This window comes from Paraburkholderia sp. BL18I3N2 (assembly GCF_003001875.1).
Classification (GTDB): domain Bacteria; phylum Pseudomonadota; class Gammaproteobacteria; order Burkholderiales; family Burkholderiaceae; genus Paraburkholderia; species Paraburkholderia phytofirmans.
Genome location: NZ_PVNC01000007.1, coordinates 57,672 through 172,548, shown reverse-complemented (window position 1 = coordinate 172,548; position 114,877 = coordinate 57,672). Strand labels below are relative to the sequence as shown.

The following is a 114,877-nucleotide window of genomic DNA, read 5'->3' as shown; positions in this document are numbered from 1 at the left end:
CGCGATTTCCCACGCCGAGCGTACGGCGACACCACGGCCGTCGAGCGCCCACTTCAGCACGGCGCTGCCGTCGTTGCTGCTCAGCGGACCGTCCACCTTCACCGTCTCCGATTTCTTGCCGCGCGAAAAATGCCACGTGCCGTACGCCGATTCGTTTTCGCGTAAGACGAGGCAGGCATGGCGCGTGAGATCGTGCGGCATTTGCGGTGCGCCGTGCCGCCTCACATAAGCCGGCGACGCGCACACGACACGCTGGTTCTTCAGCAGCAAGCGCGCGTTGATGCGTGCATCCGGCACTTCGCCGAAACGAATCCCGAGATCGAAGCCTTCTTCCTGCAAGCTGACCGGCCGGTCCGTCAGATGCAACTGAATCTTCATCGATGGGAACCGTTCGCTGAAACGCGAAATCGCCGGGGCAATGTGCGCGCGGCCGAAACCGAACGACGCATTCACGCGCAACAGACCGGCCGGCTCGGCGCGGCTCTGCGTGACCAGTTGTTCGAGTTCCGCTAGGTCGTCGAGGATGCGCGAGCCATTCGCCAGATAAATCTCGCCCTCCGCCGTCAGGCTCACACGCCGTGTGGTGCGGTTCACGAGGCGCACGCCGAGACGCTGTTCGAGTTGCGCGAGCCGCTTGCTGATGGACGGCGGCGTGACGCCGAGTTCGCGTGCGGCCGCGGCGAGATTGCGATGGCGCGCCACCAGCGCGAACAGATTCAGGTCGGAAAAGCCGTCCATCGATTCGTTCCTAAAAGTTAATTCCGGATTGCGCCAAGAGAAACCATATCGTTGCAGGCATCAATTAGACTTCATTCAAACATGGGAGGCAATGATGTTTGCAGGTTTCACAGACGCGTCGGCCGAGGTCGACGGCATCCGCATCCACGCGATACGCGGCGGCAACGGGCCGGCTTTGTTGCTGCTGCATGGGCATCCACAAACTCACGCGATCTGGCACAAGGCCGCACCGACGTTGGCGCAGCACTTCACGCTGATCGCCGCGGATTTGCGCGGCTACGGCGACAGCGGCAAACCGCAGGGCACCCACGACCACGCAAACTATTCCAAGCGCCGCATGGCCGCCGATCAGGTCGCGCTAATGCGCGCGCAAGGTTTCGACCGCTTCGCCGTGATCGGCCACGATCGCGGCGGACGCGTGGCCGCCCGCATGGCGCTCGATCATCCGCAAACCGTAACGCGGCTCGTGACGCTAGACGTCGCGCCGACCCTCGCGATGTACGAACAGACCTCGTTCGATTTCGCGCGCGCTTACTGGCACTGGTTCTTTCTCGTGCGACCCGCGCCGTTTCCCGAGACGTTGATTCGCGCGGACCCCGGCCTCTATCTGAAGCAGACCATCGGCGCGCGCAGCGCCGGCCTCGCGCCATTCACCGACGCGGCCTACGCCGAATATCTGCGCTGCCTGAGCGACCCCGGCACCGCGCACGGCATCTGCGAGGACTACCGCGCGAGCATCACGATCGACCTCGAACACGACCGCGCGTCGCTCGCTGAAGGGCGGAAGATCGAATGCGATTTCCTGGCGCTGTGGGGCGCGCAAGGCGTGATCGAACAATGCTTCGAGCCGCTCGCCGAATGGCGGAAGTGGTCGGCCAATGTGAGCGGCGAAGCGCTGCCGTGCGGTCACTACATTCCCGAGGAAGCGCCCGAGTTATTGCTCGAACGCGTCCTTCCGTTTCTGCAGTCCTAGTCGCTCGGGCCTTCATCATGTCAATACGAACCCTTTACCAGAAGCTGGTCGATTCGCATGTCGTGACGCGTGTCGATGAACAGAACGTGCTGCTGTACGTCGATCTGCATCTGATGAACGAATACACCAGCCCGCAAGCGTTCAGCGCGCTGGCCGAGAAAACGCGGCGCGTGCGCAGGCCGAAGCAGCAGCTCGCGGTGGTCAGTCACATCATTCCGACGCACGCGGAATCGCCGCGTGTGATTCGCGATGCGGCGTCGTTGCTGCTCGCGAACAACCTGGCGCGCAATTGCTCGGAGGCCGGCATCGCGTTGCATGCGGCGAACGATCCGCTGCAAGGCATCGAACATATCGTCGCGCCCGAGCGTGGGCTGGTTCGGCCGGGCATGGTCGTGTTGTGCGGCGATAGCCACACCACCACGTATGGCGCGCTCGGCGCGTTGGGTTTCGGCATCGGCACGTCCGAGGTCGAACATGTGCTCGCCACGCAGACGCTGGTGTATCGCGTCGCGCAGACCATGCGCATCACGATCGAGGGCGCGATGCCGTATGGCACGTCGTCGAAGGATCTGATTCTGTGGATCATCAGCCGCATCGGCGCGCAGGGCGCGCGCGGCTATGCGGTGGAATTCGCTGGATCGACCATCGCGTCGCTGTCGGCGGAAGCACGCATGACCTTGTGCAACATGACCGTCGAAGCGGGCGCGCGCGCCGCGCTGATCGCACCCGATGCCACCACGTTCGACTACATCCGCGCACACGCAACGTCGCTCGATGAGACTGCGTGGCACGCCGCGATGAACGACTGGCGCGAACTGAAATCGGACCCGGGCGCGCGCTTCGATACCGAGCATCGTTTCGACGCGCGCGATGTCGCGCCGTTTGTCACGTGGGGCACGAGTCCCGACCAGGCCATCGCCGTGGACGAACTGATTCCCGCCGCGGCCGCGCAAAAGACACCGGAAGCCGCCGCCGCGTTACGCCGCGCGCTCGACTATATCGGCCTCGACGCGGATCAGCCGATTGCGGGCACACCGATCGATCGCGTGTTCATCGGCTCCTGCACGAATGGACGCATTGAAGACCTGCGCATCGTCGCGTCGATCGTCGCGGGGCGCCACGTCGCGCAGGGCGTGCGCGCGATGGTCGTGCCCGGCTCGGGCAGCGTGCGCCGCCAGGCGGAAGCCGAAGGCATCGCGGCGACATTGCGCGAGGCCGGCTTCGAATGGCGCGAACCGGGCTGCTCGATGTGTCTCGCGATGAACGACGATTTTCTGGCGCTCGACGAACGGTGTGCCTCGACCACCAACCGCAACTTCGAAGGACGCCAGGGCCGTGGCGGCCGTACTCACCTGATGAGCCCCGCGATGGCCGCGGCGGCCGCATTGACCGGACGCATCACCGACGTCCGCACGCTGGAGACGCAGTCATGAGACTTACCGAAATCCACGCCACCGCCGCGCCTTTGCCAATCGAAAACCTCGATACCGATCAGATCATGCCGAAGCAGTTTCTGCGCATTATCGACAAGGCGGGGCTCAAGGATGGCTTGCTTTACGACCTGCGTTTCGATGCGCAAGGCGAGCCGCGTAGCGACTGCGTGCTAAATCTGGCGGAGTATCGCGACGCGCGCATTCTGATCGGCGGCTCGAACTTCGGCTGCGGGTCGAGCCGCGAGCACGCGGTGTGGGGACTTCAGCAAGCCGGTTTCGAGGCGGTCATCGCGCCGAGCTTCGCGGAGATTTTCTATTCGAACGCGATGAACAACCGTTTGCTGCTCGTGCAACTTGAACGCGATGAAATCGACGTGCTGTTGCATGACGCGGCAACGCAACCTGCAGTGCCGCTGCATATCGACATCGAACGGCAAACGGTGAAGTCCGCCACGGGACGCGTGTTTGCGTTTCCACTAGGCGCTCGTCATAAACAGATGGTGGTCGAAGGCATGGACACCATCGATCTGACGCTCGCTTCATTGCACGACATCGAAGCATTCGAGCGAGACCATTTCGCGCGGCATAGCTGGGCCGCCGTGTTGTAACACCCTGGCGACATCCACGTCGCCATCCAACCAAACTGCGCGTGACTAATTCCCCACCCGAAGGGAACGGACCCGCTTTGCCTGCAAAAACGGAGGAGACATGAAACGCAAACCGCTCTACAAGGTGCTGTATGTGCAGGTGATCGTGGCGATCATCATCGGCGTGGCGTTGGGGCATTTTCTGCCCGCGGACGCCGTGGCGATGAAACCGCTCGGGGATGCCTTCATCAAACTCGTGCGCATGATCATCAGCCCGGTGATTTTCTGCACGGTCGTGACCGGTATTGCGAGCATGCACGACATGCGCAAAGTCGGGCGCGTCGGCGGCAAGGCCTTGCTGTATTTCGAGGTGGTGTCGACGCTCGCACTGGCGATCGGCCTGCTCGCCGCGCATGTGCTGAAACCGGGCATCGGCTTCAACGTCGATCCCGCCACGCTCGATGCCGGCGCGATCGCGAGTTATGCCGCGCAAGCCGCACACGGCGAAGGGCTTGCAGGCTTCTTCATGCACATCATTCCGGACACGTTCGCCGGCGCGTTCACGCAGGGCGATATTCTGCCGGTGCTGCTGATCGCAATGTTGTTCGGCACCGCGCTCGCGGTGCTGGGCGAACCCGCCAAACCGCTGATCGGTGTGATCGACCTGCTATCTAAAACGTTCTTCCGAATCGTGCGGATGATCACCAGCCTCGCGCCGATCGGCGCGTTCGGTGCGATCGCGTTCACGATCGGCAAATACGGCATCGTCTCCTTGCTGCCGATGATGAAACTGATCGGCACGTTTTATCTGACCGCGTTTCTGTTTGTCTCGTGCGGCCTTGGTCTGATTGCGCGAGCATGTGGATTCAGTTTGTGGCGCTTTGTCGTGTACATCAAGGACGAGTTGCTGATCGTGCTCGGCACTTCCACGTCCGAAGCCGCGCTGCCGCAACTGATGGACAAGCTTGAGCGGCTCGGCTGCTCGCGCGGCGTTGTCGGTCTCGTGGTGCCGACCGGCTACTCGTTCAATCTCGACGGCACCAATATCTACATGACGCTCGCGGTGCTGTTTCTCGCGCAGGCCACCAACACGCATTTGACGATCGCGCAGGAAATCACGCTGCTGGCGGTAACGATGCTGACGTCCAAGGGTTCGACGGGCGTCACGGGGGCGGGGTTCATCACGCTGGCCGCGAGTCTTTCCGTGGTGCCGACCGTGCCGGTGACGGCGATGGTGCTGATTCTGGGCATCGACAGGTTCATGTCCGAGTGCCGGGCGCTGACCAATACGATGGGCAACGGCGTGGCGTCGATTGTGATCGCGGCGTGGGAGAAGGAACTGGATCGGGACAAGCTGAGGGCGGCGCTGGCGCGGCCACGCTCGCGGCCGGTCGCCGATCTGGCCGGCGCGGTCGATGAACGCACGACGGTGGGTGCCGCGCGGGAAGTCGAGTGGGCTGGAGTTGAGCCTCGCTCAAAAATTAATGAAATACCCAGCGCGAAATAAGGGAAAGAAAATTGAGGGTGACAACAACGCGCAAACAAAACTTGAGCTAAACTCAGAAAACATCGAAAGCGCAGCACATGAAGGAGACACCCGAATGCCCGCAGCTTCGTCGAGTACCTCGCCGCTTTCCAGCGGCTATCGTTCGGTCTTCCGCGAGGGTCTTTTCGCCCACAAGGTAGTCATCGTCACAGGGGCGGGCAGCGGGCTCGGCCGCTGCACGGCTCACGAACTAGCATCCCTCGGGGCCACCCTGGCGCTGGTCGGCCGAAGCGAAGACAAGCTGAAAGCGGTGCAAACCGAACTGGCCGCGGATCATCCGTCCTCCGCCAGCGGCCACAAGATTTACTCCTGCGACATCCGCAACGAGCAGCAGGTGCGTGAAACGATCGCTTCGATCATCACGGATCTGGGCCACGTGGACGGCCTTTTCAACTGCGCAGGCGGCCAATTCCCCGCGAGGCTCGAAAACATCTCCCTGAACGGTTGGGACGCGGTCGTGCGCAACAACCTGCACGGCACGTTTCTGATGTCCCGCGAGTGCTATACCCAATGGATGCAGCATCACGGTGGCGCGATCGTGAACATGCTGGCGGACATCTGGGGCGGCATGCCCGGCATGGGGCACTCGGGCGCGGCGCGTGCGGGCGTGTGGAACTTCACCGAAACGGCCGCTTGCGAATGGGGCCACGCGGGAGTCAGAGTCAACGCGGTCGCGCCCGGCTGGATTGCGTCAGCGGGCATGGACAGCTACAACGAAGAGTACCAGGCGCTGCTGCGCACGCTGAAGCACAAGGTACCGTTGCAGCGTTTCGGCACGGAATCGGAACTCGCCAGCGCGGCGGTGTTTCTGTTGTCGGAGGCGTCGGCGTTCATCAACGGTACGGTGATCCGCGTCGATGGCGGCGTGCCGAACGCGCGCCATTCATGGCCGCTTGCTGAAGCGCAGCGTACGATCGAATATAACGGCTTCCCGCGCTATCAACCGCCGACGGGCTTGCAGGAGCAGACACGATGAATCTCGACGGCCAGACCTATGAATCGCTGGCGGCAAACTTCGCCTGGGACATCCCGGCGCGCTACAACATCGGCGTCGATGTCTGCGACAAATGGGCCGACAGTTCGGGCCGCCTTGCGCTGATCTACGAGGACGCCGAGGGCAACGCCACGCGCTATACGTTCGACCAGTTGAAGGCGCTGTCCGATCGTTTCGCCAATGTGCTGCTCGCAGCGGGCGCGCAACGTGGCGACCGCATCGGCATCTTCCTCTCGCAATCGATCGAAACGGCGGTCGCGCACCTCGCCGCTTATAAGGCCGGCATGGTGGCCGTGCCGCTCTTCGCACTGTTCGGCGTCGACGCGATCGAACACCGGCTCGGCGACAGCGGCGCGGTGGCGTTGATCACCGATCACGCCGGCGTGCGGAAGGTCGACGAAATCCGCGCGGCGTTGCCGGCATTACGCAATGTCTTCAGCGTCGATATCGATCAGGACAACGGCGATCCGCAAGCGCCCGTGCGTTCATTCTGGCAGGCGCTGAACAGCGCGTCCGCCAGCTTCACGCCCGCTGACACGGCTGCCGACGATCCCGCTGTCATCATCTATACCTCGGGCACGACCGGCAAACCAAAGGGCGCGCTGCATGGGCATCGAGTGTTGCTGGGTCATCTGCCGGGCGTCGAGATGTCGCAGCAAGGCTTTCCCGCGCACGCCACGCTGATGTGGACGCCCGCGGACTGGGCGTGGATCGGCGGTCTGTTCGACGTGCTGCTGCCGTCGTGGCATCACGGCGTCGCGGTGTTGGCGCGCCGCTTTGCCAAATTCGACGGCGAGGCCGCGTTCGATCTGATGGCGCGCCACGCGGTCTCGCATACGTTTTTGCCGCCGACCGCGCTGAAGATGATGCGCGGCGTCGAGCGTCCCGAGCGCTGGAGCCTCGCGTTGCGCTCGGTGGCCAGCGGGGGCGAATCACTAGGCGAGGAATTGATCGGCTGGGGCCGCTCGGCGCTGGGCGTGATGATCAACGAGTTCTACGGGCAGACGGAGTGCAACGTGGTGGTGTCGTCGTGCGCGGCGCTATTCGAGCCGTGCTTTGGCGCGATTGGCCGCGCGGTGCCGGGGCATCATGTCGCGATCGTCGACATGGACGGCAACGAACTGCCGCAAGGCGCAATCGGCGATATCGCGGTGGCCGCGCCCGATCCGGTCATGTTCCTCGGCTACTGGGGCAACGAGGCGGCCACGCGCGACAAATTCCGCGGCAAGTTTCTGCTGACCGGCGACCTCGGCACCCGCGACGCGGACGGTTTTATCCGCTTCGTCGGCCGTGGCGACGACGTGATCACGAGCGCCGGTTATCGAATCGGACCGGCTTCGATTGAAGATTCATTGCTGCGCCATCCGGCTGTTTCAATGGCCGCCGTGATCGGCGCGCCGGATCCCGAGCGCACGGAGATCGTGATGGCGTTCGTGGTGCTCAAGGCCGGCTTCGTCGGCGACGAGGCGCTCGTGCGCGAGATCCAGCATCACGTCAAAACGCGGCTCGCCGCGCACGAATATCCGCGCGAAATCCGCTTTGTCGACAGCCTGCCGTTGACGCCGACCGGCAAGGTGATCCGCAAAGCCTTGCGCGAGGGACTCGGACAAGACGGGGACACTGCCGCGGCAAAACCATGAGCACGCGTTCGCGCTCAACTTCCACCCGCAGCGGCAGGGCGCTCCGGACGCCGGGCATCCAACCGGGCCCGGCCTCGCTCGACGACACCGACCGCAAGCTGCTCGCGCTGCTCGCCGAAGACGCCACGCGCACTTATGCGGAGCTTGGCAAGCTGCTGTTCCTGTCGGCGCCCGCAGTCCACGAACGAACCCGGCGTTTGAAGAAGGAAGGCGTGATCAAGGGCACTGTCGCCGCGCTCGACGGCGCGAGGCTGAACCGCCCGTTGCTCGCGTTCGTGCATGTCGATACGACGAGTTGGGCGGTGACGCGGCAACTGCTCGCGCTGCAGGAGCTACCCGATGTCGAGGAGATTCACACCGTGACGGGCGAGAGCGCAATGTTGCTCAAGGTCCGTACGCGCGATACGCAATCGCTCGAACAACTGCTCGCGCGTATTCACGCGATCGAAGGATTTACCGGCACACGCAGCTATATCGCGCTGACTACCTATCTTGAGCGCGGCCCGAGTCCTGAACTTTGAGCCTTGAGTCCAACCGAAGCGCTGCGTGTCACGCATGCAGTGAGAGACCTTTCACGGCTTTATCCACCGCCTTCTTCGGCCCGCGCACCGCAATGCCGACGAGGTCGGGCGCATCGGCGGGTTCGGCGCGGAACACCTCGCGGTTCGCCTGATCGTGGCCGGTCGCGAACATCGCACGCACATACACGGCGCGCGTCAATTCTCGTTCAATGCCCTGGCGAAACGCGCGCAGCAAACCCGCGTTGTCCGCCTGATACACCATCATCGGCTGGCCGAGCAGCGGCGCGTGCCGGCGACCCGCCGCGTCCTCGTACGGCTCACCCATTGCCTCCGGTGCCGCGCCCGCGATCCCCGTCGCGAGAAACGCGGTCACATTGAGTTTTTGCCAGACAGCGAGATCGTCCAGCACGATGATCGCGACTTTCGTATCGAATTCCATCACGCACTACTCTCCACAGCATTTAGAAAGACGTCCAAACCGGATCTTATGGAAACTCGGCGCGCATGTGTATGGCAGTCAGGCAAAAACGAATGGGCTTCACCGGATGCACGTGAGCACCACGTGGACGTCGGGTTTTGCTTAATGCCATTCGGCGCGTGCTCGCTCGAACAGGCTGCGTGCTGCAATGCAACCTGACGTGGCGCCACGTCCATCGCTGTTCGCGACGCCGACGCGCGAGCGAAATCCCCGCAATCGACGCTTCTGCAACATAGGGCAAGTCCCTGGCGCGATTTAGCCGTGCATTACCACTCGCGTGTGCGACCTCCTAAACTTGATTCAACCAGGAGGGGACACCGATGGCCAAACTCATCCACACGATGATCCGTGTGCAGGATCTGCCGCGCTCGCTCGCGTTCTATCAAAAGGCTTTCAATTTCGACGTATCGCACCGGCTCGATTTTCCGGACTTCACGCTCGCCTATTTGCGCAACGCCGAGGCCGACACCGAGATAGAACTCACCTGGAACAAAGGCCGCGAGGAACCGTATTCACACGGCGATGGCTACGGTCACGTCGCTTTCGTGGTCGACGACGCGAAACACGAACGCCAGCGTCTGCTCGACCTCGGCATGACGCCCAACGATCTGCGCGAGTTTCACAACGATAACGGCGAGTTGCTGGCGCGTTATTTTTTCATTCAGGACCCTGACGGTTACAAGATTGAAGTGTTGGAACGCCACGGCCACTATCAATAGTAAAAGTCATCCGGCGGCCGCTGCGCGTAGTTGCAATACCCCACGAGCAACCATCTTGGATGGGACCGGAGTAAGGCGTCGAAGCGCCAACCCTGGTGGACAGGAGACAACCATGAAGACAACGGTCATCCCGATCGTCGCGTCCGATCACGTGCGTCATGAGCATCCTCATGAACACGATCATGAGCACGGCGGCGAACATCGCGCGGCGAAGGCTGCCGCGGCTGCGTTGCGCATTCCGCTCACGCGCCGCGAGCTATTGAGAGGCACGGGTGTGCTGATGGGCACGCTGGCGTTCTCGTCGGTACTGTCGACGCTGGCGCCGAGCCGCGCGTGGGCGCTCGAACTGCAAGGTCTCGACACACACCAGGGCGAAGTGGTTCTGGCCTTCACGCGGCAACTCTATCCGCACCCCACGCTCGACAACGCGGTCTACGCGCTGGTGGTCAAGGACCTCGACGCGAAAGCGAAAGCCGATCCGGCGGTACGCCAGCAACTTGCGGATGGCGTCAAACAACTCGATGCGCAGGCGGGTTCCGACTGGCTCAAACGCGCGCCCGCGGATCAGGCGAAAGACGTCGCAGCGCTTGCGGGCACGCCGTTCTTCAACACGATACGTAGCACCGCGGTGGTTTCGCTGTATGCCAACACCATGGCGTATGCGCACTTCGGCTACGGCGCTTCGGAAGGTGACGGCGGCTACCTGACCAAAGGGTTCAACAGCCTTTCGTGGCTGCCCAATCCGCCGCCTGCAGCCAGCGGCCCGATCCCGACGGACAGCTAATCGCGACGAGAGCTTTGCATGGGGCAGGAGTAAGCGCTGAAGCGCTTACTCGTGCCGACAGCGTTGCATGGGACCAGAGTAACCGCAGAAGCGCTAACTCTGGTCGACGGCGGTGCATGGGACCAGAGTAAGCGCTAAAGCGCCAACTCTGGTCGACTGCGGTGCATGGGACCAGAGTAAGCGCTAAAGCGCTAACTCTTGTCGACAGCGGAGAAAGAAATGGATCAGGACAACAACAAGGTGCGTTTTTCGCACAACGACGACAAGGTCGTCGTGATCATCGGTTCGGGTGCGGGCGGCGGCACGCTCGCCAACGAGCTGGCGCAGAAGGGCATCAACGTCGTGGTACTGGAAGCGGGCAAGCTGCATACGCAGGGCGATTTCACGACCGACGAATGGGGCGCGTTCCAGATGCTGTCATGGCTCGACAAACGCACCACGTCGGGCAGCTGGCGCATCGCCAAGGACTTCCCAAATCTGCCCGCGTGGATCTGCAAGACGGTGGGCGGCACGACCACGCACTGGGCCGGCGCGAGTCTGCGCATCCAGCCGTACGAGTTCAAGGCGAAGACGACCTACGGCGATATCAAGGACGCCAATCTGCTCGACTGGCCGCTCACGCGTGAAGAACTCGATCCGTACTACGACCGCGCTTCGCAGAAAATGGGCGTGACGCGCACCAACGGTTTGCCGGGCCTGCCGGGCAACAACAACTTCAAGGTGATGTCGGCCGGCGCGATGAAAGTCGGCTACAAGGATTGCAATACCGGCCACATGGCGATCAATAGCGTGGTGCGCGACGACCGCGCACATTGCTTCCAGCGCGGCTTCTGTTTTCAGGGTTGCCGTACGGGCGCGAAGTGGTCGACGCTCTACACCGAATTACCGCGCGCTCAGGCAACCGGTCATATGGAGTTGCGCACGCAGGCCCACGCGGTGCGTATTGAAACCGATGCTCGCGGCAAGGCGAAGGAGGTGGTCTATTACGACGGCAACGGCAAATTGCAGCGGCAGAAGGCACGCGTCGTCGCGGTTGCCGGCAACTCGATCGAGACGCCGCGGCTCTTGCTGAATTCGCATTCGAGCAAATTCCCGCAGGGGCTCGCGAACGGCTCGGGCCAGGTGGGCCGCAACTATATGCGTCACACCACGGGCTCGGTGTATGCGGTGTTCAACGACAAGGTGGAGATGTTCAAGGGCACCACGATGGCCGGCATCATCGAGGACGAAGCGGTGTTCAATCCGCAGCGCGGCTTCGCGGGCGGCTATCACATGGAGACCGTGTCGCTTGGCCTGCCGTTTTACGCGGCCTTTCTCAATCCGGGCGCCTGGGGGCCGACCTTCAGCCAGGCGATGGACCAATACGCGTACACGGCGGGCATGTGGATCGTCGGTGAGGATATGCCGCGCGAGAGCAATCGGGTGACCTTGAACACCGACGTAAAGGATCAGTACGGCCAGCCGGTCGCCAATGTACATTTCGACGATCATCCGAACGACGAAGCGATGCGCGAACACGCCTATAAGCAGGGCACGGCAGTATACGAAGCGGCGGGCGCGAAGACGGTGTATCGCGTGCCGCCATATCCGTCCACGCACAATCTCGGCACCGCGCGCATGAGTGCGCGTGCCGAAGACGGCGTGTGCAACCGCTTCGGCCAGACGCACGAAGTGTCGAACCTGTTCATTTCGGACGGCAGCCAGTTCACCACCGGCGCGGCGGAAAATCCGACCTTGACGATCGTCACACTGGCGATTCGTCAGGCGGATCACATTGCCGGGCAGATGAATAAACGCGCGGTGTAAATGCGTAAAGCGGTTCGACGGGGCAGGCGCGGCGTTCGGGTTCGATGCGATTGTCGGACGGCGAATGCCGGCGTATGTTGACGAAGGCGGGCGGCGTGCCGTGGCTGCATGAAACGCCACGGCGCGCATGCCCGGAAACAAGGAGCAAACGTTATGTGTGGGATATACATCAACGCCGATCCGATCCTGTATGAGTCGCGCACGCGCTCGTTGCGCATTCACGGCGTGATCACCACGGTGCGGCTGGAGAATCTGTTCTGGGACGTGCTGCACGAAATTGCCGCGCGCGAGAGCATGACGACCAGCCAGTTCGCCGTGAAGCTCTACGACGAACTGATCGCGCTGCGCGGCGAGATGCCGACCAACTTCGCATCGTTTTTGCGGGTGTGCTGTTTGCGCTATCTGTCGATGCGCACGGAGAAGAGCGCCAGCGCGCCCGATGCGGTGCCTGAACTGGCGGCCGCGGTGAACGAAGCGAAGCCGCGGATTCTGAAGACGGTTTGAGGCGGAAGGGCCGACGCGAAGCCGATGCTGCGGTTGGGCATGACCGTGTGGCAGACATGCTGTGACGTAACAGGCGCACGCCTACCCGCATGCTACGATATCCAGCTCATCACGCATAAAGCTGGAGACCTGGATGCGTTCCGAGAGTGCCGCCCGTTTCGATGAAGAGTTCGCGCCTCGCATCGCCGAGGCTATTGCCGCCTGTTTCGCGACAACCGTGCAGACCAAAGTGCTGCCGTACGGCGGCCATGGGCATCCCACTCGCGTGCGGATTCACGCAGCGCCCATCGAAGACATGGGGCAGTACCCATATCCGCTGAATCTGTATCTGACCTGGGACAGCGACGAAATCGAGCGACTGATGGGCGCGGAAGGGCCATTGCGTTTCGCCGGCTATCTGGCCGCGTTGCCGCGCAAGCTCGCCGCCTGGAATCATGCGCGCGAACTGGATTTTCTCTCGCATACGCAGGCCGATCCTCTGGTGTTGATCGGCGGACTCGATTTCGAATCGTAAGCGCCGCATCACCCTCGAATAACAACGGGCGCCGCCCGGCGCCAACCCATCAAGCCGCGGCGCCCAGCCTGAAGAAACTCACGCTTTGCACGAGCCCCGATGCCTTGCTTTGCACCGCATCGGCTGCGGCGGCCGCCTGCTCGACGAGCGCCGCGTTGCTTTGCGTCACCTGATCCATCTGCGTGACGGCGTCGTTTACTTCCGCGATACCTGCTGCCTGATCGACGCTTGCCGTCGCGATCGATTCGACGATGCGCGTCACGCTCCCCGCGCTGGCCACCACACCGTCCATCGTATTGCTCGCGTGATTGATCAGTTGCGTGCCGGCGTCGATCGTGGCGACCGACTCGCGAATCAGCGCCTTGATCTCCTGCGCGGCATCGGCGGAACGTTGCGCGAGACTGCGCACTTCGCTCGCGACGACCGCGAAGCCGCGCCCTTGAGTGCCGGCACGCGCTGCTTCGACCGCGGCGTTGAGCGCGAGAATGTTGGTCTGGGCCGCGATCGCCTCCACCACCGCGATGATATCGACGATGCGCTTGGACGCCGCGTCGATCTGGCCCATCGTGCGCACCGCGTCGCTCATCACGGCGCCGCCATCGCGCGCGGCTTGCGCGGCGGTTTGCGCGAGCGTCGTGGCTTCGCGTGCGTTGGCGGCGTTGCGCTGAACCGAGCTGGTGAAATGCTGCATCGACGCAGCGGTCTCTTCGAGCGAGGCCGCTTGCTGTTCGGTGCGCGCGGACAGGTCGAGGTTGCCCGCGGCGATCTCCTGCGTGGCCGAGGAAATCGTCGTCGCGCCTTCACGAATCTCGCTGACGATATGCCGCAAGCGCTGGTTCATGTCGTTGAGCGCGATGAGCAACTGGCCGGTTTCATCGCGGCTCACCACTGCCACATCCGCGCGCAGATCGCCTGCCGCAACCGCCTGCGCGACGCCCACGGCCTGCCTGACCGGCAGCGTGATGCTGCGGCTGAGAAACCATACCGCAAATGCGCCGACGCCGAGCGAACCGATCACGACCGACAGCAGCAGCACCGTGGCAATCGTATAGGAGCGTTCCGCCGCTTCGCTCGTGCGCATGCTGGAATCCTGCGCCTGTTGCATGACGGAAGCGACGATGTCGTCGATTGCGGCGGTCGGCGCGCGGTCGATGCCCTTCACGAGACCGTCGACCACGTGCGCGGTGTTCGGATCGGTGGCGTCGTAACGCTTGAGCGCATCGATGTAACTGTCCTGCAACGAAGCGTGCGTGGCGAGCGCCTTGTCGACACCGTCCACGTTCGCGCCCAAGGCGCTCAACTGATCCTTCAGGCGCAGCAGGGCGGCGTGCGTCGTGCCGCTTTCCTTGCTGAAGGCATCACGGTATTTGGCGAACGCTGCCGGATCGGCGCCGCGCAATAACAGGTCCTTCCATTCCTGCACCTGCTTCTTGAACTCGACCTGCGCGACGCGCGCCGTGTCGGCGGCTTGCGCATATTGAGCGAGCGATTGTGCCGACTCGATTTGCAGCGCATGCGTTTTCGACAACGCGCGCCAGCCTTCCAGGCCCACGATCATCGTCGCGGCCAGCAACACCGCGCCGAGCAAGGCCAGCTTAACGGCGATCTTCAGATTTCTATAGAACGTCACTGCGGTGTCCCTGCAAAGGCGTTTAATCAAGTTTGAATTGCGTCACCGCGCTGGCGAGGCTCACCGCCTGGCTTTGCAGCGCGGCGGCCGCCGCGGTGGATTCTTCGACCAGCGCCGCGTTCTGCTGAACCATCTCGTCGAGCTGGCTGACCGCCCGGTTCACTTCCTGAATGCCGCGCGTCTGCTCGTTGGCCGCCTGGGTGATTTCGGAAATGATGGTCGTCACGTTGGCAACGTTGCTGACGATCTCCGTCATCGTCTCGCCGGCCTGGCGCACCTGGCCGGAACCCGACGTCACGCTCGCCACAGTCGATTCGATCAGCGCCTTGATTTCCTTCGCCGCCTGCGCGCTGCGCTGCGCGAGGCTGCGCACTTCACCGGCCACCACCGCGAAACCGCGGCCCTGTTCGCCCGCGCGCGCGGCTTCCACCGCGGCGTTCAAGGCGAGGATGTTGGTCTGGAACGCAATGCCGTCGATCACGCCGATGATGTCGGAGATCTTCACCGACGCATGCTGGATCTCGCCCATCGTCGCAATCACTTCGGAGATCACGACGCCGCCGCGCGAGGCGACCTGCGAGGCGGACACGGCGGTATCGTCGGCCTGCTTCGCGGCGCTTGCCGATTGCGTGACGGTCGAGGTGATTTCTTCCATCGACGCGGCGGTTTGCTGCAAGCTCGCCGCCGCGGACTCCGTGCGGCCCGACAGATCCACGTTGCCCGCGGCGATTTCATTCGCGGCCACACGCACCGATTCGCTGGCGTCGCGAATCTGGCGCATCACGTGGCTGAGTTTGTCGATGAAGGTGTTGAACGAACGCGCGATCTGCGCGACTTCGTCGTTGCCGACGGCCGGCAGGCGTTGCGTGAGGTCGCCTTCACCGGAGCCGATCGCATCCATCGCATCGCGCACTTTCGACAGACGCTGAAACGACACAGCGGTGACCGCGGCCACGATAGCGGCAGCGATGCCCGCGATCACGATCAGCGCGATTACCGAAGCGGTCAGCAGCGAACGCATGCCGGCGGTCGCTTCGGCTTTGTCGAGCGCGACGACCGCGTACCAGTCGGTGCCGGGAATCGCCTGTGCACGCAGCAGCTTCGTGCTGCCGTTGACGTCCATTTCGAGCGGGCGCGCGGCGCTAAAGAGGGCGGCGAGTTTGTCGCCGGTCAGGCCCGGCGCCACATCGGAGACCGGCTTCAAGGTCAGTTTCGGATCGGGGTGCGCAACGATGTGCCCGCTCGCATCGATCAACATGCCGAAGCTCGCCGGTGTCGGATGAATCGCCTTGACGTTGGCGATCACGCTGTCCATCGCGACGTCGCCGGAGACCACGCCTTTCACCGCGCCGTCGCGCACCACGGGCGCGGCGAACGCCACTACCAGCTTGCCCGTGCCTACGTCCACGTAAGGTGGCGTGACCACCGGCTTGCCCGCTGCCGCTGCCTGCTTGTACCAGGGACGGCCGGTCGGATCGTAGTCGGGCGGAATGCCGGTCGGATCGGAGAACTTCGCGGTCTTGTCCGCATAGCCGACGTACACGTTAGTGAATTTGCCGGCTGCGGCGATCTGCTTCAGCGCGGCGGACGGATCCGCTTGCAGCACCGCGTCCTGCAGCGAGTTGATCATCTGGCTGTTGACGGCGACCCAGTCGCCGATGCCGCCTGCGTGACCGCTTTCGACCGCGGTCAGACTGCTGTCGATGGCATCGGCGTTATACGAGTTGGCGACGACATAGTTGAGAACCGCGTTGGCGGCGAGCGCGACCACAACGATAGCGACGCACAGGGCGACGATGCGCGCGCGAATGGAAGTGAACATGTCGGGAGTCTTTCGGAGTGAGCGGTGAACCGGAGTCGGAGTCGGAGTCAGCGAGGCGGTGGCCTCACAAGCTGTATACGGCTCCAATTAGTGGGACTTGAGTGCGGAATGCTTTCAATTACTCACCGACGGCGGGTGAGCGGTGCGGGGCGGCGTGTCGAGCGCGCGCGAAATTTTTCTTGCACGTCGGCTTTTTCAATGCGCGCGGAAACAGCAAGTCGTTGCGCGCCTATCGATCGCTCGGGATACGCTGTATTCGTATGACAATAACGCTAGCTAGAGGAGCCTAAGAATCGCGTCACATCACCGGAGAGTGCAGATGATGCGGATGATCGAGTGTCTCCGCGACGATGCGCAGCGCCTCTTCGCATTCGTCGCGCGTTTTCGATCCGCCGAGACAGAGGCGCATGGCGTTGGGCGGATTGCCGTCGGTCGAAAACGCGGCGCCCGCCACGGCGGCGATGCCCTGATTGCGCAACTGCAACGCGAGTTCGGATGCGCTCCAGCCGCTTTCCACCGGCACCGGCAACCACAAATGAAAGCCGTCCTGATGCGCTTCGTAAGGCCACGCTCCGAGCATGCGCGAAGCGATGATCTGGCGGGCGCGCGACTCGTTGCGAATCGCGTTGAGCATGTCAGCCGCGGTGCCGTCCGCGATCCACTGGGTCGCGAGCGTGACCGTGAACGGACTCGCCATGACGGTGGTGGCGCGCAATGCGCCGGCTAGCCGCTGCGTCTGTCGCGGCGTCGGCGCATGCAGATGCGCGACGCGCAAACCGGCGCCAAAGCTCTTCGACAAACCGGTGACGTAATAGGTCAGTTCGGGCGCGAAACTCGCGAGCGCGTCGGGCGCGTTCTGCGGCAGCATCGCGTAGGCATCGTCCTCGATGATCGGCACGCTGTAGCGCAGCGCCACGTCGGCGAGCGCCTCGCGCCGTTTGTGCGTGAGCGTGAGCGTGCTCGGATTCTGCAGCGTCGGATTGCAATAGAACGCGCTGGGCTTGTCGGTCTTGCAGAGCGCCTCGAAGGCGTGCGCGAACGGCCCTTCGTCATCGCGCGGCAACGCTTGCAGACGCACACCGAGTTGCGCGGCGATTGCCTTGATGCCGGGGTAGGCTAGTGAATCGAGACAAATGGTGCCGCCCGGCCGCGCGAGTTGCGAGACGAGCGCCACCAGCGCGCTATGGATGCCGGGGCACACCAGCACGTTCTGCGCGTCGCAATGCGGCACGCGGCGCCTCAACCATTCGGCGCCCGCGTCCTTGTCGGCCGCCGAGCCGCCGAAGTCCTGATAGCGCAGCAACTGATAGGGATCGCTGTCGGCCATCTGCCGCGCTGCGGATTCGCGCAGACGTATCGCGAAGTCGGGCGGCTCGGGCGGCGTGTTCATCGACATCTCGATGCTGCTGCCGCCCGCCAGCGGCAAAGTGGCTGTACGGCCGCGCACGAACGTGCCGCTGCCCGCGCGCGAATCGAGCAGGCCACGTTTGCGCGCTTCGGCGTAAGCGCGCGCCACCGTCGTGTAGTTCAGCGCGAGTTCCAGTGCGAGATCGCGCAGCCCCGGCAAGCGGTCGCGCGGACGCAGCCGCCCGGTGGCGAGATCTTCTTCGATCAGATCCGGAATCGCCAGATAGGCGGGTTTGCGAATGTCGGCGAGACGTTTGATCCAGTGATGTGTCGGGCTGCTCATCGGTTTCGGGTCTCTATTTACGTTGAAGAACCTGATCGCATCCGCATGCGATCAATGATTGGATTGATCGACCGTGGTGAATGACTGCACCACGCCGACACGTAGGTATGCGCGAATCGCACATGGCTGGTGCGGCAAAGCTGCGCCAACGGCGTTCGCGCCGGATGCCGGGGTCGTATGCAACCTTCGCGCCCAGAATTTTTTCGAGTCGCACTTCGAATCGAGACGGAATTGATTGCTGATTGATCGCATTCGCGTGGCCGATCAATGGCACGGCCGTTGCATTAGAAGAAGCGCGCACAGCTTGAACGCGCGTCCTCTTTTACTTAGCAAACCTGATCGGAGAGTGTCATGCCAGCCGTTAACAAACCGCTGCATCAGAAAGGCGATTACCTTGTCGACTACGAGGAGAAAGTCTTCGAAGACGTGAAAGCCGAGCCGGGCGAGAAGGCGCTCGTCACGTTTCATACGGTCGCGTTCGAAGGTTCGATCGGTTTCGTCAATATGCTGCAGGCCACGCGGCTGCAACGTAAGGGCTTCGAAACATCGGTGCTGTTGTACGGGCCGGGCGTTACGCTCGGCTTGCAACGCGGCTTTCCGACGCTCGGCGACGAAGCGTTTCCCGGCCATCTGAACTTCAACAAACAGTTGACGAAGTTCATGGAAGAAGGCGGCAAGGTCTACGCGTGCCGCTTCGCACTGCAGGCGCTGTATGGCCACGGCGAAGCCTCGCTGATCGAAGGCATCCGGCCGATCAGTCCGCTCGACGTGCTCGACATCCAGTTGCTTCACCGCAAGGACAATGCGCTGGTCATCCACACGTGGACGGTTTGACCGCAGTTTGACGAGAGGCAAGTGACTACCATGTCCGACAAACGTATCGTGCGCGCCGCAGCGGTTCAGATCGCACCCGACTTCGAGCGCAGCGGCGGCACGCTCGAGAAGGTTTGCGAGGCCATCGGGAAAGCCGCACGCGAGGGCGTGCAGCTGATCGTGTTCCCCGAAACCTTCGTGCCGTATTACCCGTACTTTTCTTTCGTGCGGCCGCCGGTCGTGTCCGGCGCCGATCACATGAAACTCTACGAAGAGGCCGTGATCGTGCCGGGCCCGGTGACGCAGGCGGTGGCCGAGCAGGCGCGTTTGCATCGGATGGTGGTGGTGCTCGGCGTCAACGAACGCGACCACGGCAGTCTCTACAACACGCAGTTGATCTTCGACGTGGATGGCCGGATCGTCCTCAAGCGCCGCAAGATCACCCCGACGTTTCATGAACGGATGATCTGGGGGCAGGGCGACGCCGCGGGTTTGACGGTGGCGAATACGGCGGTGGGGCGTGTCGGCGCGCTGGCCTGTTGGGAGCATTACAACCCGCTCGCGCGCTATGCGTTGATGACGCAGCACGAAGAGATTCATTGCAGCCAGTTCCCCGGCTCTCTCGTGGGACCGATCTTCGCGGAGCAGATCGAGGTGACGATCCGGCATCACGCGCTGGAGTCGGGCTGCTTCGTCGTCAATGCAACGGGATGGCTTACGGAAGCGCAGATCGCCTCCGTGACGCCGGATACGAATTTGCAAAAGGCGCTGCGCGGCGGCTGCAATACCGCGATCGTTTCGCCGGAAGGACAGCATCTCGCCGAACCGCTGCGCGAGGGCGAAGGCATGGTGATCGCCGATCTCGACATGGCCTTGATCACCAAGCGCAAACGCATGATGGATTCGGTCGGCCATTACGCGCGGCCCGAATTGCTGAGTCTCGCGATCAACCGGCGGCCCGCGGAAACCGTGGCGGCGATGCCGGCGTGGCCGGCCGCATCGAGTATCGATTTCAATTCAACCGAAGGAGGATGCGATGAACGCCAGCGAGTCGCTGTCGGCGCAGAGCCGGCAATTGATGACTGAATTGCAGTCGACCGGTTTGCGCCTCGTGTCGCCGGATGCGGGCGCGGCGAGCCGGCGCGGCGGCGCGGGTCCGTCGGATCACAAGGCGGTGACGGTGGACGGCGTGACGATCATGGTGCCCGTGCATACGAGCACGGCGTGGCACTCGCCCTTCGTTGCGCAGACGCCGGATGCGAGCGGTTCGAGCGCGCTGTTGCGCGGCACGATCCCAATCGCCAACATCAGCTTCCCGAAGGCGCCGCGTTTTTACGGCATGCAGACGCTCGACGGCGTGCCGTACTCGCATATCGCCGCGTTGCATAGTGCAGACGTGCTCGCGACCACCGTATTGCAAACCTGCATTCGCTATGAGAGCCGGCGCAAGAGCTGCAAGTTCTGCGCGATCGGGCAGTCGCTTGCGGCGGGCCGCACGATTGCGCGCAAGACACCGGAGCAGCTCGCGGAAGTAGCGCGCGCGGCGGTGTTGCTCGACGGCGTGAAGCATATGGTGCTGACCACCGGCACGCCGCCCACGCCGGATCGCGGCGCGCAGATTTTGTGCGAGAGCGCGTTCGCGATCAAGGCCGCGGTCGATCTGCCGATCCAGGCGCAATGCGAGCCACCCGACGACGACCGGTGGTTCGCGCGCATGAAAGCGAGCGGCATCGACACGCTCGGCATGCATCTCGAAGTGGTGACGCCCGCTTTGCGCGAACGCATCATGCCGGGCAAGGCGAGCGTGCCGCTATCGCGCTACATGGAAGCGTTCAAATCCGCCGTGGCCGTATTCGGACGCGGCCAGGTCAGTACCTACATTCTTGCGGGGCTCGGCGATAGCGCGGCAGCGATTCTGGCGATGTCGCGCGAACTGATCGAGCTGGGCGTCTATCCGTTCGTCGTGCCATTCGTGCCGATTAGCGGCACGCCGCTCGAAGATCATCCGGCGCCCACGCCCGAGTTCATGACGTCGGTGTTGCAGCCGCTTGGCGGCATGCTCAATGCCGCGGCCATGCGTTCGAGCGATATCAAGGCGGGCTGCGGTAAATGCGGCGCGTGTTCTTCGCTATCGTCGTACGAGGAGTGATCATGTTCGGTGAAGCGATTGCAGGGGAGGCGCTGGACGGTGACATCGATCCCGCACCGTATGCGCCGAGTGAATTCCGCATCAAGTGGACCACGTTGAAGTGGGAAGCCGAAGAGGCATTCAAATTGCGGCGCGCGGTGTTCTGCATCGAGCAAGGCATTTTCGTTGCGGATGATCGTGACGATATCGATCAGCACGCGCAGCAATTGGTGGCCGTCAGTTGCCTTGGCGGCATGCCGGAGCAGGTGGTCGGCACCGTGCGGATTCATCGCGATCACGACAACGTGTGGTTCGGTTCGCGCCTCGCCGTGCACGCGGCGTTTCGTCGGCATGGAAAGATCGGCGCGACGCTGATTCGTCTCGCGGTGAGCAGCGCGCATGCGTTGGGCTGCGAGACGTTTTTGGCCCATGTGCAGAGCCAGAATGTGCCGCTCTTTCGCGCGATGCATTGGGACGTGCTCGCCGAGGAAACGCTGCTCGGCAGGCCGCACCATCTGATGCAGGCGCAATTGGACCGCTATCCGCCGTGTGTGACGCCCTTTGGCGGTTTCGTCACGCGCACGCCAGCACAAGTGTATTCGCGTCGTATCGAGCCCGCGCGGAGTGCGGCATGACCGTTGCCGATCTCGTCGCAAGCTTACGCGAAAGCCGTGGGTTCCGTCACAAGACCGATATCGTCGACGTGGTCGGCGCGCTGGCGAAGCGTTTGCCTCGCGGCACGCACGACCTCGCCCAAGCCGTGGCGCTCGGCGACGACTGCGCCGCGCTTGCCGATGGCGACGGCTATCTGCTATTTGCCATCGAAGGCATGGTCAGCGATTTTGTCAGCGCCATGCCATGGTTTGCCGGCTACAGCAGCGTGATGGTCAACGTCAGCGATATCTATGCGATGGGCGGGCGGCCGCTAGCGGTGGTGGACGCGCTGTGGAGTCCGGGCATCGGCGCGGCCGACCAGGTGCTGGCTGGCATGGCGGCGGCGTCGGTCGCGTACGGCGTGCCCATTGTCGGCGGCCACACGAATACGCGCAGCGACGCGGCGCAACTGGCGGTGTCGATTATTGGCCGCGCCAAGGCGTTGCTGTCGAGCTTCAACGCGAAACCGGGCGACAGCCTGATGATGGCGATCGATCTGCGCGGCCGTTTTGAAGAACCGTATCCGTTCTGGAATGCGTCGGTGGGTGCGCTGGCCGAGCGTCTGCGCGGCGATCTCGAATTGCTACCGCAATTGGCGGAGAGCGGTCTGTGCGACGCCGCGAAAGATATCAGCATGGCGGGTACGCTCGGCACGGCGTTGATGTTGCTGGAGTGCTCACGAGTGGGGGCGCGGATCGATCTTGCGCGCATTCCCAAACCCGACGGCGTGGCGCTGGAACGCTGGGTGACCGCGTTTCCGAGTTTCGGCTATCTGCTATCCGTGCGAGCTGAGCATGTCGATGCCGTGCAGGCGCTATTCGACGCCCGAGCGCTTTCGTGTGCGGTGATCGGCTCCGTCGATGCGACGAGTCAGGTGGTCGTGCAGCAGGAAGATGACGCTGCAATGCTATGGGACTTTCAGCGCGGGCCGTTCATTGTCGGAAAGGGCGGCGTGACATGAGCGCGCTGTGCACAGTCAACCCGCGCGACGGCGTCGTGCACACGCTCGAACGGGCGACGCCTTTGACGATACATGGGCACGACGCGACCGTGTTCGTGCTCACTCATTGATTCGAGGATTAGCGATGCCTGTCATGCACTTTCGCATTCAATGGCCTGATGGCGACGAAGCGAACTGTTATTCGCCCTCGCACGTGATCGGCGAATTTTTCATCCCGGGCGAGGCCTATGCGCTGGACGATTTTGTGGCGCGCTCGCGGCAGGCGCTGGGCATCGCGTCGGAGCGGGTGCGCGAGAAATACGGCTTTGCCTGCTCGGCGGCGATGGACCAGCTTGCGCAGATCGAGCGCGACGCGGCGCGCTTTCGCGAGCGGCCGGGCGCAACCGTCAAGGTTATCGAATTCAGCTAGGCGCTTATTTTTTAGAGGATGCATCATGTCGAATCCAGCACATCACGCGCGCGCCGAGGGCCATTACAGCGTGCTCGTCATCGGCGGCGGTCAGGCGGGTCTGTCGGTCAGCTATTACCTCAAAGAGGCCGGCATCGACCATCTGGTCGTCGAAAAGAACACTGTGACGCACACATGGCGCGAGCAGCGCTGGGACGCGTTCTGTCTCGTCACGCCGAACTGGCAATGCGCGCTGCCCGGTTATCCGTATCGCGGCAACGATCCACACGGTTTCATGAAGAAGGACGAGATCGTGGCGTACCTCGACGGCTTCATTGAACATGTCGGTGCGCCGCTGATGGAGCGCACTGAGGTCAAACGCGTCAAGCAGCGCGACGACGGCGTCTACGCGATCACGACAACGCAAGGCGATTTCAGCGCGGATCAGGTGGTGGTGGCCTCGGGCGGCTACCACACGCCGATCGTGCCCCGCCTCGCCGAGCGCTTGCCCGCGCGAATCGTGCAACTGCAGTCGTCGGCGTATCGCAACCCGCAGGCGCTGCCTGATGGCGCGGTGATGGTGGTCGGTACAGGGCAATCCGGCGCGCAGATCGCGGAAGACTTGCATCTGGCCGGCCGCAAGGTGGTGCTGGCGGTGGGCGAGGCGCCGCGTTGCGCGCGCTTCTATCGTGGCCGCGATGTGGTCGACTGGCTGGCCGACATGCAGTACTACGACATGCCGGTGGAAAAGCATCCGTTGCGCGAAGGCGTGCGCGACAACACCAATCACTACGTGACGGGCCGCGACGGTGGCCGCGATATCGATCTGCGCAAATTCGCCGCGGAGGGCATGGAGTTGTACGGCCGCCTCGACGATCTGCGCGACGGCCAATTCCATTTCTCACCCACGCTCGCGGCCAATCTCGATGCGGCCGACGAGACGTATAACCGGATCAACGTGAGCATCGACAACTTCATCGAGAAGCGCGGTATCGACGCGCCGGCGGGTGGCGCGTACGAACCTGTCTGGCGTCCGGCACAGGAACGCACCACACTTGATCTGGAAACAAGCGGCATTGCCGCGATCATCTGGTGCATCGGTTTTACGCCGGACTTCAGTTGGCTCGACGCACCCGTGTTCAACGGTCGCGGTTATCCCGCGCATACGCGCGGCATTACGCCGATCGACGGTTTGTATTTCGTCGGCTTGCCGTGGCTGCATACGTGGGGCTCGGGGCGTTTCTCCGGCGTCGCACGCGATGCGGAATTTATCGTGCAGGCGATTCGCGAGAAGGCACGCGAGCGCGCGTCGTTATCGTCCGCCGTGGCGGCGTGACGTTGCTCGATGCCATTGCCAGGAACGGTGCAAGAAAAAACGGCCGCTGCGTTTTTCATCGCAGCGGCCGCTGTATTTCACCGAGACGTTCGGCTAAGGCTTAGCTCCCCAGAGCCGGATCGCTCATGCTGCTCTTGCCGGTCTCCACGTGTCCGGCAAGACGCCGCGCGAACAGCGGATCCGTATTGACCGTAATCGCCAGGTCGTACCAGCCGTGGGCATTGCGCAGATCGAGGTAGATCTGGTCGGTATCGCCGCCGCGCACCGTATGCCGGATCACGTTGTTCGGGTCGTACGCATTGACGATCTTGAACCGGGAAGGCGCGCTGCCCACGTTTTCAAGGCGCAACTGCAGATTGCCGTTCGCGACGTCGTAACCTTCCTCGACTTCAGGCCGCGCGATATCGGAGCCGTTCCACCAGTTGCGCGCGACCGGCTTGCCCGCGAAGCGGCGCAGAAAGCCATTCGGCCCATACACAGTGAAGTCGTAGCTGCCGTCGCTATTCAGCGGCAACACGTCCTGCAGGCGCTTGCCGGCTTCGACCGTGTAGGTGCGCGGCGCGTCGAGACTATGTGCGGCATAGACGAGAAACACTGCGCCGGTACGGCCCGTGTTGACGAAGCGCATCGTAAGCTGGTTGGCCGAACCTTCGCCATGCACACGCACGAACAACTCGTAGGGCAACGCGCGAGCGGGGCGTACGCCGGGTTCCTGCTTCGGCACGGCCTGCAAGGCGGGCGGCAGCGGAACGTAATCCGGATGGCGGTTCTGATCCGGCGGCACGTAGCCGCTCGTGCCCGGCAGCGTCGGGAAAGCGTCGTTCGGATTGCTGAAGTTGAACGCGGACATCAGATCGCCGCACACCGCGCGGCGCCACGGCGTGATGTTCGATTCGCCGAGATTGTGCTCGTGGCCGAAACGCTTTTCGATGAAGCGGATCACCGACGTGTGGTCGAACAGTTCCGAGCACACATAGCCGCCTTTCGACCACGGCGACACCACCAGCATCGGCACGCGCGGTCCGAGCCCGTACGGGGCGGCGGGAATCTTCGCGTCGCCCGGGTAGATTTCGTTGCTGGTGTCGACGGTGGACAGACCGTTCGCGCTCGACGACGGTGCGAATGGCGGCACCATGTGATCGAAGAAACCGTCGTTCTCGTCGTAGTTGATCAGCAGCACCGTCTTGCTCCACACCTCGGGATTCGACGTGAGAATCTGCAAGACCTGGTCGATGTACCACGCGCCGTAGTTGGTCGGCCAATTCGGATGTTCGGAGTAGGCTTCGGGCGCAACGATCCACGATACTTGCGGCAACGCGTTGTTCTGCACGTCGCGTTTGAGGATGTCGAAGTAGCCGTCGCCTTTCGCCGCGTTCGTGCCGGTGCGCGCGTTGTCATAAAGCGGATTGCCGGGCTGCGCGTTGCGGTACTGGTTGAAGTAGAGCAGCGAGTTGTCGCCGTAGTTGCCGATGTAGGGATTCTGCGTCCAGCCCCACGAACCGTTGGCGTCGAGACCGGTGCCGATGTCCTGATAGATCTTCCACGAAATGCCCGCGTTCTGCAGCACTTCGGGGTAAGTGGACCAGCCGTAGCCGAGTTCGGAGTTGTCGATCACGGGGCCGCCGCCGTTGCCGTCGTTGCCGACCCAGCCGCTCCACATGTAATAGCGGTTCGGGTCCGTCGGTCCCATCAGCGAGCAGTGGTACGCGTCGCAGATGGTGAACGCATCGGCGAGCTGATAGTGAAACGGAATGTCCTCGCGCGTGAAATAGGCCATTGTCGTGGCGCTCTTGGCGGGCACCCATTGATCGTAGCGGCCGCCGTTCCATGCCGCGTGCGTGCTGGTCCAGTCGTGCGCGAGATCCTGCAGGAATTGCAGACCCAGATTCGGCGCGCTCGGGCGGAACGGCAGCACGTAACCGGCATCCGCCGCGAGCGGCTGATACCACACGGGCTTGCCGTTCGGCAGATTGATCGCGCGGGTGTCGCCAAAACCGCGCACGCCCTTGAGCGTGCCGAAGTAGTGGTCGAACGAACGGTTTTCCTGCATCAACACGACGATGTGCTCGACATCGCGAATGGTGCCGGTCTTGTTGTTGGCGGGAATGGCGAGTGCGTTGCGAATGCCCAGCGGCAGCATGCTCAACGCGGTGGCGGAACCGGCTGCATGCGCGGCGGAGCGCAGAAAATCACGGCGATTTTTTGAGGTCATGGTATTGGCTTTCGATCTTCAGTGAAGGAACGATGCACGCAACACGCGAGACTCGCCCGCGCGTCGCGTGACGCGCGAAACTCAGTCGACGGTGTGGATAACGGGTGTGGCAAGCGGCGTCGACGCGGCGGCGGACAATGCCGGGTCGGCGCTTGATGCGGGTAGTGCGGGGGTTTGAATCGTAACGGCAGCGGGCGCGGGTGAAGCGGAGGACGGATTCGCCGACAGCACCGCTGCGGCGTTGCTGTCGCCCGCGGGACTCGCGGTGAAACTAACCGCGCGCGTGTCCGGAGTTTTGTCGTCGTCGTTGCCGCATGCGCCGAGCAGCATGCACAGCGACACAGCGGCCAGTGCGGCCGCCAAACGTTTGCGATGCAAGGCAATCGACGGGTTCGACACAACAGACATGGCAATGTCTCCGCACGGGGAAGTTGCGCCAGGGCATCCATGTGCCCAGGTCAGCGATGCGCAAGAATAGTCGCTTACCTGTGTAACTTTTGTGAAGATGTGGAAATTTGGGTATTTGTTGAAAATTGCGCGACCGTCAATCCTGGATCGCGACGACCGCCTCGATCTCGACGGTAATATTGCCCGGCAGCGAGCCCACGCCGACCGCGGAGCGCGAGTGGCGACCGGCGTCGCCGAATATATCGACGAAGAGATCCGAGCAGCCGTTGATCACACGCGGGTGCTCGGTGAAATCCGGCGCCGCGTTGACCATGCCGAGCAGTTTGAGGATGCGCTTCACGCGGCGCAGATCGCCGAGTTCGTCGTGTAGCACCGCCAGCAGATTGAGTCCGACCATTTGCGCATGCCGGTAGGCTTCGTCCGTGCTGACCGTAGCGCCGACCTTGCCGGTCATCAGCGAGCCGGTTTCGTCGAGCGGACCCTGGCCGGACAGGAACAGCAGATTGCCCTCGCGTGTGCAGTGCGTGAAATTGCCGATCGGTGTCGGCACTTGCGGGAGCTTGAGGCCGCGCGTGTGCAGCCGGTCGTAGCAGTTCATCGATAAGGACGTGAGGGTGAGCGGTCGTTGAGAATAGAGCGGGGCGGCGGCGCTTACGCGGCCGGCTCCTGCTCGCGGTGCCGCCAGCCGAGGCGCGCTTCGATCCGGGCCGCCACCGACTGCACGGCGTGCGCGAAACGTTCGGTGCCGAGGGCGGCCTTCGCCTCGGGCATCACGATCGAAATGGTGAAGACGCACGCGCCGCTGTTGTCGAGCACGGGCGCGGCGAGGCACGCCACGGACGCATCCGATTCGCCGATCTGAATCGACAGTCGCGCCTCCAGCGCTTCGCGCGCGATCTGCGCGAGCACTTCCGGCCGCGTTTCCGCGCGCCCGGTGGGCGAGCCTTGCGCGTGCTGCGCGAAAAACGCGACCCGTTCGGCGTCCGGTAAGTGGCCGACCAGCAATCGGCCCGAAGCCGTCCAGTTGAGCGGCACGCGACTGCCGACTCGCGACGTGACGCGAAAATGCCCAGGCCCTTCGGCCATTTGCTGAACCACCATCATGCCGTCTTCGAGACCGCAGACTTGCACGGTTTCTTCGACCTCGGCGGAGAGCCGCTGCATTTCCTCATGCGCGACCGCGAGATAGTCGAGCGAACTCGCGTAAGTGAGGCCGTACCCATACAGGCGCGAGCCGAGCCAGATGGTGCCGTCGACTCGCCGCGCCAGCAGACTCTTCTCGACCATGTCGTTGATGATCGAATACACGGTGGACAACGGTGCGCCCACGATGCGCGCGACTTCATATGCGGTGGCGGGGCGGTTCGCCTGCTGGAGCGCGTCGAGAATCTGCACGGCCCGGTCGAGCGCGCTGGTGCGCGTGCGCGGAGCCACGGTTTCAGCTTGCGCTTGCTCTGCGGACGGATGCGCCGCGGCCGCCGCGGATTCGCCGGCGGACGCGGAAGGTCGGGACGTGCGAGCCATCGTGCTCCTCTGTCGCTATGTTTTTGGCCAGTTGACGCAGGGTGATTGTATGCTAGACTGATCCGCAATTACAACATATATTCCATAATTAAGAAATACCAGGTCGGAGGCGCTTCATGGACATTCGCTCTCGTTTTGGCTTACGCCCCGTCATCAATGCTTCGGGCACGATGACGAGCCTGGGCGCGTCCAGCGTCAGCGCGCCGGTGATCGACACGGTAGCGCAGATGCTGCCGCAATTCGTCGAGATCGACGATCTGCAACGCAGGGCATCCGCTGCGATCAGCGCAGCGTGCGGCAGCGAAGCCGGCTATGTCACCGCGTCGTGTTCGGCGGCCATCACGCTTGCCGTCGCCGCCACCATGACGGGCGACGACCACGGCTTGATCGAACGCCTGCCGGATACGAGCAGCTTGCCGGGGCTGCGCAATGAAGTCGTGATTCAGACCGGCCATCTCGTCAATTATGGCGCACCAGTGGATCAGGCAATCCGTTTGTCGGGCGCGCGCGTCGTGCCGGTCGGCGCGGCCACCGAAGCGCACGGTTATCAACTCAACACCGCCATCACCGAACGCACGGCTGCGGCACTTTACGTGGTGTCGCATCACACCGTGCAATTCGGCATGATCCCGCTCGAAGAATTTATAGCGATCGCGCGTGCGAAGGGCGTACCAGTGATCGTCGACGCGGCTTCCGAATACGACCTCAAGCGTTTCATCGCCGCCGGCGCGGACCTCGTGCTGTATTCGGCGCACAAGTTTCTCGGCGGACTGACTGCAGGCATCGTCGCGGGCAAGAAAGCGCTGGTACGTGCCGCTTATTTCCAGAATGGCGGCATCGGCCGCGGCATGAAAGTCGGTAAGGAAGGCATTGTCGGCGCGATTGCCGCGCTCGAGCAGTGGCAGCAGCGCGACCACGTCGCGATCCGTGCCCGCGAACGCGGCTACCTGACGCTGTGGCGCGAAACGCTGAACCGTTGCGACGGTGTGTGGGCCGAGATCGACGCCGATCCGACCGGCAATCCGCTCGACCGCCTGAAGTTGCACATCGATCCGAAGCAGGCGCGCATCACCGCATGGGATCTCGCCGACGCACTGGCGCGTCCGTCTGAGGGACAAGCGCCGGTGATCGTGCGCGATCACGAAGCCGAATTGCATTTCTTCTTTATCGACCCGTGCAATCTGCACCCGGGCGAAGAGCAGGTCGTGCTGGCCAGGCTGACTGCCGAACTTGAGCGGGCGCGTCTGTCGCCCGAACCCATCGTCACACCGTTTTACCAGCGCGACGCTCGCCGCATCGCCGCGCGCCGAAACTGGCCCGACTGATTTCGCTTCACCGATGACCCTGGCTTGACCGCAGCACCGGACGCCGTTCCGGTGCCGCTTTGACTTGCCCGCTTAGTACTACTTATATCGCCGGAACACGCTCGATGTGACCGGCGTTCGTTTTTCTTTCGACTTGAGGAAACCATGACGCACAAGCAGATTCTCCGTACGGCCATCGCCTTCGCAGTGGCCGGACTCGCCGCACAAGCCGCGCAGGCGCAAAGCAGCGTGACGCTCTACGGTATCGTCGACGCGGGCTTTACGTTCACGAACAATCAGAAGGGCGAAAAGGCCTATCAGGCGACGCAGGGCAATGTGCAGGGTTCGCGCTGGGGCCTGCTCGGCACGGAAGATCTGGGCGGCGGCAACAAGGTGATGTTCAAGCTGGAAAACGGCTTTAGCCTGGAAACCGGCGCATTGGGCCAGGGCGGCCGCATCTTCGGTCGCAGCGCATGGGTCGCGCTGTCCAACAATAGGGCCGGCACGATCACGCTCGGCCGTCAGTACAACAGCGTGCAGGACTATCTGTCGAATCTGCAGATCAACGGCGTCGGCGCCATGAGCCAGTACGGCAACGCGATCTACGACAACGACGATATCAACAACACGTACCGCACCAACAACGCGGTCAAGTACACCACACCGACGTATGCCGGCTTCACCGCCAACGCCATGTACGCGTTCTCGAACGCTGCGGGCGACTTCGCCAACAACCGCGCATGGAGCGTTGGCGCTGATTACGTGAACGGCCCGCTGCGTCTGGACGCAGCGTACTCGCTGGTCAATCGGCCGGCCACCAGCACCGCGGGCGCGGCGCCTTCGGACAATTACTACAACACCGGCTCGTCGATCATCAGCGGTGTGAAGCGCAATCAGGTGTGGGGCGCGGGCGGTGCGTACGTGTTCGGTCCGGCTACCGTCGCATTGCTCTACACGAACTCGCAATTCCAGTTGCTGACGGGCGGCAGCCTGCGGTTCGCCAACTACGAAGCCAGCCTGAAGTACCAGCTCACGCCGGCCGCGCTGCTTGCGCTCGGCTACATCTACACGACGCAGAACACCAGCGGCACCACGGCGACCAACGCGCACTACAACCAGTTGAGCCTGGGCGGCGAGTACTTCCTGTCCAAGACGACCGACCTGTACCTGAACGGCATCTACCAGCGCTCGTCCGGTTCGAAAGCGTGGGTTGAAGGCATTTCCAATCCGTCGAGCAACAACGGTCAGTTCGTGACCGTCGCCGGCATTCGCCACAAGTTCTAAGCACGCCGTCCGCGTCGTCGCATCCGCAGCATGTCGTGTGACCTATGCGGCAGAGAGCGCCGCAAAGCGCTCAAAAGCGGCGGCGCGGTTCTTTCCCTTCAGGAGCACCTATGGCGACCGTTCAAGGAAGTCTGTTACTCGTCTATGCATTGATCGCCATCATCGCGCTCGTCGTGCTGATCGCGCGCTTCAAGATGAATCCGTTCATCACCTTGATGGTGGTGTCGGTGGCGTTGGCGCTGGCCGTCGGCATGCCGGCGACGTCGATTCTCAAGTCGTTCGAAACCGGCGTGGGCGGTACGCTCGGCCACATTGCGATCGTGGTCGGTCTGGGCACCATGCTCGGCAAGATGATGGCCGAGTCGGGCGGCGCGGAGCGCATCGCACGCACGTTGATCGACCTGTTCGGTCCGAAGAACGTGCATTGGGCGATGATGTGCATCGCGTTCCTCGTCGGCTTGCCGGTGTTCTTCGAAGTCGGCTTCGTGCTGCTGATTCCGATTGCGTTCAACGTGGCGCAGCGTACCGGCACCTCGATGATTCGCGTCGGCATTCCGATGGTGGCGGGTCTCTCGGTCGTGCACGGGCTGATTCCGCCGCATCCGGCCGCGTTGCTCGCAGTGACCGCGTACAACGCGGATATCGGCCACACGATTTTCTACGCACTGATCGTCGGCATTCCGACCGCTGCGATTGCCGGTCCGTTGTTCTCGAAGCTGATCGCGCGCTTTGTGGTGCTCGACGGCGTCAATCCGATGGCGCAGCAATTCATCGAACAGGACGCGAAGCGTTCGCACCAGGAATTGCCGGGCTTCGGCATCACACTGTTGACGGTGTTGTTGCCGGTGCTGCTGATGCTGGTCGGCAGTTGGGCCGATTTGATCGTGCCGACCAAATCGACAGCGAATAACGTGCTGCGCCTGATCGGTCACCCGGACATGGCGCTGCTGCTGGCTGTGCTGTTGAGCTTCATCACGTTCGGCAAGGCGCGCGGCTTCAACCGCGACCAGATCCTCAAGTTCACCAACGAGTGTCTCGCGCCGACCGCGAGCATCACGCTGGTGGTGGGAGCGGGCGCGGGTTTCGGGCGCATTCTGATCGACAGCGGCGCGTCGAAAGCAATCGTTGATGTCGCGACCGGCGCGCATGTGCCGTTGCTGATTCTCGCCTGGCTGGTGGCGGCGCTGATTCGCGTGGCGACTGGTTCGGCGACGGTGGCGATGGCAACGGCTGCCGGCATCATCGCGCCGATCGCGGCTGCGGCCGCCGGCACGGTGGGTGGCGTGCGCCCCGAGTTGCTGGTGCTGGCCACCGGTGCGGGTTCGCTAATCCTCTCGCACGTGAACGACGGCGGCTTCTGGCTGGTGAAGGAGTACTTCGGTATGACGGTGCCGCAAACCTTCAAGACGTGGACCGTTTGCGAAACGATCATCTCGGTGACAGCGTTGTTGTTGACGCTGGGTTTGTCGACGGTGATCTGAGCGGTTAGACAGCAGTAGCGCTGCAACGCGGCGCGTCGGGAAGACGCGCCGCGCTCATGACCTCAACGGTCCAGACGCGCCGCGTTCAAAACGAATGCCGCAATGGCTTCGTTCAGCGGTTGCGGCGCGTCGCGATGCGGCGAGTGTCCGCAAGCGTCGAGCTTGACCAGTTGCGCATGCGGCACCTGTACGGCGATCGTGTCAATTTGGGCCATCGTGCCGTAGTTGTCGTCGTGGCCTTGCACCGCGAGCAGCGGCTTGCGGATCGACGCCAGTTCTTCTGCAATCGACCACTGCCTGAATGCCGGATTCAACCAGATGTCGTTCCAGCCATAAAACGCGGAATCGACGTCCGCGTGATAGCGGCCGAGCTTGCTGCGCAGGTCCGTTGTCTCGTACAGTTGTTTGGTCTGCGCGATACTCTCCACTGAAATATCTTCGACGAAAACGTGCGGCGCAATTGCCACCGCACCGGCCAATTCTTCCGGATGGAGTGCTGCATACAGCAGCGTGATCGAACCGCCGTCGCTATGGCCGATCACCCACATGCGCCGGCGTTCGCGCATATCGATATCGAGTGCGTCGAGCAAAGCGGGCAGAATGTCGCGCGCCTGCGCCGTCATGAAATCGACGGGCCACTTCACTGCATGCGGACGCGGCGTGGAAAGTCCGTAGCCGGGCCGCGAATAAACCAGCCCGCGCATACCGAGCCGTTCGCACAGCGTTTGCGGCCATTCGCGCCACATCGCGATCGAGCCGAGACCTTCGTGCAGGAAGACGGCGATCGGCGCATCGCCTGCCGCTTCATTGAGCCAACGATACTCGATGCGCAACGGCCCATGCGACGCGGTAGCAGGCAAGTCAGCGAATTTGCTGGCGGTCGTCGCTGCAACGTTGCCAATGGCGGGGTTCTGCATAAATCACCTTATGACTGCTCGCGCAGTTTGAAGCGTTGAATTTTTCCGGTGGCAGTCTTCGGCAAATCGTCGACGAATACGATATCGCGCGGATATTTATGCGGCGCGAGGCGGTCCTTCACGAAAGCCTTCAACTCATCCGCGAGTATCTCAGAGGCCGCGAATTCACGCTTCAACACCACAAAAGCGCGAGTTTTGACAAGGCCGCCGTGATCGACACCGACCACCGCCGCTTCGAGCACCGCGCCGTGCTGCACCAGCACCATTTCCACTTCGACTGGCGACACATACTGGCCGCTCACCTTGAGCATGTCGTCGCTGCGGCCCGCGTAGACATAGCAGCCGTTCGCCAGCCGGCAGTACTTGTCACCGCTGCGGATCCATTCGCCGAGAAAGGTGGCGCGCGTTTTCTCGCGGTTGTTCCAGTACATCACGGCTGCGCTCGGGCCTTTGATATACAGATCGCCGACTTCGCCATCGGCCACGGCATGACCGGCGTCGTCGCGCAACTCGACTTCGTATCCGGGCACGGGTCGCCCCGTCGTCCCGTACTCGACCGCGCCCGCGCGATTGGACAGGAAGATATGCAGCATTTCAGTCGAGCCGATGCCGTCGAGAATCTCACAGCCGAAATGCGCGGTGAAACGCTCGCCGATTTCACGCGGCAACGCTTCGCCCGCCGAGGTGCAGATCCGCATCGCGACATCGGCGCGTGCGGGCAAGTTGGGTGAGACCAGCATGTTCGCGTAGAGCGTGGGCACGCCGTAGAACACGGTAGGGCGATGTTTGACGAGACGCGTGAAAATTGCGTCGGCGGTGGGACGCTCCGCCATCAGAATCGCGGTGGCGCCGACCGACAGCGGAAACGTCAAGCCGTTGCCGAGACCATACGCAAAGAACAGCTTGGCCGCGGAGAACACCACGTCGCTTTCGGCGATACCGAGGATCGGCTTGGCATACAGCTCGGCAGTCCAGTACAGGTTCGCATGCGTGTGGACCGTGCCCTTCGGTTTGCCGGTCGAGCCTGACGAATACAGCCAGAAGGCGATGTCGTCGCAACCGGTTGCCGCGGCTTTGGCGGCGGGCGCGGCGGCGTCGATCAGTTCTTCGAGCAGAGGCGCAAGAAGCGGCTCGCCTTCAGACGGCTGCGAAACGATCAACTGACAACCGTCATGTTCGGCGGACTCCAACGCCTGTGTCACGTTCTGCACCAGCGCACCCGAGGCGATCACCGCGCGCGCATGGCTATGCGTGAGCATATACACATAGTCGGCGGGCGTGAGCAGCGTGTTCGCAACGACCGGCACGACACCCGCGTAGAGCGCGCCGAGAAAGGCAACCGGCAGGGCGATGGTATCGAGCATCACGAGCAGCACGCGCTCTTCGGGATGCACGCCGAGCGTGCGCAGCGCGCTCGCAAAGCGCCGCGCGCGCTCTTCCAGTTCACCGTAGGTAGTGCTGCCGGTGTCGTCGATATAGGCGGTCTTGGTGGCGCGCGTCTCGTTCAGTCGAAACAGGTAGGCCGCAAAATTGAACAGCGCGGGCGGCGCTTCGACTGTCGCGGCGGGCTGATTCGCTGCCTTTTCCAACAGGGCTTCCATGTGTCTCCTCCATCGGGTGGGCGCGGTCCGGCTGTTCTGTGCTCATGATCCGCTCGATGCTGTCAGGCTAATGTGCTTGCCCGGTCCTTATCGTTAAATTCGTGCGCCGTCACGTCGTGGGCAAATGAGTCGCTTGCGTCAGCGAGTCGATTGCCGCGCTCGCTGCCTGAATGGCCGAACGCCGGTGATAGAAACCCAGCGCGCGCAAACCGCCCAGTTCCTCTCCACCGCCCGCGCGGCCCGGGCCGCCGTGCAGCGACATCGGCATCACGTTGCCGTGACCCGTTTGACTCTGCTGCACCGAAGGCGAAATGGCATGTACGCGGCCGTGCGAATCCGCGAGTTCGAGCGCAAGGCGCCCGAGATGTGCTTCGTCGTTCGAATAGATCGAGGCGACGAGCGATCCCTCGCCGCGCCGCGCGAGAGCGACCGCGTGCGCTTCGGGCAACGTAGCTGCGTCAGTGGCGACGCGATAGGGCGCCACGCTCGCCACCGGTCCGAACACTTCGACGTCGTGCAGCAGCGTCGCGTTATCCGGATCGTTGACCACGAACAGATGCGGCGCAATGCAAGCCGCGATATTTGAGTCTGCGTCGATGAGCGGCACAGCGGAGCCGTCGAAGGCGAGCACCGCTTCTTCGCGCAGCGCCGCGATGCCGGCCAGCACGTTCTCGTATTGCTCGCGGCTCACGAGCGAACCCATACGCACGGCGTCGTTGCGCGGATCGCCGACGGTGATTTTCGCGAGCTTCGCGTTGAGCGCTTCGAGCACGGCTTCAAGCGCGGCCTCGGGGACGAACGCGCGTCGGATCGCCGTGCATTTTTGCCCGGATTTCACGGTCATTTCCCGCACCACTTCCTTGATGAAGAGATCGAAGGCGGGTGTGCCGGGCGTGGCGTCGGCGCACAGAATCGCGCTATTGAGGCTGTCGGCTTCGACGTTCAGACGCGCGCCGCGCTGCACGAAGGCCGGATGCGCGCGCAACGTGGCGGCGGTTTGCGCTGAGCCCGTGAACGACACGACGTCGAAAGACTGAATCTGATCGAGCAGGCCCGCCGAACTGCCGCAAATCACCGAGAGCGCGCCGGGCGGCAGAATGCCCGCATCGACCACATCGGCGACCATGCGTTGGGTGAGCCAGGCGGTTGCCGTAGCCGGCTTGACGATGACGGGCACGCCAGACAGCAACGCCGGCCCGGCTTTTTCCCACAAGCCCCACGATGGAAAATTGAACGCGTTGATAAAAAGCGCGACGCCGCGTGTCGGCGTGAGCACGTGCTGCACGCTGAACGATTGATCCTTGCTCAGCGAGATGCTGTCGCCGTCACGCAGTGCATGCACCTCGCCGAGCGACGTACCGAGTTTTGCGTAATACGAGAGCGTGAAAATGCCGCCGTCGATATCGACGGCCGAGTCGTTGCGCGTGGTGCCGGAGTTCGCGGTGGCGATCGCGTAGTAGTCGTCGCGTTTCGCTTGCAGCAGCTTGACCATATCGGCGAGGCGGGCGGCGCGCTGGGCGTAGGTCAAGGCGCGCAACGCGGCGCCGCCGGTATCGCGCGCAAAGTCGAACGCGTGTGCGAGATCGAGACCTTCGCTCGATACACGCACGAGCGCAACGCCTGTCACAGGATCGGTGAGCGTGACGCCCGCGCCGCCGCCGGCGATCCATTGGCCGGCTACATGGTTCTTCAGGAGTTCGGTCATGGCGGTGCTCAGGCGGGAGTGAATTCGATGGCGCCTTGCGGCAGGAGATACAGCACCAGCGCCTCGCCGTTCGCCACCGTCGGCCGATGCGCGGAGCCGGGCCCGTACACGCACCAGCCGGCCGGGTGGCCGTCGAAGGTGGCGCCTTCGGTGAGCGGCATGATCAGATCGATCTCGCCGTTCGGATGAACATGATGCGGACCGGCAATATCCTTCATATCGACGACATCGACGGAAAAGCCATGGGTTTCGGGCAGCGCCTTGAAGATGCGGCCGTAGCGAATCCCACCGCCTTCGCGGTTGCACAGCCAGCCTTCGGCGACGCCGGTTCGGCACGCCTTTGCAAGCTCGTGGAACGCGTTGCCGCCGGCGGGATAGGTGTCGTTCAGCCATTCCGCCAGCTTGCCGTCGAGCGGCCGGCCGTCGAGTTGCTCCGTGACGCCCGCGATCAGGCGCTGGAATTCATGTGGGGACATGCGAGCCTCCAGATCGGCGCCTTCGACCGCACACGCACGTTAATGCATGCGAGCCGTTGCGCCATCTCCGTGACGCCGCCGAAAATTCTCGACAGCGTTTGTTATTGGATCAATATTTGGCGAAAATTAACCGTTCACCTGGTGCCTGTCAAGCACTATAGTACATGTATCGTGGTTAAGGGGCAGCAAAACATGAACCAAAATTACTCTTCCGCACCGCTGGCCGACTCAGTCGACGAGGACGCGGGCCGCGCCGAACGGGTGCCGGAGCGCGGCGCCGAGCGCGATCCGTTTCTCACGGCGATGGGCGAACGCGTGCGTCTACTGCGCGCGCGCCGCGGCATGACGCGCAAGACGCTAGCCACGGAAACCGGCCTGTCGGAGCGGCATCTGGCGAATCTGGAGTCGGGGGTGGGCAATGCGTCGGTGCTGGTGCTGCGGCAGATCGCGGGCACCTTGAACTGTTCGCTGGCCGAGGTGATCGGCGACGAAACCACGGCCTCCGCCGAATGGCTGCTGATCCGCGAGCTGCTGCAGGGACGCGATCAGGCGGCCTTGCAACGCGCCCGCGTGGCGCTCGCCGAGATGTTCGCGCAAGCGCCGCGCGACCCGCATCGCAAGGACCGGATTGCGTTGATCGGCCTGCGCGGCGCCGGCAAATCGACCCTCGGACGGATGCTCGCGCAGGAGCGGAAAGTGCCGTTCGTCGAACTCACGCGCGTGATCGAGCAACTGGCCGGCTGCCCGCCCTCGGAGATTCATTCGCTTTACGGGGCGGCTGCTTACCGGCGTTACGAACACCGCGCGCTGGAGGCCGTGATTCAGGAGCACGAGCGCGCAGTGATCGCGTCGCCGGGCGGGCTGGTGTCGGAGTCGGGCACCTTCAATACGCTGCTGTCGCATTGCTATACGGTGTGGCTGCAGGCCGCGCCGGAGGAGCACATGCGCCGCGTCGTCGCGCAGGGCGACCTGCGGCCGATGTCGGGCAACAAGGAGGCGATGGACGACCTGAAGCGCATCCTGGCGGGGCGCAGCGACCTGTACGCCCGCGCCGACATGACCTTCGACACCAGCGAAAAAACCTTGGCCGACGCGTACCTGCAACTGCGCGACCGCCTCGCCGCGAGACTCGCAGCGGAGGCGCCCGACGAAGCACGTCCCGGCTGACGTGCACTCTGACGTCAGGGTTTACTAGCAAACATGCACTAAAGTGCTTTACATGGGTTTGGCGATGCACTATTGTTCAAAAAACAAGTTTTGCATCGTCCAGTCAGGAGACGCCCCATGTCCACAGCAGAAACCGCCGTCGCCCCGGTTGACTACCGCACCGATCCCGCCCAATACAAGCACTGGAAGCTGAGCTTCAACGGTCCGGTCGCGACGCTCGGCATCGATATCGCCGAGGACGGCGGCATTCGTGACGGCTACAAGCTGAAGCTGAATTCGTACGACCTCGGCGTCGATATCGAACTGCACGACGCAATACAGCGCATCCGCTTCGAGCATCCCGAAGTGAAAACCGTGGTGCTGACGAGCCTGAAAGACCGCGTGTTCTGCTCGGGCGCCAACATTTTCATGCTCGGTCTTTCGACGCATGCGTGGAAGGTCAACTTCTGCAAGTTCACCAACGAAACGCGCAACGGTCTGGAAGATTCGTCGCGTCATTCAGGACTCAAGTTTCTGGCTGCCGTGAACGGTGCGTGCGCCGGCGGCGGTTATGAACTCGCTCTGGCCTGTGACGAAATCTATCTGGTGGACGACCGTTCGTCGTCGGTGTCGCTGCCGGAAGTGCCGCTGCTCGGCGTGCTGCCGGGCACCGGCGGCCTGACGCGCGTTACCGACAAACGCAAGGTGCGGCACGATCGCGCCGATATCTTCTGCACGGTGGTCGAGGGCGTACGCGGCGAGCGCGCGAAAGCATGGCGTCTCGTGGATGAAGTCGTGAAGCCGAACCAGTTCGACCAGGCGATCCAGGCACGCGCGCTCGAACTCGCCGAGCAAAGCGATCGTCCCGCTGACGCACAAGGCGTTGTGCTCACCCGTATAGAACGCACGGATCGCGAAGACGGCCTCACTTATAAGACGCTCGACGTCACGATCGATCGTGCAAGACGTATCGCGACGTTCACCGCCAAGGCGCCGCAAAGCGAACCGCCCACGAATATCGATGCGATCGTCGCAGCCGGCGTGAACTGGTGGCCGTTGCAATTCGCCCGCGAACTCGATGACGCGATTCTGTGCATGCGCACCAACGAACTGGCGGTCGGCACGTGGGTCTTCAAGACCGAAGGCGACGCCCGCAATCTGCTCGCCGCGGACGCCTCGCTCATGCAACACAAAGACCACTGGTTCGTGCGCGAGACTATCGGCCTGTTGCGCCGCACGCTGGCGCGCATCGACGTCTCATCGCGTTCGGTGTTCGCGCTGATCGAGCCGGGCTCGTGCTTCGCCGGCACTTTCGCGGAACTCGCGTTCGCCGCCGACCGCACGTATATGGCGGCGCTGCCCAGCAATGAAGAGGAGGAGCCGGCCATTACGCTGTCCGAAGTCAATTTCGGCCTCTATCCGATGGTCACGCATCAGTCGCGTCTCGGCCGGCGTTTCTATGAAGAAGCCGAGCCGCTCGACGCCGTGCGCTCCCTGATCGGGCAGCCGGTCAAGCCGGTCGAAGCCGAGCGCCTCGGTATCGTCACCGCATCGCCCGACGACATCGACTGGGCCGACGAAATCCGCATCGCGCTCGAAGAACGCGCCGCGATGTCGCCGGATGCACTGACAGGGCTCGAAGCGAATCTGCGCTTCAACGGTCCGGAAACAATGGAGACGCGCATTTTCGGCCGTCTCACCGCGTGGCAGAACTGGATTTTCAACCGGCCGAACGCAGTGGGCGAGAAGGGCGCGCTCAAGGTGTACGGCAAGGGCAGCAAGGCGCAATTCGACGTCTCGCGTGTTTGATACGCATTTGATGCGCGCGTGATCGGCGTCTGAACGCCATCCGCTCAATGAGCGCGAAACAGGCCACCGTTTGCCCGATACGCGCCATTCATCGTCACTGCAGTTTCCGAACCAGGAACCGACCATGTCAACGATCAACTACAGCGAAAAGATTCCGAACAACGTCAACCTCGCGGACGACCGCGCGCTGCAGCGCGCGCTCGAACAATGGCAGCCGAATTTTCTGGCGTGGTGGGGCGATATGGGCCCGGAAGGCTCGCATGGCTACGATGTGTATCTGCGTACCGCGGTGAGCGTCGACGCGGGCGGCTGGGCGCATTTCGATCACGTGAAGATGCCGGACTACCGCTGGGGCATTTTCCTCACGCCCGGCGAGCAGGACCGCAAGATTCATTTCGGCGAACACAAGGGCGAAGCGGCCTGGCAGGACGTGCCCGGCGAACATCGCGCGAATCTGCGCCGTATCATCGTGACGCAGGGCGATACCGAGCCGGCGTCGGTCGAACAGCAGCGTCACCTTGGTTTGACGGCGCCCTCCATGTACGACTTGCGCAACCTGTTCCAGGTGAACGTGGAAGAGGGTCGCCACTTGTGGGCGATGGTGTATCTGCTGCATCGTTACTTCGGCCGCGATGGCCGTGAGGAAGCCGAAGCATTGCTTGGCCGCCGTTCAGGCGACGACGACAACCCCCGCATTCTTGGCGCGTTCAATGAAAAAACGCCGGACTGGCTCGCGTTTTTCATGTTCACGTACTTCACCGATCGCGACGGCAAGTTCCAATTATCAGCGCTTGCCGAGTCGGGCTTCGATCCGCTCGCGCGCACCACCAGGTTCATGCTGACTGAAGAAGCGCATCACATGTTCGTCGGCGAGTCGGGTGTATCTCGCGTGATCCAGCGCACAGCTCAGGTGATGAACGAACTCGGCACCGACGACGTCTCGAAGCTTCGCGCGGCCGGCGTGATCGATCTGCCGACCATTCAGCGCTATCTGAACTTCCATTACTCGGTCACGATCGACCTGTTCGGCGCGGATCATTCTTCCAACGCGGCCACGTTCTATAGCTCGGGCCTCAAAGGCCGCTACGAAGAAAACAAGCGCGACGACGATCATCAGTTGAACGGTCAGAGCTACAAGCTGCTCGACGTGCAGGACGGCAAGCTGGTCGAGCGTGAAGTGCCGATGCTCAACGCGATGAACGAAGTGCTGCGCGACGACTACATCAAGGATTCGGTGGCAGGCGTGGGGCGCTGGAACAAGGTGCTCGAAAAGGCCGGCATCGATTTCCGCATGACGGTGCCGCATAAAGCGTTCAATCGGCAGATCGGCACGTTCGCGGGTACGCGCGTGTCGCCCGATGGCCGTGTGGTCAGCGAAACCGAATGGGCCGCCAATGAGGCGAAATGGCTCGCGACGCCGGAAGACCGCGCTTACGTCGCTTCTTTGATGGGACGCGTAACGGAGCCCGGCAAGTTCGCGAACTGGATCGCGCCGCCCGCAATGGGCGTGAACCGTCAGCCGGTCGATTTCGAATACGTGCGCTTTAACTGAGCGCGCGGGCGCCGAACGGCGCCATGCACGCTTGCGCCGCATCTCAAGGTGGAGGAAGTCATGAACGGCCCAGTATCGATCGAAGTTCTCAGGCAGCATCTGATCGATCCGGAAATCTGCATTCGCTGCAATACGTGCGAAGAGACTTGCCCGGTCGATGCGATCACGCACGACGACAACAACTACGTGGTCAAGGCGGAGATCTGCAACGGCTGCATGGCGTGCGTGCCGCCGTGTCCGACCGGCGCGATCGATAACTGGCGGACTGTGCTGAAGGCCGACGCGTATCCGATCGAAGAGCAGTTCACATGGGACGTCCTGCCGGAACAGAACACGATGGCCGTGCCCGCCGCGGACGAGTCGCCGGGCGCGGGCGCGTCGGGCGGTGCGTCGGCCGAGGCGAGCGGCATCGAAGTGGATACCGTGCGCGGCTCGGTCGTGCCGCCGTGGTCCGCAGCGAAGCCCTACGTGAATCTCTACACGCACAAGGAGCCGACTAGCGCGACGGTGGTCGGCAACTACCGGCTGACGGACGGATCGACCGATAGCGACATTCATCATATCGTGCTGGATTTTGGGTCGATGCCGTTTCCGGTGCTGGAAGGCCAGTCGATCGGCATTGTGCCGCCCGGCGCGACCGCCGACGGCCGTGCGCATCACGCGCGCCAGTATTCGATTGCGAGCCCGCGGGATGGCGAGCGGCCCGGTTACAACAACGTCTCGCTGACGGTCAAACGTGTTTCGCAGCAACACGGCGACTCGTTGGACGGCGTGTGTTCGAACTACCTGTGCGATCTGAAGAAGGGCGATGTGGTCAAGGTGATCGGCCCATTCGGCGGCACGTTCCTGATGCCGAACCATCCGAACTCGCATCTGCTGATGATCTGCACCGGCACCGGCTCAGCGCCGATGCGCGCGATGACCGAGTATCGCCGCCGGCGTCGGCTGAAGGGTGCTACGGGCAAGTTGATGTTGTTCTTCGGCGCGCGGACCAAGGAAGAGTTGCCGTACTTCGGGCCGCTTACGAATCTGCCGAGGGATTTCATCGATACGAATCTGGCGTTTTCGCGTACGCCGGGCCAACCGAAGCGCTATGTTCAGGACGCCATGCGCGAGCGCGCCGTGGATGTGGCGCAAATGCTCAAGGACGACAACACGCATATTTACGTGTGCGGGTTGAAGGGGATGGAGGATGGCGTGCTGCAAGCGCTCAAGGAGATTGGCGAGCGGCATCAGCTGGATTGGGAAGCGCTGTGGGTGAAGTTGAAGAAGGAGGGGAGGCTGCATCTGGAGACGTATTGAGGCGCCGGGTCTTATAAGGCTCCGCTGTTCATCATCCACAGCGGGCCTTTTCAGTTACCTCTATCTCGCAGGGTCGACGCCATCCTCATGCTGTGCGGGCGACACCGCCCCGCAAGCCCGAATCACCAACTGCACCACTTCCTCCGTCGTCGCGTCGAACGCCTTCTGCGTCAACGCGCGCTTGCCTTTAAGCGCGCGAATCTGCGCATCAAAGTCGGCATAGTGCTGCGTCGTCGCCCAGATCATATACATCAGCGTCTGCGCATTCACCGGCGCGAGCAAACCGCGCGCGATCCAATCGTCGATCACCTTCACACGACTATCGAGCCACGGCTTCACTCGCTCCGTGAGAATGTCCTCCATATGCTCCGCGCCGTGAATGATCTCGCTCGCCCACACCTTCGAACCGAGCGGCCGGCGCCGCGACAATTCCATTTTCGCGCGCACGTACCCGCCGATCGCTTCGACGGGGTCGTCGCTGCACTCGAACGTATCCGCCGCGCGATGCCAGTCTTCGAACAGGTCTTCCAGCACGCGTCGATACAGCGCGAGCTTTGTCGGGAAGTAGTAATGCACGTTGGCTTTTGGTAAGCCTGCACGTTCCGCGATCATCGCGGTGCTCGTGCCGTCGAGTCCGCGCTCGGCGAAAACCGCCTCGGCGCACGCCAGAAGATGCGCTTCATTCGACTCGCGAATGTGCGCCTTGCGCCGCCGCAAAGGTGCGCGTGTTTCCTCGTTTTCCGTGATGTCAGCCGCCACGTCGTCGTCTCTCATGTTCGCCTTCGGCGGCATGGGTGCCGCGTCGCGCTTCATTCTAGTCGTTTGGCGCGCTGCCCACACGCGCATTCATCTCACGCGTTGAACGCGTGCTGCGGTGCAATGGCACGCTTCTCGCTATGTTTCTCACCGCACGAAAGGTGTTGATTTGGCGAGTTTAATCGGCTACAACCTGTCCAACTGGACAGGATTAGAAGGGCGGCCGATGCCCCAGGGTTTGCCCTCTATGCGAGAGGTGATCGATGGCATCGAATCTGCACCGCCCCCGTGCGGGCACGCCCCAAAACCCGCCGCCGATGCACCAGTTTCATGTCGGTTCACCGAAAGGAGCGAGACGAATGAATGCGGTATCCGAAGCGCTGAAGCATGCTGAACCCACCACGTCGATCAAGGTCGACGGCAAGCGGCTGTGGGACAGCCTGATGACAATGGCGAAGATTGGCGCAACGCCTAAAGGCGGCGTCTGCCGCCTCGCGCTCACCGACCTCGATAAGGAAGGACGCGATCTGATCGTCAGTTGGGCGAAGGAAGCCGGCTGCACGGTCAGTGTGGACCAGATGGGCAATGTATTCATGCGCCGCGCCGGGCGCAATCCCACTGCGTTGCCGGTCATGACCGGTTCGCACGCCGACTCGCAGCCGACCGGCGGCCGCTTCGACGGCATCTACGGCGTGCTGGGCGGTCTCGAAGTGATTCGGAGTCTGAACGATCACGGCATCGAGACGGAACACCCGGTCGAAGTGGTGATCTGGACCAACGAGGAAGGCTCGCGCTTCGCGCCCGCGATGGTGGCTTCGGGCGTGTTCGCCGGCGTGTTCACGCTCGACTACGGTCTGTCGCGCAAGGATGTGGACGGCAAGACCATCGGCGAGGAACTCGAACGCATTGGCTATGCGGGCGATATTCCATGCGGCGGGCGACCGCTGCACGCGGCGTTCGAACTGCATATCGAACAGGGCCCGATTCTCGAAGCCGAGCAGAAAACCATTGGCGTCGTGACCGACGCGCAAGGTCAGCGCTGGTACGAAATCACGCTGACGGGACAGGAGGCGCACGCGGGTCCGACGCCGATGCCGCGCCGTCGCGACGCGTTGCTCGGCGCCGCACGCGTAGTCGATCTGGTCAATCGTATCGGTCTGGACAACGCGCCGTTCGGCTGCGCGACGGTCGGCATGATGCAGGTCTATCCGAACTCGCGCAACGTGATCCCGGGCCGCGTGTTTTTCACCGTCGATTTCCGTCATCCGGACGATGCCGTGCTCGCGAAAATGGATGCCGCCTTGCGCAAGGGCGTGGCCGACATCGCGAACGGTATCGGCCTCGAAACCGAACTCGAGCAGATCTTTTATTACGCGCCGGTCGCCTTCGACGAAGCCTGCGTGAAGTCCGTGCGCGCGGCGGCGGAACGCTTCGGTTATCCGCATCGCAACATGGTGTCCGGTGCGGGACACGATGCCTGCTATCTGTCGCAAGTCGCGCCGACTTCGATGGTGTTCGTGCCGTGCGTGGACGGGATCAGTCACAACGAAATCGAGGACGCCACCTTCGAATGGATTGAGGCGGGCGCCAATGTGTTGCTGCACGCCATGCTGGAGCGTGCGTGCGAGCCGGTTTCATAACGCTTTAGCGGTTGCGGTCCTGATCAACCCGTTTGACCCGCTTTACCGTAGTTCCCATAAAACATGCCGTCCCGGCTCCGCTCGAAGCGTGGCCGGCAGGAGCGGCTACGTCCTCACATCGAAGAAGGAACGAGTATGGCCATCAAGCAAACCGGCGATATTGCCGCTCAGCGGCTATCGCCCGAGCAGCTCTCGTGCGAGTTCTCCGACATCGCGCCGCTGCTCGACGCAAGCGCTGCCGCCGCGGCAGCGAGCCGCTGCCACTACTGTTACGACGCGCCGTGCGTGAACGCCTGCCCGACGCAAATCGACATTCCCAGCTTCATCCGCAAGATCAGCAACGGCAATCTGAAGGGTGCGGCCGTGGATATTCTGTCGGCCAACCCGCTGGGCGGCATGTGCTCGCGCGTCTGCCCGACGGAGATTCTGTGCGAAGGCGCTTGCGTGCGGAACCATCAGGATGCGAAGCCGGTGGCGATCGGCGCGCTGCAACGTCACGCCACGGATTGGGCGATGGCGCGCGGCGAGGTGCTCTTCAAGCGCGCGGCTGAAACCGGACGGCACGTCGCGGTGGTCGGCGCGGGTCCGGCGGGACTTGCCTGCGCGCATCGGCTCGCGCTGGCCGGCCACAACGTGACGATTTACGACGCTCACGAAAAAGCCGGCGGTCTGAACGAATACGGTATCGCCGCCTATAAAACCGTCGACGACTTTGCGCAGCGTGAAGTGGAGTGGCTGTGCTCGGTCGGCGGCATCGAGATCAAACACGGCGTCGCGCTCGGACGCGATGTCGACCTCGACACGCTGCGCAAGCAACACGACGCGGTGTTCCTCGCCATCGGCCTCACCGGCGTACGGGCGCTCGCGATGGACGGCGAAGACCTCGGCGGCGTGATGAACGCGGTGGACTTCATCGAGCAGGTGCGCAGCGCGAGCGATCTCGGCACGGTGCCGGTGGGCCGCCGCGTGGTCGTGATCGGCGGTGGCAATACGGCGGTGGACGCTGCTGTGCAAAGCCGCAAGCTCGGCGCGACGTCGGTGACGATGGTGTACCGGCGCGGCGTCGAAGCGATGAGCGCGACCTGGGCCGAACGCGACTTCGCGCAGACCAGCGGCGTCACGCTCGTCACGCACGCCACGCCGATGCGTCTGATCGGCGACGGCGGCGTGGTGACAGGTGTCGAATTCGCGCGCACGTCGAAAGATGGTGGAGAGGAGCGCTTCGTGGTCGAGGCCGACATGGTGCTCAAGGCGATCGGTCAAACGCTGGTGGCGGTCGGCATCGAGCGTGAGTTGCTGACGTTGGACGGCAGCCGCATCGCGGTCGATGCGAATGGCCAGACGTCGCTGGCGAACGTGTGGGCCGGCGGCGATTGCGCGGCCACCGGCGGCATCGACCTCACGGTGCAGGCGGTGCAGGACGGCAAGATCGCCGCTGCCGCGATCGACGCTCAGTTCGCTCGGACAGCGGCGAAAGCCGCCTGAAGCGAATCGAGCCAAGCCCAACGAAGCGTCATACCAGACAAAAAACAGCAGTCCCCAAGGAGCCGAACATGGCCGATCTGCGCTGTACGATTGCCGGCATCACTTCGCCGAATCCTTTCTGGCTCGCCTCCGCGCCGCCGACCGACAAAGCCTATAACGTGAACCGCGCCTTCGAGGCGGGCTGGGGCGGCGTGGTGTGGAAAACGCTCGGCCTCGACCCGCACGTGGTGAATGTCAGCTCGCGCTACGGCGCAGTGCAATGGAACGGCCAGCGCATGGCCGGCCTGAACAACATCGAACTGATCACGGACCGCCCGCTCGACGTCAACCTGAAGGAGATCACGCAAGTCAAACGCGACTGGCCGGACCGCGCGATGATCGTCTCGCTGATGGTGCCGTGCAACGAACGCGACTGGAAGTGGATTCTGCCGCTCGTCGAAGACACCGGCGCGGATGCGGTCGAACTGAATTTCGGCTGCCCGCACGGCATGAGCGAGCGCGGCATGGGCGCGGCCGTCGGCCAGGTGCCCGAGTATGTCGAGATGGTCACGCGCTGGGTCAAGGAAGGCACCAGGCTGCCGTGCCTCGTCAAACTCACACCGAACATCAGCGACATTCGAACAGGTTCGCGCGCGGCCTATAAGGGCGGCGCGGACGGCGTGTCGCTGATCAACACGATCAACTCGATCGTCGCCGTCGATCTCGACGCGATGTCGCCGTTGCCGATGGTCGATGGCAAGGGCACGCACGGCGGCTATTGCGGCCCGGCCGTGAAGCCGATCGCGCTGAACATGGTCGCGGAAATCGCGCGCGATGTGGAAACGCCGAATCTGCCGATCTCCGGCATCGGCGGGATTTCGACATGGCGCGACGCGGCGGAATTCATGGTGCTCGGCGCGGGCAGCGTGCAGGTCTGCACGGCGGCGATGCACTACGGATTCCGTATCGTTTCCGACCTGACCGACGGCCTCTCCAACTGGATGGACGAAAAAGGCTACGCGACACTCGACGATATTCGCGGCCGCGCCGTCCAGAACGTCACTGACTGGAAGTACCTGAACCTCAAATACGATATCAAGGCGCGCATCGACCAGGACAAGTGCATCCAGTGCGGCCTGTGCCATATTGCCTGCGAAGACACGGCTCACCAGGCCATCATGAAAGAAAAAGATGGCGTCCGGCATTTTGAAGTGATGGACTCCGAATGTGTCGGCTGCAATCTGTGCATGCACGTGTGTCCGGTCGAGCAGTGCATTTCGATGGAGCGCGTCGACAACGGCGAATACGCGAACTGGACCACGCATCCGAACAATCCGGCGCGCGTTGACGCAGGGGTGAGCGCATCGGCGGATCCGGCTGAAACCGCCGAGCACGCGCACGCGGCAAATGCCGCCTGAAACAGGACGTGGTGGAAGCAAACTGAAGCAAACGCAGCGCTAGTACTGAACCTGTCATTCCCCAAAAGGCCCGACGCGCCGATAGAAGCCGCGCGGGCCTCAACGATCGAGTGGAGAGCTCTAGATGAAGCAGACAGCGCAACCCGCCGACCCGCACTTCGCGGCCGGCGTGCAGGGCAGCAGTCTTTACAACGACGATCTTGCGCCGACCGGCGTCGCGCAGCGCACGTGGAAGTGGTATCACTTCGCCGCGCTGTGGGTGGGTATGGTGATGAACATCGCGTCGTACATGCTCGCCGCCGGTTTGACGGAAGAGGGCATGTCGCCGTGGCAAGCGGTGGCGACCGTGCTGCTCGGCAACCTGATCGTGCTGGTGCCGATGCTCCTGATCGGCCATGCGGGCGCGAAGCACGGCATTCCGTACGCGGTGCTGGTGCGCTCCTCGTTCGGCACGCAGGGCGCCAAGTTGCCGGCGATGTTGCGCGCCATTGTCGCGTGCGGCTGGTATGGGATTCAGACGTGGCTTGGCGGCAGCGCGATCTATACGCTGCTCAACATTCTCACCGGCAACGCGCTGCACGGCGCGGCTTTGCCGTTTCTCGACATCTCGCTCGCGCAGCTCGCGTGTTTCCTCGTGTTCTGGGCGCTTCAAATCTACTTCATCGTGCACGGCACCGATTCGATCCGCTGGCTCGAAAGCTGGTCCGCGCCGATCAAGATCGTGATGTGCATTGCGTTGGTGTGGTGGGCGACTTCGAAAGCGGGCGGTCTGGGTTCGATGTTGTCGGCGCCGTCGCAATTCGTGCCCGGGGGCAAGAAAGAAGGCCTGTTCTGGGCCACGTTCTGGCCGGGCCTCACGGCCATGGTCGGCTTCTGGGCGACGCTCGCGCTGAATATCCCCGACTTCACGCGCTTTGCCAGAACGCAGCGCGATCAGATCATCGGCCAGTCGGTCGGCTTGCCGGTGCCGATGGCCTTACTCTCGGTGATCTCGGTGGTCGTTACGTCGGCGACGGTGGTGATCTACGGCAAGGCGATCTGGGATCCGATCGATCTGACGAGCCGTATGACCGGCATCGGCGTGGGCGTAGCGCTGATTATCCTGACGCTCGACACCATGTGCTGCAATCTCGCGGCGAATCTCGTCGGCCCCGCTTACGATTTTTCGAGCCTGTGGCCCAAGGGCATTTCGTATCGCGTGGGCGGCATGATCACCGCGACCATCGCGATCGTGATGATGCCTTGGAAGATTCTCGCCACCACGCAGGGTTATATCTTCACGTGGCTGGTCGGCTACTCGGCGCTGCTCGGTCCGGTGGCGGGCATTCTGATGGTCGACTATTTCCTGATCCGCGGTACACGGCTCGACACGCGTGAACTGTTCGACGAACACGGCGAATACAGCTACACCGGCGGCTGGAATATCGGCGCGGTGGTCGCGCTCGTGATCGGCGTGCTGCCGAATCTGCCGGGCTTCTTGCACACCGCGTTTCCGGCCTCGTTCCCGAACGTGCCGGCGATCTTCAATACGCTCTACACGTATGCGTGGTTTGTCGGGCTCGCGTTGGCGTCGATCGTATACAGCGCGTGGATGAAGCTCAGCAAAGGACCGAGCGCGCGCGTGGCGAGCGCATAAACCAGGCACATGAGCACTAACGAATTACGCAGCACCGAAACCAGCAGTTCATAAGGAGGCGGCAACATGACGACCCTGATTCGCGGCGGCACGATTATCGACGCGGAGAACACGTATCGTGCGGACGTGTTGTGTGCGGACCCGCAGGACGGCGGCACGATCCTGCAGATCGGAGCGGACCTGGAGGCGCCCGCCGGCGCCACGATCGTCGATGCGGGCGGGCAGTACGTGATGCCCGGCGGCATCGATCCGCACACGCATATGGAACTGCCGTTCATGGGCACCACGGCGAGCGACGATTTCTACACGGGCACGGCGGCGGGATTGTCGGGCGGCACCACGAGCATCATCGATTTCGTGATTCCGAGCCCGAAACAGCCGCTGATGGATGCCTTCAAGGAATGGCGCGGCTGGGCAGAGAAGGCGTCGTCGGACTACGGCTTTCACGTCGCGGTGACGTGGTGGGACGACACGGTCTATCGCGACATGGGCACGTTGGTGCACGAGCACGGCGTGTCGAGCTTCAAGCACTTCATGGCCTACAAGAACGCCATCATGGCCGACGACGAAGTGCTGGTGAACAGTTTCTCGCGTTCGCTCGAACTCGGCGCGCTGCCCACCGTGCATGCGGAAAACGGCGAGCTGGTGTTTCAATTGCAGCGGCAGTTGCTGGCGAAAGGCTTTACCGGTCCGGAGGCGCACCCGTTGTCGCGGCCGCCCGAAGTGGAGGGCGAGGCGGCCAATCGCGCGATCCGGATCGCGCAGGTGCTGGGCGTGCCGGTGTATATCGTGCACGTATCCTCGAAAGACGCCGTCGACGCGATCGCCCGCGCGCGCAGCGAAGGTCTGCGCGTGTTCGGCGAAGTGTTGCCGGGCCATCTGGTGATCGACGAAGCGGTGTATCGCGATCCCGACTGGACCCGCGCGGCCGCCCACGTGATGAGCCCGCCGTTCCGCTCGGCCGAGCATCGCGAGGCATTGTGGCGCGGCTTGCAAGCCGGCCAGTTGCACACCACGGCAACCGATCACTGCGTGTTCTGCGCGTCGCAGAAAGCCATGGGACGCGACGACTTCACGAAGATCCCGAATGGCTGCGGCGGCGTGGAAGACCGCATGGCGGTGCTCTGGCATCACGGCGTGAACTCCGGGCGTCTCACGCCAAACGAGTTCGTGCGCATTACGTCGACCAATGCCGCGCAGATCTTCAACCTGTACCCGCGCAAGGGCGCGGTGCGGGTCGGCGCGGATGCCGACCTCGTGGTGTGGGACCCGAACGCGAGCAAAACGATTTCGGTGAAGACGCATCATCAGAAGGTCGACTTCAACGTGTTCGAAGGCATGACGGTGCAAGGCGTGGCGATGCACACGCTGACCCGCGGCGCACTCGCCTGGACCGACGGCGAGTTGCGGGCGGTGCGCGGCGCCGGCCGTTACCTGAAACGTCCGCCCAACGGCGCCTACTTCGACGCGATCCGCGTCGCCAACAAGCGCAAGGAACCGCATCCGGTGGAGCGGTAAGCCTTTCGCAAACCGACGGGCGGCGCCGTTTTCAAACACGGCGCCGCCCGTTTTTTTTCTTGCCGCGCGTTCGCCGCGGCGAGACCTCTCGCGTTTTCCCCGATGGCGCGCAAGACAGGTTCCATGTTGCGATGCATGCCGCATCCGCCGTATCTGTTGTAGAGTTGAAACCCACGTCATACCAGAGGCCACCGCTGTTCACTTAGCACGCAAGCGCATATCGATCGAAAACCTGATCCTTTGTAAAAACGCAGGCCGTTTGCTACAGTCCGCCCACTCTGCCCGGCGCAAACGCCGGCGGGGACTGTCCAACACAAGACTCAGCCACTCGCGTGGCACATTTGACGGAGCCGCCTGATGAAATCGATTCGTTCCATTCTGCTGATCGCGTTGTTCCAGGCCGTGGCCGTGAATTCCGCGTTCGCCGCCGACGAACTCGCGCAGATCAAATCCGCCGGCGTGTTCAAGATCGGCACTGAAGGCACCTACGCGCCGTTCACGTACCACGACGAATCGGGCAAGCTGACCGGTTTCGACGTGGAGATCGGCACCGAGATCGCGAAGCGTCTTGGCGTCAAGCCGCAATTCGTCGAAGGCAAATGGGACGGTCTGATCGCCGGCCTCGATGTGAACCGTTACGACGCGGTGATCAACGAAGTGGCCGTGACCGATGCGCGCAAGGCCAAATACGATTTCTCCGACCCGTACATCACGTCGCACGCGGCGCTGATCGTGGCGTCGAACAACACCACGATCAAGAACTTCGACGACCTGAAGGGCAAGAAGTCGGCCAATACGCTGACCAGCAACTTCGGCAAGATCGCGGCGGCGCACGGCGCTGAAGTGATCCCGGTGCAGGGTTTCAATGAGTCGATCGATCTGCTGACTTCGGGTCGAGTCGATGCCACCGTCAACGACTCGCTGTCGTTTCTCGACTTTAAGAAGCACAAGCCGGACGCGAAGGTGAAGATCGCCGCGCTCGATACCTCGCCCGATAGCAGCGACAAATCCGCGGTGCTGATCAGGAAGGGCAGCCCCGAATTGCAGGCCGCGATCAACAAGGCGCTCGCCGACATCAAGAAAGACGGCACGTACCTGAAAATCTCGCAGAAGTATTTCGGCAAAGACGTCTCCCAGTAAACGCCTTCGCGAGTCTGAATCATGCCGGCATGGTTGCATCTGATGGCGCAGTCGCTGTGGCCCCTGCTGTATGCGGGGCTCGTCTTCACCGTGCCGCTTACGCTGATATCGTTCGCGATCGGGCTCGCGCTGGCGTTTCTCGTCGCGCTGGTCCGGTTGTTCGGACCTAAGTGGGCCGTGGCGGTCGTGCGCTTCTACGTGTGGCTGTTTCGCGGTTCGCCGTTGCTCGTGCAACTGTTCGTGATTTTCTACGGCTTGCCGAACGTGGGCATCGTGCTCGATCCGTTGACGGCGGCGATCATTGGCTTTTCGCTGAACGTCGGCGCGTATAACTCCGAAGTGATACGCGGCGTGATCGAGTCGATCCCGAAGGGGCAGTGGGAAGCGGCATATTCGATGGGGATGACGCGCGAGCAGGCCCTGCGTCGCGCGATCCTGCCGCAAGCCGCGCGCGTCGCGTTGCCGCCATTGTCCAATTCGTTTATCGCGCTGGTGAAGGACACCTCGCTCGCCGCGGTGCTGACCGTGCCCGAGGTGTTTCAGGCGGCGCAGCGGATTGCGTCGGTGACTTACGAGCCGCTGATTCTTTACACTGAAGCGGCGCTGGTTTATCTGGTGTTCAGTTCGGTGTTGTCGTCGGCGCAAGTCAGGCTCGAGCGCAAGTTCGGGCGCCACGCACTTTTCCAGGCAGGCAACTGATGATCCGACTGGAAAAAATCGACAAGTATTTCGGCGGCCTGCGGGTGCTCAACTCGGTCGATCTGCAACTCGCCCCGGGTAATGTCACCGCGCTGATCGGTCCGTCGGGCAGCGGCAAGAGCACGCTGTTGCGTTGTGTGAATCTGCTCGAGATTCCCGAGTCCGGTTCGCTCGAACTCGGCGATCAGCGGCTGGAGTTCAGCCGCGACCACCGGCCTTCGCGCGAAGCGGTGCTGACGATTCGCCGCCGCACCGGCATGGTGTTTCAGAATTTCCAGCTGTTCCCGCATTTGACGGTCCGGCAGAACGTGATGGAAGGCTTGCTGACCGTGCAGAAGTGGGACAAGGACAAGGCGCGGGTTCGCGCCGACGGATTGCTGGAGAAGGTCGGCATCGCGCACAAAGCGGATGCATGGCCCTCGACGCTGTCCGGCGGCCAGCAACAGCGTGTGGCGATTGCGCGGGCGTTGGCGCCGTCGCCGGAAGTGCTGTTGTGCGACGAGCCGACCTCGGCGCTCGACCCCGGTCTCGCCGCGGAAGTGGTGGAGGTGCTCAAGCAACTCGCCGTTGAAGGCATGACCATGCTGATGGCCACGCACGACTTGCGGCTCGCCGCGACGATCGCGCGTGATGTCGTGTTTCTGAATAACGGCGTGGTGGTGGAGGCCGGGCCGTCGCGCGAGATCTTCATGCAGCCGCGTGCGCCGGAAACCGAGCGTTTCGTTTCGACGCTGACGCATAGTTTGCCGGATGAATGGACTCAATGACGCGGGCCTGAAAGGCAGTCGGGGGGCAATGCGGTCGTGCGGCGGGATAAAAAAAGGGGGCGTTGTCAGAACGCCCCCTTCGCACATAACCGCTACAAACCTTCTACTGGCTTCGGAGAACCTTAAACGCCCACGCTCTCCGTGGCATCGTTCATCGCGGCTTCGAAGAAGTTCTCCTGCGCTTGCGCATTGACACGAGCATAAGCACGATTCACACCGCTGATCACCGCGCGAATCGACGCCGTCACCAGATTGGCGTCGATGCCGACGCCGAACGCGCTGCCAGTCACATCGGCGCCGGCCATTTCAGCGACCGCCACCGCGCGGGCATCCGCACCCTGCGTCAACGCGCGTTCTTCATAATGCTGAATCCGCACCGGCATGCCGATCGCGTGCATCAACGCGTCGAGCGGGCCATTGCCTTCGCCGGTCAACACGCGCCGCGTGCCGTGGATGTCGACCGTCAGTTTGATGCGCTCGCGTCCTTCGCGCTCGGACAGGCTGTGGCCCACGTAATGAATCGGCGCCGTGGTCTGCACGTATTCCTGCTGGAACAGTTCCCAGATTTGCGCGGACGTGACTTCCTGGCCGCTGTCGTCGGTGAAGCGCTGCACGGCCGAGCTGAAGTCCACTTGCAAGCGGCGCGGCAACACGACGCCGTAGCCCTGTTCGAGCAGATACGCGATGCCGCCCTTTCCCGACTGGCTGTTCACGCGAATCACCGAATCGTAGGTGCGGCCGAGATCGGCCGGATCGATTGGCATGTAGGGCACTTCCCATACCGCGTCCGGTTTCTGTACCGCGAAACCCTTCTTGATCGCGTCCTGATGCGAGCCCGAGAAGGCCGTGAACACCAGATCGCCGACATACGGATGACGCGGATGGATCGGCAATTGCGTGCATTCTTCAGCGGTACGCGCGACTTCGTTGATGTTCGAGAAGTCGAGGCCCGGATCGACGCCCTGCGTGTACAGGTTCAACGCGAGCGTGACGAGGTCCACGTTGCCGGTGCGCTCGCCGTTGCCGAACAAACAGCCTTCGATACGATCCGCGCCGGCCATCACGGCGAGTTCAGCCGCGGCCACGGCGGTGCCGCGATCGTTATGCGGATGCACGGAGATGATCAGCGAATCGCGGCGCGCGAGATTGCGGTGCATCCACTCGATCTGGTCCGCGTAGATGTTCGGCGTGGACATTTCGACGGTGGCCGGCAAGTTGACGATGGCTTTATGGTCCGGCGTCGGTTGCCAGACGTCGAACACGGCGTCGCAGACTTCTTTGGCGAATTCGATTTCGGTGCCGCTGAATACTTCCGGGCTGTACTGGAACGTGAACTGCGTTTCCGGCATGGTGGCGGCGATGCGCTTCATCGTGCGCGCTGCGTTTTGCGCCAGTTCCTTCACGCCGCTCTTTTCCAGATTGAAGACGATCTTGCGGAATTCCGGCGCGGTCGCGTTGTACAGGTGGACGATGGCGCGCGGCACGCCACGCAAGGATTCGAAGGTGCGCTCGATCAGGTCGTCGCGCGCTTGCGTCAAGACTTCGATGGTGACGTCGTCGGGGATGTGGCCGCCTTCGATCAGTTCACGCACGAAATTGAAGTCGGTCTGCGAAGCGGACGGAAACGCGACTTCGATTTCCTTGAAGCCGATCTGCACCAGCGTCTTGAACATGCGCATCTTGCGCTGCGCGTCCATCGGCTCGAACAGCGATTGATTGCCGTCGCGCAGGTCGGTGCTCATCCAGATCGGCGGGTGCGTGATGGTGCGCGACGGCCACTGGCGATCCGTCAAGGTGACGGGATTGAACGAGCGATACTTGGTAGCGGGGTTCTTCAACATTTTCATCATCCGTGGGTGAGACCAGGTAGCTGGGAGTCGACCGGACGACGAAAAGACATGACGAGGCGCCGGTCGAAAACCGGGGCTGGGTCAGTTACTGGGGAATTTTGCGGTGCTTCGGGTGTATCAGATGGAAGCGCGCAGCAGCAGACCTAGCCCGGTAGAGGGGGCTAGTAGTAGCGATAGGATGGTCTGGGCGCGGTACATAGTGGGCAATAGGACCATATTATCGGGACGGCGTCAAGCGCCGTCCCCTTGCGGCTCAAGAGTGGCGGAGGTCAATGGGCGGGTTTCACGAAGCGCAAGGTCATGCGGTCCGATTCGCCGATCGCCGCATATTTCGCCCGGTCGACATCGCCGCCTTCGAAGGTCGGCGGCAGTGACCAGACGCCGTTCGGGTAATTTTTGGTGTCGCGCGGGTTAGCGTTCACTTCGCTCTTGCCGGCCAGTTCGAAGCCCGCCGCGCGCGCGTGTTCGATGACGTAGTCTTCCGTCACGTAGCCGGTGTCGATCGTCTGTTGCAGCGAGGTGCCCGGCGCCGCGCGGTGTTCCTCGACACCGAGCACACCGCCTGGCTTGAGCACCGCGTAGAACGCGCGCAGGTTGGCATCGATCTGGCCGTCCTTGATCCAGTTATGGATGTTGCGGAAGGTCAGGACTTCGTCGACGCTGGCATCGGCCGGAAAACCGCTGAACTGGCCGGCGTGCAACGTGCCGACCACGACATGGCCGTAGACGGCGGGCGTGGCCGCCAGCTTGCGGGCGAACGCGGCCCGATTGGACTGTGCCTCCGCCGATGGCGCACTCTGCGGGCCGTCGTACTGCGCCTCATAGAGCTTGCCGTGGTCGCGCAGATACGGCGCGAGGATATCCGTGTACCAGCCGCCGCCCGGTTCGATCTCCAGCACGCTTTGCGACGGCGCGATTTCGAAGAATTGCAGCGTTTCTTTCGGATGGCGGTAGATGTCGCGGGCGCGGGCCTTGTCGCCGCGTTGCGGTCCGGAAATCGCGGCATCGAGCAGCGCCGGACTGGACGATGCGGACGCGGAAGTCGAAGCGGAAGTCGAGGCCGATGGGCCGGCGCAGGCCGCCAGCAGCAGCGTTGCGGTGAGCGTCGCAAGCGCGGCGCGCAGCGTGCGAGCCTGAAGATTGGGTTGTGAGTTCATGACGTCCATTATCGGGCGCGATCGCGCGGGAAGGAAATCGGTAATCGGCATAAGGATAGGCGCTGGCCGGGTTTCGTGTGGCGCTCGCCGCACCGGAATAAAAGGTCGTGCCCGCAGGTTTCCCTATTGACCGCGCCACGTCCTGAAGGTCGCCGAATCCGAAGCGCGGCGTGGCGCGTATAAATGGTGTGGTCAGCGTTGGCCGTCGCGTGTGGGCTTGTTGTGTGCCGGGCGCGACTTGATCCTTTCACTTCATTTTGCCGGAGGCAGGTATGAAACGAACATCGACGATGTCGCAAGTAGGGCGGGTTTTGCTGTGCGCGGCCGCATGCGCGATCGCCGCGCAGGCGAGCGCGCAGGGTTTGAGCCCGCAAGACGACATGAACGCGCCGCAAAACAGCACGCGCTTGATGCCGAACGCGGCGCGAGGCAGCGAATATCCGACGCACGGCAACCAGCAAGCAGGGGAAATGAACCTGAATCCGACCGACCCGCGCGCGCAACTGGTCAACGGCTTGCCGAATCACACCAATTCTGGCGGTTACGGTTCGCCGCTCGCCGGTGTGCGCACCTACGTGCAACCGCCAATGCCGTCGAATTGAGCGGACGCGCGGACGACGGTCGTGCCGCATCGCGCACTGGACAGCAGCGCATCCCTGCACGGACTGTTCTGTTCAATCGAGCCGCTTTCGGGCGATGGGGCCGCGTGTGGCCTGAATACGGGCACGAGCAGAGTCCGACCACGATCCGCAGCGTGTCGTTCTGCGTGACCACAGAGACGCCGATGATCACAAGGATCAGCCGCAACAGCGCGTTGCCATAGCGCAGGATCGATGCGCCCAGTCGGCGCGCGATGCCGCTGCCGGTCAAGCAGGCCGTAAGCTACAATTGCCGACGGCTTGAAAAACGGAACATCAATGAAGATTCGGATTCTCCCTCTCGTTTGCGTCACGACCGCTGCTGCGCTGCTGGCGGGCTGCACGGCCGTCTACAAGAATACGGACGCGTGCGAACAGTTGATGCGAAGCAAGCTGGCGGAAACGTCGCCCGATACGCTCAAGATCACTCATGCCGCCACCGGCATCCACGGCTCGCGCGTGGTGGTCGAGGGATCGATCGAACATGTGGCGGCCCCGGCGTCCGCGCCCGCGGAGGCGAGTGCGCCGCTTGCGGCTTCGGCGGTGGCTGCGGGTGCGGCAGGGGCGTCAAGCGCATCAGACGCGTCGGCAACCAAAGCGTTCTGGTTCAAATCTGCCAGGACGCGGAAGACCGTCACGCCTGCGGCTGCGGAGTGCACGTTCAACGGCCCGACGTTGAATGTATTCAACTGGCTCGCGCCGGCCAATCTGGTGACACCGGCTGCCAGCGCGACCGAGTAGCACAGAGCGCGCGCCGGAATTCAAGCCATCCTTATTCGCCTGGCTCGCGCCGGCCAATCTGGTGACACCGGCCACCAGCGCGACCGAATAGCACAGCGCGCGGCGCTGAAACTCAAGCCATCGCCTCGTCTCGCTTGCGTTGCTTCGCCCGCACCCGCGCCAGCACGCATTCAGCGAACGCCTGCGGACGCCCTTCAAAGCAACGCTCCACTGCCCGCGTATCGATCAGACGCTGCCGCAAGGCCGTGCGCTCGTCGTGGGCGTCGATCATTCGCACGGCCGCGGCGATGTAATCCTCGACGCTCTCCGCCGTGGTCCACGACGGCATGCCCACGCGCTCGAACAGCGCGCCGTCGATCCGCTCGAACACTTCCGGCCCGCGCTTGCAGATGCCGGGCAAACCCAGCGTAAGCGCGTCGACGATACCGTTGGTATTGCCGAACGGAAACGGGCTGAGAAACAGATCGGAACGATTGACGCGCGCCAGATAGCCCGCATATTCGTGAAAGCCATGGACGAAGGCGCGCGGCAGCGTCTGGCGGATCACATCGCGCATGCGTTCGAGCGGCAAACCGAAGGGCACGCCGCTCATGAAGTGAAACTGGACCGGCGCCTCCGCACGCTCGCCGATTTCACGGCACGCTTCGAGAAAGCCGGGATTGAGCTTCATGGCGCTGGCCGTGATGACGATCTCCAGCGTCTCGCGTGACGGCGGAATCTCGGCGACGATGTCCGGCAGCGCCACCGACGGCCGGTACGGTTGACCGTCTTTCGGCAGCTTCATCAGACGCTCGCTGAAACAGGCGGCGTCGCCGACGTAGTCTTCCTCCACGCTGACGCAATCGATCTTGTCCGAGTGCGTGGTGGCCGGGTGGCCGAGTCCGGCGATTTGCAGCGGCGCGATGCGCAGGTTCGACATGAACACCGTGAGCGCGAACATGCCGACGCTCGGCATATAGAGCACGTCGGGCTGTTCCGCCTCGGCGAAATCGCGAATCGTTTCAAGACATTCCCCGATATATTCCGGCTCTTCCAGTTCGATGAAACGGTCGAACACCGCGCGCCCGATATCGTCGACGGCGTAGCCGAAGCCGAACGCCACCACTTCGAAATGCTCGCGCGCGGCTTCGAGCGTGAGCGAGTGCGTGCGGTAGATAGAGTGGGCGCCGCTGAACCATTCGAGCACGACCACCATGAGCGGTTTTTTGCCACTTTGCTTGCGGCTTTTCGCGCGCGCCGGTCTTGCCGCGGGAATATCGGTCAGTCCCAACTGGTCCAGCTTGCGGCGGACCAGCGCATTGATGTCCCGCTTGATCTCGTGCCGCCGCGGCGTGTCCGCGTAGCTGCAGAACATATAGGCGTTATGCAGCAGGGCGGTGGGCAGCTCGTCGAGGTCGTCGATCTGCTGCAGTTTGCCGGGCAGCCATTCCATTAGCGCTTCGCGCTTGAGGTGCGCGCTCGCCGAGCCCTTGAAGACCGGCGCCAGCAAAACAAGTGCAAGACAGGCGGCGAGCGATTTGTCATAGGCCCACAGTGCGGCGAAGTCGAGTTCCAGTTCGGACTCGGTCGAATAGAGTACGCAGAGTTTTTCGATGAAGCTGTCACCGGGCAGAAACTGCGTGTTGTCCGGACCACGCGGATTCAGGTGACGGCTTACGTGGTCCGCATTGCCGAACGGCGTGCAGGCAAACACCAGTCCAATCCATTCATGCAGTGTCAGGAGCAATCTGAAACACTCGGGCGGCAACTGGAATGTCGGGTCCGCGAACAGGGTCGAAGCCGCGCTCGCGAGGCGTGTGCAGAAGCGCTTGCGTTGCTCGTCGGGTGGCAGATCGGCCATGCCCGAGGCGCGAAAGCTGCCGTCCAGTTCGCCGCGCTTCTGTTGCAGGAGCGCCAGCGCGGCAATGAACTGGATCGCGGCTTTTACATGCTGCCGCGTGTAGACGAGCTGCTCGAAATGATCGAGCGAAAAAGTGGATTCTTCCATCTGCCGACAAGTCCAGAATTTGCATGACTAACTAATTGAAACGGAGTTAGCCGGAGCGTGGAATTATCTCAGCCGATGGGTCCCAAAACTGCTCGCCAGATGAGTTTGCGAAATTTCAGCGTCGAAAGAAGCCGTCGGTTCAGAACGCGTAGTACGGCCCCGGGCCCGCGGACGTCTCGCGCGACGCGATGGCGGTATAGACGCGTCGTCCGAAGAAGAACGGCAAGCCCCAGCCGAAGCCGCTGCTGGCCACGCCGGCCAGATTGTTGAACGCGTTGTTCGACGACGCGAACAGCGCGCTCGAATTGCCGATCGCAAACGACACCGTGTTCGACGCGCCATCCGTACCGGTGATCGCGGCGTTCGCGGCTTGAGTCGAAGCCGGGCAGTACCAGAGGCCGCACTGCGGGAACTGGCTCGTGCGGAAGAACAGCCCATTCGAGCCGCTGTCGACATAGCTCTGCGAATAAGTCTGCCCGCCGCTCGTGGTGACGACGTAGCCCGTCACAGGATTCGCCTTGAGGACGCTGGCGCCGTTCAGCGTGTTGTTGGCCTGGGTGCCGATGCCGAAGATCATCGAACCGGATACGCTGGCCGCGCCGGCATCGGCGATGGCCGGCAGGTCGATCACCACGCCGTTGTTGTCGAGTGCAAAGCGGCTGACCGGATTGGTCACCTGCTGCGCGAGGGCTTGCGTGCTGGCGAGGCAGGCGCCGCTGGCGTCGCAACTGTAGTACCAGCGCGGCAGCGCGGCGCTGACGCAGCCGCTGCCGCAGTCGGCCGCGAACAGGCCCACGCCGAGAATGCCGTTCGAGCGCAGACCGGCCACCGTCTGCATGGCGCGGCCGGATCCTGTGCAGTCGGCGGGCACGGTGGAGAGCGCGGGATCGGCGATCGTCTGGATCGGGATCGAGGCGGCCAACTGGCCCGCCATGCGGACGTCCGCGCTGCGCACCGCGCCCCACGTATAGCCGCCGCCGAACACCGCGCATTCGCCCGCAATCCCGCTGCCCGACGCGATCGCCGCGAGCGGCAGGTCTGCCGGCAATGCGGACGCGAGAATCCTGAGTCCGTGCGAGCCGGTGTCGACCTGGATATTGTCGATCGTTGCGCAATGGCTGGTGCCGGGCTGGCAGACGGTGACGCTCGTCGTCAGCATGTTGCGCGTCAGCCCCGGCGCGGCGCTGACGGCGATCGGCTGGACGTTGGGCGTATTTGACCGCGGCACCGAGGCGCGTGGACTCGCGCCCGAGGCCTCAGGCGGCGCGGCGGCTGCCGGCGCGCTGGCGGCGTTTGGGCTGCTGCCCGGTGCGGCCGAGCCGGCCTGGGACGTGGCGGCCGGTGCGCCGCCACCACCGCCGCCGCATCCCGCCAAGGCGACGCAGACCAGCAGCAGGGCATAAAAGGAAAGGGTGGATTTCATGGCGTGGCCCATGTTCGTGGGGACGTAGTTCTGATGCAGGGTGTTTGCGCGGGGGCGCATCACTGGAAATCGTCGGCTGTCACGCCGGGCGGGAGCGCCGTCGGCAGCCATGCGCGGCCCGCGTAGCCGCGCATCGGGCCGCCGGATTCCACGATCACGTCCGGCCGCGCCACCCGTGAGACATGCAGATTGCCGTCCGCTGTCGCCGCGGCTGCGCCGGTGCGATACGAGTCGGCGTACTTGCCGAGCAGCGCGGGCAAGTCCGGCATGGTCGGGCCTTGCCACGCGTAGGCGATGATCTGGCCGGTGCTCGTTGCGTACTCGGCGATGGTGGTGTTGCCCGCGTCGATGAGCGTGCGCATGCGCAGCGCCCCGTTCAATATGGCGCGCGGCGCGCTGGCGCTCGCCTCCGCTTTAGACGGCATGACGCCCCCCAATTCGGCGCGCGCATCGAGGCTCGCGGACAAAGCGGCAAAAGCAATCGCCGAGGCTGCGAGAGTCGGCGTAAGAGTAGGCAATGGCATGACAGTCGGTCCCGTGGCTGAAGTACTCAAAGGCTTCTGGTGATGTCGATTTCAAGATATCACTCGGGTTTTTGAACCGTTACTGGAAGCCATATCCGGCTAATTCGATATATCGAAATTGGCCGTGAGCGGAGCTCGGAAAGTGCTGTCGAATCAATGATCTGACGATGGCGTAGGGCGCATCTGACACTGCGTTGGGAAATGTGGGCAAACGTTAAATATGCCGTGCGTCAGGTCGCTTTCAGGCGCGAAAACGAGCCGCTTGCGGCTCACGGAAAGGCTCACGGAAGTGGACGCTTCGGTGTCCTTCCCGCGTGTCGATTCCGCGTCGTTTGCACGCGTCTCGCGCTGCTCAATTCACGGACAAACCCGGGTTTTTGCACATGACTCGCCGGGATCGGTAAAATGTTGGGTTGATCCACGGAAACTTGCCGTGGCGTAGCGGAAGGATTCCCCGAACATGACTGATCTTCGTCTTACCAAGCGGTTTGCAGTAATGCTGATGGCAGGCGGTCTGGTCGCCGGCTGCGGCACGTCGTCGCCGACCAAAGTCGACTACAAGAGCGACTCGAAATCGAAGCAGGTGTCACTTGCCGTACCGCCGAACATGATCGATGAGACGGCCGATCAGCGTTCGTTGCCCCCGCAGGGCGGCGAAACCTCGTTGTCCACGCTCAAGCAGGTTCAGGCGCAAGCGCCGTCGGCCAATTCCGTGGTGGTGGCGCCGGCGGTCAACGGTATGCATATCCAGCGCGACGGCACGGAAAGCTGGCTCGTCATCGACAACAAGGCGCCCCAGCAGGCATGGCCGCAGATTCGCCGCTTCTGGCAGGAACAGGGCTTCCTGCTGGTGGTCGATCAGCGCGACAAGGGCGTGATGGAAACCGACTGGAACGAAACGCACGCGCAGATCAACGAAGGCCTGATCCGCAATACGCTGTCCAAGGCCATGGGCAACAGCTACGTGACCTCGGAGCGCAACAAGTACCGCACGCGTCTGGAAGCGGCACCGAACGGCGGCACATATGTGTTCGTCAGCCAGAAGGGCATGCGCGAGGCGCTGACCGGCACGAACAACGACTCGAGCACGTGGGTGGCGAAGCCGAACGATCCGGGCCTCGAGCAGGAATATCTGAAGCGCCTGATGGCGGCGCTGGCGCTGGCCGATTCGCGCTCGAAACCGGCTGATGCGCAAAACGCCGATCTGTCGGCCGGCGCGCAAACGGCGCCGAACGCGGCCACCGCGGGCGCCAAATCGGCGGCTGCGGCCACGGCGGCGCAAAACGTCTCGCTGTCCGCCCAGCAACCTTTGCCGGATGCTGACGCCAACGGCGCCGAAGCCCAGCTTTCGTCGACGGAACTCACGCTCGGCGAGCCGTACGACCGCGCATGGTTGCGCGTGGGCCTCGCGCTCGACCGCAGCAACTTCACCGTCGACGACCGCGACCTGACCCGAGGCCTGTACTTCGTGCGCTATGTCGATCCGAAGGACATGACGTCGGCGGAACAGGGCTTCTGGAGCCAGGTTTTCCACGGCAAGAAGGAAAAGGTTGCCAAGCAGTATCTGGTGAACGTGCGCGCGGTGACGCCTAACCAGACGCGCGTGGCCGTGGTCGACGACAAGGGCACGATTGACCAGAGCCCGCAGGCCAAGCAGATCATGAGTCTGATGGCCGACCAGTTGCACTGAGCAGGGCCGCCGCAGGCGGCAACGCTATCTGAAACCCGCCCGGGAAAGACTCCGGGCGGGTTTTTTTATGTCTGGAGATTCCGGCAATACCTGGCCGACACGCGATCGTCCGGCGCGTGCGCACGTCTTTTGCTTGGTTCTCCGAATACCGGTCCGAGCCGGCGTTCAACGGGAGATGGCCATGTTCGACGTGATTCCTTACTGGATGTGGGCGGCAAGCTTGCTCGTCCTGGCGCTGGTATGCGGCGCAGCCTTGAGCCCGCGTGAATCGCGGCGGCCAACCGGCCTGCGGGTTGGGCATGGCGCGGTTCAGCGCACGAAGTGGCCGACGCTTTGACCCGACCCGTCAACGAGGCCGCCTTGTGCGGCCTCATGTAACGTGACGTTACCCCGGTGACGTAACTTTCGATGCCTTCCTGAATACCTTCCTCCGCAACGTCCGGCGGCAGAAAAAACAATAGAAATCAAAAGTTTGCCGCTAGTTTTTAACAATACAGAAAAACTGGCACACAAGCTGCTTTTATAGGCTCATGGGGCCGGATTGCATGACCCGGCATGAGTTGGCAGCGATTCTCGATCGATGATCCCCAGCCATCCCAGACCATTCCAGCATCGGCCGACGAACCGGTGCTTTGCCCGATGACGGCCTGCGCACGTAGCGCGCGGCCTCGGTGGCCCCGTCGCCTATCCTCGTAGGGCGACGGTTTCGCCCGCACTCCGATATGGAGTGCGGGCTATTTTTTTAGTGTTCGGGATTCGTTGCGGCCGTCGGGGCGGCGGGAGAGATGACAGTCGGCGACGCCGGGCAAGCGTCGCGCGAAATGACGCGAGTATCAGGTATCGGCGCGGCGCGTGCCGAGCCACGGCAGCCGTTTGATCACGCCGGTGGCGAGCGCGGTGCCGACCAGGATCACGCCGCAGCCTTCCAGCATGCCGGGCGAGACACCTTCGCCGAGAAACAGCGCGCCCCACAGAATGCCGAAGATCGGAATGACGAAGGTCACCGTAATCGCACGCGCCGGTCCGGCCACCGCGATCAGATGGAAGAACAGCATATACGCGACGCCGGTACAGGCGACGCCGAGCGCGATCACCGCGCCCCATGCGTGCAGCGAGATCGGCGCGGCCGGCCAGTAGATCACGGCGAGCGGCAGCAGCACGATGGTGGCACCGGTCATCGTGCCGGTGGCGACGGTGAGGGCGTCGACGCCGGTCAGATGGCGCTTGGTGTAGTTGGCCGCGACGCCGTACAGCAAGGTGGCGCCGAGCGCGGCGCCCGCCGCGAGCGCCGTGGTGAGCGGCGTGGCTGGCGTGCCGTTGGGCGCGGCGATCTGATCCCATACCAGCATCAGCACGCCGAGAAAGCCGATCACCAGACCGAGCGTGCGCAGCGCGCTCAATCTGTCGCGAAGCCACAGAAAGCCGACCAGCGCGCCCCACAGCGGCGTGCTCGCATTGATCACGGACGTGACGCCCGCCGACAGCGTCAACTCGGCATAGGCGAACAGGCAGAAGGGCGCCGCCGAATTCAGGATGCCGACCACTAGCAGCGGGAAGGCCCGCGTACGCAGGATCGTCGCGGACTGGCGCAGCGGACGTCTCGCGATCAGCACGATCGCGAGAAAGGCTGCGCCGATGCCGACGCGCAGCGCCATCAGAGGCGCGACGCCGAAGTCGGTGACGCCGACCCGGATGAACAGGAAGGAGGCGCCCCACAGGGCGGCGAGGATCAGCAACTGGAGCAGGTTTTTAGCATTCATCGAGATGGCGCCGCGCGCGGTTGAGTCGCGACGCCTGTGCATCGTAGCAGCGCAGTCGTGCGAAACGTTTCAGGCTGGAATGAAACGGCAAGATCCGGGAGACGGAGGCGTTTGACAATCGGTGATCGTAAGCGCAGCGGCGGCCCGCGCAAAACGAGCAATTCTCACGCTGATGTGAGAAATATTGCGATCAGGATGGCGAAGCGGGGCGGAGATGCGGAGGCGGATGATAAAGCTCACGTCCGCAACGTGAATTTTTTTGCCGCAGCGCACCAGTCGCGGAGAGCCGGCGAACTCGCTCGAGCCTGTTCCGGCCAAAGCGACGCACGCCGGCGTCCACGCGGCCTCTGCCCGCCACTCGGAGCGCATCGCGTGAGTCGATCAAACGGGTTGTGCGGGCCGCGCAGCCCGCACAACCGGACCCGCCTCAATGCGGAATCATCCACTGCAAGAAATTCTGCTGCAGCCACACCAGCACGCCGAGCAGCACCGTCAACAGAATCGAATGCTTGAAGGTTTTGGCGAACACTACGCCTTCCTTGCCTTTGAGGTCGGTGGTCGCCACCCCGGTCGAAATGTTTTGCGGCGAAATCATCTTGCCCATCACGCCGCCCGACGAGTTCGTGGCCGCCATCAGAATCGGGTTGAGATTCAGTTGATTGGCCGCCACCACCTGCAGGTTGCCGAACAGCGCGTTACCCGAAGTGTCGCTGCCGGACAGGAACACCGCGACCCAGCCGAGGAACGCCGACACCAGCGGAAAGAACGGTCCGACCGACGACACGCCGAGGCCGAGCGTATACGTGAGCCCGGAATAGTTCATCAGATACGCGAGCCCGACGATGGTCGCCACCGTCAGGATGGCGATACGCGTCTGCACCCACGTATCGGCGATGGCCGCGCCGAACTCGCGCGGGCTCAGTTTGACCACGGCCGCCGTAATGAGCGCGGCGACCAGGATGGCGGTGCCGGTGGCGAGCGGCTGGAAGTCCCATACCGCGCCGTACGGCGTGTTGTACAGGGTGATGAAGACGGCCTTGTCGAGCCCCGGCCACGGCACCTTGACGTCGCCGATCAGGAAGATCTTCGCCACGGTCCAGACGATCACCACCACCGACACGATGATCCACGGATACCAGCCCTGGCCGCCGCCGATCTTGCCGCGCACTTCACCCACGCGGTCGATGTTGACCGCGAACTTCGGATCCGCCGCGGGCTTCCAGACGCGCAGGAAGGCGATCGTCACAATGAGCGAGACCATCGACGACAACACGTCGGTCAGGCTGTAGTTCACATAGTTCGACGCGACGAACTGCGTCAGCGCGAAGCTCGCGCCCGACACCAGCAGCACCGGCCACACCCGCAGCATGTTGCGAAAGCCCGCATAGACGCCGATCACATAGAAGGGCAGCAGGAACGCGAAGAAAGGCAACTGCCGTCCGACCATCTTGGCGAGCGAATCGGCCGGCAAATGCGTGACCGCGCCGAGCACGGTGATCGGCACGCCGAGCGCGCCGAAGGCGACCGGCGCGGTATTGAAGATCAACGTGAAGGTGAGCGCTTCGAGCGTGGGAAAGCCGAGCAGAATCAGCAGCGAACTGGTGATGGCGACCGGCGTGCCGAAGCCCGAAATCCCTTCGAGCAGCGCGCCGAACGAAAACCCGATCACCACTAGCACCACGCGCCGGTCGTTCGGCAGGTTGTCGATCATCCACATGCGAAAGGCCGCGAAGCGGCCCGAACGTTGCGAGATGTTGTAAAGCAGGATCGCCGCGAACACGATCCACATGACCGGCCAGCAGGCGAACACGGCGCCGGCGACCACCGAGTCGACCGCGAGGCCCACCGGAAATTGCCAGACAAAGATCGCCACGATCAAACCGACGATCAACCCTGCGAGCGATGCCTGCCACGCCGGCCGGCGTGCCCAGCCGAGCAGAAGCAGCACGACGACGATCGGCAACGCCGCGACGAGGAACGATGGCAATAGCGAATTGCCGACAGGAGTGAGTAGTTGGTGAAACATCACGTCTCCTTCATTGTTGTTCGGACTCGACGCGGCACCACGCACTCCGGAGCGCGTCGCTATGGCATGACGGATGAGTGTCGCCAGCACGCGGGAGCGGCCGGGAGCGCTTTTTTAAACGGATACTGCATGTGGCTTACCAAGCATAGAACCCAGCCGGGCCGCGTCAAGAAGGGAAACTACGGGCGAAGCGGATCGGCGCCGGGAGCGCGGCTTGCGCGGGCCGTTGACGCGGCACGCAGCGCGCGATGTCGCGCGGGCACCGCACGGCACCGCGGGACTCTGCTGTGCAAGCGCATCGTGTGAAGATCAGGAGGTTGAACGGCGTAGGTGGCGTTAGTGCCAATGGCCATGGCCGCCCCATCCGCCGCCGTGGCCACCCCAATAACCACCGAATCCGACGCCGATCGACACCGACGGTCCATACCAACCCGGATAGCCGTAGTAGGCCGGGTAGACCGGTGGCGGATAGTAAACGGGCGCGGGTGCGACATACACGGGCGGGGCGGCGACCGCGTATGTCGGCGGCGAGGTTGCCTGACCTGTCTGCGCTTGTTGCGACTGCTGTGGTTGCTGTTGAGCCGCTGAGTAGTCGTCTTGCCCGACCGGGACTGCCTGTTGCGTTCCCGCTGCGGGGACCGCCGTCGCGTAATACGGCGAATAGCCCGCCGGATAGTAACCGTACGGGTAATAGCAGCCGGAGAGCGTGAGCAAACAGACCGCGCCGCCGAGCGCGATGCCTGCTTGCGAGAGACGTGGAAAAGACTGGGAAAAGCGCAGCGGCAACCGCTGACCGATCGCACACGCCGTGTTGATGAGGCGGGACTTCATGACGCGCTCCTGGTTGAATCGAACGCCGCAATCAGGGCGTCACGTCATGAGCTTACGCCGCCTCTGGGCCAACAGGATTGCAAAACCGTAACGGCTTATTTCGCCTCGTTGCAGCCGGTGTCGCGACCTGTTGCCGTACGCTTCATTTGTCGATTACTTGCCCACCTCATGACCAATGACGCCGCCCGCCGCCGCGCCGCCGAGCGTCGACAGCGCATTGCCGCCGATCGCCGCGCCCGCCGCGCCGCCCAGACCCGCGCCGATTGCCGTGTCGCGCCCCTGACGGCTCATGCCCTCACATGCGGAAAGGCTCACCAGGATGGCCGCGATGGCCGCAAACGTACCGATTTGACGTATCGATTTCATGATGTCGACTCCAGTAGTTATGGTCGGCAGTAAGCACCGCCCCTGCATTTGATGGTATCGCCGCATCCTGTATCCAGATGTGTGCGCTTGTCAGCGAACCGACGGTTTCGTAATCAAATGTTGTTCTTCATCTAGCACGCGGCGTGCCCGGGTCGCGCAAACGCAAAAGCCCGCCAGTGGCGGGCTTCGTTGCTGCAAGGAGAGGCTTGGCGGATCGGGTGGCGTAATGACGACGCCCGATCCGCGAGTCGAACCTTACTGCCGCTGATAAATCTCAGCGCCTTTCTTCATGAACTCGATCGACTTCACTTCCATGCCTTTCTTCAATGCTTCGTCGTCGGTGACGCCTTGTTGCGCGGCGAACTCGCGCACGTCCTGCGTGATCTTCATCGAGCAGAAGTGCGGGCCGCACATCGAGCAGAAATGCGCGACCTTTGCCGAATCCTTGGGCAGCGTTTCGTCGTGGAATTCGCGCGCCTTGTCCGGATCGAGACCGAGGTTGAACTGGTCTTCCCAACGGAATTCGAAGCGCGCCTTGGAGAGCGCGTTGTCACGCACCTGCGCGCCCGGATGGCCCTTCGCCAGATCGGCGGCGTGCGCGGCCAGCTTGTACGTGATGATGCCGGTCTTGACGTCGTCCTTGTTCGGCAGCCCGAGGTGTTCCTTCGGCGTGACGTAGCAGAGCATGGCCGTGCCGAACCAGCCGATCATCGCCGCGCCAATGCCCGACGTGATGTGGTCGTAGCCCGGAGCGATGTCGGTCGTCAACGGTCCCAGCGTGTAGAACGGCGCTTCGTCACACCATTCCAGTTGCAGGTCCATGTTCTCCTTGATCAACTGCATCGGCACGTGGCCGGGGCCTTCGATCATGGTCTGCACGTCGTGCTTCCACGCGATCTGCGTGAGTTCGCCGAGCGTTTTCAGTTCGCCGAGCTGCGCTTCGTCGTTGGCGTCGTAGATCGAGCCGGGACGCAGGCCGTCGCCGAGCGAGAAGGCCACGTCATACGCCTTCATGATTTCGCAGATGTCTTCGAAATGCTCGTACAGGAAGCTTTCCTTGTGATGCGCGAGGCACCACTTCGCCATGATCGAGCCGCCGCGCGAGACGATGCCCGTCATGCGCTTGGCCGTGAGCGGCACGTATTGCAGACGCACGCCCGCGTGAATCGTGAAGTAATCGACGCCTTGCTCGGCCTGTTCGATCAGCGTGTCGCGGAAGATTTCCCACGTCAGGTCTTCGGCCTTGCCGTTGACCTTTTCCAGCGCCTGGTAAATCGGCACCGTGCCGATCGGCACCGGCGAATTGCGGATGATCCACTCGCGCGTTTCGTGGATATGCTTGCCGGTCGACAGATCCATCACCGTATCGCCGCCCCAGCGGATCGCCCACGTCATCTTGTCGACTTCCTCGCCGATGGAGGACGTCACCGCCGAGTTCCCGATGTTCGCATTCACCTTCACGAGGAAGTTGCGGCCGATGATCATCGGTTCGCTTTCCGGGTGATTGATGTTGTTCGGGATGATCGCGCGGCCGCGCGCCACTTCTTCGCGCACGAATTCCGGGGTGATCGCCGTGAGGCCGTTCGGGCCGAACGCGCTCGCGCCGAATGCCTGGCCCGGGTGCTGGCGGCCCATCATCGCCGCGAGCTTTTCGCCGTTCGGGCCGCTCGTTTTGAGGCTTTCCAGATACTCGGCACGGCGCTGGTTCTCGCGAATCGCGATGTATTCCATTTCCGGCGTGATGATGCCTTTCCGCGCGTAGTGCATCTGCGAGACGTTCTTGCCGGCGATCGCGCGGCGCGGCGTGCGATGCAGGCCCTTGAAGCGCAGATCGGCGGTGGCCGTGTCGGCTGCGCGCTCGCGGCTGAAGTCGCTCGACAGACCCGTCAGCGCTTCGGTGTCGCCGCGCTCTTCGATCCAGGCCTGGCGCAGTGCGGGCAAACCGGCGCGGATGTCGATCTTCGCTTCCGGATCGGAGTAAGGGCCCGACGTGTCGTAGACATAGACCGGCGGATTTTTTTCGCCACCGAAGCTGTCGGGCGTATCGGCCTGCGAGATTTCGCGCATCGGCACGCGGATGTCGGCACGCGAGCCGGTCACGTAGACCTTGCGGGAATTCGGCAGCGGCGCGACAGCGGCTTCGTCGACGTGAGCGTCGGCGGAAAGGAACTTCGGATTGGCGTTCATCTGTATCTCCTATGCAAAGCTATATGGGGCGGCTAAGCAGGAGACGAGACGGAAGTAGTCGGAATTCGCGAGAGATGAGGCGATAAGGCTTGGGTGCGAAATCCGTACGCTTCCCTGCGCTGGCATTATCCAGATCAGGTTCAAAGGGTATTTCTCACCCACGCAGCACGGACCTCCGACCTCCGTGCGACGCAGGACCCCCGCGTTAGCAGCGCACACGATACACCGGCCGCCCGCTGCTTGGCAACCCATCTAGAAAATTCGAATGACGGAAATAGCAGCAGGCCGCTACGCGCTTCTGTGGATCGACGGGGCAGCCGGAGATGATGCCGAAAAAATTACGCGTGACGTGCGGGGCGTTGCTTACAACGTGAAATCGTCGGCGGCTTCGGGCTGAAACAGGATCTTTTCCAGCTTCAGCACTTTCTCCGTGCCGCTCGGCGGCGTGAAGCGGATGCGCTCGCCGCGTTTGGCGCCGAGCAAGGCGATGCCGGCGGGCGAGAACACATTCAGGCGGCCGTGCGCGAAGTCCGCATTGGGCGGATAGACGACGGTCCAGGTCATCTCCTCGCCGCTAGTTTCGTCGACCAGCGTGGCTTGTGAGTTCATCGTGACGACGTTGGCCGGAATCTCGCGCGAATCGACGATCACGGCGCGTTCCAGCACGTCGTCGAGCATGTCTTGCAAATGCGCTTGCGCGCCGGCTCTGGCAGCGTGTTTCTCGAGACGGGCGACGTCGAGTTCGGTGAGATAACAGGTTTTCGTCTTTTTCACGACGGGTACTCCAATTCGATCTACATTTGAGGAAACAGCGTGCGGATGAGATCGGCCCGGAGCCCGGCAACGCGGCTCAGGCAATGGAGCGAGCAGCGTTAGATCGGGCGCCGGGCGGCGTGGAGCGGGAGCGTTCGGGACGGCTCGCCGGCGCGACGCGGCATGAGTTCCGCGCGCGCGCAGCCGGTTGCGCGACGGGGGCGCAAGCGGAAGAAGGCACGGGAAGTCGGAAAGCGCATCGAGGTAGCCGGCGGGTAACGAAAGAGAGTGAAGAGGACGCCGCCATTCATCTGACTGAACGCGCGCAATAGAAAGGCTAATGTTAGCACGCGAGTCGTGCATCGCCCGGCGTCTTCGCGCTTCAGGAAAAAAGTTGGAACGGGCTGTCATAACCGGGCGTGCGGTTCGACAAACGTGCAGATCCTGATTGGAGCACGCCATGCAAACCGCCGGACCCCGCCGAGACGATCGGCGCTTCACTCGAAGCATCGCGCTCGCTGTCGCGCTGACCACGCTTGTGACCAGCGGTCTCGCGGACGCGGCCGGCGCCATCTGCAGCGCGCATAGCCCGGCGCATCGCGTGGCGCTGGTCGAGCTGTACAGCAGTGAAGGCTGCAATAGCTGCCCGCCCGCCGACAACTGGCTGAGCCAATGGAAGAACAGCGGCGCGACGCAAAGCATCGTGCCGTTGGCGCTGCACGTGGATTATTGGAACAGTCTCGGCTGGACCGACCGCTTCTCGCAACATCGTTTCACCGAACGTCAGCAGGCGCTCACCGATCTTGCCGGCGGGCACACCATCTACACGCCGGAAATCTTCGTCTCGGGACGCGAGCTGCGTAGCTGGTCGCAACGCGACAGTTTCGAGAGCCGCATCGGCAAGGTCGTCGCCGAGCCGGCGCAGGCGAACGTCGCACTAGAACTCAAAGCGCAGCAGGCGTCGGGTGCGTTCGACGTCACGGCGCAATTCACGAGCAAGTTGGCGGACACGGCCGGCCAACTCGACGCCTACGTCGCTGTCTATGAAAACTCCCTGAGCTCGCAAGTCGGCGCCGGCGAAAACAGCGGCGTCACCTTGCATCACGAACGCGTCGTGCGGCAATGGATCGGCCCGGTGCCGCTCGTCGCGGGCGACGCACAGATTCGCCGCGATATCCGCATCCAGGACGCCGTCGCAGATGCCAACCTCAACGCGCCCGCCGACCGCTTCGGCGTGGTCGCCTTCGTCGAAAACGCGGCCACCGGCGATGTACTGCAGGTGGCCGAACTGGCCGCGTGCCATTGATCGCCGCGTCCGCGCTCACAGGAGAGTTTCATGGCAACCCATCATGCACTTCGCGACAGCGTGCCGTCGGCCCAGCCGAAAAACAGCGGTGCGATTCATCCGCTGTGGGTGCGTCTCACGCATTGGCTCAACGCGCTCGCGGCCATCCTGATGATGCTGTCGGGCTGGCGCATTTACGACGCTTCGCCGATCTTCCCGGCGTTCCATTTTCCGCCCGCCATCACGCTCGGCGGCTGGCTCGGCGGCGCGCTGCAATGGCATTTCGCGGCGATGTGGCTGCTGGTCTTCAACGGTCTGCTGTATCTCGCGTTGAACCTCGCGAGCGGGCGCTTCGTGCGCAAGTTCCTGCCGGTGTCGCCGCGCGCCGTGCTGCACGATTTCGTCGCCGCGTTGACCGGCAAGCTCTCGCACGCCGACTTGCGCGTCTATAACGCGGTGCAGAAATTCGCCTACCTGTTCGTGGTCTGCGATCTGATCGTGCTGGTGCTCTCGGGTCTCGCGATCTGGAAGTCGGTGCAGTTTCCGCTGCTGCGCGAACTGATGGGCGGCTACGACAACGCGCGCATCGTCCACTTCTGCGCGATGTCGCTGATGGCCGCGTTCATCGCCGTGCATCTGGTGATGGTGGCGCTCGTGCCGCGCTCGCTGCTCGCCATGTTGCGCGGCCGCTGAGCCGTTCATCCGCTAAAGCGAACATTACGGATACCGAATCATGAACCAACCCGCTCGAAACTCCACTCGTTCTGCCGGCCAGAAGCTCGACAGCGAATCGATCCTGATCGACGCGCGCCGCGAACTCGCGATGCCGTCGCGGCGTCTGTTCGGCAAACGCCTTCTGACGCTGGGCGGCCTGTCGATGCTGACCGGCTGCTCGCTCACCGATGACGACTCGGTCAACAAATTCCTCACTGCCGTCTCGCGCCTGAACGACCGCGCGCAAGCGGCGTTGTTCGATCCGAAGCAACTTGCGCCGACCTACACCGAAGCGCAGCTCACGCGGCCGTTCCCGTTCAACGCGTTCTACGGCATCGACGACGTACCCGAAGTGAACGGCGCCGACTACAAGCTGCAGATCAGCGGACTCGTGACCGGCCAGCGCGTCTGGACGTTGCCCGAACTGTACGCGCTGCCGCACGCCGAGCAGATCACACGGCATATCTGCGTGGAAGGGTGGAGCGCGATCGGCCGCTGGGGCGGCACGCCGTTTGGCGACTTTCTGCGGCGCATCGGCGCGGACACGAGCGCGAAGTACGTCGGCTTCAAATGCGCCGACGACTACTACGAAAGCATCGACATGCCGACCGCGCTGCATCCGCAAACGCTGCTCACGTTCTCGTACGACGGCGAGCGCCTGCCCGCGAAATACGGCTTTCCGATGAAGCTGCGCATGCCGACCAAGCTCGGCTACAAGAATCCGAAGCACATCGTCGAGATGTTCGTCACCAACACGTATCCCGGCGGCTATTGGGTCGACCAGGGCTACAACTGGTTCGGAGGCTCCTGACGCGCGGGGGTCGGCGCCGCTGGAACGGCGGCGCGACCTCGGACGGCAGAAGCTTCGGAAATACGCCGGCTGGCGCTCTGGCCGGTTTTGATTCATCCATAACCAAGGAGTCATCCCATGAAAAAGTTCGCACTTGCAGCACTGACCATCGCTCTCCTGACCAGCGGCGGTGCCGCGTTCGCCCAGGCAAGCGGCGCCATGTCCAACGATTCGATGTCGAAGGACACCATGTCGAAAGATGCCATGTCCAAGGACAGCATGTCGAAGGGCGGCATGAAGAAGGACACGATGAAGCATGACAAGATGAAAAAGGGCGACGCGATGGGCATGAAGCACGAAGCATCGGGCGCGATGGCCAACTGAGCCGTCCTGACTATGCGGCCCGCATAGCGCGAGCGCGCCGGGCCCGCACGACAGAAAGCCGGGGCATGTCCCCGGCTTTCTGTTGCAAGTACGCCAACAAGTTACGATTCTTTCAAGCGACGCGGTGGGCGCTTACTGCATAATGCGATGCGCGCCAAACGTTTGGCGCGTGTTCGCCGTGGCTCGATCAGTCCCGATCGCCGCGGCGTTGTGGCCCCATTGGCCATCTATCGTCCTTCCGTTCCACCGACATGTCCGCCAGCCTCGCCCGTCAGACCGCATCGCCCGTGCGGTGTCCGCCATCCCGCCTAAGGGTCTTCAGCGGGGGCGCAGCACCTCGAGCGGCTTGGACGGGTTGAACGCATGTCGCTGCAATTCCTGAATCGTTTTTCGCGTGGTTTCCCGATCCGTCTGCCGCAATCGCGCAACGGGCAGATCGCGCTCGCGCTCGCCGTCGTCTATCTCGTGTGGGGTTCGACGTATCTCGCCGTGCACGTCGCGCTCGGTTCGTTTCCGCCGCTGCTGCTCTCCGGGATGCGCAACCTGTTCGCCGGCGTAGGGCTGTTCATCTTTGCCGCGCGTCGCAATCCGGTCTGGCCGAGCGCCGCCGAAATCCGCAACGCCGGGCTCGTCGGCACCATGCTGGTCGGTTTGTCGAGCGGCATGCTCGCCTATGGGATGCGCACCGTCGGCACGGGCACCGCCGCGGTCATGGTCGCGACCGTGCCGCTGTTCGCGACGGTGATCGCGGCGGTGGCGGGGCGCAAGATCGGCCGCGGCGAGTGGTTCGCGGTCGGGCTCGGTCTGGTCGGCATTGCGATTCTCAGCCATGGCGACAGCGCGCCCGGCTCGGCAGGCGGGAGCCTCGCGATTCTGTGCGGCGCGCTTTTTTGGGCCGGCGGCGCGCATCTGGCCGGGCGTCTGAAGCTGCCCTCGGACCTGTTTCTCTCGACGTCGCTGCAAATCGGCCTGGGCGGCGCGATGTCGACGCTGGTCGCGTGGGTCTCGGGCGAGCGGATGCTCGAAGTGCATTTCCTGCCGGTGCTGGCGTTCATCTACCTGATGCTGATCGGGACGATGGCCGCTTATGTGGCGTACGGTTTTCTGATCCGGCACACCAGTCCGATCATCGCCAGCAGTTGCATGTATGTGAATCCGGTGGTGGCCGTCGCGCTCGGCGCGCTGCTGCTCGGCGAGCCGGTCACTCATTCCACGGTGGTCGCGACGATCGTGATTCTGGCGAGCGTGGGGCTGTCTTTCTGGTTCGATTACCGCAAGAAGGGACTCGCCTGAGTTTGGCCTGAAGCGGGCGACGACCCGCTTGCTTCACAGCGCCGCCGCCACTTCCGCGCCTTCGCGAATCGCGCGTTTCGCATCCAGTTCGGTTGCCACCTTCGCACCGCCGATCACGTGATAGCGCGGGCCGTCGGCGTGGTCCGTCTTCGCGTCCGCCGCTGTCTGCGGAAGCAGATCGCGCAGCGATTCCTGCCCCGCGCACACGACGATCGTGTCCACCTCCAGCCACTCTTCGACGCCTTCACGCGCGATCTTTAAGCCGCGCGCACTGATCTCCCGATACGACACGCCGTCGAGCATCTTCACGCCGTTTCTCGCGAGCGTCGCGCGATGCACCCAGCCGGAGGTCTTGCCGAGTCCCATGCCGAGCTTGCCGGCCTTGCGCTGCAACAGCCAGATCTGCCGCGGCGGCTGCGCCGGCGCGGGCGGCTTCAGCCCGCCGCGTTCCCGCACGGCCAGATCGACACCCCATTCGTCGAGCCACGCATCGCGCGGCACGGGCAGTGGCTCGCCCGTGCGATGCAGCAGAAACTCGCTGACGTCGAAGCCAATGCCGCCCGCGCCGATTACGGCGACGCGCTGACCGACCGGCGCACCGCGCAGCACATCGACATAAGACAGCACGTTCGGCCCGTCGATGCCGGCAATCGCCGGCCGCCGCGGCACGATGCCGGTGGCGACGATCACGTCGTCGTAAGCGCCGGCGGCGAGCAGCGCGGGATCGACGCGCGTCTCGAGCCGCACGTCGACGCGATGGCGCTGCAACTGGCTCTGAAAATAGCGGATCGTCTCGCTGAACTCTTCCTTGCCCGGCACGCGCATCGCCAGATTGAACTGGCCGCCGATCGTTGCGCTTGCATCGAACAGCGTCACGCGATGCCCACGCGCGGCGGCCACGGTCGCCGCCGACAATCCCGCCGGACCCGCGCCGACCACCGCGATCGAACGCGCGGCCTGCGCGCCGGCGACCGGCCGGTAGATCAGTTCGGTTTCGCGCCCCGCGCGCGGATTGACGAGGCAGGTGGCGCGCTGGTTCTTGAACGTGTGATCGAGACAGGCCTGATTGCAGGCGATACAGGTATTGATTTCATGCGCGCGTCCCTCGGCGGTCTTCACGACGAACTCGGGATCGGCCAGTAGCGGCCGCGCCATGGAAACCAGGTCGCCGGCGCCTTGCGCGAGCAGCGCTTCGGCGAGTTCGGGCGTATTGATGCGGTTCGACACGATCACCGGCACCTTGACGGCCGCCTTCAATCGCGCGCTCAGTTCGGCGAAGGCCGCGCGCGGCACCGAGGTCACGATGGTCGGCACCCGCGCTTCGTGCCACCCGATGCCGGTATTGAACATCGTCACGCCGGCCGCTTCGAGCGCCTGGGCGACCTGCACGGTTTCGTCCCACGTATTGCCGCCTTCCACCAGATCGATCAGCGAGATCCGGTACACGACGATAAAGCGTTCGCCGCACACCGCGCGCACCCGCTCGACGATCTCGCGCGCGAGCCGCATGCGGTTTTCGATGCTGCCGCCGTAGGCGTCGGTGCGGTGATTGGTGCGCGGGCACAGGAACTGGTTGAGCAGATAGCCCTCGCTGCCCATGATCTCGATGCCGTCATAGCCCGCGCGTTGAGCGAGGCGCGCGCAGCGTGCATAGTCGCGCACGGTCTTCGCAATGCCGGCGATGCTCAGCGCGCGCGGCTTGAACTTCGAGATCGGCGATTTGATCGCCGACGCGGAGACCACGAACGGCTGATAGCCGTAACGGCCCGCATGGAGGATCTGCAGCGCGATCTTGCCGCCTTCGGCGTGCACGGCCTCGGTCAACTTCCGATGATTGCGCAGATCGAGCACGGAATTGAGCGTGCCGCCGAACGGCAACAGCCAACCCTCGCGATTCGGCGAGATGCCGCCCGTGACGATCAGGCCGACGCCGCCCTTCGCGCGCTCGCGGAAATACGCGGCGAGCTTCGGGTAATTCCAGAAGCGGTCCTCCATGCCGGTGTGCATCGAACCCATCACCACGCGATTGCGCAGGCGAGTGAAGCCGAGGTCGAGTTCGGCGAGTAAGTGGTGGTAAGACATGCGGAGGACCGTGTAAGTATTGGGCGCGCACGAACAATACACCGCGCGGTGTGCCATCCCTCCGAGGAAAAATTCTAATCCTCGCAACTCGTTGCTCCGTAAGACATTCTTCAGCCGCCACAATCCATATCGAAGCGCGCGGCACGCGCATTGCTCGAAGCGAGCGTCCATCGACACGAACCGTGCGATGGCAGCAGGGATAGGAGGGGGCATTCCGTTTCGCAGAGCTGGCCTGAACCGTTCGTATGACCAACGAACAAGTGTCAGACGGCGTGTTGTGCGAAGCGGACGTCCACAAAATCAATGGGGCGTAAGCCCGACGAATCGATATAGGTGAACATAATGAAACTGATCCGAACCATGGTGGCGATGGCTGCCGTTGCATCCGTTCTGAGCGCATGCGGTGGCGGCTCTGACGACGTCGGTAAGGAACTCGGGCTGACCAATCCGGAGATCCATTTCATCCACGCCATTCCCAGCGGCCCGGCCGTCGACTTTCTCGTGAACGGCAGCGCGCCCTCGGGGCAGACCAACATCAGCTATAAGGGTGTGACGAACCTCACCAATATCAACACGGGCGCGACCACGGTCGCCTACTCCGCGACCGGCACGACGACCGCGCTCGCGAGCGGCAGCTTCCCGGATGTCGCGAAGGGCCACGAATACACCGTGCTCGCCTTGCCGGGTCTGACCGCGCCGGACATCGGCCTGATCGACGATCCGTTCGACAAGGGTCTGCTCTCGAATAGCGCGCGTCTGCGCGGCTTCAACGCGTCGGCGAACGCGACCAACCTCGACCTGTATCTGGTCCAGTCCACCTCGACCAACATCACCAACGTCTCGCCGACGATGGCCGGCGTGGCCTTCAAGAATGCAGTGCCGGCGAGCGGTCAGGATTCGATCTATGTGTCGGGCGGCACCTACGTGCTGATCGCGACCACGGCCGGCAGCAAGACGCCGATCTTCCAGTCGCCGGCCTTCACGCTGTCGAACAATGCCGACTGGCTGGTAACGTCGGTGCCGATCGCGGGCGCGCTGAGCCAGCTCGTGCCGGGTCAGATCCATTTGCTGGTTGCGCAGAACGGCAATACGCAAACACCGAGCGTCGAGTTGACGAACACGCTCAACGGTCAATAAGCGCTGACCAAAGCGCCGGCTGAGCGCATGCAATAAGTGGTAAGTCCTGGGGAGGACGGAGCGGCGATCCACGTGAGTGGATCGCCGCTTTGTTTGCGGCCTTGACCGGGTGATGGCCGACACCCGCAACACCCGCAACACCCGCGGCTTCTACAAGGCTTGGCAACACCCGCGGCCTCGACCACGGCCCGCGAAGACGAACAAAAACGGCCGCATAAAAAAACCCGCCACGGTGTCCCGCGGCGGGCTATCCCTGTCCTTCATGCCAGACGCTATCAAGCGCCCGGCGTCTGCTTCGTTATGCGCTGCTTATTTGGCCTTTTCGGCCGAGTTCGTGATGGCGTTGCCACCCTTCGAAATATCCTGCCCGGCCCCCGCCATCGTGTTGCAACCGGCGAGCGCAGCTGTCCCTGCAATGAGAAGCAAAGCGATCAGTCGATTCATGAAAGTTCTCCTTGTCGAGAATGCATTGGTTGACGTGCCCATCTTTACGGCACGCGCCAGCCGAGCTAGCTGCCGTCCGACCGGGGCTTACGCCAGTCGATCCGGTCTGATTGCATGGTAAAAAAAGGGCGGGGGCGGCGCTGTCGGCTGGGCTGCGATTTTCTTGTAGGCGTACTCCGGTGTTTGCGTCGGCGCACTCCTACAAGTCGCCGCAACGTTGCGCGAGACGTTGTTATACGGAGCTTCGCGAAGGCGTCGCCGGCGGCAGATCGACCGACGGCGTCGCGGTGCTCGCGCTCGGCATTTGCACGTGGATGTCGGTGCCGTTCGGCACGCCGCGCCGGATATCGAAGCGCCCGCCATGCGCGGCGACGCGCTGGCGCATGCCCAGGAGGCCGTGGGTGTGCGTGCGGTTCAGATCGGCCGGCATGATGCCGACGCCGTTATCGGCGATATGCAGCGCCACTTGGCCGTCGCCGATCTGCAAGGCAATCGATACCTTCGAGGCTCGCGCGTACTTGGCCGCGTTGGTAAGCGACTCCTGCGCGACACGGAACAGCGCGATCTCCGTTTGCTCGTCGAGCTTGATATCGTCGGCGGGCAGGTGCAGGTCGAGCGTCCAGTTGTTGCGCTGCGCGGCTTCGTCGGCGAGCGTGCGCAAGGCGGTGACGAGCCCGAAGTTGGCCAGCACCGTAGGCCGCATATCTTCGATGATGCGGCGCTTCAGCGCGATGCCCTGGTCGAGATTGGCGAGCGCCCGTTTGAGTTTCTCGGCGATGGCCGGCTCGCTGTCCTTCAGCTTGCGGTTGGCCCACGCCACATCCATTTTGCTCGCCGTCAGAATCGCGCCGAGTTCGTCATGCAATTCGCGCGCGAGCTGGGTCTTCTCGTTTTCGCTGACCGCCTGCAAGTGCCAGCCGAGCGCCTCGAGTTGCCGGGTGCGTTCGTTGACGAGCTGGTCGAGACTTTCCTGTTGTGTGATCAATTGACGCTGCACACGTGCCTGACGATCGATCTGAATGCCGAGATTGCGAAACAGCAGAATGAACAGCACGATGTTCAGCGCCGAGAGACCCGCTGCGCACAGCGTGGAGATGCGCTGATCGCCGCGGCTCGCGGCGAGCGCGTGTTGCGCGCGGCGTTCCTCGTTGTCGCGCAGCAGCGAGAGCGTGCTGTCCACCAGCGATGCGTCGGCGGGATTGGCCTCGCCCGCGCCGCCGCAAGCGGATAAGTCGAGCGGATGCGGCGCTACGCGTTGCAGCGCGGACGTGCCCGCGCCGATCCTCGCATCGATCAGGGCAAGAATCTGCGTGAAGCTGGCGAGCTCGGCGCTGTCCGCTTTGCCGCCACGGTAGAAGCGGTTCAATTGCTGTTCGCTCTGGCGGATGCGCACCGCGGTCGCGCAGAATTCATGCGCGGCGGCGTCCTGCTTCGTCAGAAGAAAGTCGCTTTGCTGGGCGCTCAGGCGCGATAGCTGGCTCGCCAGCGTGCTCAGTTGCACGGTGACGTCGCGCGCTTCGAGCGCGGTTTCGTATTCGGCGGCAATGCGCTGGCGCGCGGTCTCGAGTATCACGAGGCCGCCCACGGTAATGACGATCGCTACCGTCATGGCGATTGCCCAACTGCGGCTGCGCATCCAGTCGCTCAGCCGGGCGGCGGCCCCAGCCGTGGTGCGACCCGCGTCACCCGTGTCCGGCACGTTCTGCACATTTGGCACATTCGGCTCCTCTGATGGGGCATCAGTGTAACGTCCGCCGCATCCGGCGATGGTGCCGCCATCGCGCGGCAGTTGCGGCGCCGCACGTCGGCCTGGCGAGGCGATCGTGCGCGCCGTAACGCCGCCGTAATCCAATGTAAGCGGATTCTCACACGAAAACCGGCGTGCGTCGGAATGCGCCGCGCGTGGCTGATCGATAGGATGGACCTGATCGTTCAATCATTGTTTCGGGAGGAAGCCATCATGCTGAAATGGGCGTTGTTCTTCGCCGTCATCGCGGTGATCGCCGGTCTTCTCGGCTTTACCGGTGTCGCGGCGGGCGCGGCGGCGATCGCCAAGTTCCTGTTCGTCGTGTTCGTGATTCTGTGTGTGGTGTTCCTCGTGCTGAGCTTCGTGGTGACGAAAAAGATCGTCGATTAGCGCTGCTCGATGAGGAAGTAGCGAGCCGCTTTTCAACGTGCGAGAACGGTCCGCCAATCAGTGTCGTGTGCCCATGCCATGCAGATACAACAAGAAGGAGAGTCGTCATGCTTCACTATGCCATCGTCTTTTTCGTGATTGCGATCATCGCCGCCGTGTTCGGTTTTACCGGCATTGCAGCGGGCGCGGCCGAAATTGCCAAGATCCTGTTCTACATTTTCCTCGTCGTATTCGTGGTCACGCTGCTGCTCGGCGTCTTCCGAACGTAGACGGGTGGTCATTCGCGGCCAACGTTGCTTGTGCCGGCGCATCAGGCGCGATTCGTGCGTGATGCGCACTTCCCCCTCATACCGGATAAAGGAGAAATTCAATGTCGAAGTCATTAACTGCTCAGGGTGCACCGACTCAATCCAGCGATCCGTTCGTGATGGATCTGAAAAAGATTCGCGAAGACGCGCGCAAGCACATGTCGGATGGTCCGGTCACGCAATCCTACGGCGCGGATCGCGAGACGGTGCTGAAGCTGTGTAACGATGCACTGGCCACGGAAATCGTCTGCGTGCTGCGTTATAAGCGGCATCATTTCATGGCGAAAGGCATTAACTCCGAAGCTGTGGCCGCAGAGTTCGCCGCGCATGCTGCCGAGGAACAGCAACACGCCGACAGCATCGCCGAACGGATCGTGCAATTGGGCGGCGAGCCGGATTTCGCGCCGGACGGTCTGAAGACGCGCTCGCATTCGGAATACAAGGAAGGCGCGAACCTCACGGACATGATCAAGGAGAACCTGATCGCCGAGCGTATTGCGATCGATACGTACCGCGAGATCATTCGTTATCTGGGCGATAAGGACGTGACGACGCGTCGTATGTTCGAAGAAATTCTCGCTGTCGAAGAAGAGCATGCCGACGACATGGCGGATCTGCTCGAAGGCCGCGAGTAAACAACAGCGCGCAGCCGCGTGCGGCGGCGCGAAAAACGTACAACGCGGAAGCGAACAGCGCATTAAAGAAACCTGGCGCGACGGCAAGCGGCAGCGCTGTACATCTCGCCCCGCTCAGCCGGTTCGGGCAGCGTGGGGGACGGCGCTGAGGGCGCGGGCTGGCCGCAAGGTGTCCCGCCCCGGCATGCGCCGCCCGGTTTTCCCAATCGGGCAGAAGCCATGCCGGAGATCATTACAATGTCTGCTTTGGAGCGATTCCATTGTTTCATTGCACGGACACCAAACCGATGATTCGAGTGCTGATAGCTGACGACCATGCGATCGTCCGAGGTGGCTTCAAACAGTTCGTCGCCGACGAGCCGGATATGTGCGTCGCGGCCGAAGCGGCCACCGGCGACCAGACCATCAGTCTCGTGCGCGAACAGGCCTTCGACGTGGTGCTGCTCGACATCGCGATGCCGGACAAGAACGGCATCGACACCTTGCGCGTGATCAAGCAGGTGCGCCCTGAGCAGGGCGTGCTGATTCTGTCGGGCTACCCGGAGAGCCAGTACGCAATCAATCTGCTGCGCGCCGGCGCGAACGGTTATCTGAACAAGGACTGCGAGCCGGAGGAAATCGTGCGGGCGATTCGCGCGGTGGCGCGCGGGCATCGTTACCTCTCCGAGGCGGTCGCCGACACGCTCGCCGACAACCTCGACAAACCTGCGGCAGGGCGTCCGCACGAAGCGCTCTCCGAGCGCGAGTTCCAGATTTTCTGCAAGCTCGCGGCGGGGCAGATTCCCACTGACATCGCGGAGGAATTGCATCTTTCCGTGAAGACCGTGAGCACTTACCGGGCTCGCGTGCTGGAGAAAATGCGGTTGGCGAACAATGCCGATCTGACTTATTACGCGATCAAGAACGGCTTGATCGAATAATGGACGATCGAGATATTCCGATGAACAGCGAATCGAGCCCTGTTGCCGACCCAGCCCGCCACGCGCCGTTGCGCGTGCTGCTGATCGAGGATTCGCCGCTGATTCGCAGAAGCCTCGTGGAAACGATCGACGCGTCCGGCTTGCTCAAGGTCGCCGCATACGCGGATTCCGCTGATGAGGCTATTGCACTGCTGAGCGACGAGTCCTTCGACGCGGTGATCGTCGACCTGCAGTTGAAGCAGGGCTCGGGCGTGCCGGTGCTCGCCTACTTGCAGCGCGAAGGATTGATCGACAGGGTGTTCGCCGCGGTGCTGACGAATCACGCGTTGCCCGCTTACCGGGAGCGCTGCGAGCAATATGGCGTGCGGCACTTTTACGACAAGTCGTTCGAATTCGACCGCGTGATCGACGCGCTGCACGAATACGCGTACGCGCGAAGCAGCAAGTAAGCGCTCCGCGCCGTGCAAATAGCGTGGGCTAGTTCTCCGCGCGTGCGGGAAGCGCCAGATGATTCCACGCCGCCAGCCCCGCGAACACGATCCCGGCCACGCTCACACCAATCCATCCGAACGCCGGCCACACCACAGCGCCGACACCGGAGCCGAGTGCTCCGCCGATGAAATACGCAACCATGTACACCGTATTCACGCGGCTGCGCGCGTCCGGCTTGAGTGCGTAGATGCGCGACTGATTGGAAATCTGCGCGGCCTGCACGCCGATATCCAGGATGATCACGCCGACCACGAGTCCCGCGATGCTCTTCGCCGATACGCCGAATACGACGAACGAAATCGCCACCAGCACGATCGACAGGGTGATGATCGCGCGCGGTCCGCGGCGATCGGAAAACTTGCCGGCGAGCGGCGCGGCCATCGCGCCTGCCGCGCCGACGATACCGAATAGCCCGGCTGCCTGCGGCCCGAGATGAAACGGCGCGCCGGCCAGCAACAAGGCCAGCACCGACCAGAAGATACTGAATGCCGCGAACAGAGCCGCGCCGGTGAGCGATGCTTCGCGCAGCTCACGATGCTCGACGATCAGATGCCACATCGACACCAGCAGCTTGCCGTAGGTTAGCGTCGACGTCGGCTGGCTTTTCGGCAGCCGCGTCATGATGACGGCCGCCAGCACCAGCAGCGCGACCACGGACGCGCCGAAGACCGCGCGCCAGCCGAAATATTCGGCGATCAGGCCCGACGCCGTTCGCGCCAGCAGAATCCCCAGCAGCAAACCGCTCATCACCGTGCCGACCGCGTGGCCGCGTTCGGACGGCGGCGCGATTTCCGCCGCGAACGGCACCGCTTGCTGCGCGATGGTGGCGAGCACGCCGATCGCCAGGCTCGCGACGATCAGCACGGTCAGCGTCGGCGCCGCAGCCGCCACGACCAGCGCGACGCAGATGGCGGCGATCTGCAACAGGATCAGACGACGCCGGTCGAAACGGTCGCCGAGCGGCGCAAGCAGCAGCATGCCGGCCGCGTAGCCGAGTTGCGTGACGGCCGGCACCGCGCCGACCCACGACGCACTGTGCGGAAACGATTGGCGGAAGTCGTCGAGCAGCGGCTGGTTGTAATAGATGTTCGCAACCGAGACACCGGCGATGGTGGCGAGCAGAAACAGCAGGCCGCGCAACGACCGGTCGGAGGAAGCGGGAGTGGACGCGTTGGAAGTGGACATGAGAGGGTGCAGTCGACGGACCGGCCCATGCGCGGTCCTCAAGCGTGCCGATCATACCGGAGCACGGCGGATCGTGCTGACGGCTACGAGGCGGAGCAGCACGTTGGCAGTACTGGCCTCACAACGCCTTGCCAACAAAATGAGATGGTTGTTCGGCTTTCGTTCGTAGAATCGGCGCGCCTTATCCGACCGACGATTATCAGAACGACTCCATGACACCGATTACGAAACATGAACCTCGACGCATAGGCGGTTCGCTGCTCGTCGCGCTGATTTGCCTTGCGGCGTGGGCGCTCCATACCGCGATCGCGATGCGCGATCCGCTAAAACTCATGCTCGAATGGGAACTGCTGGCCGTGTTCGCGCGGCCCGAGACGCACGGCTGGTATCGCACCGTGATCGTGATGGTGGGCTGCGACGTGCTCACGGGCCTGTTCATCGTCGTGGGCATGGGTTGGCTGGCGCTGCTTGCATGGCGCAAGTCGCCGCGTTTTACCGCGCACGTTCAGGCCTGGCTGCTGGCGATTGTCGCAATGCGCACCGGCGCGTATCTGCTCGGCGATTACATGACGCACGCGATCGGCATCGACATCGACATTCCATTCGACGGCTTCATTCAGGCTGTCGTGGCGGCCGCGCTCGGGATTCCGTATTTCAGGCTTTCCCGGCGCGTTCGCGAGACTTTCATCGACGCCTGACACGCAGGCGTCAATCGATCAGATCACCTTCGGGCTCGTAAAACGGATACGGGCCATCGGCTCTCTCGACATACGCGTGATGCGTGACGATGCCGGTCGCCGGATCGTAGTGATGCAGCGCATACGCGGGCGGTTCCATCATGAACGCGGACGGCGCATCGTCGCGCAGATCGAGCGCGACCTGATGCGCGGGCGCCGGCACCGCGGAGGCGATCGTGCCGCCGAAACGCACGAACATGGGTCGGTGCACATGCCCGCAGATCACCCGCTCCACATTCGGATAACGCGCGATCAGCGCGGCGAGTTTGTCGGCGGCGGCGGGATCGAGCCGCAGTTCGTCCATATGCCCGATGCCGCACACGAACGGCGGATGATGCAACGCGACCACCGTCGGTTTGCCCTGGGCCGCATCGAGCTGCGTGGCGAGCCACGCGAGCCGCGCATCGCACAGATCGCCGGCGCTTTGTCCCGGCACCATCGAATCGAGTGCGATGATCCGCAGCGGTCCGACATCGACGGCGTATTGCACGAACTCGCCACCGCTTTGCAATTCCTTGCGATCGGGAAACGCGGCGCGCAACGCAGTACGTTCGTCGTGATTGCCGACCAGCATGAAGTAGGGCATCTCTAGCGGCGCGAGCAGTGTCTTGAGGTGTTCGTACTGTTCCGGATCACCCTGATCGACGAGGTCGCCGGTCATGATCACCGCGTCGGGACGCGGCTCCAGCGCATTGAGGGCGGCGACGCAGCGTGCGAGATAGGCGCCGGTGTCGACGCGACGATAAGCGAGCGCGCCGGGTCGTTTGATATGCAGGTCGCTAATTTGGGCCAGCAGCATGGGGATGTCCTTGTTATAGCGCGCCATAAAAACAGCGCGGCTTCATTACGATAGCGCAATCAGCGCGTCCTGCGCGATGGAAATGCCGACCGGCGTGCCGCGCGCCAATTCCACACGGCCGGCTACGTCGATCAGCAACGCGTCCGGCGCGGCGCCGCCGACCGTCAGACGCGTGCGCTCGCCGAGAAACGCGGTGCTTTCGATATGTCCACGCAATTGCGCGTGAGCGGGATCGGCCAGATAAGCGTCTTCCGGGCGGAAGAAAATTTCGTGCGCCGAGTTCGCGTGCGCGGAGCCCGCGGGCAGCGGCACGGCACCGCCCGTGGTACTCAGCATGCCGTCGCGCCGCTCGCCCGCAAGCCGGTTGATCGTGCCGACGAACTGCGCGACCGTGCGATTGGCGGGCCGGTAATAGATCTCGCGCGGCGAGCCGATCTGTTCGATACGCCCCGCGCTCATCACGACGATGCGGTCGCCCAGTTCCATCGCTTCGGCCTGATCGTGCGTGACGTAAACCGTCGTGATGCCCAACTCGCGCAGCAGCGTGTTCATCTCGCTGCGCAAGGTGTCGCGCAGACGGGCATCGAGGGCGGTCAACGGTTCGTCGAGCAACAGCACGCGCGGCTGCACGGCGAGGGCGCGAGCGAGCGCCACCCGCTGACGCTGACCGCCGGAAAGCTGATCGATAGGCTTATCGGCGTGGGCGGTGAGACGCATCATGCCGAGCAGTTCGTCGACGCGTTGCCGCGCCGTTTCGGCCGGCACGCGCTTGATTTTCAAACCGTAGCTGATGTTGCCGCGTACCGTCAGATTCGGAAACAGCGCGTAGCTCTGGAACACCATGCCGACCTGGCGCTTTTCGATCGGCAGCGCGGTGACGTCGTCGTCGCCGAAGGCAATGCGGCCGCCGGCATCCGGCGTTTCCAGACCCGCGATCATGCGCAGCGTCGTGGTCTTGCCGCAGCCGGACGGCCCGAGCAGCACCAATGTTTCGCCGGCGTCGATATGCAGGTCGAGCGGTTCGAGCACGCGTGTGCCGCGAAACGTTTTCGCGCATTGCGTGAGCGTGATGGGAACGGAGGCGAGTTTCATGGCTGGATGGCCTTTGAAGAAGAGCGCGCGACGCGTTTTTTCGCCGCGTTGCGCTGGCCGGTCGCATCGACGCCGAGCCATTGCATCGCGACGAGCAGAGGCATCGTCATGATGAAAAACAGAATGGTGTAGGCGCTGCCGATCTCGATGCGCAACGACGCGTAAGTGTCCGCGAGACCGACCGGCAGCGTCTTGGTATCGGGCGTGTGCAGCATCCAGGTGAGGTTGAATTCGCCGATCGAAAGCGTCAGCACCGCCAGCGCACCGGCCACGATGCCGGGGCGCGCATTGGGCAGCACGATCGTCACGAAGCGCTGCAGGAAGTTCGCGCCGAGACTCGCGGCGCCTTCCTCGAGCGTGCGCAGATCGCTGCTCGCGCACACGGCCGCGACCGCGCGCACCATGAAGGGCAGCGTGAACACCACATGACCTACCACGATGAACGCCACGCTCATGCGGAACATCGTGAAGCCGCCGTACACCACCAGCAGCGCGAGCGCGGACGCGAGACCGGGCAGCGCGATCGGCAGCACCAGAAACTCTTCGATGATGCGCGAGAGCCGTGTCTTGCTGCGCGCAAGCACATAACCTGCGGGCACACCGGTCAAGAGCGTGATGAGCAAGGTTGCCGCCGCCACTTCGAGCGAGAGAAACACCGAGCTGTGATACTGCGTCCACACTTCGCCCAGCCAGCGCAGCGTGAGTCCGCTCGACACTCCCTTGAAGTAGTTGACCGTGAGGCCCGCCAGGATCGACATGACGACCGGCACGATCAGGAACGCGCACAGCAGCAGCGTGACGAGCCATTGGCCGGTTGCGAGCCACGTTCTTGTGTCCGGCCAGCGCACGCGTGAACGCGGTTTGGCGGGTGGTTGTAGAGAGGTAGTGATGGAGTTCATTGAAGTCCTATCCTCCGCTTTGGAAGCCGCAGGTTTTGAAACGCCGTTCATGCGCTTGCCGCCACGGCCGAGCCGCTTACGCTGCGCGCCAGGGCCAGCACGGCCCACGTCACGATGCCGAGCACGATCGAGAGGCCTGCGGCCGTCACCATGTTCGCGTTGAGGGTGAACTCGGTGTAGATGGTCATCGGCAGCACGTCGATGTCGGTGGCGAGCGTGAACGCTGTGCCGAACGCGCCCATCGCGGTAGCGAAGCACACCGCGCCCGCCGCGATCAGCCCAGGCGAAAGCGCGGGCAACACGATGTCGCGCGTGATGCGCCATGGCGACGCGCCGAGCGAACGCGCGGCTTCTTCAAGCGATGCATCGAGCTTGGTCGCCGAAGCCATCACGGTGACGATCACGCGCGGAATCGAGAAGTACAGGTAGCCGAGAAAGAGCCCGCTCATCGAGTAGGCGAAGACCCAGCGGTCGCCCGTGAGTTTCAGCGAGAGCGCGCCGATCAGCCCCTGGCGTCCCGCCAGCATGATGACCATGAAGCCGACCACCACGCCGGGAAACGCCAGCGGAAACGTGAGCAAGGCAAGCAGCGTGCGTTTCAAAGGAAACTCGCGCCGCGCCAGCAGCAGACCCGCGATCACCGAGAGCACCAGCGTCGCTGCCGTGACCGCCGCGGACAGCAGCACGGTCGCGCCGAGGCTCGACATGTAGCGCGGATTCGTCAGCATCGCGCGATAGGTGGCGAACGCGTGGCCATCGCCGCTCAACTGCGCGAGCGCGCCCATCGGCAGCAGCCAGAAGGCGATGAACACTGCCAGCGCCGGCGCGATCAACGCGATGCGCCAGCGCAGCGGGAACGTGATGTCGTTCAATGCATCACCTGCAGATAACGCTCGCCGAAGCTCGACTGCTTCTCGGCCATCTTGCCGAAGTCCACCGGCTTGGCGCGCGCATAGTCGCTGGCCGGCAGGAATTTGGCGGCGGTTTCCGGGCTCATCGCATTCGCGCGCACCGGACGCAGGTAGGCGTCGGCCCACAGTTTCTGGCCTTCGTCCGAGAGCACGAAGTCGAGTACCTTCTTGCCGTTCGCCTCATGCGGCGCGCCCTTCACGAGACTCATCACGTACGGCACCGAGATCGTGCCTTCCTTCGGAATCACGAATTCAACGTTCGCGTGATCCTTGTACTTCGCGCGGTAGGCGTCGAAATCGTAGTCGAGCAGGATGGGGATTTCACCGGACATTACGCGTGCATAGGCGGTCTGCTTCGGCACGATCGGCGCGTTGGCTTTCAGCTTGCGAAACCAGTCGAGGCCCGGCTCGAAGTTATCGAGCGTGCCGCCGAGCGCCTGGTTCACCGCGACCGCGCCCGCATAGCCGACAAACGCGCTCGACGGATCGAGGTAGCCGATCATGCCTTTGTACTCAGGCTTGAGCAGGTCGGCCCACGAGCGCGGCACGGGCTTGCCTTCGAGTGCGTCCTTGTTGACGAAAAAGCCCAGCGTGCCCGAGTGGATCGAGAACCAGTACCCTTGCGGATCTTTCAGGTTGGCGGGAATGTCGTCCCAATGCGCGGGCTTGTACGGCTGGATCACGCCCTTGTCCTTCGCCTGGAAAGCGGACGAGACGCCGAGATACACGACGTCGGCCACCGGGCTTTTCTGCTCGGCCATCAGTTGCGCGATCGACTGGCCGGAGTTCTTGTTGTCGAACGGCACGCGAATGCCGGTCTTTTGCTGGATCGCCTTGATCTGGCTCGCCCAGTCGGCCCATTCGGGCGGGCAGTTGTAGCAGATCGCGGATTCATCGGCGTGCGCGGCTTGCGGTGCGATCGCGGCGAGCGCGGCGGCGACCACCATGCCGGCCGACAGCGCGGCGGCCGTGGTGCGAGCGAGGCGGCGCCAGAGCGGCCGTAGCGGTTGGATTGGCGAAGCGAAATGTTTGGAAGAGCGGATCACTGCGGGTCTCCAGGAAGAAGCGAGCGGGTGGTTCGGGTTTTGGGGTGGGTGACTCAAAGTCGTCTTGCGGGGCAGCGGGGTAAACGTTTTCATGTCGGCATGTGTCGGTGCATGTCGCGCTTAAGTTGGTCAACGCGCGCTTGCGCGGCGCTTCAGGCGAACGGCCGCTCGGCGGGCATTGATGTACGCGTAGGCGTTGCGTCGTCGCGGCTCGAAATCGCCGCGATCGTGGCGCCCTGGCGCAAGCTGTGCGGCAAGGTCAGCTTGAGCGAGGTTTCGCTCGACGCTTCGTACCTGCCAGTGACGCGCGCCAGCAAACGCTGCCAGGCCGCGCAGCCGATTTCGCGATTCGGCGCGCAGATGCTGGCGAGCGCGGGCGACAGCAACTCGCCCATTGCAAGGCCGTCGAAGCCGAGAATCGACATGTCGTGGGGAATCTGCAGACGCGCGCGGCGCAGGCCGCGCATGACCACCATCGCCAGCAGATCGTTACTGCAGAAGAGGGCGCTCGGGCGGTTCGGGCCGCTCGTCAGATGAGCGAGCACCGAGGGCGACAGTTCTTCGGCGTTGAAATCGACTTCGAGCGCCGGCGCCGGCGTGAGGCCGGCCTGCTGCATTGCCTGCGAATAGCCCAGATGCCGCTGACGGGCGCGATCGGAAGCGGCCAGCGTGCCCGCGAGCATGAGGATGCGGCGATGGCCGTGCGCGATCAGCATGCGCACGCCGTCGTAGGCGGCCAGACGATTGTCCACCGAGACCGACGGGCGACGCACCGTGTCGTTATGCATCAGCACATAGAGCAGTCCCGCGCGGTCGAGTTCGTCGAGCAGCGGGTGCGTGTCGGCATCGGCGACAGTCAGGATCAGGCCTTCGACGCGGTGTTCGCGCAGCGTTTCGATGGCGTGGCGTTCGCGGTCGGCGTCGTACTGCGTGGTCATCAGCATGAGCCGGTAGCCTTGCGCCGAGGCGAGTTCGTCGATGCCTTGCAGGCACTCGGCGAACACGGGATTGGCGAGCGTCGGCAGGATCACGCCGATCAGGCGCGTGCGTTCGCCGCGCAATTGGCGGCCGAGCGGGCTGGGGCGGAAGTTCAGGGCGTCGATGGACTGACGCACCTTGTCGAGCGTGACCGGGTTGACGGTATGCGGCGCGTTGATCGCGCGCGACACGGTGGCGATGGAGAAGCCGGCGTGGGCAGCGACATCTTTGATCGTCGGGATCATGGTTTCCGCTCGGGTGTAAACGTTTTCGTGAGCGGATTATCGGGAAGGTTTGTGACTTGAGGATGACGCCGGTATTTGCGGATACGGCTTGGGGAACTGGAGGCGGGCGGAGCGTCGGCGGGGCGGTTTGGTACGCCCGGCGGGCAATGGTAGAATTCGCGTCCACACGCGTTTCGACCCCCGCCGGGGTGATGAAATTGGTAAACATAGCGGACTTAAAATCCGCCGCCTAACGGCTTGCCGGTTCAAGTCCGGTCCCCGGCACCACCTGTCCCAGTAAGGGATTCGTCTGTTTTGCGGTTTGACCGCCCATCTTCGCGGTGTGGGTTTTTCTGCCTCAGCCGGATTCCATCGCGTCACCTCGTCTACCCGATCCAGCCCACAGACGTCTGCGCGACGGCCTCATCAAGCGGCAAAAGGCGGGGCACTCCCCTCAGCCAGTGCGCGTACCGTTCCGACTTACCGTCAAGCATTGTCGTTTTCATAGCGCCTGTTCGAAAAGTCGGGAAGACGAAACAGGCGGTGTGCCTGCATCGGCCCGGTATTCGGCAAGCCAGCGTTCGCGCTTCGCTGCCGCGGCGAGCACGTTGCGCTCCTTGACGTGACCGAAGCCGCGAATCTCGTCGGGCAGATTGGCGAGCTTCATTGCTGTATCGAATCGGGCGGTGTCGAGCGTTGCGCAGAATTCGTCGATCAGCGCGAAGTACTGCGCGATCAGTTCACGTTCATTGCGCCGTTCTTCCGTCTTGCCGAATACATCGAACGTCGTGCCGCGCAGGAACCTGAATTTTTCGAGCACGCGGAACAGCGTGAGCGTCCATTGTCCGAATCGCCGCTTCTTCAGGTGGCCGTGCTCGTCGCGTCTGGCGAGCAAGGGCGGCGCGAGATGAAACGCGAGCTTGTAATCGCGACCCGGCTCGCCCTCGAACTGAGCCCGCAGCTTGTCCATATAAGCCGGTTCCGCGTAGAGACGAGCCACTTCGTACTCGTCCTTATAGGTCATCAGTTTCGCCAGATTGCGCGCGACCACCGGCGTGAGGCGCGGTTTTGCTCCGCCCATGAGCGCCGTTTCCTTCGCGCGCAGCCGTTCGACCGCTTCGACATAGCGAGCCGCATAGCGAGGGTTCTGGTAGACACTCAACCGCTCGACGTTGCGCTCGATCAGCCGGTCCAGCGATTCCGGCATCTGCACGACAACGGCCTGCTGTCTCGCGGACTGCGGCGTAAAAGCATCCGCGGCGGCTTCGCCGTGCTGTGCGACATAGCGGCCCCATTCGAACGCCAGCCGATTCTTTTCGACGGCCACGCCATTCAGTTCGATCGCGCGATCGAGACTGTCGTAGCCGAGCGGCAGCCAGCCGCGTTGCCAGACAAAGCCGAGAAGCAGGGGATTGGCATAGAGCGTATCGCCCAACAATGCGAGCGCGAGACGATTGGCGTCGATGAAATCGCAGTCGTCGCCGATGCTCGCGCGCAGATCCTGTTGCGTCTGATCGGCCGGAAAACTCCATTGGGGATCCCGCACGAACTGCGCGGTCGGCGTGGCGCCGCTGTTGACCGCCGCTTTCGTGATGCCGCGTTGCGTGCGTGCCAGCACTTCAGCGGAAGCGGAGACGATCGCATCGCAGCCGAGAATCAGGCGCGCTTCACCGGCTGCAATCCGCGTGGCGTGCAATTGGTCGGGTGACGCGGCGATCTGCACATGACTGAGCACGGCGCCGCCTTTCTGTGCGAGCCCGGCCATATCGAGCACGGTGACGCCTTTGTTTTCAAGGTGAGCCGCCATGCCCAGCAAGCCGCCGATCGTCACGACGCCGGTTCCGCCTACGCCTGTCACCAGCACGCCGTACGGCTTCGCGAGTGAGGCAATCACGGGCCGAGGGAGCGCCGCGAAATCGGGCAACGCGGCGGCGGATGCGGGTTTAGCGGGCTTTTTCACCTGCGCGCCTTCCGCCGTGACGAAACTCGGGCAGAAGCCGTTCACGCACGAAAAATCCTTATTGCACGACGACTGGTTGATCTTGCGCTTGGTGCCGAGCGGCGTTTGCAGCGGCTCGACCGACAGACAGTTCGACTGCACCGAGCAGTCGCCGCAACCTTCGCATACCGCATCGTTGATAAAGGCGCGCTTCGCCGGATCGGGATACGTGCCGCGTTTGCGGCGCCGGCGTTTTTCGGTTGCACAGGTCTGGTCGTAGATCAGAATGGAGGTACCCGCCATCTCGCGCAGCTCGCGCTGCAAGCGGTCGAGCTCGTCGCGGTGATACACCTTCACGCCTTCCGGAAGGCGAATGTTCGCGTCGTATTTCTCCGGTTCGTCGGTCACGATCAGCACGTGCTTCGCGCCTTCCGCAACGACCTGAAACGCGATCTGCGGGACGGTGAGCACGCCGTCCACCGGTTGGCCACCGGTCATCGCGACCGCGTCGTTGTAGAGCACCTTGTAGGTGACGTTCGCGCCAGCCGCAATCGACGCGCGGATCGCGAGCAGCCCCGAATGAAAATAGGTGCCGTCGCCCAGATTGACGAACACGTGACGCTCATTCGTGAAATGCATCTGGCCGGTCCACGCGACGCCTTCGCCGCCCATCTGACTGAAGGTCTCCGTCTTGCGGTCCATCCACATCGACATGTAGTGGCAGCCAATGCCGGCCAGTGCGCGCGAGCCTTCCGGCACACGTGTGGATGTATTGTGCGGGCAGCCCGAACAGAACCACGGTTGCCGCTCCGTCACGGAACGCGGCGTGGCCGCCTCGCGTTCCTTGGCCTCGATCACGGCCACGCGTGCTTCGATCCGCGCCCGCAAATCGGCGGGCAGGTCGGCTTTAGCAAGGCGCCGGGCGATCGCTTTCGCGATCAATGCAGGCGACAGCTCGTAGTGCGCGGGCAGCAGCGTCTGCCCGCGCGGCACGGACCATTCGCCACCTTCGTCGTCGCGCTGATCGAACTTGCCGAACACCTTGGGCCGTACGTCGTCGCGCCAGTTATATAGTTCCTCTTTGAGTGCATATTCGAGAATCTGGCGTTTTTCTTCCACCACCAGAATCTCGTCGAGTCCGGTTGCGAAGTCGCGCGCGTTCTGCGCATCGAGCGGCCATACACAACCTACTTTCAGCACGCGTATGCCGATGCGGGCGCAGGTTTCGTCGTCGAGAGAGAGGTCGGCGAGCGCTTGACGCACGTCGAGATACGCCTTGCCCGCGGTCATGATGCCAAGGCGTGGGTTGGGGCTGTCGATCACCACGCGGTTGAGCTTGTTAGCGCGAACATAGGCGAGCGCCGCGTACCACTTGTAGTTCAGCAGACGCGCTTCCTGCGCGAGCGGCGGGTCGGGCCAGCGGATGTTGAGGCCGCCTGCGGGCATGTCGAAGTCTTCCGGTAGGACGATCTGCAAACGGTCCGGATCGATGTCGATCGACGCGCTCGATTCGACCACGTCCGTGACGCATTTCATCGCGACCCACAGACCCGCGTAGCGGCTCATGGCCCAGCCGTGCAGACCGTAGTCGAGATACTCCTGCACGCTTGCCGGATACAGCACCGGAATGCCGCTTGCCACGAACATATGCTCCGACTGATGCGCGACCGACGACGACTTCGCCGCATGGTCGTCGCCCGCCAGCACCAGCACGCCGCCGTTCGGATCGGTGCCGGCCGCATTCGCGTGCTTGAAGACGTCGCCGGTGCGATCGACCCCAGGGCCCTTGCCGTACCACATGCCGAATACACCGTCGACCTTGGCGCCCGGCCAGAGATTGAGCTGCTGTGTGCCCCACACGGCAGTCGCGGCGAGATCCTCGTTAACCCCTGGTTGAAACACGACGTCGTGTTCTTTCAGATGCTGCTTCGCTTTCCAGAGACCCTGATCGAGAGCGCCGAGCGGCGAGCCGCGATAGCCGGACACGTAGCCCGCGGTATTGAGGCCGGCGCGGCGGTCGCGCGCCTTCTGCAGCATCGGCAAGCGCACCAGCGCCTGCGTGCCGCTCATATAGACGCGGCCCTTTTCTAGCGTGTATTTGTCGTCGAGCGATACGGAGGCAAGCGCGTCACGTAGTGGAGGCGTTAGCGGGGCGTTCATGGGGAAGTCTCCGGCGGCTTTTATTAGAGGCGGAGTATAGGAAGCGGAATTTCCAACGTAAAATCACGAATACCGAATCCTGCTATTCGAAAAACACATGTCAAAAGACGTTACCTTGCGGCAGATGCGCTACTTCGTGGCGGCAGCCCAGAGCGGGCAGTTTTCGATGGCGGCGACGGCCGAGCATGTGTCGCAATCGGCGATTACCAATGCGGTGCTCGCATTGGAGGAAACCCTGGGTACGCGGCTCTTCGAGCGCCTGCCTCAAGGCGTCACGTTGACGCCGGACGGGCACGATTTTCTGAACCACGCGAGACACATACTCGATTCGGTGCGCGACGCGGTCTACAAGGCGCCGTTCCGCTCGCACGATCTGAAAGGGACCGTGCGCATTGCGGCGTCGTATACGGTGCTGGGCTATTTTCTGCCCGAGTTGCTGGCGCGTTTTCGCGCGACCTATCCCGACATCGAGATCGATCTGCACGATCTGGATCGCGAGTCGATTGAACAGGCCGTGTTAGCCGGCGACGTCGATCTCGGTATCGTTCTGCTTTCCAATGTCGAAAATATCAGGCGTTTCCGGCACCATGTGCTGATTCGCTCGCGCCGGCAGTTGTGGACCGCGCCGACTCATCCTCTCGCGCAGCTCAATGCGCCTTCGCTCGCGGATATCGCGAGTTATCCATATATTCTGATTACGGTGGACGAAGGCGAGCAGTCGACACTGCGCTACTGGAAGCAGAACAACGTCGAACCGAATATCGCCTTTCGAACCAGTTCAATGGAAGCGCTGCGCGGTCTGGTCGCGCATGGTTTTGGCGTCACGATTCTGTCTGACATGGTGTTTCGGCCGTGGTCGCTGGAGGGCAAGCGGATCGATGCGCGGCCCATTCTCAACGCGATTCCGCAGATGGACGCGGGCATGTTGTGGCGCAAAGGCGCAACGCTGGATACGCCCGCGGTTGCGTTCCAGCAGTTCCTCATTCATGCATGCGGGAGTTGAAGGCGGGGCGTGAGCGGGCCGATGAGAATGACACTGGATGGCTTGCGTTGACGCTATTGATCGCACGCGTATCTGTTTTTCGCATAGCCTGAATGTCGTTTCCCTTGTGCTCAGGCGGCGACCGACTCACACCTCAAAGCCGCGCCGACATTGGCCGAAGCCGGGACGCACTATAATCGCCCCGATGCATCGATTCATTGAGAATCGATCGACGACCTTTTCGCCTTCCGTCATGCCCAAAGAGAGAGCCAGCAAACCCGTCAAGCCCGCGTTGCGCAGCCGCAAGTCTCCGCAAGGCTCGCCCACCGTGCAGGACGTCGCGCGTCTCGCGAAGGTGTCGGTCGGCTCGGTGTCGCGTGTGTTGAACGGCCGCGAGAATGTGGCGCCGGCCATTCAGGAGGCGGTGCGCGCCGCGGTGGCCGAGTTGAATTTCGTGCCGAACGTGGTGGCGCGCAGCATGCGCAAAGGCAGTTCGAGCGCGATTGGCTGCCTGATTTCCGACATCACGCAGCACACCGCCGCCCAGATGGTGAGCGCCGCCGAAGAGCGCCTGCGGGCACGAGGTTTCGAGATTCTGATCGCCAATTCACACTACGATCTCGAGCGCGAACGGGCCATTCTGTCGAGCCTGAAGCAGCGCCGCATCGACGGATTCATCGGCGCGATTTCCGACGACGAAACGCCTTCCTATTTCAACTTCTTGCATACCCTGAATATGCCGGTCGTGCTATGGGAGCGCGATGCCCAAGGTGAATTCAATTCGGTGCTGACCGATCACGCCGACGGCTGCCGTCAGGCTGTGCGCTATCTCGCGTCGCTCGGGCATCGTGCGATTGCGCTTGTGGCCGGCCACGAAAACACGTGGGTGGGACGCGAGATGGTGCGTGGCTATCAGGCCGCTTGCGAGGCCGCCGGCATCGCGCTCGATCCGGCGCTCGTGCTGCGTACCAGCGCCTTCAACAAGGACGTCTGCCGGGCGCTGCTGAGCGCTGCGCAGCCGCCTTCCGCGATCATCGCCACGCTGAACGACGTGGCCATCGTGCTCGAAGTCGTGCGGGAAACCGGGCTGTCTATTCCGGCCGACCTGTCGGTGATTTCCATCGGCGAGCACGAGTATTCCGGCATCGCGTCGCCGGCCTTGACCGTCGTGACGCAGAACCCGCGCGACGTCGGCCGGGAAGCAGCGGACATGATGTTGCAACTGATCGACGGCAGCGCGCCGTCCGGCATCCGCCGCTCCAAACATCCCATGCGGATGATCGTGCGCGAGTCGTGCGGCGCGCCGCGCAGCCCGACACGCCGCAAAAAGCGCTAACCCGGCTCGATTCCCAGGGTTTATACGATCGCAAAGTTGCTTGACAGCGGATTTTTCGCCGTCGACATTGCGGATATGCGCTAAATGAATCGATTCACCAAAACTTCAGGACGAAACATGAGCGACAGGAAAAACGCGTTACGGTCGGGGCAGGGCGACAGCGAGGAAGGTGGCCGCGCGGGCCGTCGGCGGTTCATGAAAACGGCGGGCGCGCTGGCCGGCGCGGTGGCGACGGGACTCGGTCTCGATGGCTGCGGAGATGGCGGAATCAGCGCCGCGTCCGCGCAGAGCGTGGGTGCGCCGCTTCCGGCGCTCGTGCCGGCGCAAACGGCGCTTGTTGTTATGCATTATCAGACCGACATCCTGGGGCTCTTTCCGTCGGTCGCGCCTACGCTGCTCGCGAACACGCGCAAGCTGTGCGATGCCGCGCGGGCCAAAGGCGTCAGCGTCTATTTCGCCAAGATCCAGTTCAGCCCGGGTTATCCGGAAGTCAGCCCGTTGAACAAGAACGGGCAAGGGCTCAAGCAGCTCGGCCTGTTCATCGGCGACAAAATCGCGCCAGAGCTCGGCCAGCGAGCCAGCGAACCGCTCATCGTCGGGCACCGTGTAAGCGTGTTTTTCGGTACCGACCTGCAGGCGCGGCTTTCCGCACAGGGTATCGACACGCTGATCATGGTCGGCATCGCGTCGACGGGTGTCGTGCTTTCGTCGGTCGCCTATGCGAGCGACGCGGACTTCCGCTTATACACCGTCAAGGATTGCTGTTACGACCCGGATCAGGTCGTGCACGATCATCTTTTTTCCACGGCATTCGATTCGCGCACGACGGTGCTGTCGCTCGCCGATGCCTCGTTGCTGCTTGCCTAGACCCGCCGCAGAGCGTTCTGAATCCACCAGCCAGGGTTTCCGATATTTTTAAGAAGTTGACTCGCCGCGCCAACCTCACTATTGTCTGTGAATCGATTCACGAGACTGTGGCGAATCGGCCGGCATTGAAAAAGCAGAGGATTTCATGACTTTCAGCAGCAGGCGACGACAATTGCTCCGTGCGGGCGCCGCGGGCATCGCGGGGCTTTCCCTGCCGTTCGCATTCGGAGGCCGTGTCTTCGCGGCCGAGGCAGGGATCCTGTCGGTCGCCATTCCGAGCAATCCGCAGACGCTCGATCCGATCAACCAGCCAAATCACGACGTGATGGCGATCAATCAGTTGATCTTCGAGAATCTGGTCGGCATCGACGCGCGCGGTCAACGGGTGCCGCAACTGGCGCGCACATGGACGATTTCGCCGGACAAACTCACGTACACGTTCGATCTGCAGCGCGGCGTGAGTTTTCAGAACGGTCAGCCGTTCACCTCCGCCGATGTGAAATACAGCTTCGACTACGTGCTGAATCCCGCGAACAAGGCGTTCCGCCGGCCGTTCTGGACCGTGATCGAATCGGTAAGCGCACCGGACGCGAATACCACCGTGATCCGCCTCAAGCGCCCTTACCGGCCGTTGCTCGACTACATGTCGAAGTACATGGGTATTTTTCCAGTAGGCAGCCGCGAGCAGCACCCGGCCGACTACTTCAAGCAGACGCCGATTGGTGTCGGCACGGGGCCGGCCATTTTCGTGCAGTCGAAGGCGAACGACTTTGTCGAACTGAAGCGCAATCCGGCTTATTGGGGCAAGGGCGAGCCGCATTGGGACAAGGTGGTGTTCCGCATCATCCCGGAAGAGTCGTCGCGGCTTGCCTCGCTGATGTCCGACCAGACGCAGATCATCAGTGCGCCGCCGGCCCAGACGTTCGCGCAGATCCGCACCTCGGCGGGCCTCGCGGGCGACAGCCGTCCCTCGCCGACCAGCCCGCTGATGACGTGTCTGAACAACCGCAAGGCGCCGTTCGACGATCCGGCGTTTCGCCGTGCGGTATCGCTCGTGCTGGACCGGGTCAAGGTCTGCCGCGATCTGTGCTACGGCGCGGTCAAAGCGAGCAGCATGCCGTTTGCGCCGGAGTCCTCGTGGTACGACGCGGGCTCGGCTGCAAGCCTGGCTTTCAATCTGGACCAGGCGCGAGCGGCATTGAAAAGCTCGAAGTACGCGAGTGGCGCATCGTTCGATCTGCTGTATGTGCAGCCTGCGTATCTGATCGATACATCGTCGACGGCGCTTTTCATTCAGGCGCAACTGGCGTCGCTGGGCGTGCGCGTCAATCTGCGTCCGCTCGATTTCGGCCAGATGATCTCGCAGGTGCTGGTCGGCAACCACGCGGCGGCGTTGACCGGTTTCATCGCGCCACCGGAGCCGACGTATCTGCTCAACGCGCTGTTCAGACCCGGCGAAAGTCTCTGGAAAGCGAGCGGCTACGAGAGCGCCGAGTTGCTCAAGCTGATCGACGACAGCTATCTGGTCGACGATCCGGCCGCGCTCAAGCCGATCCTCGCGAAAATCCAGCAGGTGCTGGCGCGCGACTGTCCGGCCGTCTGGATCGGCGCGTTGGAAGTGCAGAATCTGTGGCGCAGCAACGTCAAGGATTTTCAGGTGAACACCGGTTTCTCGCTGAAGCTCGACAACGTTTATCTCGCGAAGGCATGAGGTCGATATGAAAGCCGTTTCGAGGCTGTTTTCGTCTGTGCTGGTGCTGCTGGTGGTGAGCGCGCTGCTGTTCGCGATGTGCCGCGCGACACCCGTGTCGCCCGCGCGTCTGACGTTGGGCAGCGACGCCAGCGTCGAACAGATTGCCGCGTTCAATCATCAATACGGACTGGACCGGCCTGTCGCCGCGCAATACGGCAGGTGGCTGAACGGTGCGCTTGCGCTCGACTTCGGCAAGTCGTACGCGACCGGCAACCCGATCGGCCCGCAAATCGCCGATACGTTGCCGAATACCGTCGAACTCGTCACGCTGTCGTTCGTGTTTACGATCGTCGTGTCGATCGTGCTCGGCACCGTCGCTGCATTGAAGGAGAACAGCGGCACGGACCATTTGCTGCGAGCCGTGGCGATCGTCGGCTTATCCGTGCCGTCGTTCTGGCTGGGGTTGTTGTTGATCCGCTATGTCGCTTTGAAGACCGGGTGGTTTCCGGTGGGCGGGCTCACGCCCTGGTCGGACGGCATGGCGTCGCATTTGCTCGCGCTAGTGCTGCCCGTACTGACGATGTCCGTGTACTACATCTCGGTGTTGAGCCGTCTGGTGCGGGCGAACATGGTCGACGCGCTTTCGCAGGATTATGTGCGAACCGCCAGAGCGCTCGGTTTGCCGCCGTCGCGTATCCGCCTGTATGCGTTGAAGAACGCGTTGCCGTCACTAGTGAGCACGGCCGCGATGAGTTACGGCTACATGTTCGGCTGGGCGTTGATCGTGGAGCAGATTTTCAATTTGCCGGGCGTCTCGCGCGCGTTGCTCACGGCGATCTTCCAGCGCGACTATCCGACGGTGCAGGCCATCGTGCTCGTGATCACGACGATCTTCATCGCATCGAACACCTGCGCCGACGTACTGCACGGTTATCTCGACCCGAAGGCGAATAGAACATGATGGCTGATTCATCTCTACCCAACGTGCACCGCAAGCCGCATGCGCTCGGCACATGGCTCGCATCGGCCGGCCGTTTGCTGCGCGCGCTGATGCGCGAACCGGCCGGTGCGATCGGTCTCGTGACGATCGTACTGCTCGCCGCGATCGCAGTGTGCGCGCCGTGGCTGCCCTTGAAAGATCCACTGCAGCTCTATATCGAACATCGACTGGAAGCGCCTGGCGCGGCTTTCTGGCTCGGTACCGATCAGGTGGGCCGCGATATTCTGAGCCGCACCATCTGGGGCGCTCGCGCGTCGCTGTCCATTGGACTCTGCGCGGTTGCGATCGGCCTCGTGCTCGGCACGGGCATCGGCCTCGTGGCGGGCTACAAGGCCGGCTCGTGGCTCGACGAAACACTGATGAAAGCGATGGAGGTGCTCGCGTCGATTCCGCTGTTGATCTGGGCGATCGCGCTCGTCGGCATTACTGGCACCGACACGTTACATGTCGGCATGCTTGCCATTTCGAACGAAACCAAACTGGTGCTGCTGATCGGCGTGCTGTACGCGCCGGGTCTTGCGCGGCTCACCCATAGTCTCGCGAAGGCCGAGTCGCAAGCGGAATATGTCGCCGCACGGGTTCTGCAAGGCGCGAGCGGGGCGCGCATCATGTTCTCCGACGTTCTGCCCAACATCATTTCGCCGGTACTGATCCAGGCGACGCTGCTGCTCGGCGTGACGATCATCGTGGAAGCGTCGCTCAGTTTCATCGGCCTCGGCGTGCAACCGCCTACACCGAGTTGGGGTGCGATGCTCTCCGACGCGCGCGCACTCATCTTCACCGACAACTGGTGGGTATCTGTGTTCCCGGGCGCGGCGGTGTTCGTCAGCGTGCTCGCCTTCAATCTGTTCGGCGACTCGATGCGCACGATTCTCGACCCGCGGCGGCGCAATGCGCAGGCGGCCAATGTACCGGGGGCGTCGCTATGAACGCTATGAGTGAAGAGCTGCTGTCGATTGAAAACCTGCGCGTCGCCTTCGGTTCGGGCAAGACGCAAACCGAAGTTTTGCACGGGCTCGATTTGCAGGTGGGACGCGGCGAGGCGGTCGGTCTCGTCGGCGAATCGGGTTCGGGCAAGAGTGTCGCGTCGCTGGCGGTGCTCGGCTTGCTTGGCAACGCGGGGCGCATCAGCGGCGGCCGTATCGTGTTCGACGGCGAAGACTTGAGCCATGCGTCGGAGGCGCGCATGCGGGCATTGCGCGGACGGCGCATCTCCATGATCTTTCAGGATCCGGCCACGGCGCTCAACCCCGCTTTCACGATCGGCGCGCAACTCGCGGACGTGATCCGCGCCCACCGTCCGCTGCGCGGCCGAGCGATACGCGACGAAGTGCATGCCGTGCTCGCACGCGTCGGTTTCAAAGACCCGCGCGCCACGGAGCGCGCGTATCCGCACGAACTGAGCGGCGGCATGAAGCAACGCGCGATGATTGCCGCCGCGATTGTCTGCGAGCCGGCGCTGCTGCTCGCGGACGAGCCCACCACCGCGCTCGACGTGACCGTGCAGGCGCAGATCGTCGAGCTGCTGCGAACGCTGGTGGACGAGATGGATCTCGGCCTCGTGTTCATCACGCACAACCTCGACCTGATGGCGGAACTGTGTTCGCGCGCCGTCGTGCTGAAACAGGGATACGTGGTCGAAGCCGGCCCGGTGGAGGATATCTTTCTGCGGCCTGCGCACGACTACACGCGGCATCTGATCGCGAGCATTCCGCGTTTGCCGGCTACGCGTGCTGCGGGCCGACATCAACCTGAGGAGCCGCGCAATGTCCGTTAACGTGCCGAACTCCGCCCTGGCCGCGCAGCCGATCTTCGCGCTGCAGGAGGTCGGCAAATCTTATGCGCTGGCGCGTTCCCCGCTCGAACGCATGTTCAACCGGCGCCGCTTTCATGCCGTGTCGGGCGTGACGCTCGAGGTGACGAAGGGCGACGCGCTCGCTATCGTCGGCGAAAGCGGCAGCGGTAAATCGACTGTCGCGCGCATGATGGTCGGCCTCACCGCGCCGACCACCGGCTCGATCTGTTTCAGAGGCGACGCGTTGAACACGATGACGCGCGCGCAGAACGCGACGTTTCGTCAGCGTGTGCAGATGGTGTTCCAGAGCACGACGAATTCGCTGAACCCGCGCAAGACGATCGCCACGACGCTGGCCGAAGCGATCGGCAACGACGGCGTGCCGGTGCGTCAATTGCTCGACATGGTGCGGCTGCCGACATTCGTGCTGGCGCGCTATCCGCATCAGCTGTCGGGCGGTCAGCGCCAACGCGTGGGCATCGCGCGGGCGCTCGCGCGCCGCCCGGAACTGGTTGTCGCCGATGAACCGACTTCCGCGCTCGACGTATCGATCCAGGCGGAGATCATCCGGCTGCTGCGCGATCTTCACCAGAGCGCGGGTGTTTCGCTGGTAGTGATCAGTCACGATCTGGCGCTGGTCGGCGAACTGTGCCAGCGCGTGGTGGTGATGCGGGAAGGTCGCGTCGTGGAGGCGGGAGCCGTGGATCAGGTGCTGTTCGAACCACGCGAGCGCTACACGACGGAGTTGCTGGCGGCTATCCCGAAAGGCATCCGCCGGCATCCCATAGGGTGGCACCAGAGTAAGTGCTAAAAGCACTAACTCTGGTCGACACAGGAGAGGCGGTCCGAGCAGTAGAGAAGAAAATCCGGGTCAAGCAGTGAGCCGGCCCACCTTTGGAATATTTTTTTAAACCTTTGGTGAATCGATTCATTTGCTATCATCAATCGATCGCTAGCCGACCGGGGTGTCGCGATTCCTTGTTTGGAGAAGAGCGGTGAAGGAAAAGTTATTCATCATGGCGGCTCTGCTGGGCGGGAGCGGTTTCGTTCATGCGCAGAGTTCGGTCACGCTGTACGGGATCATCAACGAGGCCATCACTTACTCGTCGAACCAGGGCGGCCACAGCGCGGTGCAGTTGACCGGCAACGGCGAGTACGGCAGCCGCTGGGGGCTGCGAGGCGCAGAAGACCTCGGCGGCAACACCAAGGCGATCTTCACGCTGGAGAACGGCTTTAACCCGACCAACGGCGCGCTCGGTCAGAACAACCGCATGTTCGGGCGCCAGGCGTTCGTCGGTTTTTCGAATCCGGATTACGGCACGCTGACGTTCGGCCGCCAGTACGACGCGATTGTCGGCACCTTGCAGACGATGACGTCCAACGGTGCGTGGGGCGGCGTGATGTTTTCGCATCCGTACGACAACGACAACACCGACGACTTTCTGCGCGTCAACAACTCGATCAAATACGTCTCGCCGAATCTCAAGGGCTTCACCGGCACGGCGATGTACGCGTTCAGCAACGCGCCCGGCGCCTTCGCGAACAACCGCATGTGGTCGGTAGGCGGCATCTATTCGCAGGGCGCTTTTTCGATTGCGGCGGCGTATTCGCTCTATGACCAACCGGGCGTGAACACCACGGCGAACGTGAATACGAACGGCGCGATCACCTGTTGCGATGCGCCGATCACGTCCAAACGCGAGCAGATCGCGGGCATCGGTGCGTCGTATGTGATCGGGCCGGCCAAGCTGAGCCTGATGTACAGCAACGCGATCTACAACAACGTGGGCACGACGCTGACAAGCGGCATCAACTACCGCTTCAACAACTATGAAGCGAATGCGCGCTTCACGCTCGATCCGACGCTGTTCTTCGGCATGGCTTACACGTACACGAGCGACAACATCACCGGCGGTCCGGGCGGACCCACGCAGGTGCACTGGCATCAGGTCAATCTGCTGGTCGACAAGTTCCTCTCCAAACGGACCTCCGTCTATACCGAGGTGATCTATCTGCGCGCGGCCGGCGGCGGTTTTCCGCGGCCCACGGGCGGGCCGTTGCCGGCGACGTCGAACGGCATGCTGGCTTCGCAGATTCAGACCATGTTGCCGTCTTCGGGGCAGAACCAGGCCGTGGTCAGTGTCGGACTCGTGCACAAGTTCTAGCAGCGCTGCATTGGCGGGCGCAAACCGGCCACGCGTTTGCGCCGCATCGACTAACAAGCAAGGTGTGTAATGACTGAAAGACTTTACCGGGCCGGTGTCGATATCGGCGGGACCTTCACGGATATCGTCGTGATCGGCGATGACGGCGTGATTCATACGAGGAAGGTTTCGTCCACGCCCCAGGACTATGGCATTGCGATCGTCGCGGGCTTGCAGGCATTGCTCGCCTCGCTCGACGCGCAACCGCGCCAGATAACCGAGCTGGTTCACGCAACCACCATCGCCACGAATACCGTGCTCGAAGGCAAAGGCGCGCGCACGGCGCTGATCACCACGCGCGGTTTTCGCGATGTGGTCGAGATCGGCCGCCTGCGCGTGCCGATGCTCTACAACCTCGCGTATCAGAAGCCGGAGCCGCTCGCGAAACGCCGGCATCGCTACGAGGTCGACGAACGGCTGCTCGCCGACGGTTCGATCGACACGCCGCTCGACGACGCGCAGGTGCTGGACATCGCGCGACGTATCGCCGGCGAGAAAATCGAAGCGGTGGCGATCAGTCTGATTCATGCGTATGCGAATCCCGAACACGAGATCCGCATTCGCGATCTGCTGCGCGGCGTGTTGGGCGACGCCGTCTATCTGACCTGCTCGCACGAAATCCTGCCCGAGATCCGCGAATACGAACGCACCAGCACGACCGTCGTCAACGCGTATCTCGGGCCGGTGGTGGTGAGCTATCTGCACTCGCTGATCGGCAAGCTGCGCGGCATCGGCATGACTGGCCCGGTGCAGATCATGCATTCGAACGGCGGCGTGATGAGCGCGGCGATGGTGATGCAGAAGCCGGCCACGATCATCGAGTCCGGGCCGGCGGCGGGTGTGATCGCGGGCGCCGCGGTGGCCGCCGCGTCGGGTTACGCCGATTGCATCACGGTGGACATGGGCGGCACCACGGCGAAGGCGGCCATCATCGAGAAGGGTGAGCCGGCGCGCACCACCGAATACGAGGTCGGTGCGGGCATCAACGTCAGCAGCAAGCTCGTCAAGGGCGGCGGGCACGCGGTCAAGCTGCCGTTCATCGACGTCTCGGAGATCGGCGCGGGCGGCGGGAGTCTGGTGCGTATCGACGCGGGTGGCCTCGTCAAGGTCGGCCCGGATTCGGCGGGCTCGGTGCCGGGACCCGTGTGTTACGACGCGGGCGGCACGACTCCCACGCTCACCGACGCCGTGCTGACGCTCGGCTATCTGAATCCGTCGTTCCTTGCTGGCGGCGAGTTGCGCATCAACCAGCAGAAGTCGCTCGAGGCTATGCGCACGCAGATCGCCGAGCCCACGCATACGGATCTCTACGAAGCCGCCTATGGCGTTTTCTCGATCGCTGCCTCCACGATGACGCGCGCGGTGAAAGCCGTGTCGACATATCGCGGCCGCGACCCACGCGAATTTGCGTTGTTCGCTTTCGGCGGCAATGGGCCGGTCATCGTGCATGCGATCGCCGAATTGCTCGACATGAAGACGGTCATCGTGCCGCCGAGCCCGGGTGTGTTCAGCGCGCTCGGGCTGCTGTTCTCGTCGACACAACACGAGTTCATGCAAACGATGTTCTGCCGCCTGGATCATTCGGCCGCGGAGCAATTGGGTAACACGCTCGAAGACCTCGTGGCGCGCGCCACGGCGGATATGACGGCCGAGGGTAACGCGTTCGACGATATTGCCGTGACCTGCGCGCTGGATTTGCGCTACACGGGTCAGGCCTACGAGCTGACTGTGCCGATCGAATGGCGAGCCGGTCAGCCGCTCGATATTGCGTCGATCGCTGCCGCGTTTCATGCGGAACACGAACGCACCTACGGCCATGCATCCGCGGACGAGGTGATCGAGCTCGTCAACCTGCGCGCGGTCGGTTCGCTGCGCTCGCAGAAGGACCGCGCCTACGACGCGCAACGCGCCGGCGGCAGCCGGGCGAGTTCATCGGGTGCGCGCGCGCCGGTGCGGCGCCGGGCGTATTTCGGCAAGACTCACGGCTTTATCGACACCCCGGTGATCTCGCGCGCCGATCTGCGCGCCGCGCCGATGAGCGGGCCGTTGATCGTCGAGGAATACGACTCCACCTGCGTCGTGCCGCCGAATGCCGGCGCGCGCGTCGATGCCCACGAAAACATCGTCATCACGTTTCTGGAGCAATCCGTATGACTACCCAGCAGGCCGCTTCGGCGGGCACCGACGCCATCACGCTTGAAATCGTCAAGAACGCGCTCGGCTCGATCGCCGACGAAATGGCGCTCGTCGTGCTGCGCACCGCGTATTCGCCGATCGTGCGCGATTCGATGGACTTTTCCACCGCGGTGTTCGACCGCGCCGGCCGCGTGATCGCGCAGGGCCTGACCTTGCCGATTCACCTCGGCGCGTTTCCGGCCGCGATGGACAACGTGGTGCGCCGTTTCGGCACGGCCGGCAAGCCCGGCGACATCTACATCATGAACGATCCCTACACGTCGGGCGGCATGCATCTGCCGGACGTGTATCTGATTCAGCCGGTGTTTTACGAGTCGCGTATCGAAGGCTATGTGGCGACCATCGTCCACCATGCCGATATCGGCGGCATGGCGCCGGGCAGCATGGCGATCGGCGCGACGGAAATCTATCAGGAAGGCTTGCGAATTCCGTTGATGAAGCTGTGCGATGCAGGCGCCGTCAACGACGCGCTCGTCACGCTGCTGGAAACGAATTCGCGCATGCCGGGCCAGTTGCGCGGCGACCTGCGCGCGCAGGTGGCCTCGTGCAAGGCCGGTGAGCGCGGGCTGGTGCAATTGCTCGACAAATACGGGGCGGACGGTTTCGGACGGCTGGTCGAGGCGCTGCACGATTACGCGGAGCGCCTGACGCGCCAGGCCATCGGCACGATGCCGAATGGTGAATACCGTTACGAGGATTTCATCGACGGCCTAGGCGATACGCCCGTGCCGATCGCGTTTCGCGTCAAGGTGACGGTGGCGGACGACACCATCCGCATCGACTGGACCGGCACCGATGCGCAGGTGCAGGGCGCGATCAACGGTCCGTTCGCGACCACGCAATCGGTCGCGTATGCGGCGGTGCGCTGCGCGATCGGCGTCGATGTGCCGAACTGCGAAGGTTTTTCGCGGCCCGTCCAGGTCTACGCGGAAAGCGGCTCGATTGTGAATCCTGTGGAGCCGGCTGCCTGCGCGGCGCGCGGGATCATTGCTTATCGAATGTTCGACGTGTTGCAAGGCGCGTTCGCGCAGATCGTGCCGGATACGATTCCGGCGCTAGGTGAGGGCGGCCCGTCGGTCGTGTCGATTTCCGGGCGTAGTCCGGATGGCGAGGGCGGCGCGCGCGGCGGCAACTGGTTGATCACCGACGGGGTGCTCGGCAGTTGGGGCGGCGGTCGCAATGACGGCTGCGAAGGCATTGCAAATCCGCTCGGCAATCTGTCGAATCAGCCGGTTGAACTGATCGAGGCACGTCTGCCGCTCAAGATCACCGAGTATGGCTTCGTCACCGACTCGGGAGGCGCAGGCCAGCATCGCGGCGGCCTCGCCATGCGCCGCGCTTATGAATTGCGCAGCGACCACGCGTTGCTCGGGCTGCGCTCGGACCGTCGCGCGCATCGGCCTTCGGGTTCGCATGGCGGGTTGAGTGGATCGCCGTCGCTCAATCTGCTGACCCGCGACGGTCGAAGCACGTTGCTGCCGACCATGCCGAGTACCGTGACCGCGCTTCTCAAGGGCGACCGCTTCTGCCATATCGCGGCGGGCGGCGCGGGCCACGGCGACCCGTTGATGCGCTCGCCGCAAGCCGTGCGCGAGGACGTGCTGGACGACCGCATCACGGAGCAGATGGCGCGTGAAGTTTACGGCGTCGTGCTCGAAGGCACTGGGCGCGACATCGACGCGCAGCGCACCGCCGAGATGCGTGGACGCCTCCAGACGCTTCCCGCGCAGGAGCGCGTCGCAAAGCAGGAGGCGCTGTTCCTGCAATCGACCGTTGCCGATGCTGCGGCTATCGGCAAACTCTGACGCACGACAGGGCGTTCTCTATGTCCACTTCAAATATCGAGCCAGACCTCGACACGCAACGCGTGCGCTTGCTGCGTCCCAGTTGGGCCGAGCTCGACTATGGCGCCATCGCGGCAAATCTGGCGCTCGCGCGTGAGCTGGTGGGACAGGCCACGAAAATCTACTTCGTTTGCAAGGGCGACGGCTTCGGTTTCGGTGCCGCGAAGGTAGCGCGCCTCGCGGCGCAAGCGGGTGTCGATGGCTTTTGCGTCGGCAGTCCGGAAGAGGGCGTGGCGATTCGCAACGCCGGCATCGATCGCGAGATCCTGCTGTTTGCCGCGACCTTGCCGGAGGATGCGGCGCAGGTCGCCGCGCTGGGACTGACGGTGACGATCCAGAGTCACGAAAGTCTGCGCGCGTTTATCGACGCAGGCGTGGCCGTCCATGCGTTCCTCGAGATCGATCCGGGCTTCGGGCGCTTCGGCTTTCTGCCGTCGCAATGGCAAGCCGCGTTCGAGGCGCTGCGGAATCAATCGACCGTGCGGCTCAAAGGCGTCTACACGCATCTGAGTTCGCCGGAGAGCGACGACGTGACGCGCCGGCAGGCCGGTGTGTTCGATGCCGCGCTGGCCGACGCGCGCGCGGCGGGATTCGATAACGTGACGACGATGCTGGCGAGCTCGCGCGTGATGCTGGCGCATCCGCATCTGGCGTACCAGGCGGTCGACCCCGGGCGGTTTCTATACGGTGCGCTCGACGCCGACTGGATGGCGCGCGCGCCGCTGCGGCCGCTGTTGCGGGCTGTTCGCGGCCGCATCATCCACGTTCAGGAGCATCCGGCCGGATCTGTGCTCGGGATCGGCTACGCGGAACCGATCCGGCTCGAACGCGCTGTGCGCATCGGCGTGGTGCCGATCGGGTTCTGGGACGGGCTGAACCATGTGCCGCCGCTGGGCCGCGTGCTGGTGCACGGACAGACCGCGCGTATTCTCGGGCGCCGCTCTTTCCAGCATACCGTGATCGATATCACCGAAATTGCGCAGGCGCGGACCGGAAGCGTCGTCACGCTGCTGGGTCGGGACGGCGATCAGTCGATCGAGATCGACGAGCTGGCACAAACGCTGCGGTTGCCGGTCATGGAACTGATTCCGCGGCTGGCGCGGAGCTTGCCGCACGTCGATGCCGACGCCGCTGGCCACCCTGGCGAAGAGCGTCGATAACGACCGGAGACGGCACGGACACGTCAACCTGATCGCAGGCGGATTAAGCGGCGCATAATGCTGGAATCCAGTTATCAGGATGATGGAGGTCGATGTGACTACCTTTGCCATAGACGCCGTTCGCATCAGCCCCACGAGCGACCGGATCACCCACGTGCGTTGGGCTCCCGTCGACCCGTCGACGCGTGACTGGTTGTCCCCCACGGCGATTGTCGAAGTGCCCGAAGTCGTCGCCGCGATTCGTCGGGGAGATGCTGTCTGGTCCCTTTTTACACTCGGCGGCACACGGTTTCTGGGGCCCAAAATCGTGCCTGTCTCCCATACCGACGGCCACGATGGGATTGACACCGATGTCCCCGGCGCCCACGTCGAAAAATGCATTGACGACCTGCCGCGCGTTTGAGCGCTCTGCCTTCCGGGCCGTCGACGATCATCCGCCGGAAAAACTACAATAGCGGTTTCTGCATGGCTTGAACCCGAGGCGCTGGTTCCGCGTCCGGGGTTCGAGCCGTCGGCTCGGTTGATGCAATCTGCACGTCGATCTGCAAAACGAGTGTTCCCCACCAGGCCAACCCAACCCCAACCGAGAAAATCAATGGCCAACGAAAAATCAAAGCGCGCACGCCGTGCCGCCGAAAGCCTCTTCGGGGATTTGCCGACCACCAGCAACACCAAGGCCAGCCGGCCCTCGAATCCCTTCGACAACGACCCGTTCGACAGTCCCGCCAGCGTGACGCCGGGCGGGGACGAACTGGTCGTCCTGCCGGGCCAGTTCGAACTGCCGCCCGGCTATGCCGATGCGGCCGCCATGCGCGATGCGCTCGCCCGCGTCTGGCGCATGGACTGGATCAAAGTGGGCAAAGGCGAATGCGTTGTCAGGTTGCCGGTTGGATGGCGCGCGGACAAGTCGGTGGACGGCGTTTTGCGAATCGAATGCGCGGGCGTCGTTCGTGCGCAGGGTCGCATCGTCGAGGGCGCCGCATTGCAGATTCTGCCGCGCTACTACCTGAAGGCCGAATTCCATGAATCGAACGACCATTGCCGGATCGTCGTGCGGGATCGCGGCCGTAACAATAGCGTCCTGAAGGATTCGTTCTGGGACACGCGCAGCGGCCCGAACCATCCGCAGTGGAAGATTCTGTCCGACTGGCTGGACAAGGAGTACCCCGATCATCGGGACCCGCTTCGGTATTGGGACGATTGCGAAGACAATCGCCGCGGCGTTTGAGCGAGTGCCGAGCAGAACTATGTCCCACCTGAAATACCTGACCGGCTACTCGCCCACGCTTCAAGAGAAAGTCAAAAAGCTGATCGCCGACGACCAGCTCGGCCGGTACCTCGCCGCGCGCTATCCGAACACGCACGACGTGCAAACAGACCGGGCGCTGTACGCCTACTGCGCCGACCTGAAACGCGAACACCTGCGCAGCGCGGACCAGATCGACAAGGTCACCTACGACAGCAAACTCGACGTCGTGCGTCACGCACTAGGTTTGCACACGAGCATCTCCCGCGTGCAAGGCGGCAAGCTGAAGGCGAAGAAAGAAATCCGCATCGCGTCGCTGTTCAAAGCGGCGGCGCCGGAATTTCTGAAAATGATCGTGGTGCACGAACTCGCTCATCTGAAGGAAAGCGACCACAACAAGGCCTTTTACCGTCTGTGCGAGTTCATGCAACCGGGTTACCACCAGATCGAGTTCGATCTGCGTCTCTATCTGACGCAGCGCGAACTGGCAAAAAAGCCTGTCTAACGATCAAGCCACGATCGCCTCGACTTCGGAGGCCTTCAATAAAACCGGAATCGACTTCGACGTCGGCGTTCCCGCGCCATCGGCGACCGACGACAGCGGCACGAGCGGATTCGTCTCCGGATAATAAGCGCCGAGACAGCCGCGCGGAATGTCGTACTCCACGAGCAGAAAGCCATCGGCGCGACGCTCGATGCCGTCGGCCCACACGCTCGTGATATCCACGCGTTGTCCCGCCGTGAAACCGAGCATCGCGAGATCGTCCTTGTTGGCGAACAGCACGCGACGCTGTCCGTACACGCCGCGATAACGGTCGTCGAGACCGTAAATCGTCGTGTTGTACTGATCGTGCGAGCGCGTTGTCATCAACGTCATCAGCCGCTCGCCGTGTTCCTTGCGCGCCTGGTGGATCGGCGTCTCCATATCGATTGCGTGCACCAGAAACTGCGCCTTGCCGCTCGGCGTTTTCCAGATCCGCTCGCGCGACGCCACGCCGAGGTGGAAGCCGCCAGGATTCTTCAAGCGCTCGTTGTAGTCGGTGAAGCCTTCGATCACCTGCGCGATGCCGTCGCGAATCAGCGAGTAGTCCGCGGCCTGCGCGAGCCAATCCACTTTCGCGCTGCCGAGCGTCGCATGCGCCATACGCGCGACGATCGCAATTTCCGACAGCAGATTCTCCGACGCCGGTTTGTTCATGCCGTATGAGATATGCACCATGCTCATCGAATCCTCGACACTCACGCCTTGCGCCACGCCGTTCTGCAAGTCGATTTCGGTGCGGCCGAGCGTCGGCAGAATCAGCGCGTCGCGTCCATGGACGAGATGGCTGCGGTTCAGCTTGGTCGTGATGTGCACGGTGAGGTCGCACGAACGCATCGCTTCCCATGTGCGCGGCGTGTCGGGCGTCGCGATCGAGAAATTGCCGCCCAGGCCGATGAATACCTTCACCTTGCCGTCGAGCATCGCCTGAATGGTGTTGACGACGTCGAGTCCGTGCTCGCGCGGCGGTTCGAAATCGTAGACTTCGCCGAGTTTGTCGAGAAACGCCTGCGTCGGCCGTTCCTCGATCCCAACCGTCCGATCGCCTTGCACGTTCGAGTGGCCGCGCAC

At 63.2% G+C, this 114,877-nt stretch carries 102 protein-coding genes, 1 tRNA gene and 1 riboswitch (2 of these 104 only partly in view); of the genes, 66 read left to right on the top strand and 37 right to left on the bottom strand.

All coding sequences use genetic code 11. The features are described from left to right. A protein-coding gene (locus B0G75_RS20555; RefSeq protein WP_106309519.1) for a LysR family transcriptional regulator crosses the window boundary here: on the bottom strand, positions 1-738 show its 5' portion. The gene continues 165 nt to the left of window position 1, outside the view; the window shows 738 of its 903 coding nt (coding positions 1-738); the start codon lies at positions 736-738; its stop codon lies off the left edge, out of view. Between the two features lie 94 nt (positions 739-832). On the opposite strand from B0G75_RS20555, the gene B0G75_RS20550 reads away from it, so the two are divergent. The 7 genes from B0G75_RS20550 (at position 833) to B0G75_RS20520 (ending at position 8,432) form a co-directional block, all read left to right on the top strand. Then, positions 833-1,711 (top strand): alpha/beta fold hydrolase, encoded by an 879-nt coding sequence (locus tag B0G75_RS20550; RefSeq protein WP_106310047.1) that lies wholly within the window; start codon positions 833-835, stop codon positions 1,709-1,711. A gap of 17 nt (positions 1,712-1,728) precedes the next feature. Further along, positions 1,729-3,144 carry a 3-isopropylmalate dehydratase large subunit gene (gene leuC, locus B0G75_RS20545; protein ID WP_106309516.1) on the top strand — a complete coding sequence of 472 codons (1,416 nt, stop codon included), beginning with the start codon at positions 1,729-1,731 and terminating at the stop codon, positions 3,142-3,144. Next, positions 3,141-3,752 carry a 3-isopropylmalate dehydratase small subunit gene (gene leuD / locus B0G75_RS20540; protein ID WP_106309513.1) on the top strand — a complete coding sequence of 204 codons (612 nt, stop codon included), beginning with the start codon at positions 3,141-3,143 and terminating at the stop codon, positions 3,750-3,752. Before leuC ends, leuD begins: the two co-directional genes overlap by 4 nt. Positions 3,753-3,852: 100 nt before the next feature. Then, a complete protein-coding gene (locus tag B0G75_RS20535) occupies positions 3,853-5,238 on the top strand; it encodes a dicarboxylate/amino acid:cation symporter (protein WP_106309510.1) in 1,386 nt (461 codons plus the stop codon). 94 nt (positions 5,239-5,332) lie between these two features. After that, entirely contained in the window at positions 5,333-6,253 is a 921-nt protein-coding gene (locus tag B0G75_RS20530) for an SDR family oxidoreductase (protein ID WP_106309508.1), read from the top strand. Continuing rightward, positions 6,250-7,911 (top strand): acyl-CoA synthetase, encoded by a 1,662-nt coding sequence (locus B0G75_RS20525; protein WP_106309505.1) that lies wholly within the window; start codon positions 6,250-6,252, stop codon positions 7,909-7,911. Before B0G75_RS20530 ends, B0G75_RS20525 begins: the two co-directional genes overlap by 4 nt. Further along, positions 7,908-8,432, top strand: coding sequence for an Lrp/AsnC family transcriptional regulator (locus B0G75_RS20520; protein ID WP_106309502.1), 525 nt, complete (start codon positions 7,908-7,910; stop codon positions 8,430-8,432). The genes B0G75_RS20525 and B0G75_RS20520 overlap by 4 nt, the downstream gene beginning before the upstream one ends. A gap of 28 nt (positions 8,433-8,460) precedes the next feature. On the opposite strand, the gene B0G75_RS20515 is transcribed toward B0G75_RS20520, so the two are convergent. Beyond that, positions 8,461-8,871, bottom strand: coding sequence for a DUF2000 domain-containing protein (locus tag B0G75_RS20515; protein WP_106279245.1), 411 nt, complete (start codon positions 8,869-8,871; stop codon positions 8,461-8,463). A 359-nt stretch (positions 8,872-9,230) separates the two neighbouring features. Here B0G75_RS20515 and B0G75_RS20510 point away from each other — a divergent pair, with 359 nt between their 5' ends. The 5 genes from B0G75_RS20510 to B0G75_RS20490 all read left to right on the top strand — a co-directional run bounded on the left by B0G75_RS20510 (position 9,231) and on the right by B0G75_RS20490 (position 13,237). Next, positions 9,231-9,629, top strand: coding sequence for a VOC family protein (locus B0G75_RS20510; protein ID WP_012433709.1), 399 nt, complete (start codon positions 9,231-9,233; stop codon positions 9,627-9,629). 112 nt (positions 9,630-9,741) lie between these two features. Then, on the top strand, positions 9,742-10,413 hold the full coding sequence (locus tag B0G75_RS20505) for a tat (twin-arginine translocation) pathway signal sequence (protein WP_106309499.1): 672 nt from the start codon (positions 9,742-9,744) through the stop codon (positions 10,411-10,413). Positions 10,414-10,632: 219 nt separating this feature from the next. Next, a complete protein-coding gene (locus tag B0G75_RS20500; RefSeq protein ID WP_106309496.1) occupies positions 10,633-12,219 on the top strand; it encodes a GMC family oxidoreductase in 1,587 nt (528 codons plus the stop codon). A 153-nt stretch (positions 12,220-12,372) separates the two neighbouring features. Further along, a complete protein-coding gene (locus B0G75_RS20495) occupies positions 12,373-12,723 on the top strand; it encodes a ribbon-helix-helix domain-containing protein (protein ID WP_106309493.1) in 351 nt (116 codons plus the stop codon). A 133-nt stretch (positions 12,724-12,856) separates the two neighbouring features. Beyond that, positions 12,857-13,237 (top strand): DUF5594 family protein, encoded by a 381-nt coding sequence (locus tag B0G75_RS20490; RefSeq protein ID WP_106309490.1) that lies wholly within the window; start codon positions 12,857-12,859, stop codon positions 13,235-13,237. Between the two features lie 49 nt (positions 13,238-13,286). Here the strand turns inward: B0G75_RS20490 and B0G75_RS20485 are convergent, their stop codons facing one another. From B0G75_RS20485 to B0G75_RS20475, 3 genes are all read right to left on the bottom strand, one after another. Further along, complete coding sequence (locus B0G75_RS20485; protein ID WP_106309487.1) at positions 13,287-14,867, bottom strand: methyl-accepting chemotaxis protein; 1,581 nt, start codon at positions 14,865-14,867, stop codon at positions 13,287-13,289. A gap of 22 nt (positions 14,868-14,889) precedes the next feature. Further along, positions 14,890-16,689: a methyl-accepting chemotaxis protein gene (locus tag B0G75_RS20480; protein ID WP_106309484.1), complete on the bottom strand. Its 1,800-nt coding sequence runs from the start codon at positions 16,687-16,689 to the stop codon at positions 14,890-14,892. Between the two features lie 298 nt (positions 16,690-16,987). Continuing rightward, positions 16,988-18,379 (bottom strand): PLP-dependent aminotransferase family protein, encoded by a 1,392-nt coding sequence (locus B0G75_RS20475; RefSeq protein WP_106309481.1) that lies wholly within the window; start codon positions 18,377-18,379, stop codon positions 16,988-16,990. Between the two features lie 351 nt (positions 18,380-18,730). On the opposite strand from B0G75_RS20475, the gene B0G75_RS20470 reads away from it, so the two are divergent. The 7 genes from B0G75_RS20470 (at position 18,731) to B0G75_RS20440 (ending at position 24,659) form a co-directional block, all read left to right on the top strand. Further along, positions 18,731-19,213 (top strand): MSMEG_0572/Sll0783 family nitrogen starvation response protein, encoded by a 483-nt coding sequence (locus B0G75_RS20470; protein ID WP_012433701.1) that lies wholly within the window; start codon positions 18,731-18,733, stop codon positions 19,211-19,213. A 30-nt stretch (positions 19,214-19,243) separates the two neighbouring features. Further along, positions 19,244-20,278, top strand: coding sequence for a Nit6803 family nitrilase (locus tag B0G75_RS20465; RefSeq protein WP_106309478.1), 1,035 nt, complete (start codon positions 19,244-19,246; stop codon positions 20,276-20,278). Then, positions 20,271-21,341, top strand: a complete 1,071-nt coding sequence (locus tag B0G75_RS20460; RefSeq protein ID WP_106310044.1) for an MSMEG_0568 family radical SAM protein — start codon at positions 20,271-20,273, stop codon at positions 21,339-21,341. Before B0G75_RS20465 ends, B0G75_RS20460 begins: the two co-directional genes overlap by 8 nt. 2 nt (positions 21,342-21,343) lie before the next feature. Continuing rightward, the gene (locus tag B0G75_RS20455) at positions 21,344-21,955 is read left to right on the top strand and encodes an MSMEG_0567/Sll0786 family nitrogen starvation N-acetyltransferase (RefSeq protein WP_106309475.1); all 612 of its coding nucleotides are present in this window, start codon (positions 21,344-21,346) and stop codon (positions 21,953-21,955) included. Continuing rightward, positions 21,952-22,935 (top strand): sll0787 family AIR synthase-like protein, encoded by a 984-nt coding sequence (locus B0G75_RS20450; RefSeq protein WP_106309473.1) that lies wholly within the window; start codon positions 21,952-21,954, stop codon positions 22,933-22,935. Before B0G75_RS20455 ends, B0G75_RS20450 begins: the two co-directional genes overlap by 4 nt. Positions 22,936-23,059: 124 nt before the next feature. Further along, on the top strand, positions 23,060-23,344 hold the full coding sequence (locus B0G75_RS20445; protein WP_106309470.1) for an MSMEG_0570 family nitrogen starvation response protein: 285 nt from the start codon (positions 23,060-23,062) through the stop codon (positions 23,342-23,344). Between the two features lie 25 nt (positions 23,345-23,369). Next, positions 23,370-24,659 carry an MSMEG_0569 family flavin-dependent oxidoreductase gene (locus tag B0G75_RS20440; protein ID WP_106309467.1) on the top strand — a complete coding sequence of 430 codons (1,290 nt, stop codon included), beginning with the start codon at positions 23,370-23,372 and terminating at the stop codon, positions 24,657-24,659. Positions 24,660-24,759: 100 nt separating this feature from the next. On the opposite strand, the gene B0G75_RS20435 is transcribed toward B0G75_RS20440, so the two are convergent. The 4 genes from B0G75_RS20435 to B0G75_RS20420 form a co-directional block, all read right to left on the bottom strand. Then, positions 24,760-26,871: a phosphocholine-specific phospholipase C gene (locus B0G75_RS20435; protein ID WP_106309464.1), complete on the bottom strand. Its 2,112-nt coding sequence runs from the start codon at positions 26,869-26,871 to the stop codon at positions 24,760-24,762. Between the two features lie 81 nt (positions 26,872-26,952). Beyond that, complete coding sequence (locus B0G75_RS20430) at positions 26,953-27,279, bottom strand: hypothetical protein (protein ID WP_106309461.1); 327 nt, start codon at positions 27,277-27,279, stop codon at positions 26,953-26,955. A gap of 136 nt (positions 27,280-27,415) precedes the next feature. Then, complete coding sequence (locus B0G75_RS20425; RefSeq protein WP_106309458.1) at positions 27,416-27,877, bottom strand: RidA family protein; 462 nt, start codon at positions 27,875-27,877, stop codon at positions 27,416-27,418. A gap of 53 nt (positions 27,878-27,930) precedes the next feature. Next, positions 27,931-28,803: an IclR family transcriptional regulator gene (locus B0G75_RS20420; RefSeq protein ID WP_106309455.1), complete on the bottom strand. Its 873-nt coding sequence runs from the start codon at positions 28,801-28,803 to the stop codon at positions 27,931-27,933. Between the two features lie 116 nt (positions 28,804-28,919). Between B0G75_RS20420 and B0G75_RS20415 the strand changes: the two genes are divergently transcribed. From B0G75_RS20415 to B0G75_RS20405, 3 genes are all read left to right on the top strand, one after another. Continuing rightward, positions 28,920-30,128: an aminotransferase class V-fold PLP-dependent enzyme gene (locus B0G75_RS20415; RefSeq protein ID WP_106309452.1), complete on the top strand. Its 1,209-nt coding sequence runs from the start codon at positions 28,920-28,922 to the stop codon at positions 30,126-30,128. Positions 30,129-30,272: 144 nt separating this feature from the next. Continuing rightward, positions 30,273-31,391, top strand: a complete 1,119-nt coding sequence (locus tag B0G75_RS20410) for a porin (protein ID WP_106309449.1) — start codon at positions 30,273-30,275, stop codon at positions 31,389-31,391. A 110-nt stretch (positions 31,392-31,501) separates the two neighbouring features. Continuing rightward, complete coding sequence (locus B0G75_RS20405; protein WP_106309446.1) at positions 31,502-32,872, top strand: gluconate:H+ symporter; 1,371 nt, start codon at positions 31,502-31,504, stop codon at positions 32,870-32,872. Positions 32,873-32,934: 62 nt separating this feature from the next. Here B0G75_RS20405 and B0G75_RS20400 read toward each other — a convergent pair whose 3' ends face one another. The 4 genes from B0G75_RS20400 to B0G75_RS20385 all read right to left on the bottom strand — a co-directional run bounded on the left by B0G75_RS20400 (position 32,935) and on the right by B0G75_RS20385 (position 37,571). Beyond that, positions 32,935-33,789, bottom strand: a complete 855-nt coding sequence (locus B0G75_RS20400; protein ID WP_106309443.1) for an alpha/beta fold hydrolase — start codon at positions 33,787-33,789, stop codon at positions 32,935-32,937. 8 nt (positions 33,790-33,797) lie between these two features. Then, positions 33,798-35,390, bottom strand: a complete 1,593-nt coding sequence (locus tag B0G75_RS20395; RefSeq protein ID WP_106309440.1) for a benzoate-CoA ligase family protein — start codon at positions 35,388-35,390, stop codon at positions 33,798-33,800. 109 nt (positions 35,391-35,499) lie between these two features. Then, complete coding sequence (locus tag B0G75_RS20390; RefSeq protein ID WP_106309437.1) at positions 35,500-37,095, bottom strand: 3,4-dehydroadipyl-CoA semialdehyde dehydrogenase; 1,596 nt, start codon at positions 37,093-37,095, stop codon at positions 35,500-35,502. A gap of 8 nt (positions 37,096-37,103) precedes the next feature. Continuing rightward, positions 37,104-37,571, bottom strand: a complete 468-nt coding sequence (locus B0G75_RS20385; RefSeq protein WP_106309435.1) for a DUF4863 family protein — start codon at positions 37,569-37,571, stop codon at positions 37,104-37,106. 192 nt (positions 37,572-37,763) lie between these two features. Here B0G75_RS20385 and B0G75_RS20380 point away from each other — a divergent pair, with 192 nt between their 5' ends. From B0G75_RS20380 to boxA, 4 genes are all read left to right on the top strand, one after another. After that, the gene (locus tag B0G75_RS20380; RefSeq protein WP_106310041.1) at positions 37,764-38,738 is read left to right on the top strand and encodes a helix-turn-helix transcriptional regulator; all 975 of its coding nucleotides are present in this window, start codon (positions 37,764-37,766) and stop codon (positions 38,736-38,738) included. 117 nt (positions 38,739-38,855) lie between these two features. Next, positions 38,856-40,526: a 2,3-epoxybenzoyl-CoA dihydrolase gene (gene boxC / locus B0G75_RS20375; RefSeq protein ID WP_106309432.1), complete on the top strand. Its 1,671-nt coding sequence runs from the start codon at positions 38,856-38,858 to the stop codon at positions 40,524-40,526. Positions 40,527-40,650: 124 nt separating this feature from the next. Continuing rightward, positions 40,651-42,078, top strand: a complete 1,428-nt coding sequence (gene boxB, locus B0G75_RS20370; RefSeq protein ID WP_106309429.1) for a benzoyl-CoA 2,3-epoxidase subunit BoxB — start codon at positions 40,651-40,653, stop codon at positions 42,076-42,078. A 60-nt stretch (positions 42,079-42,138) separates the two neighbouring features. Next, positions 42,139-43,380 carry a benzoyl-CoA 2,3-epoxidase subunit BoxA gene (gene boxA / locus B0G75_RS20365; protein WP_106309426.1) on the top strand — a complete coding sequence of 414 codons (1,242 nt, stop codon included), beginning with the start codon at positions 42,139-42,141 and terminating at the stop codon, positions 43,378-43,380. Positions 43,381-43,440: 60 nt separating this feature from the next. Here boxA and B0G75_RS20360 read toward each other — a convergent pair whose 3' ends face one another. Then, positions 43,441-44,193, bottom strand: coding sequence for a TetR/AcrR family transcriptional regulator (locus B0G75_RS20360; RefSeq protein WP_181309312.1), 753 nt, complete (start codon positions 44,191-44,193; stop codon positions 43,441-43,443). 302 nt (positions 44,194-44,495) lie between these two features. Here B0G75_RS20360 and B0G75_RS20355 point away from each other — a divergent pair, with 302 nt between their 5' ends. The 8 genes from B0G75_RS20355 to B0G75_RS20320 all read left to right on the top strand — a co-directional run bounded on the left by B0G75_RS20355 (position 44,496) and on the right by B0G75_RS20320 (position 54,418). After that, on the top strand, positions 44,496-45,776 hold the full coding sequence (locus tag B0G75_RS20355) for a Zn-dependent hydrolase (RefSeq protein ID WP_106309423.1): 1,281 nt from the start codon (positions 44,496-44,498) through the stop codon (positions 45,774-45,776). Between the two features lie 135 nt (positions 45,777-45,911). Beyond that, complete coding sequence (locus tag B0G75_RS20350) at positions 45,912-47,261, top strand: NAD(P)-dependent oxidoreductase (RefSeq protein ID WP_106309420.1); 1,350 nt, start codon at positions 45,912-45,914, stop codon at positions 47,259-47,261. 68 nt (positions 47,262-47,329) lie between these two features. Further along, complete coding sequence (preA, locus tag B0G75_RS20345; RefSeq protein ID WP_106309417.1) at positions 47,330-48,658, top strand: NAD-dependent dihydropyrimidine dehydrogenase subunit PreA; 1,329 nt, start codon at positions 47,330-47,332, stop codon at positions 48,656-48,658. Between the two features lie 124 nt (positions 48,659-48,782). Further along, the gene (locus tag B0G75_RS20340; RefSeq protein WP_106309414.1) at positions 48,783-50,294 is read left to right on the top strand and encodes an NCS1 family nucleobase:cation symporter-1; all 1,512 of its coding nucleotides are present in this window, start codon (positions 48,783-48,785) and stop codon (positions 50,292-50,294) included. Between the two features lie 66 nt (positions 50,295-50,360). Next, on the top strand, positions 50,361-51,812 hold the full coding sequence (gene hydA / locus B0G75_RS20335; RefSeq protein ID WP_106309411.1) for a dihydropyrimidinase: 1,452 nt from the start codon (positions 50,361-50,363) through the stop codon (positions 51,810-51,812). 357 nt (positions 51,813-52,169) lie between these two features. Further along, positions 52,170-52,952, top strand: a complete 783-nt coding sequence (locus B0G75_RS20330) for an amino acid ABC transporter substrate-binding protein (RefSeq protein WP_106309407.1) — start codon at positions 52,170-52,172, stop codon at positions 52,950-52,952. A 21-nt stretch (positions 52,953-52,973) separates the two neighbouring features. Further along, positions 52,974-53,651, top strand: a complete 678-nt coding sequence (locus tag B0G75_RS20325) for an amino acid ABC transporter permease (protein ID WP_106279299.1) — start codon at positions 52,974-52,976, stop codon at positions 53,649-53,651. After that, positions 53,651-54,418: an amino acid ABC transporter ATP-binding protein gene (locus B0G75_RS20320; protein WP_106309404.1), complete on the top strand. Its 768-nt coding sequence runs from the start codon at positions 53,651-53,653 to the stop codon at positions 54,416-54,418. The genes B0G75_RS20325 and B0G75_RS20320 overlap by 1 nt, the downstream gene beginning before the upstream one ends. 122 nt (positions 54,419-54,540) lie before the next feature. On the opposite strand, the gene leuA is transcribed toward B0G75_RS20320, so the two are convergent. Further along, complete coding sequence (gene leuA / locus B0G75_RS20315) at positions 54,541-56,259, bottom strand: 2-isopropylmalate synthase (protein ID WP_106309401.1); 1,719 nt, start codon at positions 56,257-56,259, stop codon at positions 54,541-54,543. A gap of 278 nt (positions 56,260-56,537) precedes the next feature. Further along, positions 56,538-57,434, bottom strand: coding sequence for a class I SAM-dependent methyltransferase (locus B0G75_RS20310; protein WP_106309398.1), 897 nt, complete (start codon positions 57,432-57,434; stop codon positions 56,538-56,540). 263 nt (positions 57,435-57,697) lie between these two features. Between B0G75_RS20310 and B0G75_RS20305 the strand changes: the two genes are divergently transcribed. Further along, complete coding sequence (locus tag B0G75_RS20305) at positions 57,698-58,027, top strand: hypothetical protein (RefSeq protein WP_106309395.1); 330 nt, start codon at positions 57,698-57,700, stop codon at positions 58,025-58,027. 315 nt (positions 58,028-58,342) lie between these two features. Continuing rightward, a complete protein-coding gene (locus B0G75_RS20295) occupies positions 58,343-58,804 on the top strand; it encodes a hypothetical protein (protein ID WP_106309392.1) in 462 nt (153 codons plus the stop codon). Between the two features lie 112 nt (positions 58,805-58,916). Here B0G75_RS20295 and B0G75_RS20290 read toward each other — a convergent pair whose 3' ends face one another. The 3 genes from B0G75_RS20290 to B0G75_RS20280 all read right to left on the bottom strand — a co-directional run bounded on the left by B0G75_RS20290 (position 58,917) and on the right by B0G75_RS20280 (position 62,738). Beyond that, positions 58,917-60,791: a glycosyl transferase family 1 gene (locus B0G75_RS20290; RefSeq protein ID WP_106309389.1), complete on the bottom strand. Its 1,875-nt coding sequence runs from the start codon at positions 60,789-60,791 to the stop codon at positions 58,917-58,919. Between the two features lie 139 nt (positions 60,792-60,930). After that, the gene (locus B0G75_RS20285; RefSeq protein ID WP_106310035.1) at positions 60,931-62,214 is read right to left on the bottom strand and encodes a DUF3443 domain-containing protein; all 1,284 of its coding nucleotides are present in this window, start codon (positions 62,212-62,214) and stop codon (positions 60,931-60,933) included. Positions 62,215-62,273: 59 nt separating this feature from the next. After that, positions 62,274-62,738: a DUF2844 domain-containing protein gene (locus tag B0G75_RS20280; RefSeq protein WP_106309386.1), complete on the bottom strand. Its 465-nt coding sequence runs from the start codon at positions 62,736-62,738 to the stop codon at positions 62,274-62,276. A gap of 460 nt (positions 62,739-63,198) precedes the next feature. Between B0G75_RS20280 and bamC the strand changes: the two genes are divergently transcribed. Both bamC and B0G75_RS40735 read left to right on the top strand, forming a co-directional pair. Further along, entirely contained in the window at positions 63,199-64,428 is a 1,230-nt protein-coding gene (gene bamC / locus B0G75_RS20275) for an outer membrane protein assembly factor BamC (protein ID WP_106309383.1), read from the top strand. 181 nt (positions 64,429-64,609) lie between these two features. Further along, positions 64,610-64,765 carry a hypothetical protein gene (locus tag B0G75_RS40735; protein WP_181309311.1) on the top strand — a complete coding sequence of 52 codons (156 nt, stop codon included), beginning with the start codon at positions 64,610-64,612 and terminating at the stop codon, positions 64,763-64,765. A 496-nt stretch (positions 64,766-65,261) separates the two neighbouring features. Here the strand turns inward: B0G75_RS40735 and B0G75_RS20270 are convergent, their stop codons facing one another. The 6 genes from B0G75_RS20270 to B0G75_RS20245 form a co-directional block, all read right to left on the bottom strand. After that, positions 65,262-66,188, bottom strand: a complete 927-nt coding sequence (locus B0G75_RS20270; RefSeq protein ID WP_106310032.1) for a DMT family transporter — start codon at positions 66,186-66,188, stop codon at positions 65,262-65,264. Positions 66,189-66,615: 427 nt separating this feature from the next. Then, positions 66,616-68,214, bottom strand: coding sequence for an L-lactate permease (locus B0G75_RS20265; protein ID WP_106309380.1), 1,599 nt, complete (start codon positions 68,212-68,214; stop codon positions 66,616-66,618). A gap of 336 nt (positions 68,215-68,550) precedes the next feature. Beyond that, on the bottom strand, positions 68,551-69,045 hold the full coding sequence (locus B0G75_RS20260) for a hypothetical protein (protein WP_106309377.1): 495 nt from the start codon (positions 69,043-69,045) through the stop codon (positions 68,551-68,553). Positions 69,046-69,198: 153 nt separating this feature from the next. Then, entirely contained in the window at positions 69,199-69,411 is a 213-nt protein-coding gene (locus B0G75_RS20255) for a glycine zipper 2TM domain-containing protein (RefSeq protein WP_106309374.1), read from the bottom strand. 255 nt (positions 69,412-69,666) lie between these two features. Then, the gene (gene thiC, locus B0G75_RS20250; RefSeq protein ID WP_012433656.1) at positions 69,667-71,598 is read right to left on the bottom strand and encodes a phosphomethylpyrimidine synthase ThiC; all 1,932 of its coding nucleotides are present in this window, start codon (positions 71,596-71,598) and stop codon (positions 69,667-69,669) included. A gap of 93 nt (positions 71,599-71,691) precedes the next feature. Continuing rightward, positions 71,692-71,810: riboswitch (TPP riboswitch) on the bottom strand. A gap of 151 nt (positions 71,811-71,961) precedes the next feature. Further along, entirely contained in the window at positions 71,962-72,372 is a 411-nt protein-coding gene (locus B0G75_RS20245; protein ID WP_106309371.1) for a GreA/GreB family elongation factor, read from the bottom strand. A 439-nt stretch (positions 72,373-72,811) separates the two neighbouring features. On the opposite strand from B0G75_RS20245, the gene B0G75_RS20240 reads away from it, so the two are divergent. From B0G75_RS20240 to B0G75_RS20220, 5 genes are all read left to right on the top strand, one after another. Then, positions 72,812-73,657 carry a thioredoxin family protein gene (locus B0G75_RS20240; protein ID WP_106309368.1) on the top strand — a complete coding sequence of 282 codons (846 nt, stop codon included), beginning with the start codon at positions 72,812-72,814 and terminating at the stop codon, positions 73,655-73,657. Between the two features lie 30 nt (positions 73,658-73,687). Further along, positions 73,688-74,329, top strand: coding sequence for a cytochrome b/b6 domain-containing protein (locus B0G75_RS20235; protein ID WP_106309365.1), 642 nt, complete (start codon positions 73,688-73,690; stop codon positions 74,327-74,329). Between the two features lie 40 nt (positions 74,330-74,369). Further along, positions 74,370-75,161 carry a molybdopterin-dependent oxidoreductase gene (locus B0G75_RS20230; RefSeq protein WP_106309362.1) on the top strand — a complete coding sequence of 264 codons (792 nt, stop codon included), beginning with the start codon at positions 74,370-74,372 and terminating at the stop codon, positions 75,159-75,161. Positions 75,162-75,278: 117 nt separating this feature from the next. Further along, the gene (locus B0G75_RS20225; protein ID WP_106309359.1) at positions 75,279-75,524 is read left to right on the top strand and encodes a pentapeptide MXKDX repeat protein; all 246 of its coding nucleotides are present in this window, start codon (positions 75,279-75,281) and stop codon (positions 75,522-75,524) included. 363 nt (positions 75,525-75,887) lie between these two features. Next, entirely contained in the window at positions 75,888-76,817 is a 930-nt protein-coding gene (locus B0G75_RS20220) for an EamA family transporter (RefSeq protein WP_106309356.1), read from the top strand. Between the two features lie 33 nt (positions 76,818-76,850). Here B0G75_RS20220 and B0G75_RS20215 read toward each other — a convergent pair whose 3' ends face one another. Beyond that, positions 76,851-78,899 (bottom strand): NADPH-dependent 2,4-dienoyl-CoA reductase, encoded by a 2,049-nt coding sequence (locus tag B0G75_RS20215; protein WP_106310029.1) that lies wholly within the window; start codon positions 78,897-78,899, stop codon positions 76,851-76,853. Between the two features lie 342 nt (positions 78,900-79,241). On the opposite strand from B0G75_RS20215, the gene B0G75_RS20210 reads away from it, so the two are divergent. Further along, on the top strand, positions 79,242-80,036 hold the full coding sequence (locus tag B0G75_RS20210; RefSeq protein WP_106309353.1) for a DUF4397 domain-containing protein: 795 nt from the start codon (positions 79,242-79,244) through the stop codon (positions 80,034-80,036). A 309-nt stretch (positions 80,037-80,345) separates the two neighbouring features. Here B0G75_RS20210 and B0G75_RS20205 read toward each other — a convergent pair whose 3' ends face one another. Next, positions 80,346-80,480 carry an entericidin A/B family lipoprotein gene (locus B0G75_RS20205; protein ID WP_106279338.1) on the bottom strand — a complete coding sequence of 45 codons (135 nt, stop codon included), beginning with the start codon at positions 80,478-80,480 and terminating at the stop codon, positions 80,346-80,348. Between the two features lie 232 nt (positions 80,481-80,712). After that, a complete protein-coding gene (locus B0G75_RS20200) occupies positions 80,713-82,197 on the bottom strand; it encodes a sensor histidine kinase (protein WP_106310026.1) in 1,485 nt (494 codons plus the stop codon). A 243-nt stretch (positions 82,198-82,440) separates the two neighbouring features. On the opposite strand from B0G75_RS20200, the gene B0G75_RS20195 reads away from it, so the two are divergent. From B0G75_RS20195 to B0G75_RS20175, 5 genes are all read left to right on the top strand, one after another. After that, on the top strand, positions 82,441-82,617 hold the full coding sequence (locus B0G75_RS20195) for a DUF1328 domain-containing protein (RefSeq protein WP_106310023.1): 177 nt from the start codon (positions 82,441-82,443) through the stop codon (positions 82,615-82,617). Positions 82,618-82,724: 107 nt separating this feature from the next. Then, a complete protein-coding gene (locus B0G75_RS20190) occupies positions 82,725-82,886 on the top strand; it encodes a DUF1328 domain-containing protein (protein ID WP_006052455.1) in 162 nt (53 codons plus the stop codon). A 101-nt stretch (positions 82,887-82,987) separates the two neighbouring features. Then, positions 82,988-83,560 carry a bacterioferritin gene (locus B0G75_RS20185; RefSeq protein WP_106309350.1) on the top strand — a complete coding sequence of 191 codons (573 nt, stop codon included), beginning with the start codon at positions 82,988-82,990 and terminating at the stop codon, positions 83,558-83,560. Positions 83,561-83,847: 287 nt separating this feature from the next. Next, positions 83,848-84,480 (top strand): response regulator transcription factor, encoded by a 633-nt coding sequence (locus tag B0G75_RS20180; RefSeq protein WP_012433643.1) that lies wholly within the window; start codon positions 83,848-83,850, stop codon positions 84,478-84,480. A 20-nt stretch (positions 84,481-84,500) separates the two neighbouring features. Next, a complete protein-coding gene (locus B0G75_RS20175) occupies positions 84,501-84,929 on the top strand; it encodes a response regulator (protein ID WP_106310021.1) in 429 nt (142 codons plus the stop codon). Between the two features lie 28 nt (positions 84,930-84,957). Here B0G75_RS20175 and B0G75_RS20170 read toward each other — a convergent pair whose 3' ends face one another. Further along, positions 84,958-86,157, bottom strand: coding sequence for an MFS transporter (locus B0G75_RS20170; protein WP_106309347.1), 1,200 nt, complete (start codon positions 86,155-86,157; stop codon positions 84,958-84,960). Positions 86,158-86,369: 212 nt separating this feature from the next. On the opposite strand from B0G75_RS20170, the gene B0G75_RS20165 reads away from it, so the two are divergent. Beyond that, positions 86,370-86,855 carry a DUF2569 domain-containing protein gene (locus tag B0G75_RS20165; protein ID WP_106309345.1) on the top strand — a complete coding sequence of 162 codons (486 nt, stop codon included), beginning with the start codon at positions 86,370-86,372 and terminating at the stop codon, positions 86,853-86,855. 10 nt (positions 86,856-86,865) lie between these two features. On the opposite strand, the gene B0G75_RS20160 is transcribed toward B0G75_RS20165, so the two are convergent. From B0G75_RS20160 to B0G75_RS20135, 6 genes are all read right to left on the bottom strand, one after another. Beyond that, entirely contained in the window at positions 86,866-87,693 is an 828-nt protein-coding gene (locus B0G75_RS20160; protein ID WP_106310018.1) for a phosphodiesterase, read from the bottom strand. Positions 87,694-87,738: 45 nt separating this feature from the next. Then, the gene (locus B0G75_RS20155; protein WP_106309342.1) at positions 87,739-88,785 is read right to left on the bottom strand and encodes an ABC transporter ATP-binding protein; all 1,047 of its coding nucleotides are present in this window, start codon (positions 88,783-88,785) and stop codon (positions 87,739-87,741) included. Next, positions 88,782-89,684 (bottom strand): ABC transporter permease, encoded by a 903-nt coding sequence (locus B0G75_RS20150; protein WP_106309339.1) that lies wholly within the window; start codon positions 89,682-89,684, stop codon positions 88,782-88,784. Before B0G75_RS20150 ends, B0G75_RS20155 begins: the two co-directional genes overlap by 4 nt. A gap of 47 nt (positions 89,685-89,731) precedes the next feature. Next, positions 89,732-90,556: an ABC transporter permease gene (locus B0G75_RS20145; RefSeq protein ID WP_012433636.1), complete on the bottom strand. Its 825-nt coding sequence runs from the start codon at positions 90,554-90,556 to the stop codon at positions 89,732-89,734. Next, positions 90,553-91,542 carry an ABC transporter substrate-binding protein gene (locus B0G75_RS20140; RefSeq protein ID WP_374956908.1) on the bottom strand — a complete coding sequence of 330 codons (990 nt, stop codon included), beginning with the start codon at positions 91,540-91,542 and terminating at the stop codon, positions 90,553-90,555. Before B0G75_RS20140 ends, B0G75_RS20145 begins: the two co-directional genes overlap by 4 nt. Positions 91,543-91,793: 251 nt before the next feature. Then, positions 91,794-92,864, bottom strand: coding sequence for a LacI family DNA-binding transcriptional regulator (locus B0G75_RS20135; protein ID WP_106309333.1), 1,071 nt, complete (start codon positions 92,862-92,864; stop codon positions 91,794-91,796). Between the two features lie 182 nt (positions 92,865-93,046). On the opposite strand from B0G75_RS20135, the gene B0G75_RS20130 reads away from it, so the two are divergent. Further along, a tRNA-Leu gene (locus B0G75_RS20130) sits at positions 93,047-93,131 on the top strand. A 214-nt stretch (positions 93,132-93,345) separates the two neighbouring features. Here the strand turns inward: B0G75_RS20130 and B0G75_RS20125 are convergent. After that, positions 93,346-96,942 (bottom strand): indolepyruvate ferredoxin oxidoreductase family protein, encoded by a 3,597-nt coding sequence (locus B0G75_RS20125; protein ID WP_106309330.1) that lies wholly within the window; start codon positions 96,940-96,942, stop codon positions 93,346-93,348. Between the two features lie 97 nt (positions 96,943-97,039). On the opposite strand from B0G75_RS20125, the gene B0G75_RS20120 reads away from it, so the two are divergent. The 15 genes from B0G75_RS20120 to B0G75_RS20050 all read left to right on the top strand — a co-directional run bounded on the left by B0G75_RS20120 (position 97,040) and on the right by B0G75_RS20050 (position 113,770). Next, positions 97,040-97,945, top strand: a complete 906-nt coding sequence (locus tag B0G75_RS20120; RefSeq protein WP_106309327.1) for a LysR family transcriptional regulator — start codon at positions 97,040-97,042, stop codon at positions 97,943-97,945. 232 nt (positions 97,946-98,177) lie between these two features. Next, positions 98,178-99,260 (top strand): LacI family DNA-binding transcriptional regulator, encoded by a 1,083-nt coding sequence (locus tag B0G75_RS20115; protein ID WP_106309324.1) that lies wholly within the window; start codon positions 98,178-98,180, stop codon positions 99,258-99,260. Positions 99,261-99,455: 195 nt separating this feature from the next. After that, a complete protein-coding gene (locus tag B0G75_RS20110) occupies positions 99,456-100,127 on the top strand; it encodes an isochorismatase family cysteine hydrolase (protein WP_106310015.1) in 672 nt (223 codons plus the stop codon). 145 nt (positions 100,128-100,272) lie between these two features. Then, positions 100,273-101,838: an ABC transporter substrate-binding protein gene (locus B0G75_RS20105; protein WP_106309321.1), complete on the top strand. Its 1,566-nt coding sequence runs from the start codon at positions 100,273-100,275 to the stop codon at positions 101,836-101,838. A 7-nt stretch (positions 101,839-101,845) separates the two neighbouring features. Beyond that, a complete protein-coding gene (locus B0G75_RS20100; protein WP_106309318.1) occupies positions 101,846-102,781 on the top strand; it encodes an ABC transporter permease in 936 nt (311 codons plus the stop codon). Next, positions 102,778-103,749, top strand: coding sequence for an ABC transporter permease (locus B0G75_RS20095; RefSeq protein ID WP_106309315.1), 972 nt, complete (start codon positions 102,778-102,780; stop codon positions 103,747-103,749). Before B0G75_RS20100 ends, B0G75_RS20095 begins: the two co-directional genes overlap by 4 nt. Then, a complete protein-coding gene (locus B0G75_RS20090) occupies positions 103,746-104,597 on the top strand; it encodes an ABC transporter ATP-binding protein (protein ID WP_258194587.1) in 852 nt (283 codons plus the stop codon). The genes B0G75_RS20095 and B0G75_RS20090 overlap by 4 nt, the downstream gene beginning before the upstream one ends. Beyond that, the gene (locus tag B0G75_RS20085) at positions 104,587-105,426 is read left to right on the top strand and encodes an ABC transporter ATP-binding protein (RefSeq protein ID WP_106309312.1); all 840 of its coding nucleotides are present in this window, start codon (positions 104,587-104,589) and stop codon (positions 105,424-105,426) included. Before B0G75_RS20090 ends, B0G75_RS20085 begins: the two co-directional genes overlap by 11 nt. 184 nt (positions 105,427-105,610) lie before the next feature. Continuing rightward, on the top strand, positions 105,611-106,780 hold the full coding sequence (locus B0G75_RS20080) for a porin (RefSeq protein WP_106309309.1): 1,170 nt from the start codon (positions 105,611-105,613) through the stop codon (positions 106,778-106,780). A 69-nt stretch (positions 106,781-106,849) separates the two neighbouring features. Beyond that, complete coding sequence (locus B0G75_RS20075) at positions 106,850-108,973, top strand: hydantoinase/oxoprolinase family protein (protein ID WP_106309305.1); 2,124 nt, start codon at positions 106,850-106,852, stop codon at positions 108,971-108,973. Next, entirely contained in the window at positions 108,970-110,820 is a 1,851-nt protein-coding gene (locus tag B0G75_RS20070; protein WP_106309303.1) for a hydantoinase B/oxoprolinase family protein, read from the top strand. Before B0G75_RS20075 ends, B0G75_RS20070 begins: the two co-directional genes overlap by 4 nt. A 20-nt stretch (positions 110,821-110,840) precedes the next feature. Beyond that, positions 110,841-112,019: an alanine racemase gene (gene alr, locus B0G75_RS20065; RefSeq protein ID WP_106309300.1), complete on the top strand. Its 1,179-nt coding sequence runs from the start codon at positions 110,841-110,843 to the stop codon at positions 112,017-112,019. 94 nt (positions 112,020-112,113) lie between these two features. Further along, on the top strand, positions 112,114-112,422 hold the full coding sequence (locus B0G75_RS20060) for a hypothetical protein (RefSeq protein WP_106310010.1): 309 nt from the start codon (positions 112,114-112,116) through the stop codon (positions 112,420-112,422). A gap of 192 nt (positions 112,423-112,614) precedes the next feature. Next, entirely contained in the window at positions 112,615-113,247 is a 633-nt protein-coding gene (locus B0G75_RS20055; protein WP_106309297.1) for a hypothetical protein, read from the top strand. A 19-nt stretch (positions 113,248-113,266) separates the two neighbouring features. Continuing rightward, complete coding sequence (locus B0G75_RS20050; RefSeq protein ID WP_106309294.1) at positions 113,267-113,770, top strand: M48 family metallopeptidase; 504 nt, start codon at positions 113,267-113,269, stop codon at positions 113,768-113,770. A gap of 3 nt (positions 113,771-113,773) precedes the next feature. Here B0G75_RS20050 and B0G75_RS20045 read toward each other — a convergent pair whose 3' ends face one another. Then, positions 113,774-114,877, bottom strand: partial view of an FdhF/YdeP family oxidoreductase gene (locus B0G75_RS20045; protein WP_106309292.1) — the end only. The gene runs 1,212 nt beyond the window's last position; the window shows 1,104 of its 2,316 coding nt (coding positions 1,213-2,316); its start codon lies off the right edge, out of view; its stop codon occupies positions 113,774-113,776.

Bases quoted from the DNA above. Each gene is read 5' to 3' on its own strand.
- B0G75_RS20220 (WP_106309356.1), top strand. From the start codon at position 75,888: ATGTCGCTGCAATTCCTGAATCGTTTTTCGCGTGGTTTCCCGATCCGT.
- B0G75_RS20225 (WP_106309359.1), top strand. From the start codon at position 75,279: ATGAAAAAGTTCGCACTTGCAGCACTGACCATCGCTCTCCTGACCAGC.
- B0G75_RS20280 (WP_106309386.1), bottom strand. From the start codon at position 62,738: ATGCCATTGCCTACTCTTACGCCGACTCTCGCAGCCTCGGCGATTGCT.
- B0G75_RS20165 (WP_106309345.1), top strand. From the start codon at position 86,370: ATGACACCGATTACGAAACATGAACCTCGACGCATAGGCGGTTCGCTG.
- boxA (WP_106309426.1), top strand. From the start codon at position 42,139: ATGAACGGCCCAGTATCGATCGAAGTTCTCAGGCAGCATCTGATCGAT.
- B0G75_RS20505 (WP_106309499.1), top strand. From the start codon at position 9,742: ATGAAGACAACGGTCATCCCGATCGTCGCGTCCGATCACGTGCGTCAT.
- leuA (WP_106309401.1), bottom strand. From the start codon at position 56,259: ATGTTGAAGAACCCCGCTACCAAGTATCGCTCGTTCAATCCCGTCACC.
- B0G75_RS20105 (WP_106309321.1), top strand. From the start codon at position 100,273: ATGACTTTCAGCAGCAGGCGACGACAATTGCTCCGTGCGGGCGCCGCG.
- B0G75_RS20285 (WP_106310035.1), bottom strand. From the start codon at position 62,214: ATGAAATCCACCCTTTCCTTTTATGCCCTGCTGCTGGTCTGCGTCGCC.
- B0G75_RS20535 (WP_106309510.1), top strand. From the start codon at position 3,853: ATGAAACGCAAACCGCTCTACAAGGTGCTGTATGTGCAGGTGATCGTG.
- B0G75_RS20350 (WP_106309420.1), top strand. From the start codon at position 45,912: ATGGCCATCAAGCAAACCGGCGATATTGCCGCTCAGCGGCTATCGCCC.
- B0G75_RS20450 (WP_106309473.1), top strand. From the start codon at position 21,952: ATGACCGTTGCCGATCTCGTCGCAAGCTTACGCGAAAGCCGTGGGTTC.
- thiC (WP_012433656.1), bottom strand. From the start codon at position 71,598: ATGAACGCCAATCCGAAGTTCCTTTCCGCCGACGCTCACGTCGACGAA.
- B0G75_RS20550 (WP_106310047.1), top strand. From the start codon at position 833: ATGTTTGCAGGTTTCACAGACGCGTCGGCCGAGGTCGACGGCATCCGC.
- B0G75_RS20445 (WP_106309470.1), top strand. From the start codon at position 23,060: ATGCCTGTCATGCACTTTCGCATTCAATGGCCTGATGGCGACGAAGCG.
- B0G75_RS40735 (WP_181309311.1), top strand. From the start codon at position 64,610: ATGTTCGACGTGATTCCTTACTGGATGTGGGCGGCAAGCTTGCTCGTC.
- B0G75_RS20185 (WP_106309350.1), top strand. From the start codon at position 82,988: ATGTCGAAGTCATTAACTGCTCAGGGTGCACCGACTCAATCCAGCGAT.
- B0G75_RS20465 (WP_106309478.1), top strand. From the start codon at position 19,244: ATGTCCGACAAACGTATCGTGCGCGCCGCAGCGGTTCAGATCGCACCC.
- B0G75_RS20420 (WP_106309455.1), bottom strand. From the start codon at position 28,803: ATGGCTCGCACGTCCCGACCTTCCGCGTCCGCCGGCGAATCCGCGGCG.
- B0G75_RS20160 (WP_106310018.1), bottom strand. From the start codon at position 87,693: ATGCTGCTGGCCCAAATTAGCGACCTGCATATCAAACGACCCGGCGCG.
- B0G75_RS20170 (WP_106309347.1), bottom strand. From the start codon at position 86,157: ATGTCCACTTCCAACGCGTCCACTCCCGCTTCCTCCGACCGGTCGTTG.
- B0G75_RS20290 (WP_106309389.1), bottom strand. From the start codon at position 60,791: ATGGAAGAATCCACTTTTTCGCTCGATCATTTCGAGCAGCTCGTCTAC.
- B0G75_RS20195 (WP_106310023.1), top strand. From the start codon at position 82,441: ATGCTGAAATGGGCGTTGTTCTTCGCCGTCATCGCGGTGATCGCCGGT.
- B0G75_RS20435 (WP_106309464.1), bottom strand. From the start codon at position 26,871: ATGACCTCAAAAAATCGCCGTGATTTTCTGCGCTCCGCCGCGCATGCA.
- B0G75_RS20380 (WP_106310041.1), top strand. From the start codon at position 37,764: ATGAACCAAAATTACTCTTCCGCACCGCTGGCCGACTCAGTCGACGAG.
- B0G75_RS20265 (WP_106309380.1), bottom strand. From the start codon at position 68,214: ATGTTTCACCAACTACTCACTCCTGTCGGCAATTCGCTATTGCCATCG.
- B0G75_RS20320 (WP_106309404.1), top strand. From the start codon at position 53,651: ATGATCCGACTGGAAAAAATCGACAAGTATTTCGGCGGCCTGCGGGTG.
- B0G75_RS20120 (WP_106309327.1), top strand. From the start codon at position 97,040: ATGTCAAAAGACGTTACCTTGCGGCAGATGCGCTACTTCGTGGCGGCA.
- B0G75_RS20235 (WP_106309365.1), top strand. From the start codon at position 73,688: ATGGCAACCCATCATGCACTTCGCGACAGCGTGCCGTCGGCCCAGCCG.
- B0G75_RS20530 (WP_106309508.1), top strand. From the start codon at position 5,333: ATGCCCGCAGCTTCGTCGAGTACCTCGCCGCTTTCCAGCGGCTATCGT.
- B0G75_RS20390 (WP_106309437.1), bottom strand. From the start codon at position 37,095: ATGACCGAACTCCTGAAGAACCATGTAGCCGGCCAATGGATCGCCGGC.
- B0G75_RS20070 (WP_106309303.1), top strand. From the start codon at position 108,970: ATGACTACCCAGCAGGCCGCTTCGGCGGGCACCGACGCCATCACGCTT.
- B0G75_RS20125 (WP_106309330.1), bottom strand. From the start codon at position 96,942: ATGAACGCCCCGCTAACGCCTCCACTACGTGACGCGCTTGCCTCCGTA.
- B0G75_RS20385 (WP_106309435.1), bottom strand. From the start codon at position 37,571: ATGTCCCCACATGAATTCCAGCGCCTGATCGCGGGCGTCACGGAGCAA.
- B0G75_RS20075 (WP_106309305.1), top strand. From the start codon at position 106,850: ATGACTGAAAGACTTTACCGGGCCGGTGTCGATATCGGCGGGACCTTC.
- B0G75_RS20520 (WP_106309502.1), top strand. From the start codon at position 7,908: ATGAGCACGCGTTCGCGCTCAACTTCCACCCGCAGCGGCAGGGCGCTC.
- B0G75_RS20395 (WP_106309440.1), bottom strand. From the start codon at position 35,390: ATGGAAGCCCTGTTGGAAAAGGCAGCGAATCAGCCCGCCGCGACAGTC.
- B0G75_RS20085 (WP_106309312.1), top strand. From the start codon at position 104,587: ATGTCCGTTAACGTGCCGAACTCCGCCCTGGCCGCGCAGCCGATCTTC.
- hydA (WP_106309411.1), top strand. From the start codon at position 50,361: ATGACGACCCTGATTCGCGGCGGCACGATTATCGACGCGGAGAACACG.
- B0G75_RS20295 (WP_106309392.1), top strand. From the start codon at position 58,343: ATGAAGATTCGGATTCTCCCTCTCGTTTGCGTCACGACCGCTGCTGCG.
- B0G75_RS20260 (WP_106309377.1), bottom strand. From the start codon at position 69,045: ATGAAGTCCCGCCTCATCAACACGGCGTGTGCGATCGGTCAGCGGTTG.
- B0G75_RS20440 (WP_106309467.1), top strand. From the start codon at position 23,370: ATGTCGAATCCAGCACATCACGCGCGCGCCGAGGGCCATTACAGCGTG.
- preA (WP_106309417.1), top strand. From the start codon at position 47,330: ATGGCCGATCTGCGCTGTACGATTGCCGGCATCACTTCGCCGAATCCT.
- B0G75_RS20090 (WP_258194587.1), top strand. From the start codon at position 103,746: ATGAACGCTATGAGTGAAGAGCTGCTGTCGATTGAAAACCTGCGCGTC.
- B0G75_RS20215 (WP_106310029.1), bottom strand. From the start codon at position 78,899: ATGTCTTACCACCACTTACTCGCCGAACTCGACCTCGGCTTCACTCGC.
- B0G75_RS20525 (WP_106309505.1), top strand. From the start codon at position 6,250: ATGAATCTCGACGGCCAGACCTATGAATCGCTGGCGGCAAACTTCGCC.
- B0G75_RS20515 (WP_106279245.1), bottom strand. From the start codon at position 8,871: ATGGAATTCGATACGAAAGTCGCGATCATCGTGCTGGACGATCTCGCT.
- B0G75_RS20210 (WP_106309353.1), top strand. From the start codon at position 79,242: ATGAAACTGATCCGAACCATGGTGGCGATGGCTGCCGTTGCATCCGTT.
- B0G75_RS20140 (WP_374956908.1), bottom strand. From the start codon at position 91,542: ATGGTGGTCGCCGCCGCGCTCGCCGCGATCGCACCGCAAGCCGCGCAC.
- B0G75_RS20180 (WP_012433643.1), top strand. From the start codon at position 83,848: ATGATTCGAGTGCTGATAGCTGACGACCATGCGATCGTCCGAGGTGGC.
- B0G75_RS20400 (WP_106309443.1), bottom strand. From the start codon at position 33,789: ATGCAGAACCCCGCCATTGGCAACGTTGCAGCGACGACCGCCAGCAAA.
- B0G75_RS20430 (WP_106309461.1), bottom strand. From the start codon at position 27,279: ATGTCTGTTGTGTCGAACCCGTCGATTGCCTTGCATCGCAAACGTTTG.
- B0G75_RS20425 (WP_106309458.1), bottom strand. From the start codon at position 27,877: ATGAACTGCTACGACCGGCTGCACACGCGCGGCCTCAAGCTCCCGCAA.
- B0G75_RS20190 (WP_006052455.1), top strand. From the start codon at position 82,725: ATGCTTCACTATGCCATCGTCTTTTTCGTGATTGCGATCATCGCCGCC.
- B0G75_RS20405 (WP_106309446.1), top strand. From the start codon at position 31,502: ATGGCGACCGTTCAAGGAAGTCTGTTACTCGTCTATGCATTGATCGCC.
- B0G75_RS20055 (WP_106309297.1), top strand. From the start codon at position 112,615: ATGGCCAACGAAAAATCAAAGCGCGCACGCCGTGCCGCCGAAAGCCTC.
- B0G75_RS20230 (WP_106309362.1), top strand. From the start codon at position 74,370: ATGAACCAACCCGCTCGAAACTCCACTCGTTCTGCCGGCCAGAAGCTC.
- B0G75_RS20100 (WP_106309318.1), top strand. From the start codon at position 101,846: ATGAAAGCCGTTTCGAGGCTGTTTTCGTCTGTGCTGGTGCTGCTGGTG.
- B0G75_RS20240 (WP_106309368.1), top strand. From the start codon at position 72,812: ATGCAAACCGCCGGACCCCGCCGAGACGATCGGCGCTTCACTCGAAGC.
- B0G75_RS20355 (WP_106309423.1), top strand. From the start codon at position 44,496: ATGAATGCGGTATCCGAAGCGCTGAAGCATGCTGAACCCACCACGTCG.
- B0G75_RS20205 (WP_106279338.1), bottom strand. From the start codon at position 80,480: ATGAATCGACTGATCGCTTTGCTTCTCATTGCAGGGACAGCTGCGCTC.
- B0G75_RS20135 (WP_106309333.1), bottom strand. From the start codon at position 92,864: ATGATCCCGACGATCAAAGATGTCGCTGCCCACGCCGGCTTCTCCATC.
- B0G75_RS20305 (WP_106309395.1), top strand. From the start codon at position 57,698: ATGAAACGAACATCGACGATGTCGCAAGTAGGGCGGGTTTTGCTGTGC.
- B0G75_RS20455 (WP_106309475.1), top strand. From the start codon at position 21,344: ATGTTCGGTGAAGCGATTGCAGGGGAGGCGCTGGACGGTGACATCGAT.
- B0G75_RS20095 (WP_106309315.1), top strand. From the start codon at position 102,778: ATGATGGCTGATTCATCTCTACCCAACGTGCACCGCAAGCCGCATGCG.
- B0G75_RS20500 (WP_106309496.1), top strand. From the start codon at position 10,633: ATGGATCAGGACAACAACAAGGTGCGTTTTTCGCACAACGACGACAAG.
- B0G75_RS20050 (WP_106309294.1), top strand. From the start codon at position 113,267: ATGTCCCACCTGAAATACCTGACCGGCTACTCGCCCACGCTTCAAGAG.
- boxC (WP_106309432.1), top strand. From the start codon at position 38,856: ATGTCCACAGCAGAAACCGCCGTCGCCCCGGTTGACTACCGCACCGAT.
- leuC (WP_106309516.1), top strand. From the start codon at position 1,729: ATGTCAATACGAACCCTTTACCAGAAGCTGGTCGATTCGCATGTCGTG.
- B0G75_RS20490 (WP_106309490.1), top strand. From the start codon at position 12,857: ATGCGTTCCGAGAGTGCCGCCCGTTTCGATGAAGAGTTCGCGCCTCGC.
- alr (WP_106309300.1), top strand. From the start codon at position 110,841: ATGTCCACTTCAAATATCGAGCCAGACCTCGACACGCAACGCGTGCGC.
- B0G75_RS20480 (WP_106309484.1), bottom strand. From the start codon at position 16,689: ATGTTCACTTCCATTCGCGCGCGCATCGTCGCCCTGTGCGTCGCTATC.
- B0G75_RS20510 (WP_012433709.1), top strand. From the start codon at position 9,231: ATGGCCAAACTCATCCACACGATGATCCGTGTGCAGGATCTGCCGCGC.
- B0G75_RS20415 (WP_106309452.1), top strand. From the start codon at position 28,920: ATGGACATTCGCTCTCGTTTTGGCTTACGCCCCGTCATCAATGCTTCG.
- boxB (WP_106309429.1), top strand. From the start codon at position 40,651: ATGTCAACGATCAACTACAGCGAAAAGATTCCGAACAACGTCAACCTC.
- B0G75_RS20150 (WP_106309339.1), bottom strand. From the start codon at position 89,684: ATGAACTCCATCACTACCTCTCTACAACCACCCGCCAAACCGCGTTCA.
- B0G75_RS20270 (WP_106310032.1), bottom strand. From the start codon at position 66,188: ATGAATGCTAAAAACCTGCTCCAGTTGCTGATCCTCGCCGCCCTGTGG.
- B0G75_RS20330 (WP_106309407.1), top strand. From the start codon at position 52,170: ATGAAATCGATTCGTTCCATTCTGCTGATCGCGTTGTTCCAGGCCGTG.
- leuD (WP_106309513.1), top strand. From the start codon at position 3,141: ATGAGACTTACCGAAATCCACGCCACCGCCGCGCCTTTGCCAATCGAA.
- B0G75_RS20255 (WP_106309374.1), bottom strand. From the start codon at position 69,411: ATGAAATCGATACGTCAAATCGGTACGTTTGCGGCCATCGCGGCCATC.
- B0G75_RS20310 (WP_106309398.1), bottom strand. From the start codon at position 57,434: ATGGACGTCATGAACTCACAACCCAATCTTCAGGCTCGCACGCTGCGC.
- bamC (WP_106309383.1), top strand. From the start codon at position 63,199: ATGACTGATCTTCGTCTTACCAAGCGGTTTGCAGTAATGCTGATGGCA.
- B0G75_RS20360 (WP_181309312.1), bottom strand. From the start codon at position 44,193: ATGAAGCGCGACGCGGCACCCATGCCGCCGAAGGCGAACATGAGAGAC.
- B0G75_RS20410 (WP_106309449.1), top strand. From the start codon at position 30,273: ATGACGCACAAGCAGATTCTCCGTACGGCCATCGCCTTCGCAGTGGCC.
- B0G75_RS20175 (WP_106310021.1), top strand. From the start codon at position 84,501: ATGAACAGCGAATCGAGCCCTGTTGCCGACCCAGCCCGCCACGCGCCG.
- B0G75_RS20325 (WP_106279299.1), top strand. From the start codon at position 52,974: ATGCCGGCATGGTTGCATCTGATGGCGCAGTCGCTGTGGCCCCTGCTG.
- B0G75_RS20470 (WP_012433701.1), top strand. From the start codon at position 18,731: ATGCCAGCCGTTAACAAACCGCTGCATCAGAAAGGCGATTACCTTGTC.
- B0G75_RS20115 (WP_106309324.1), top strand. From the start codon at position 98,178: ATGCCCAAAGAGAGAGCCAGCAAACCCGTCAAGCCCGCGTTGCGCAGC.
- B0G75_RS20155 (WP_106309342.1), bottom strand. From the start codon at position 88,785: ATGAAACTCGCCTCCGTTCCCATCACGCTCACGCAATGCGCGAAAACG.
- B0G75_RS20495 (WP_106309493.1), top strand. From the start codon at position 12,373: ATGTGTGGGATATACATCAACGCCGATCCGATCCTGTATGAGTCGCGC.
- B0G75_RS20340 (WP_106309414.1), top strand. From the start codon at position 48,783: ATGAAGCAGACAGCGCAACCCGCCGACCCGCACTTCGCGGCCGGCGTG.
- B0G75_RS20460 (WP_106310044.1), top strand. From the start codon at position 20,271: ATGACTGAATTGCAGTCGACCGGTTTGCGCCTCGTGTCGCCGGATGCG.
- B0G75_RS20110 (WP_106310015.1), top strand. From the start codon at position 99,456: ATGAAAACGGCGGGCGCGCTGGCCGGCGCGGTGGCGACGGGACTCGGT.
- B0G75_RS20475 (WP_106309481.1), bottom strand. From the start codon at position 18,379: ATGAGCAGCCCGACACATCACTGGATCAAACGTCTCGCCGACATTCGC.